At 66.7% G+C, this 110,283-nt stretch carries 119 protein-coding genes, 1 tRNA gene, 1 pseudogene and 1 riboswitch (1 of these 122 only partly in view); of the genes and pseudogenes, 102 read left to right on the top strand and 19 right to left on the bottom strand.

Going from position 1 to position 110,283, the window contains the following annotated elements; genetic code table 11:
* The 32 genes and pseudogenes from FB600_RS27200 to dsbD all read left to right on the top strand — a co-directional run.
* Positions 1–95, top strand: a pseudogene (locus FB600_RS27200) (elongation factor Tu); the annotation flags it as partial.
* A 148-nt stretch (positions 96–243) separates the two neighbouring features.
* A complete protein-coding gene (gene rpsJ, locus FB600_RS27205; RefSeq protein WP_012734355.1) occupies positions 244–555 on the top strand; it encodes a 30S ribosomal protein S10 in 312 nt (103 codons plus the stop codon).
* A gap of 186 nt (positions 556–741) precedes the next feature.
* Positions 742–1,392 (top strand): 50S ribosomal protein L3, encoded by a 651-nt coding sequence (rplC, locus tag FB600_RS27210; RefSeq protein WP_013696368.1) that lies wholly within the window; start codon positions 742–744, stop codon positions 1,390–1,392.
* Complete coding sequence (rplD, locus tag FB600_RS27215) at positions 1,392–2,012, top strand: 50S ribosomal protein L4 (RefSeq protein WP_013696369.1); 621 nt, start codon at positions 1,392–1,394, stop codon at positions 2,010–2,012. Before rplC ends, rplD begins: the two co-directional genes overlap by 1 nt.
* Positions 2,009–2,323, top strand: coding sequence for a 50S ribosomal protein L23 (rplW, locus tag FB600_RS27220; protein WP_012734358.1), 315 nt, complete (start codon positions 2,009–2,011; stop codon positions 2,321–2,323). Before rplD ends, rplW begins: the two co-directional genes overlap by 4 nt.
* A gap of 2 nt (positions 2,324–2,325) precedes the next feature.
* Complete coding sequence (gene rplB / locus FB600_RS27225; RefSeq protein WP_013696370.1) at positions 2,326–3,153, top strand: 50S ribosomal protein L2; 828 nt, start codon at positions 2,326–2,328, stop codon at positions 3,151–3,153.
* Between the two features lie 10 nt (positions 3,154–3,163).
* Positions 3,164–3,439, top strand: coding sequence for a 30S ribosomal protein S19 (gene rpsS / locus FB600_RS27230; RefSeq protein ID WP_004199273.1), 276 nt, complete (start codon positions 3,164–3,166; stop codon positions 3,437–3,439).
* 12 nt (positions 3,440–3,451) lie between these two features.
* Positions 3,452–3,781, top strand: coding sequence for a 50S ribosomal protein L22 (rplV, locus tag FB600_RS27235; RefSeq protein ID WP_004199272.1), 330 nt, complete (start codon positions 3,452–3,454; stop codon positions 3,779–3,781).
* A gap of 11 nt (positions 3,782–3,792) precedes the next feature.
* Positions 3,793–4,593, top strand: a complete 801-nt coding sequence (gene rpsC, locus FB600_RS27240; protein ID WP_012734360.1) for a 30S ribosomal protein S3 — start codon at positions 3,793–3,795, stop codon at positions 4,591–4,593.
* A 2-nt stretch (positions 4,594–4,595) separates the two neighbouring features.
* Entirely contained in the window at positions 4,596–5,012 is a 417-nt protein-coding gene (gene rplP, locus FB600_RS27245; protein WP_013696371.1) for a 50S ribosomal protein L16, read from the top strand.
* Positions 5,013–5,021: 9 nt separating this feature from the next.
* The gene (rpmC, locus tag FB600_RS27250; RefSeq protein WP_004199856.1) at positions 5,022–5,216 is read left to right on the top strand and encodes a 50S ribosomal protein L29; all 195 of its coding nucleotides are present in this window, start codon (positions 5,022–5,024) and stop codon (positions 5,214–5,216) included.
* Positions 5,213–5,485 (top strand): 30S ribosomal protein S17, encoded by a 273-nt coding sequence (rpsQ, locus tag FB600_RS27255; protein ID WP_012734362.1) that lies wholly within the window; start codon positions 5,213–5,215, stop codon positions 5,483–5,485. Before rpmC ends, rpsQ begins: the two co-directional genes overlap by 4 nt.
* A 303-nt stretch (positions 5,486–5,788) precedes the next feature.
* Positions 5,789–6,157 carry a 50S ribosomal protein L14 gene (gene rplN, locus FB600_RS27260; RefSeq protein ID WP_013696372.1) on the top strand — a complete coding sequence of 123 codons (369 nt, stop codon included), beginning with the start codon at positions 5,789–5,791 and terminating at the stop codon, positions 6,155–6,157.
* 9 nt (positions 6,158–6,166) lie between these two features.
* Positions 6,167–6,472 carry a 50S ribosomal protein L24 gene (rplX, locus tag FB600_RS27265; RefSeq protein ID WP_013696373.1) on the top strand — a complete coding sequence of 102 codons (306 nt, stop codon included), beginning with the start codon at positions 6,167–6,169 and terminating at the stop codon, positions 6,470–6,472.
* Positions 6,473–6,486: 14 nt separating this feature from the next.
* On the top strand, positions 6,487–7,026 hold the full coding sequence (gene rplE, locus FB600_RS27270) for a 50S ribosomal protein L5 (RefSeq protein WP_013696374.1): 540 nt from the start codon (positions 6,487–6,489) through the stop codon (positions 7,024–7,026).
* A 7-nt stretch (positions 7,027–7,033) separates the two neighbouring features.
* Complete coding sequence (gene rpsN, locus FB600_RS27275; protein ID WP_013696375.1) at positions 7,034–7,339, top strand: 30S ribosomal protein S14; 306 nt, start codon at positions 7,034–7,036, stop codon at positions 7,337–7,339.
* A 14-nt stretch (positions 7,340–7,353) separates the two neighbouring features.
* The gene (gene rpsH / locus FB600_RS27280; RefSeq protein ID WP_013696376.1) at positions 7,354–7,749 is read left to right on the top strand and encodes a 30S ribosomal protein S8; all 396 of its coding nucleotides are present in this window, start codon (positions 7,354–7,356) and stop codon (positions 7,747–7,749) included.
* A gap of 16 nt (positions 7,750–7,765) precedes the next feature.
* A complete protein-coding gene (gene rplF, locus FB600_RS27285; RefSeq protein WP_013696377.1) occupies positions 7,766–8,296 on the top strand; it encodes a 50S ribosomal protein L6 in 531 nt (176 codons plus the stop codon).
* A 12-nt stretch (positions 8,297–8,308) separates the two neighbouring features.
* Positions 8,309–8,674 (top strand): 50S ribosomal protein L18, encoded by a 366-nt coding sequence (gene rplR / locus FB600_RS27290; RefSeq protein ID WP_012734368.1) that lies wholly within the window; start codon positions 8,309–8,311, stop codon positions 8,672–8,674.
* A 14-nt stretch (positions 8,675–8,688) separates the two neighbouring features.
* Entirely contained in the window at positions 8,689–9,207 is a 519-nt protein-coding gene (gene rpsE, locus FB600_RS27295) for a 30S ribosomal protein S5 (RefSeq protein ID WP_013696378.1), read from the top strand.
* A gap of 15 nt (positions 9,208–9,222) precedes the next feature.
* Positions 9,223–9,405, top strand: coding sequence for a 50S ribosomal protein L30 (gene rpmD / locus FB600_RS27300; protein ID WP_007730608.1), 183 nt, complete (start codon positions 9,223–9,225; stop codon positions 9,403–9,405).
* Between the two features lie 27 nt (positions 9,406–9,432).
* Positions 9,433–9,867: a 50S ribosomal protein L15 gene (rplO, locus tag FB600_RS27305; RefSeq protein ID WP_013696380.1), complete on the top strand. Its 435-nt coding sequence runs from the start codon at positions 9,433–9,435 to the stop codon at positions 9,865–9,867.
* A gap of 43 nt (positions 9,868–9,910) precedes the next feature.
* Positions 9,911–11,257, top strand: a complete 1,347-nt coding sequence (gene secY, locus FB600_RS27310) for a preprotein translocase subunit SecY (RefSeq protein ID WP_025099466.1) — start codon at positions 9,911–9,913, stop codon at positions 11,255–11,257.
* 7 nt (positions 11,258–11,264) lie between these two features.
* Positions 11,265–11,483, top strand: a complete 219-nt coding sequence (gene infA, locus FB600_RS27315; protein WP_012734373.1) for a translation initiation factor IF-1 — start codon at positions 11,265–11,267, stop codon at positions 11,481–11,483.
* A gap of 20 nt (positions 11,484–11,503) precedes the next feature.
* Positions 11,504–11,620 carry a 50S ribosomal protein L36 gene (gene rpmJ / locus FB600_RS27320; RefSeq protein WP_004199844.1) on the top strand — a complete coding sequence of 39 codons (117 nt, stop codon included), beginning with the start codon at positions 11,504–11,506 and terminating at the stop codon, positions 11,618–11,620.
* 38 nt (positions 11,621–11,658) lie between these two features.
* Positions 11,659–12,024 (top strand): 30S ribosomal protein S13, encoded by a 366-nt coding sequence (rpsM, locus tag FB600_RS27325; RefSeq protein ID WP_013696382.1) that lies wholly within the window; start codon positions 11,659–11,661, stop codon positions 12,022–12,024.
* A 23-nt stretch (positions 12,025–12,047) separates the two neighbouring features.
* On the top strand, positions 12,048–12,449 hold the full coding sequence (rpsK, locus tag FB600_RS27330; protein WP_012734376.1) for a 30S ribosomal protein S11: 402 nt from the start codon (positions 12,048–12,050) through the stop codon (positions 12,447–12,449).
* A 143-nt stretch (positions 12,450–12,592) separates the two neighbouring features.
* Complete coding sequence (gene rpsD / locus FB600_RS27335) at positions 12,593–13,216, top strand: 30S ribosomal protein S4 (RefSeq protein ID WP_017919723.1); 624 nt, start codon at positions 12,593–12,595, stop codon at positions 13,214–13,216.
* Between the two features lie 121 nt (positions 13,217–13,337).
* A complete protein-coding gene (locus FB600_RS27340) occupies positions 13,338–14,315 on the top strand; it encodes a DNA-directed RNA polymerase subunit alpha (RefSeq protein WP_013696384.1) in 978 nt (325 codons plus the stop codon).
* A gap of 143 nt (positions 14,316–14,458) precedes the next feature.
* Positions 14,459–14,851, top strand: coding sequence for a 50S ribosomal protein L17 (rplQ, locus tag FB600_RS27345; RefSeq protein ID WP_013696385.1), 393 nt, complete (start codon positions 14,459–14,461; stop codon positions 14,849–14,851).
* A 180-nt stretch (positions 14,852–15,031) separates the two neighbouring features.
* Positions 15,032–15,358 carry a divalent-cation tolerance protein CutA gene (gene cutA / locus FB600_RS27350; RefSeq protein WP_096750676.1) on the top strand — a complete coding sequence of 109 codons (327 nt, stop codon included), beginning with the start codon at positions 15,032–15,034 and terminating at the stop codon, positions 15,356–15,358.
* Entirely contained in the window at positions 15,351–17,336 is a 1,986-nt protein-coding gene (gene dsbD / locus FB600_RS27355; protein ID WP_098154629.1) for a protein-disulfide reductase DsbD, read from the top strand. Before cutA ends, dsbD begins: the two co-directional genes overlap by 8 nt.
* Positions 17,337–17,443: 107 nt before the next feature.
* On the opposite strand, the gene hemB is transcribed toward dsbD, so the two are convergent.
* Positions 17,444–18,442 (bottom strand): porphobilinogen synthase, encoded by a 999-nt coding sequence (hemB, locus tag FB600_RS27360; RefSeq protein ID WP_013696388.1) that lies wholly within the window; start codon positions 18,440–18,442, stop codon positions 17,444–17,446.
* 244 nt (positions 18,443–18,686) lie between these two features.
* Positions 18,687–19,346: a ribosome biogenesis GTP-binding protein YihA/YsxC gene (yihA, locus tag FB600_RS27365; protein WP_013696389.1), complete on the bottom strand. Its 660-nt coding sequence runs from the start codon at positions 19,344–19,346 to the stop codon at positions 18,687–18,689.
* Between the two features lie 252 nt (positions 19,347–19,598).
* Here yihA and FB600_RS27370 point away from each other — a divergent pair, with 252 nt between their 5' ends.
* The 5 genes from FB600_RS27370 (at position 19,599) to msrQ (ending at position 25,602) form a co-directional block, all read left to right on the top strand.
* Positions 19,599–20,252: a c-type cytochrome gene (locus FB600_RS27370; RefSeq protein WP_096749851.1), complete on the top strand. Its 654-nt coding sequence runs from the start codon at positions 19,599–19,601 to the stop codon at positions 20,250–20,252.
* 123 nt (positions 20,253–20,375) lie between these two features.
* On the top strand, positions 20,376–22,556 hold the full coding sequence (locus tag FB600_RS27375) for a cytochrome c biogenesis protein ResB (RefSeq protein ID WP_145757716.1): 2,181 nt from the start codon (positions 20,376–20,378) through the stop codon (positions 22,554–22,556).
* A 4-nt stretch (positions 22,557–22,560) separates the two neighbouring features.
* Complete coding sequence (gene ccsB / locus FB600_RS27380) at positions 22,561–23,781, top strand: c-type cytochrome biogenesis protein CcsB (RefSeq protein WP_036033478.1); 1,221 nt, start codon at positions 22,561–22,563, stop codon at positions 23,779–23,781.
* A 155-nt stretch (positions 23,782–23,936) separates the two neighbouring features.
* Complete coding sequence (msrP, locus tag FB600_RS27385) at positions 23,937–24,932, top strand: protein-methionine-sulfoxide reductase catalytic subunit MsrP (RefSeq protein ID WP_036048491.1); 996 nt, start codon at positions 23,937–23,939, stop codon at positions 24,930–24,932.
* A 10-nt stretch (positions 24,933–24,942) separates the two neighbouring features.
* Positions 24,943–25,602, top strand: coding sequence for a protein-methionine-sulfoxide reductase heme-binding subunit MsrQ (gene msrQ, locus FB600_RS27390; RefSeq protein WP_175427758.1), 660 nt, complete (start codon positions 24,943–24,945; stop codon positions 25,600–25,602).
* 115 nt (positions 25,603–25,717) lie between these two features.
* Here msrQ and lysA read toward each other — a convergent pair whose 3' ends face one another.
* Positions 25,718–26,989 carry a diaminopimelate decarboxylase gene (gene lysA / locus FB600_RS27395; RefSeq protein ID WP_013696395.1) on the bottom strand — a complete coding sequence of 424 codons (1,272 nt, stop codon included), beginning with the start codon at positions 26,987–26,989 and terminating at the stop codon, positions 25,718–25,720.
* Between the two features lie 6 nt (positions 26,990–26,995).
* On the bottom strand, positions 26,996–27,262 hold the full coding sequence (gene lptM / locus FB600_RS27400) for an LPS translocon maturation chaperone LptM (protein WP_145757715.1): 267 nt from the start codon (positions 27,260–27,262) through the stop codon (positions 26,996–26,998).
* 36 nt (positions 27,263–27,298) lie between these two features.
* Between lptM and cyaY the strand changes: the two genes are divergently transcribed.
* Positions 27,299–27,625, top strand: a complete 327-nt coding sequence (cyaY, locus tag FB600_RS27405) for an iron donor protein CyaY (RefSeq protein WP_013696397.1) — start codon at positions 27,299–27,301, stop codon at positions 27,623–27,625.
* A 106-nt stretch (positions 27,626–27,731) separates the two neighbouring features.
* Here cyaY and FB600_RS27410 read toward each other — a convergent pair whose 3' ends face one another.
* Positions 27,732–30,173, bottom strand: coding sequence for a penicillin-binding protein 1A (locus tag FB600_RS27410; RefSeq protein WP_186188547.1), 2,442 nt, complete (start codon positions 30,171–30,173; stop codon positions 27,732–27,734).
* A gap of 314 nt (positions 30,174–30,487) precedes the next feature.
* Between FB600_RS27410 and pilM the strand changes: the two genes are divergently transcribed.
* From pilM to ugpQ, 12 genes are all read left to right on the top strand, one after another.
* Positions 30,488–31,390, top strand: a complete 903-nt coding sequence (gene pilM, locus FB600_RS27415) for a pilus assembly protein PilM (protein WP_013696399.1) — start codon at positions 30,488–30,490, stop codon at positions 31,388–31,390.
* Positions 31,387–32,064 (top strand): pilus assembly protein PilN, encoded by a 678-nt coding sequence (locus FB600_RS27420; protein ID WP_096749848.1) that lies wholly within the window; start codon positions 31,387–31,389, stop codon positions 32,062–32,064. Before pilM ends, FB600_RS27420 begins: the two co-directional genes overlap by 4 nt.
* A complete protein-coding gene (locus FB600_RS27425; protein ID WP_145757714.1) occupies positions 32,061–32,996 on the top strand; it encodes a hypothetical protein in 936 nt (311 codons plus the stop codon). Before FB600_RS27420 ends, FB600_RS27425 begins: the two co-directional genes overlap by 4 nt.
* Positions 32,993–34,897, top strand: a complete 1,905-nt coding sequence (locus FB600_RS27430; protein WP_261383478.1) for a type IV pilus secretin PilQ — start codon at positions 32,993–32,995, stop codon at positions 34,895–34,897. The genes FB600_RS27425 and FB600_RS27430 overlap by 4 nt, the downstream gene beginning before the upstream one ends.
* 84 nt (positions 34,898–34,981) lie before the next feature.
* Complete coding sequence (locus FB600_RS27435) at positions 34,982–35,536, top strand: shikimate kinase (protein WP_047837134.1); 555 nt, start codon at positions 34,982–34,984, stop codon at positions 35,534–35,536.
* Entirely contained in the window at positions 35,533–36,612 is a 1,080-nt protein-coding gene (aroB, locus tag FB600_RS27440) for a 3-dehydroquinate synthase (protein WP_017921100.1), read from the top strand. The genes FB600_RS27435 and aroB overlap by 4 nt, the downstream gene beginning before the upstream one ends.
* Positions 36,613–36,733: 121 nt before the next feature.
* Positions 36,734–37,960, top strand: a complete 1,227-nt coding sequence (locus FB600_RS27445; protein ID WP_096749846.1) for a deoxyguanosinetriphosphate triphosphohydrolase — start codon at positions 36,734–36,736, stop codon at positions 37,958–37,960.
* A 91-nt stretch (positions 37,961–38,051) separates the two neighbouring features.
* Positions 38,052–39,377, top strand: a complete 1,326-nt coding sequence (gene ugpB, locus FB600_RS27450) for a sn-glycerol-3-phosphate ABC transporter substrate-binding protein UgpB (protein ID WP_047837137.1) — start codon at positions 38,052–38,054, stop codon at positions 39,375–39,377.
* A gap of 62 nt (positions 39,378–39,439) precedes the next feature.
* Positions 39,440–40,324, top strand: a complete 885-nt coding sequence (gene ugpA / locus FB600_RS27455) for a sn-glycerol-3-phosphate ABC transporter permease UgpA (protein WP_025099444.1) — start codon at positions 39,440–39,442, stop codon at positions 40,322–40,324.
* Positions 40,321–41,166 (top strand): sn-glycerol-3-phosphate ABC transporter permease UgpE, encoded by an 846-nt coding sequence (gene ugpE, locus FB600_RS27460; protein ID WP_096749845.1) that lies wholly within the window; start codon positions 40,321–40,323, stop codon positions 41,164–41,166. Before ugpA ends, ugpE begins: the two co-directional genes overlap by 4 nt.
* Positions 41,167–41,191: 25 nt before the next feature.
* Complete coding sequence (locus FB600_RS27465; protein WP_025099442.1) at positions 41,192–42,277, top strand: sn-glycerol-3-phosphate import ATP-binding protein UgpC; 1,086 nt, start codon at positions 41,192–41,194, stop codon at positions 42,275–42,277.
* Between the two features lie 17 nt (positions 42,278–42,294).
* The gene (ugpQ, locus tag FB600_RS27470; RefSeq protein WP_096749844.1) at positions 42,295–43,053 is read left to right on the top strand and encodes a glycerophosphodiester phosphodiesterase; all 759 of its coding nucleotides are present in this window, start codon (positions 42,295–42,297) and stop codon (positions 43,051–43,053) included.
* A gap of 307 nt (positions 43,054–43,360) precedes the next feature.
* Here ugpQ and FB600_RS27475 read toward each other — a convergent pair whose 3' ends face one another.
* On the bottom strand, positions 43,361–44,092 hold the full coding sequence (locus FB600_RS27475; RefSeq protein ID WP_096749843.1) for an OmpW/AlkL family protein: 732 nt from the start codon (positions 44,090–44,092) through the stop codon (positions 43,361–43,363).
* A 194-nt stretch (positions 44,093–44,286) separates the two neighbouring features.
* Here FB600_RS27475 and FB600_RS27480 point away from each other — a divergent pair, with 194 nt between their 5' ends.
* The 3 genes from FB600_RS27480 to FB600_RS27490 all read left to right on the top strand — a co-directional run bounded on the left by FB600_RS27480 (position 44,287) and on the right by FB600_RS27490 (position 51,559).
* Positions 44,287–45,012 carry a transposase gene (locus tag FB600_RS27480; protein WP_013696412.1) on the top strand — a complete coding sequence of 242 codons (726 nt, stop codon included), beginning with the start codon at positions 44,287–44,289 and terminating at the stop codon, positions 45,010–45,012.
* Positions 45,013–45,292: 280 nt separating this feature from the next.
* On the top strand, positions 45,293–49,993 hold the full coding sequence (locus FB600_RS27485) for a glutamate synthase-related protein (RefSeq protein WP_096749842.1): 4,701 nt from the start codon (positions 45,293–45,295) through the stop codon (positions 49,991–49,993).
* Positions 49,994–50,092: 99 nt separating this feature from the next.
* Positions 50,093–51,559, top strand: coding sequence for a glutamate synthase subunit beta (locus tag FB600_RS27490; protein ID WP_098154620.1), 1,467 nt, complete (start codon positions 50,093–50,095; stop codon positions 51,557–51,559).
* 102 nt (positions 51,560–51,661) lie between these two features.
* Here the strand turns inward: FB600_RS27490 and FB600_RS27495 are convergent, their stop codons facing one another.
* The gene (locus tag FB600_RS27495; RefSeq protein WP_145757713.1) at positions 51,662–53,419 is read right to left on the bottom strand and encodes an ABC transporter ATP-binding protein/permease; all 1,758 of its coding nucleotides are present in this window, start codon (positions 53,417–53,419) and stop codon (positions 51,662–51,664) included.
* 334 nt (positions 53,420–53,753) lie between these two features.
* Positions 53,754–53,886, top strand: a riboswitch (TPP riboswitch).
* 265 nt (positions 53,887–54,151) lie between these two features.
* Here FB600_RS27495 and FB600_RS27500 point away from each other — a divergent pair.
* The 29 genes from FB600_RS27500 (at position 54,152) to tatC (ending at position 75,917) form a co-directional block, all read left to right on the top strand.
* Positions 54,152–55,315 carry an FAD-dependent oxidoreductase gene (locus FB600_RS27500; RefSeq protein ID WP_145757712.1) on the top strand — a complete coding sequence of 388 codons (1,164 nt, stop codon included), beginning with the start codon at positions 54,152–54,154 and terminating at the stop codon, positions 55,313–55,315.
* Between the two features lie 27 nt (positions 55,316–55,342).
* The gene (thiS, locus tag FB600_RS27505) at positions 55,343–55,540 is read left to right on the top strand and encodes a sulfur carrier protein ThiS (protein WP_013696417.1); all 198 of its coding nucleotides are present in this window, start codon (positions 55,343–55,345) and stop codon (positions 55,538–55,540) included.
* A 41-nt stretch (positions 55,541–55,581) separates the two neighbouring features.
* Positions 55,582–56,397 (top strand): thiazole synthase, encoded by an 816-nt coding sequence (locus FB600_RS27510; protein WP_013696418.1) that lies wholly within the window; start codon positions 55,582–55,584, stop codon positions 56,395–56,397.
* Positions 56,394–57,515 (top strand): thiamine phosphate synthase, encoded by a 1,122-nt coding sequence (gene thiE / locus FB600_RS27515; RefSeq protein WP_145757711.1) that lies wholly within the window; start codon positions 56,394–56,396, stop codon positions 57,513–57,515. The genes FB600_RS27510 and thiE overlap by 4 nt, the downstream gene beginning before the upstream one ends.
* A 323-nt stretch (positions 57,516–57,838) precedes the next feature.
* Positions 57,839–58,660, top strand: a complete 822-nt coding sequence (locus FB600_RS27520) for an ABC transporter ATP-binding protein (RefSeq protein WP_013696420.1) — start codon at positions 57,839–57,841, stop codon at positions 58,658–58,660.
* Positions 58,657–59,424: a lipid asymmetry maintenance ABC transporter permease subunit MlaE gene (gene mlaE, locus FB600_RS27525; protein ID WP_025101315.1), complete on the top strand. Its 768-nt coding sequence runs from the start codon at positions 58,657–58,659 to the stop codon at positions 59,422–59,424. Before FB600_RS27520 ends, mlaE begins: the two co-directional genes overlap by 4 nt.
* A gap of 15 nt (positions 59,425–59,439) precedes the next feature.
* Entirely contained in the window at positions 59,440–59,946 is a 507-nt protein-coding gene (gene mlaD, locus FB600_RS27530) for an outer membrane lipid asymmetry maintenance protein MlaD (protein WP_013696422.1), read from the top strand.
* 55 nt (positions 59,947–60,001) lie between these two features.
* Entirely contained in the window at positions 60,002–60,967 is a 966-nt protein-coding gene (locus tag FB600_RS27535) for a VacJ family lipoprotein (protein ID WP_096749838.1), read from the top strand.
* 109 nt (positions 60,968–61,076) lie between these two features.
* Positions 61,077–61,703 (top strand): phospholipid-binding protein MlaC, encoded by a 627-nt coding sequence (locus FB600_RS27540; RefSeq protein WP_025101318.1) that lies wholly within the window; start codon positions 61,077–61,079, stop codon positions 61,701–61,703.
* Complete coding sequence (locus tag FB600_RS27545; RefSeq protein WP_025101319.1) at positions 61,700–61,969, top strand: lipid asymmetry maintenance protein MlaB; 270 nt, start codon at positions 61,700–61,702, stop codon at positions 61,967–61,969. Before FB600_RS27540 ends, FB600_RS27545 begins: the two co-directional genes overlap by 4 nt.
* 207 nt (positions 61,970–62,176) lie before the next feature.
* Complete coding sequence (locus tag FB600_RS27550; RefSeq protein ID WP_013696426.1) at positions 62,177–63,103, top strand: ABC transporter ATP-binding protein; 927 nt, start codon at positions 62,177–62,179, stop codon at positions 63,101–63,103.
* On the top strand, positions 63,100–63,855 hold the full coding sequence (locus FB600_RS27555; protein WP_013696427.1) for an ABC transporter permease: 756 nt from the start codon (positions 63,100–63,102) through the stop codon (positions 63,853–63,855). The genes FB600_RS27550 and FB600_RS27555 overlap by 4 nt, the downstream gene beginning before the upstream one ends.
* A 20-nt stretch (positions 63,856–63,875) precedes the next feature.
* Positions 63,876–64,115 carry a BolA family protein gene (locus FB600_RS27560; protein ID WP_013696428.1) on the top strand — a complete coding sequence of 80 codons (240 nt, stop codon included), beginning with the start codon at positions 63,876–63,878 and terminating at the stop codon, positions 64,113–64,115.
* Positions 64,116–64,131: 16 nt separating this feature from the next.
* On the top strand, positions 64,132–65,487 hold the full coding sequence (gene murA / locus FB600_RS27565) for a UDP-N-acetylglucosamine 1-carboxyvinyltransferase (RefSeq protein ID WP_145757710.1): 1,356 nt from the start codon (positions 64,132–64,134) through the stop codon (positions 65,485–65,487).
* Positions 65,484–66,140, top strand: a complete 657-nt coding sequence (hisG, locus tag FB600_RS27570; RefSeq protein ID WP_017918341.1) for an ATP phosphoribosyltransferase — start codon at positions 65,484–65,486, stop codon at positions 66,138–66,140. The genes murA and hisG overlap by 4 nt, the downstream gene beginning before the upstream one ends.
* Before the next feature lie 40 nt (positions 66,141–66,180).
* Positions 66,181–67,509, top strand: a complete 1,329-nt coding sequence (hisD, locus tag FB600_RS27575; protein ID WP_096749835.1) for a histidinol dehydrogenase — start codon at positions 66,181–66,183, stop codon at positions 67,507–67,509.
* Positions 67,510–67,667: 158 nt separating this feature from the next.
* A complete protein-coding gene (hisC, locus tag FB600_RS27580) occupies positions 67,668–68,738 on the top strand; it encodes a histidinol-phosphate transaminase (RefSeq protein ID WP_096749834.1) in 1,071 nt (356 codons plus the stop codon).
* An 82-nt stretch (positions 68,739–68,820) separates the two neighbouring features.
* Positions 68,821–69,408 (top strand): imidazoleglycerol-phosphate dehydratase HisB, encoded by a 588-nt coding sequence (hisB, locus tag FB600_RS27585; protein WP_017918339.1) that lies wholly within the window; start codon positions 68,821–68,823, stop codon positions 69,406–69,408.
* A gap of 75 nt (positions 69,409–69,483) precedes the next feature.
* Entirely contained in the window at positions 69,484–70,104 is a 621-nt protein-coding gene (locus FB600_RS27590) for a MarC family protein (RefSeq protein WP_013696434.1), read from the top strand.
* The gene (gene hisH, locus FB600_RS27595; protein ID WP_013696435.1) at positions 70,101–70,742 is read left to right on the top strand and encodes an imidazole glycerol phosphate synthase subunit HisH; all 642 of its coding nucleotides are present in this window, start codon (positions 70,101–70,103) and stop codon (positions 70,740–70,742) included. The genes FB600_RS27590 and hisH overlap by 4 nt, the downstream gene beginning before the upstream one ends.
* A gap of 162 nt (positions 70,743–70,904) precedes the next feature.
* The gene (gene hisA, locus FB600_RS27600) at positions 70,905–71,660 is read left to right on the top strand and encodes a 1-(5-phosphoribosyl)-5-[(5-phosphoribosylamino)methylideneamino]imidazole-4-carboxamide isomerase (protein WP_013696436.1); all 756 of its coding nucleotides are present in this window, start codon (positions 70,905–70,907) and stop codon (positions 71,658–71,660) included.
* Positions 71,661–71,746: 86 nt separating this feature from the next.
* The gene (hisF, locus tag FB600_RS27605) at positions 71,747–72,520 is read left to right on the top strand and encodes an imidazole glycerol phosphate synthase subunit HisF (protein WP_013696437.1); all 774 of its coding nucleotides are present in this window, start codon (positions 71,747–71,749) and stop codon (positions 72,518–72,520) included.
* Complete coding sequence (gene hisI, locus FB600_RS27610) at positions 72,520–72,945, top strand: phosphoribosyl-AMP cyclohydrolase (protein ID WP_025101326.1); 426 nt, start codon at positions 72,520–72,522, stop codon at positions 72,943–72,945. Before hisF ends, hisI begins: the two co-directional genes overlap by 1 nt.
* Complete coding sequence (locus tag FB600_RS27615; protein WP_017918336.1) at positions 72,942–73,307, top strand: phosphoribosyl-ATP diphosphatase; 366 nt, start codon at positions 72,942–72,944, stop codon at positions 73,305–73,307. Before hisI ends, FB600_RS27615 begins: the two co-directional genes overlap by 4 nt.
* Positions 73,308–73,355: 48 nt before the next feature.
* Positions 73,356–73,763, top strand: coding sequence for a DUF4870 family protein (locus tag FB600_RS27620; RefSeq protein WP_013696440.1), 408 nt, complete (start codon positions 73,356–73,358; stop codon positions 73,761–73,763).
* Between the two features lie 25 nt (positions 73,764–73,788).
* A complete protein-coding gene (locus FB600_RS27625) occupies positions 73,789–74,154 on the top strand; it encodes a histidine triad nucleotide-binding protein (RefSeq protein WP_098181368.1) in 366 nt (121 codons plus the stop codon).
* Between the two features lie 115 nt (positions 74,155–74,269).
* Entirely contained in the window at positions 74,270–74,509 is a 240-nt protein-coding gene (gene tatA / locus FB600_RS27630; protein WP_145757709.1) for a Sec-independent protein translocase subunit TatA, read from the top strand.
* A gap of 26 nt (positions 74,510–74,535) precedes the next feature.
* On the top strand, positions 74,536–75,090 hold the full coding sequence (tatB, locus tag FB600_RS27635) for a Sec-independent protein translocase protein TatB (RefSeq protein WP_013696443.1): 555 nt from the start codon (positions 74,536–74,538) through the stop codon (positions 75,088–75,090).
* Positions 75,091–75,137: 47 nt separating this feature from the next.
* Positions 75,138–75,917: a twin-arginine translocase subunit TatC gene (gene tatC, locus FB600_RS27640; RefSeq protein WP_013696444.1), complete on the top strand. Its 780-nt coding sequence runs from the start codon at positions 75,138–75,140 to the stop codon at positions 75,915–75,917.
* 155 nt (positions 75,918–76,072) lie between these two features.
* On the opposite strand, the gene FB600_RS27645 is transcribed toward tatC, so the two are convergent.
* A complete protein-coding gene (locus FB600_RS27645) occupies positions 76,073–77,281 on the bottom strand; it encodes a Do family serine endopeptidase (RefSeq protein ID WP_013696445.1) in 1,209 nt (402 codons plus the stop codon).
* A gap of 21 nt (positions 77,282–77,302) precedes the next feature.
* Here FB600_RS27645 and FB600_RS27650 point away from each other — a divergent pair, with 21 nt between their 5' ends.
* The 7 genes from FB600_RS27650 (at position 77,303) to FB600_RS27680 (ending at position 82,423) form a co-directional block, all read left to right on the top strand.
* Positions 77,303–78,049 carry a Nif3-like dinuclear metal center hexameric protein gene (locus tag FB600_RS27650; RefSeq protein ID WP_145757708.1) on the top strand — a complete coding sequence of 249 codons (747 nt, stop codon included), beginning with the start codon at positions 77,303–77,305 and terminating at the stop codon, positions 78,047–78,049.
* A gap of 221 nt (positions 78,050–78,270) precedes the next feature.
* Complete coding sequence (petA, locus tag FB600_RS27655) at positions 78,271–78,891, top strand: ubiquinol-cytochrome c reductase iron-sulfur subunit (RefSeq protein WP_013696447.1); 621 nt, start codon at positions 78,271–78,273, stop codon at positions 78,889–78,891.
* Positions 78,891–80,273, top strand: a complete 1,383-nt coding sequence (locus FB600_RS27660) for a cytochrome b (RefSeq protein ID WP_013696448.1) — start codon at positions 78,891–78,893, stop codon at positions 80,271–80,273. Before petA ends, FB600_RS27660 begins: the two co-directional genes overlap by 1 nt.
* Positions 80,274–80,295: 22 nt before the next feature.
* Entirely contained in the window at positions 80,296–81,054 is a 759-nt protein-coding gene (locus FB600_RS27665; RefSeq protein ID WP_036033633.1) for a cytochrome c1, read from the top strand.
* A gap of 95 nt (positions 81,055–81,149) precedes the next feature.
* Positions 81,150–81,761 carry a glutathione S-transferase N-terminal domain-containing protein gene (locus FB600_RS27670; RefSeq protein ID WP_012734444.1) on the top strand — a complete coding sequence of 204 codons (612 nt, stop codon included), beginning with the start codon at positions 81,150–81,152 and terminating at the stop codon, positions 81,759–81,761.
* Between the two features lie 67 nt (positions 81,762–81,828).
* Entirely contained in the window at positions 81,829–82,329 is a 501-nt protein-coding gene (locus tag FB600_RS27675; protein WP_013696450.1) for a ClpXP protease specificity-enhancing factor, read from the top strand.
* Positions 82,330–82,347: 18 nt separating this feature from the next.
* Positions 82,348–82,423, top strand: a tRNA-Thr gene (locus FB600_RS27680).
* A 174-nt stretch (positions 82,424–82,597) separates the two neighbouring features.
* Here the strand turns inward: FB600_RS27680 and FB600_RS27685 are convergent.
* Together FB600_RS27685 and FB600_RS27690 are read right to left on the bottom strand one after the other, a co-directional pair.
* Complete coding sequence (locus FB600_RS27685; protein WP_098181354.1) at positions 82,598–82,882, bottom strand: hypothetical protein; 285 nt, start codon at positions 82,880–82,882, stop codon at positions 82,598–82,600.
* Positions 82,879–83,361, bottom strand: a complete 483-nt coding sequence (locus FB600_RS27690; RefSeq protein ID WP_145757707.1) for a DUF2778 domain-containing protein — start codon at positions 83,359–83,361, stop codon at positions 82,879–82,881. Before FB600_RS27690 ends, FB600_RS27685 begins: the two co-directional genes overlap by 4 nt.
* Before the next feature lie 594 nt (positions 83,362–83,955).
* On the opposite strand from FB600_RS27690, the gene yiaA reads away from it, so the two are divergent.
* Both yiaA and FB600_RS27700 read left to right on the top strand, forming a co-directional pair.
* A complete protein-coding gene (gene yiaA, locus FB600_RS27695; protein WP_013696457.1) occupies positions 83,956–84,399 on the top strand; it encodes an inner membrane protein YiaA in 444 nt (147 codons plus the stop codon).
* 386 nt (positions 84,400–84,785) lie between these two features.
* Complete coding sequence (locus FB600_RS27700; RefSeq protein WP_145757706.1) at positions 84,786–85,970, top strand: sensor domain-containing diguanylate cyclase; 1,185 nt, start codon at positions 84,786–84,788, stop codon at positions 85,968–85,970.
* A gap of 94 nt (positions 85,971–86,064) precedes the next feature.
* Here the strand turns inward: FB600_RS27700 and icmH are convergent, their stop codons facing one another.
* The 3 genes from icmH to tssJ all read right to left on the bottom strand — a co-directional run bounded on the left by icmH (position 86,065) and on the right by tssJ (position 88,911).
* The gene (gene icmH, locus FB600_RS27705) at positions 86,065–86,850 is read right to left on the bottom strand and encodes a type IVB secretion system protein IcmH/DotU (protein ID WP_013696459.1); all 786 of its coding nucleotides are present in this window, start codon (positions 86,848–86,850) and stop codon (positions 86,065–86,067) included.
* Positions 86,847–88,193, bottom strand: a complete 1,347-nt coding sequence (gene tssK / locus FB600_RS27710) for a type VI secretion system baseplate subunit TssK (protein ID WP_036048467.1) — start codon at positions 88,191–88,193, stop codon at positions 86,847–86,849. The genes icmH and tssK overlap by 4 nt, the downstream gene beginning before the upstream one ends.
* Before the next feature lie 100 nt (positions 88,194–88,293).
* Entirely contained in the window at positions 88,294–88,911 is a 618-nt protein-coding gene (gene tssJ / locus FB600_RS27715) for a type VI secretion system lipoprotein TssJ (RefSeq protein WP_046581236.1), read from the bottom strand.
* A gap of 373 nt (positions 88,912–89,284) precedes the next feature.
* Between tssJ and FB600_RS27720 the strand changes: the two genes are divergently transcribed.
* The 9 genes from FB600_RS27720 (at position 89,285) to tssA (ending at position 100,168) form a co-directional block, all read left to right on the top strand.
* A complete protein-coding gene (locus FB600_RS27720) occupies positions 89,285–89,935 on the top strand; it encodes a tetratricopeptide repeat protein (RefSeq protein WP_096749827.1) in 651 nt (216 codons plus the stop codon).
* Between the two features lie 36 nt (positions 89,936–89,971).
* Positions 89,972–90,490, top strand: a complete 519-nt coding sequence (gene tssB / locus FB600_RS27725; protein ID WP_013696463.1) for a type VI secretion system contractile sheath small subunit — start codon at positions 89,972–89,974, stop codon at positions 90,488–90,490.
* Between the two features lie 15 nt (positions 90,491–90,505).
* Positions 90,506–91,996, top strand: a complete 1,491-nt coding sequence (gene tssC / locus FB600_RS27730; RefSeq protein WP_013696464.1) for a type VI secretion system contractile sheath large subunit — start codon at positions 90,506–90,508, stop codon at positions 91,994–91,996.
* Between the two features lie 76 nt (positions 91,997–92,072).
* Complete coding sequence (locus FB600_RS27735) at positions 92,073–92,576, top strand: Hcp family type VI secretion system effector (RefSeq protein ID WP_013696465.1); 504 nt, start codon at positions 92,073–92,075, stop codon at positions 92,574–92,576.
* A gap of 88 nt (positions 92,577–92,664) precedes the next feature.
* Positions 92,665–93,147, top strand: coding sequence for a type VI secretion system baseplate subunit TssE (gene tssE / locus FB600_RS27740; RefSeq protein WP_013696466.1), 483 nt, complete (start codon positions 92,665–92,667; stop codon positions 93,145–93,147).
* A gap of 77 nt (positions 93,148–93,224) precedes the next feature.
* Positions 93,225–95,063 (top strand): type VI secretion system baseplate subunit TssF, encoded by a 1,839-nt coding sequence (gene tssF, locus FB600_RS27745; RefSeq protein ID WP_013696467.1) that lies wholly within the window; start codon positions 93,225–93,227, stop codon positions 95,061–95,063.
* Complete coding sequence (gene tssG / locus FB600_RS27750) at positions 95,027–96,124, top strand: type VI secretion system baseplate subunit TssG (protein WP_098181350.1); 1,098 nt, start codon at positions 95,027–95,029, stop codon at positions 96,122–96,124. Before tssF ends, tssG begins: the two co-directional genes overlap by 37 nt.
* 76 nt (positions 96,125–96,200) lie before the next feature.
* On the top strand, positions 96,201–98,876 hold the full coding sequence (gene tssH, locus FB600_RS27755; protein ID WP_145757705.1) for a type VI secretion system ATPase TssH: 2,676 nt from the start codon (positions 96,201–96,203) through the stop codon (positions 98,874–98,876).
* Between the two features lie 137 nt (positions 98,877–99,013).
* Positions 99,014–100,168, top strand: coding sequence for a type VI secretion system protein TssA (gene tssA / locus FB600_RS27760; RefSeq protein ID WP_096749825.1), 1,155 nt, complete (start codon positions 99,014–99,016; stop codon positions 100,166–100,168).
* Positions 100,169–100,261: 93 nt separating this feature from the next.
* Here tssA and FB600_RS27765 read toward each other — a convergent pair whose 3' ends face one another.
* The 4 genes from FB600_RS27765 to FB600_RS27785 all read right to left on the bottom strand — a co-directional run bounded on the left by FB600_RS27765 (position 100,262) and on the right by FB600_RS27785 (position 107,293).
* Positions 100,262–101,299, bottom strand: a complete 1,038-nt coding sequence (locus FB600_RS27765; protein WP_042284858.1) for an OmpA family protein — start codon at positions 101,297–101,299, stop codon at positions 100,262–100,264.
* Between the two features lie 4 nt (positions 101,300–101,303).
* Positions 101,304–102,290: a type VI secretion system-associated protein TagF gene (gene tagF, locus FB600_RS27770; protein ID WP_013696472.1), complete on the bottom strand. Its 987-nt coding sequence runs from the start codon at positions 102,288–102,290 to the stop codon at positions 101,304–101,306.
* Positions 102,287–106,159, bottom strand: a complete 3,873-nt coding sequence (gene tssM / locus FB600_RS27775; protein WP_096749824.1) for a type VI secretion system membrane subunit TssM — start codon at positions 106,157–106,159, stop codon at positions 102,287–102,289. Before tssM ends, tagF begins: the two co-directional genes overlap by 4 nt.
* A gap of 282 nt (positions 106,160–106,441) precedes the next feature.
* A complete protein-coding gene (locus tag FB600_RS27785; RefSeq protein WP_096749823.1) occupies positions 106,442–107,293 on the bottom strand; it encodes a M15 family metallopeptidase in 852 nt (283 codons plus the stop codon).
* A gap of 123 nt (positions 107,294–107,416) precedes the next feature.
* Between FB600_RS27785 and FB600_RS27790 the strand changes: the two genes are divergently transcribed.
* Together FB600_RS27790 and FB600_RS27795 are read left to right on the top strand one after the other, a co-directional pair.
* The gene (locus FB600_RS27790) at positions 107,417–108,457 is read left to right on the top strand and encodes a phage tail protein (RefSeq protein ID WP_145757704.1); all 1,041 of its coding nucleotides are present in this window, start codon (positions 107,417–107,419) and stop codon (positions 108,455–108,457) included.
* A 471-nt stretch (positions 108,458–108,928) separates the two neighbouring features.
* Positions 108,929–109,960 carry a transporter gene (locus FB600_RS27795; protein WP_017921682.1) on the top strand — a complete coding sequence of 344 codons (1,032 nt, stop codon included), beginning with the start codon at positions 108,929–108,931 and terminating at the stop codon, positions 109,958–109,960.
* Between the two features lie 105 nt (positions 109,961–110,065).
* On the opposite strand, the gene FB600_RS27800 is transcribed toward FB600_RS27795, so the two are convergent.
* Together FB600_RS27800 and FB600_RS27805 are read right to left on the bottom strand one after the other, a co-directional pair.
* Positions 110,066–110,218: a DUF1427 family protein gene (locus FB600_RS27800; RefSeq protein ID WP_013696477.1), complete on the bottom strand. Its 153-nt coding sequence runs from the start codon at positions 110,216–110,218 to the stop codon at positions 110,066–110,068.
* A gap of 32 nt (positions 110,219–110,250) precedes the next feature.
* A protein-coding gene (locus tag FB600_RS27805) for a zinc-binding alcohol dehydrogenase family protein (protein ID WP_096749821.1) crosses the window boundary here: on the bottom strand, positions 110,251–110,283 show its 3' end. It continues 945 nt past the right edge of the window; only the last 33 of its 978 coding nucleotides appear in the window; the start codon falls outside the window, past its right edge — the gene reads right to left on this strand; the stop codon is at positions 110,251–110,253.

Here is a 110,283-nt window from a genome sequence, read left to right on the forward strand (position 1 = left end):
TCGCTCCGATCGCGATGGAAGAAGGTCTGCGCTTCGCGATCCGCGAAGGCGGCCGTACCGTCGGCGCCGGCGTCGTCGCCAAGATCCTCGACTAAACTCGAGTATCGCTGCCGGGCCGCAGCTGGTGTATCATCTGCGGTTCAGCGCCCGGGAGCGGGCGCCTGGTCTCCCCGGGCGCCCGCTCCTACGTTCTTTTACTGATCCGGCGATGCAACATCGCCTCGCTCTTTTCAAGGAATCGTCATGCAAAAGCAAAAAATCCGCATTCGCCTGAAGGCTTTCGACTATCGCCTGATCGACCAGTCGGCTGCCGAGATCGTCGACACGGCGAAGCGGACGGGTGCAATCGTCCGTGGCCCGGTGCCGCTGCCGACCCGCATCCAGCGCTTCGACATCCTGCGTTCGCCGCACGTCAACAAGACCTCGCGTGACCAGCTCGAAATCCGCACCCACCAGCGCCTGATGGACATCGTCGATCCGACCGACAAGACGGTCGACGCGCTGATGAAGCTCGACCTGCCGGCTGGCGTGGACGTCGAAATCAAGCTGCAGTAAGGCTCGCGGCGGATCCGGCCCCGGCTGGAAACGCTAAGTCTTTGATTGCTTGCGGAAAACGTAAAGCCTCGCTATAATGCAAGGCTTTTCGCGTATTTGCGTAAAAACCGACGCGCCTGCTCTTGCAGCAAGCGCGCCGTTTTGTAAATTAGCCCCGACCAATCGCAGTCGGGAATGGAGAAAACGATGAGCCTTGGACTCGTAGGTCGCAAGGTTGGCATGACCCGTATTTTCACGGCTGAAGGGGATTCGATTCCCGTCACCGTGCTGGACGTGTCGGACAACCGCGTGACGCAGATCAAGACTGTTGAAACCGACGGCTACACGGCCGTGCAGGTTGCATTTGGCTCCCGTCGCGCATCGCGCGTGACGAAGCCGTTGGCAGGTCATCTCGCCAAAGCCGGCGTTGAAGCCGGTGAAGTTCTCAAGGAATTCCGCATCGATGCGGCCAAGGCAGCCGAGCTGTCGAATGGTGCCATCGTCGGTCCCGATCTCTTCGAAGTAGGCCAGAAGGTCGACGTGCAAGGCGTGTCGATCGGTAAGGGCTATGCCGGTACGATCAAGCGTTACAACTTCAGCTCGGGCCGCGCAACGCACGGTAACTCGCGCTCGCACAACGTGCCGGGCTCGATCGGTATGGCGCAGGATCCGGGTCGTGTGTTCCCGGGCAAGCGCATGACCGGTCACATGGGTGACGTGACGGTTACGGTTCAGAACCTCGAAATCGCGCGTATCGACGCAGAGCGCAAGCTGCTGCTCGTGAAGGGCGCAATTCCGGGCGCGAAGGGCGGCAAGGTCTTCGTGACGCCGGCCGTCAAGACCAAGGGGGCGAAATAATGGAACTCAAGCTCCTGAATGAAAATGGTCAGGAAGGTGCGTCGGTCAACGCGTCGGACGTCGTGTTCGGCCGTGACTACAACGAAGCGCTGATCCACCAGGTCGTCGTGGCTTACCAGGCGAACGCTCGCCAGGGTAACCGCGCGCAGAAGGATCGCGAACAAGTCAAGCACACGACCAAGAAGCCGTGGCGCCAGAAGGGTACGGGCCGCGCTCGTGCCGGTATGTCGTCGAGCCCGCTGTGGCGCGGCGGTGGCCGTATCTTCCCGAATTCGCCGGAAGAAAACTTCTCGCACAAGGTCAACAAGAAGATGCACCGCGCAGGTCTGCGCTCCATCTTCTCGCAGTTGGCCCGCGAAGGCCGTCTGTCGGTCGTCGAGCAACTGACGCTCGAAGCACCGAAGACCAAGCTGCTGGCCGAGAAGTTCAAGGCCATGGGCCTCGAATCCGTGCTCGTCATCACCGATACGGTCGATGAGAACCTGTACCTCGCGTCGCGCAACCTGCCGAATGTGGCGGTTGTCGAGCCGCGTTACGCCGACCCGCTGTCGCTGATCTACTTCAAGAAGATCCTGGTCACGAAGGCTGCGGTCGCCCAGATCGAGGAGTTGCTGTCATGAGCGAGATTCGCAAGAACGATCATCGTTTGATGCAGGTCCTGCTCGCGCCGGTGGTCTCCGAGAAGGCGACCCTGGTTGCCGACAAGAACGAGCAAGTCGTGTTCGAAGTCGCACCGGATGCCACGAAGCAGGAAGTGAAGGCCGCTGTCGAGCTGCTGTTCAAGGTGGAAGTTGATTCCGTCAACGTGCTGGTCCAGAAGGGCAAGCAAAAGCGTTTCGGCCGCTCGATGGGCCGTCGCAAGGACGTGAAGAAGGCGTACGTCTGCCTGAAGCCCGGCCAGGAAATCAACTTTGAAGCGGAGGCCAAGTAATCATGGCAATCGTTAAAGTTAAGCCGACTTCGCCGGGTCGCCGCGCGATGGTCAAGGTGGTCAACAAGGATCTGCACAAGGGCAAGCCGTTCGCACCGCTGCTCGACACGCAGAGCACGACCGCCGGCCGTAACAACAACGGCCGCATCACCACGCGCCACAAGGGCGGTGGTCACAAGCAACACTACCGTGTGGTCGATTTCCGTCGCAACAAGGACGGCATCCCGGCAAAGGTCGAGCGTCTCGAGTACGACCCGAACCGTAGCGCGAACATCGCGCTGGTTCTGTACGCAGACGGCGAGCGTCGCTACATCATCGCGCCCAAGGGCGTGACGGTCGGCCAGCAACTGCTGTCCGGTTCGGAAGCGCCGATCCGCGCGGGCAATGCCCTGCCGATCCGCAACATTCCGGTCGGTACGACGATCCACTGCATCGAGATGCTGCCGGGCAAGGGCGCGCAGATCGCGCGTTCGGCCGGTACCTCGGCCATGCTGCTGGCGCGCGAAGGCGTCTACGCGCAGGTTCGTCTGCGTTCGGGCGAAATCCGCCGCGTGCACATCGAGTGCCGCGCGACGATCGGTGAAGTCGGCAACGAAGAGCACAGCCTGCGCCAGATCGGCAAGGCCGGTGCCAACCGCTGGCGCGGTATCCGCCCGACGGTTCGTGGCGTCGCGATGAACCCGATCGATCACCCGCACGGTGGTGGTGAAGGCAAGACCGCGGCAGGCCGCGATCCGGTGAGCCCGTGGGGCACGCCGGCGAAGGGCTTCCGTACGCGTCGCAACAAGCGCACGACGACGATGATCGTCCAGCGCCGTCACAAGCGTTAAGGAGTAGGCAATGGCACGTTCTGTTAAAAAAGGTCCGTTCTGCGACGCCCATTTGCTGAAGAAAGTTGAGGCGGCTGCAGCTTCGCGCGACAAGAAGCCGATCAAGACCTGGTCGCGTCGTTCGACGATCCTCCCGGACTTCATCGGTCTGACGATCGCCGTCCACAACGGCCGTCAACACGTTCCGGTGTACATCTCGGAAAACATGGTCGGCCACAAGCTTGGCGAGTTCGCACTGACCCGGACGTTCAAGGGTCACGCGGCCGACAAGAAGGCCAAGAAATAAGGGGCAATCAAGATGGAAGTGAAAGCAATTCATCGCGGTGCCCGCATCTCGGCGCAGAAGACGCGCCTGGTGGCTGACCAGATCCGCGGTTTGCCGGTCGACAAGGCGCTGAACGTCCTGACGTTCTCGCCGAAGAAGGCCGCCGGCATCGTGAAGAAGGTGGTGTTGTCGGCTATCGCGAATGCGGAGCACAACGAAGGCGCCGACATCGACGAGCTCAAGATCAAGAGCATCTACGTCGACAAGGCTGCCTCGCTCAAGCGCTTCACCGCGCGCGCTAAGGGCCGCGGCAACCGCATTGAGAAGCAATCCTGTCACATCACTGTGACGGTCGGGAATTAAGGGGTCACACGATGGGACAGAAAATTCATCCGACTGGCTTCCGTTTGGCCGTCAGCCGCAATTGGGCTTCGCGTTGGTACGCGAACAACAACAATTTCGCGGCGATGCTGCAGGAAGACATCGGCGTCCGTGAGTATCTGAAGAAGAAGCTGAAGAACGCTTCGGTCGGTCGCGTCGTCATCGAGCGCCCGGCGAAGAACGCACGGATCACGATTTACAGCTCGCGTCCGGGCGTCGTCATCGGCAAGAAGGGTGAGGACATCGAACTGCTGAAGACGGAACTGCAACGCCGCATGGGCGTGCCGGTTCACGTCAACATCGAAGAGATCCGCAAGCCGGAAACCGATGCTCAGCTGATCGCCGATTCGATCACGCAACAGCTCGAGCGCCGGATCATGTTCCGCCGCGCGATGAAGCGTGCGATGCAGAACGCCATGCGTCTGGGTGCCCAGGGCATCAAGATCATGAGCGCCGGTCGTCTGAACGGCATCGAAATCGCTCGTACCGAGTGGTATCGCGAAGGTCGCGTGCCCCTGCACACGCTGCGTGCCGACATCGATTACGCAACGTCGGAAGCCAAGACGACGTACGGCATCATCGGCGTCAAGGTGTGGGTGTACAAGGGCGACACGCTGGGCCGCAACGATGCGCCGGTGGTCGAGGAAGTGACGGAAGACAAGCGCCCGCGCCGCAATGCGCGTCCTGGCGATCGTCGTCCGCGCCGTGACGGTGAAGGCGGTGGTCCGGGTGCCCGTCGTGGCGCGCCGCGTCGCGCTGCAGGCAAGCCGGAAGACGGCAAGACTGGAGAATAACGATGCTGCAACCGAAACGCAGAAAGTATCGTAAGGAGCAGAAGGGTCGTAACACCGGTATTGCGACGCGCGGCAACGCCGTGTCGTTCGGTGAATTCGGCCTGAAGGCTATCGGTCGCGGCCGTCTGACCGCACGCCAGATCGAAGCGGCGCGTCGTGCCATGACGCGTCACATCAAGCGTGGCGGCCGGATCTGGATCCGTATCTTCCCGGACAAGCCGATTTCGCAGAAGCCGGCCGAAGTGCGGATGGGTAACGGTAAGGGTAACCCTGAGTACTACGTCGCCGAGATTCAGCCGGGCAAGATGCTGTACGAAATGGATGGCGTAACCGAAGAACTGGCACGCGAAGCGTTCCGTCTGGCAGCTGCCAAGCTGCCGCTCAAGACGGCATTCATCGTTCGTCAGCTCGGCGCCTAAGGAGAAAACATGAAGGCTTCCGAACTTCTCCAGAAAGATCAGGCCGCGCTCAACAAGGAGCTGTCGGACCTGTTGAAGGCGCAATTCGGCCTGCGCATGCAACTCGCGACCCAGCAGCTCACGAACACGAGCCAGCTGAAGAAGGTTCGTCGCGATATCGCTCGTGTGCGGACCGTCCTGACTCAGAAGGCGAACCAGAAATGAACGATAGCGTGAAAACCTCGCTCAAGCGGACGCTGGTCGGTCGTGTGGTCAGCAACAAGATGGACAAGACCGTCACGGTGCTGATCGAGAACCGCGTCAAGCATCCGATCTACGGCAAGTACGTCGTGCGCTCGAAGAAGTACCACGCACACGACGAAGCGAACACCTACAACGAGGGTGACCTCGTCGAAATCCAGGAAACGCGTCCTCTCTCGAAGACCAAGGCCTGGACGGTGTCGCGCCTGATCGAAGCAGCCCGCGTCATCTAAGCGGGAGGCCGAAAGGCCACAAGCAGTAGAAGTGCTTGAAATCGCAAAGTTTTTGCTTGCGTGGCCGGGATTATTTGTTATAATCCCGGTCTTCCCTCTTTATGGGAGCCCCGTCGCGGGCGAAGTCACGGTGGGGGAAGCGGGCTGGCGTTCTGTCGGCTCGATGATTCACCGATTTGCGATGGCGGGTTTCGTTTGCCATCGCTGCTGTTCAAACCCAAGCAGCCGCAGTTGGCTGACGGGACCAAGACTGACCGTATGTGCCATGGTGGCGCATCCGGATTAAGTTGGGAAAGATAAACCATGATCCAGACCGAATCTCGGCTTGAAGTGGCCGACAACACGGGTGCACGTGAAGTCATGTGCATCAAGGTGCTCGGCGGCTCGAAGCGTCGTTATGCCAGCATTGGCGACATCATCAAGGTGACCGTCAAGGAAGCAACGCCGCGCGGGCGCGTGAAGAAAGGCGAAATCTACAATGCCGTGGTGGTTCGTACCGCCAAGGGCGTGCGTCGTCAGGACGGTTCGCTGATCAAGTTCGACGGCAACGCCGCTGTGCTTTTGAACAACAAGCTCGAGCCGATCGGCACCCGTATTTTCGGGCCGGTCACGCGTGAGCTGCGTAGCGAACGATTCATGAAGATCGTTTCGCTGGCGCCGGAAGTGCTGTAAGGAGTCGCGATGAACAAGATTCGCAAGGGTGACGAAGTCATCGTCGTCACCGGCAAGGACAAGGGCAAGCGCGGCGTCGTGCTGGCCGTCGGCGCCGAACATGTGACCGTCGAAGGTATCAACCTCGTCAAGAAGCATGTGAAGCCGAACCCGATGAAGGGTACGACGGGTGGCGTGGAAGCGAAGACGATGCCGCTGCATATTTCGAACGTCGCACTGGTCGACGCGAACGGCAAGGCCTCGCGTGTCGGCATCAAGGTCGAGGAAGGCAAGAAGGTTCGCTTCCTGAAGACGACCGGCGCCGTGCTGGCCTGACGCGGAGTAGAAAAATGGCACGTTTTCAAGAGTTTTACAAAGAAACGGTAGTTCCCGGCCTGGTCGAGAAGTTCGGCTACAAGTCGATCATGGAAGTGCCGCGCATCACCAAGATCACCCTGAACATGGGCCTTGGCGAAGCCGTCGCTGACAAGAAGATCATCGAGAACGCCGTTGGCGATCTGACGAAGATCGCAGGTCAGAAGCCTGTCGTGACGAAGGCCCGCAAGGCAATCGCCGGCTTCAAGATCCGCCAGGGCTATCCGATCGGCGCGATGGTGACGCTGCGCGGCCGCGCGATGTATGAATTCCTCGATCGTTTCGTGACGGTCGCCCTGCCCCGCGTGCGCGATTTCCGCGGCGTGTCGGGTCGCGCGTTCGACGGCCGTGGCAACTACAACATCGGTGTGAAAGAGCAGATCATTTTCCCCGAAATCGATTACGACAAGATCGACGCGCTGCGTGGGCTGAACATCAGCATCACGACCACCGCGAAGACCGACGACGAAGCGAAGGCACTGCTCGCCAGCTTCAAGTTCCCGTTCAGAAACTGAGGTTACCGTGGCTAAACTGGCACTGATCGAACGTGAAAAGAAGCGTGCTCGCCTGGCAGAGAAGTACGCACCGAAGCGTGCGGCACTGAAGGCGATCATCGACGACGAGAGCAAGTCGGACGAAGAGCGCTACGCCGCCCGTCTCGAACTGCAACAACTGCCCCGCAACGCCAACCCGACCCGCAAGCGTAACCGCTGCGCGATCACGGGCCGTCCGCGTGGCACGTTCCGTAAATTCGGCCTCGCGCGTAACAAGATTCGTGAAATCGCTTTCCGCGGCGAGATTCCTGGCCTGACCAAGGCGAGCTGGTAATAGGAGAAACGTAAATGAGCATGAGTGATCCTATCGCCGATATGCTGACTCGCATCCGCAACGCGCAGATGGTCGAGAAGGTTTCGGTGGCAATGCCCTCGTCGAAGGTCAAGATCGCGATCGCCCAAGTCCTGAAGGACGAAGGCTACATCGACGATTTTGCAGTCAAGACCGAAGGCGCGAAGGCAGAACTGAACATTGCACTGAAGTACTACGCCGGCCGTCCGGTCATCGAACGCCTCGAGCGCGTGTCGAAGCCCGGCCTGCGCGTGTACCGCGGTCGCAATGACATCCCTCAGGTCATGAATGGCCTGGGTGTGGCAATCGTGTCGACGCCGAAGGGCGTGATGACCGACCGCAAGGCGCGCGCTACGGGCGTCGGCGGCGAAGTCATCTGCTACGTCGCTTAACCGAGGAGAAAGAAACATGTCTCGAGTAGGTAAGAGCCCGATCGCGCTGCAAGGCGCCGAGGTGACGCTGGCAAACGGCTCCATCACCGTGAAGGGTCCGCTGGGCACGATCTCGCAAGTGGTCAATCCGCTTGTGACGGTGGTGAACCAGGACGGCACGCTGAACCTGGCGCCGGTCGACGAAAGCCGCGAAGCGAATGCACTGTCGGGCACGATGCGCGCGATCATCGCGAACATGGTGCACGGCGTGACCAAGGGTTTCGAGCGCAAGCTGACGCTGGTTGGCGTCGGTTATCGTGCGCAGGCGCAAGGCGACAAGCTGAACCTGTCGCTGGGTTTCTCGCACCCGGTGGTGCACCAGATGCCGGAAGGCATCAAGGCTGAAACCCCGACGCAAACCGAAATCGTGATCAAGGGGATCAACAAGCAACAAGTCGGTCAAGTGGCTGCGGAAGTCCGCGGTTACCGTCCGCCGGAGCCCTACAAGGGCAAGGGCGTGCGCTATTCCGACGAGGTTGTGATCCTCAAAGAAACGAAGAAGAAGTAAGGGTGCGCAATCATGGATAAGACTCAATCTCGCCTGCGCCGCGCTCGCCAGACGCGTATCAAGATCGCTGAGCTGCAGGTCGCGCGTCTCGCCGTGCATCGCACGAACTCGCACATCTACGCGCAAGTGTTCTCGCCGTGCGGCACCAAGGTGGTGGCCAGTGCGTCGACGCTGGAAGCCGAAGTGCGTGCGCAGCTGGCTGACCAGTCGGGCAAGGGCGGCAACGTCAATGCCGCAACGCTGATCGGCAAGCGTATCGCCGAGAAGGCCAAGGCCGCCGGCATCGAATCCGTCGCCTTCGACCGCTCGGGCTTCCGCTACCATGGCCGCGTCAAGGCGCTGGCTGATGCAGCTCGCGAAGCTGGGCTCAAGTTCTAAGGGAAGAATTCGTCATGGCAAAGATGCAAGCGAAAGTTCAGGCTGACGAGCGCGACGACGGCCTTCGCGAAAAAATGATTTCGGTCAATCGCGTGACCAAGGTCGTGAAGGGTGGCCGGATTCTCGGTTTCGCCGCGCTGACCGTGGTTGGCGACGGTGATGGCCGCGTCGGTATGGGCAAGGGCAAGGCGAAGGAAGTGCCGGTCGCCGTCCAGAAGGCAATGGAGCAGGCTCGCCGCAACATGTTCAAGGTGCCGCTGAAGAACGGCACGCTGCAACATGAAGTGCACGGCAAGCATGGCGCGTCGACGGTCCTCCTCGCTCCGGCGAAGGGTGGTACCGGCGTGATCGCCGGCGGCCCGATGCGCGCGGTGTTCGACGTGATGGGCGTGCAGAACGTCGTCGCGAAGAGCCACGGCTCGACGAACCCGTACAACCTGGTTCGTGCGACGCTCGACGGCCTGCGCAAGCAATCGACGCCGGCTGACATTGCTGCCAAGCGCGGCAAGTCGGTCGAAGAAATTTTGGGCTAAGCCCAGGTGGTCACCATGTCTGATAAAACTGTCAAGGTTCAGCTCGTCAAGAGCCTGATTGGGACCCGCGAATCGCACCGCGCCACCGTGCGCGGTCTGGGTCTGCGTCGACTCAACTCGGTCAGCGAGCTGCAGGATACGCCGGCCGTGCGCGGCATGATCAACAAGGTCTCGTACCTTGTTAAGGTCATCGGCTAAGCGCCGACTACGGATCAAGGAGTTGATATGGAATTGAATAACCTGAAGCCGGCGGAAGGCGCGAAGCACGCTAAGCGTCGCGTCGGCCGCGGCATCGGTTCCGGCCTCGGTAAGACGGCCGGCCGTGGTCACAAGGGTCAGAAGTCGCGTTCGGGCGGCTTCCACAAGGTTGGCTTCGAAGGCGGTCAGATGCCGCTGCAACGTCGTCTGCCGAAGCGCGGCTTCACGTCGCTGACGAAGGAATTCGTCGGTGAAGTGCGTCTGGGCGACCTCGAGAAGCTGCCGGTCGACGAGATCGATCTGCTCGCACTGAAGCAAGCCGGCCTGGTCGGCGAGCTGACGAAGAGCGCGAAGATCATCGCTACGGGCGAGCTGAAGCGCAAGATCACCGTGAAGGGTCTCGGCGCGACGAAGTCGGCACGCGCAGCGATCGAAGCGGCTGGCGGTTCGTTCGCCGAGTAACGCAGCTCGCGCGCGTTACTAGCATCTGCATCGGAGAAGATACTTGGCCAACAGCCCGAGTCTCGCAAAACCCGGTCGAAGCACGGCGAAGTTTGGCGATCTGCGTCGGCGGGCGATGTTCCTGCTGCTGGCGCTGATCGTCTATCGCATCGGCGCGCACATTCCGGTTCCGGGCATCGATCCGGATCAACTGGCGAAGCTGTTCCAGAGCCAGGCAGGCGGCATCCTCGGCATGTTCAACATGTTCTCGGGTGGTGCGTTGTCCCGCTTCACGATCTTCGCGCTGGGGATCATGCCGTACATCTCCGCGTCGATCATCATGCAGTTGCTGGCGATTGTCTCGCCGCAGCTCGAGGCGCTGAAGAAGGAAGGGCAGGCAGGGCAGCGGAAGATCACGCAGTACACGCGTGTCTTCACGGTCGTGCTGGCCACTTTCCAGGCCTTCGGCATCGCGGCTGCGCTGGAAAATCAGCCTGGCCTCGTGATCGATCCGGGCATGCTGTTCCGTCTCACGACGGTCGTTACCCTGGTGACGGGCACGATGTTCCTGATGTGGCTCGGCGAGCAGATCACCGAGCGCGGTCTGGGCAACGGTATTTCGATCATCATCTTCGGCGGGATCGCAGCAGGGTTCCCGAATGCCGTGGGTGGTCTGTTCGAGCTGGTGCGTACGGGTTCGATGAGCATCATTTCGGCGATCATCATCGTCGTCCTGATTGCAGCGGTGACCTACCTGGTCGTGTTCATCGAACGCGGTCAGCGCAAGATCCTCGTGAACTACGCGAAGCGCCAGGTCGGCAACAAGATTTACGGTGGGCAGTCGTCACACCTGCCGCTGAAGTTGAACATGTCGGGCGTGATTCCGCCGATCTTCGCGTCGTCGATCATCCTGTTCCCGGCAACCATCCTGAGCTGGTTCAGCTCGGGTGAGCGCAAGAGCTGGCTGTCCGACACGCTGCACAACGTGGCGGAAGCGCTGAAGCCGGGTCAGCCGGTGTACGTGCTGCTGTACACGCTGGCGATCGTGTTTTTCTGCTTCTTCTACACCGCACTGGTGTTCAACAGCAGGGAAACGGCGGACAACCTGAAGAAGAGCGGTGCATTCGTGCCGGGCATCCGTCCGGGCGACCAGACCGCGCGATACATCGACCGCATCCTCACGCGTCTGACGCTGGCCGGTGCGATCTACATCGTCTTCGTGTGTCTGCTGCCGGAATTCCTGGTGCTGCGCTGGAATGTGCCGTTTTATTTTGGTGGGACGTCGCTGCTGATCATTGTCGTCGTCACGATGGACTTCATGGCGCAGGTGCAGTCGTACGTTATGTCGCAACAGTATGAATCGCTGCTCAAGAAAGCCAATTTCAAGGGCAGCAACATCCCAATGCGTTGAAAGGACTATGGCCAAAGACGATGTAATCCAGATGCAGGGAGAAGTGGTCGAAAACCTTCCGAATGCTACCTTCCGCGTGAAGCTGGAAAACGGCCATGTCGTGTTGGGGCATATCTCGGGCAAGATGCGGATGCACTACATCCGTATCTTGCCGGGCGACAAGGTGACGGTTGAATTGACGCCTTACGATCTGTCGCGTGCGCGGATCGTGTTCCGGGCGAAGTGATTTGTAAAAAGGGTAATATCATGAAAGTGATGGCATCGGTTAAGCGCATTTGCCGCAATTGCAAGATCATCAAGCGCAAGGGTGTGGTTCGCGTGATCTGCAGCTCGGACCCGCGCCATAAACAGCGTCAAGGCTGATCGCGCGTTTATTTGCGCTTTTCGTTTGAGGAAAAACAATGGCTCGTATCGCAGGGGTTAACATCCCGAATCACCAGCATACCGAGATCGGCCTGACGGCGATTTTCGGTGTTGGCCGCACGCGCGCTCGCAGCATCTGCGTCGCAGCAGGCGTCGAATTCTCGAAGAAGGTCAAGGACCTGAACGACGCAGACCTCGAAAAGCTGCGTGAAGAAGTGGGCAAGTTTGTCGTCGAAGGCGATCTGCGCCGTGAAGTGACGATGAACATCAAGCGCCTGATGGACCTCGGCTGCTACCGCGGCGTCCGCCATCGCAAGGGTCTGCCGATGCGTGGCCAGCGTACGCGTACGAATGCACGTACCCGCAAGGGTCCGCGCCGCGCCGCTCAAGCGCTGAAGAAATAAGCTGACAGTTACAGGAAAACGTCATGGCTAAGGCTTCCAATAACGCGGCTCAACGCGTTCGCAAGAAGGTTAAGAAGAACGTTGCGGAAGGCGTGGTTCACGTTCACGCATCGTTCAACAACACGATCATCACGATCACCGATCGTCAGGGCAACGCTCTGGCGTGGGCGACGTCGGGCGGCCAGGGCTTCAAGGGTTCGCGCAAGTCGACCCCGTTCGCAGCACAGGTCGCAGCCGAGTCGGCTGGCCGTGTCGCGATGGAATACGGCGTGAAGAACCTCGAAGTTCGCATCAAGGGCCCGGGCCCGGGTCGTGAGTCGGCAGTGCGCGCACTGCACGGCCTCGGCATCAAGATCACGGCGATTTCCGACGTGACCCCGATCCCGCACAACGGCTGCCGTCCGCCGAAGCGCCGCCGCATCTAAGGATGCCAGGCGCAGCCTGTCGTCGCCGCAGGGCGGCTTCGGGCAACGTAGTCCATTGATTGACTAAGTCCACCGTTCGGTCCAAAGGGCACGAACTAGCGCGGTTTTTGCGACCGCGTGACGATAGATAGAGGAAACGCAAAGTGGCACGTTATACCGGCCCCAAGGCCAAGCTGTCCCGCCGTGAAGGCACCGACCTGTTCCTGAAGAGCGCGCGTCGCTCGCTCGCCGACAAGTGCAAGCTCGACAGCAAGCCGGGTCAGCACGGCCGCATCTCCGGTGCGCGCACGTCCGACTACGGTACGCAGCTGCGTGAAAAGCAGAAGGTCAAGCGCATCTACGGCGTGCTGGAGCGCCAGTTCCGCCGCTACTTCGCGGAAGCCGACCGCCGCAAGGGCAACACGGGTGAAACCCTGCTGCAACTGCTCGAGTCGCGCCTGGACAACGTCGTCTACCGCATGGGTTTCGGTTCGACCCGCGCCGAAGCGCGTCAGCTCGTGGGCCACAAGGCCATCACGGTGAACGGCATCGTCTCGAACATCCCGTCGCTGCAAGTCAAGGCGGGCGACGTCATCGCGATCCGCGAAAAGTCGAAGAAGCAGGCGCGTATCGTCGAAGCGCTGTCGCTGGCTGAGCAAGGCGGCATGCCGAGCTGGGTGGCGGTCGATGCGAAGAAGTTCGAAGGCACCTTCAAGCAAGTGCCGGAGCGCGCCGAAATCGCAGGCGACATCAACGAAAGCCTGATCGTCGAATTGTATTCGCGTTAATCCGATTGATAGCCGAGGTACCCTGCTTGCGAGAGCCGGCAGGGCCTCGGCTCTTCATTTTCAGGTGTTACCGGTCAGCCTTATCGGTGTAACGAGCCGAGGGTATTGAAAAGGAAAACCTATGCAAACCAGTTTGTTGAAACCCAAGATCATCGCCGTGGAATCGCTGGGCGAGAACCATGCGAAAGTGGTCATGGAGCCGTTCGAACGCGGCTACGGTCACACCTTGGGCAATGCGCTCCGTCGTGTCCTGCTGTCGTCGATGATCGGCTACGCGCCGACCGAAGTGACGATCGCCGGCGTGGTGCACGAGTATTCGACGCTTGATGGTGTGCAAGAGGACGTCGTCAACCTGCTGCTGAACCTGAAGGGCGTGGTGTTCAAGCTGCACAACCGCGACGAAGTCACGGTGACGCTGCGCAAGGAAGGCGAAGGCATCGTGACGGCCGGCGACATCGAACTCGCGCATGACTGCGAGGTGATCAACCCGGATCACGTGATCGCCCACCTGACGAAGGGCGGCAAGCTCGACGTCCAGATCAAGATCGAGAAGGGCCGCGGCTATGTGCCGGGCAACGTGCGTCGCTATGGCGAGGAATCGGCCAAGATCATCGGCCGCATCGTGCTGGACGCGTCGTTCTCGCCGGTTCGCCGCGTGAGCTACGCCGTCGAGAGCGCCCGTGTCGAGCAGCGTACCGACCTGGACAAGCTCGTCATGAACATCGAGACGAGCGGCGTGATCACCCCGGAAGAGGCGATTCGCCAGTCGGCCCGCATCCTGGTCGACCAGCTGTCCGTGTTCGCGGCGCTGGAAGGCACGGAAACGGCCGCCGAAGCCCCGTCGCGCGCACCGCAGATCGATCCGATCCTGCTGCGTCCGGTCGATGATCTCGAGCTGACGGTTCGTTCGGCGAACTGCCTGAAGGCCGAGAACATCTACTACATCGGCGACCTGATCCAGCGCACGGAAAACGAGCTGCTGAAGACGCCGAACCTCGGTCGCAAGTCGCTCAACGAGATCAAGGAAGTGCTCGCTTCGCGCGGTCTCACGCTGGGCATGAAGCTCGAGAACTGGCCGCCGGCTGGCCTCGACAAGTAATCGCACGGCATCGACAGCGTCGTCATCTGGTCAGGACGCGGATTTTCCTTTAAAATCCGCGTCTTGTCTTTTTTCTACCGGCCCGTGCGCCTCAAGGCGCGATAGAAGAGCTGGATCAAAACTTTGAATCAAGGAAACTGAAAATGCGTCACCGTCATGGTCTGCGGAAACTGAACCGCACGAGCAGCCACCGTCTGGCAATGCTCCGTAACATGTCCAACTCGCTGATCGAGCACGAAGTCATCAAGACGACGCTGCCGAAGGCGAAGGAACTGCGCAAGGTCGTCGAGCCCCTCATCACCCTGGGCAAGAAGCCGTCGCTGGCCAACCGTCGCCTGGCGTTCAACCGCCTGCGCGATCGTGACTCGGTCACGAAGCTGTTCGACGTGCTCGGTCCGCGCTTCGCGAACCGTCCGGGCGGCTACCTGCGTATCCTGAAGTTCGGCTTCCGCGTTGGCGACAATGCACCGATGGCGCTGGTCGAACTGCTCGACCGCCCGGAAGTCTCGGAAGAGAACGTCCAGGAAGCGGAATAAGCTTCATTAGATGTCGCGAAAAAGCCAGGCTGATGCCTGGCTTTTTTGTTTTCCGGATCGCTCGCGTCCACATGATGCGGGAGCCGCATCGGCCCAGTCCGAAACTCCGGCCGTCTCACGCGCGAATGAATCAGCTGCGCTACGATATGACGTTTCGGCGAGCCCCAGCAGGAGATGTCGATGGTGATCGTTCTGATGATGACGACCGTGCCCGATGCGGCCACGGCTCGCCTGCTCGCCGACGGTGCGCTGGGCGGCCGGCTCGCGGCATGCGTGTCGGAGCTCGGCACGATCCGCTCGAACTACCACTGGCAGGGCAAGGTCGAATCCGCGGAGGAGATCCAACTGCTGTTCAAGACGAGCGCGCAGCGCTCGCTTGAACTCGAGCGCTTCATCGCGTCCCATCATCCCTACGAGACGCCCGAAATCGTCTCGTGGCAGGCCACCGCCTCCGATGCCTATGGCGCCTGGGTGGCGGCCGAAACCAAACGCCTGTTCCATGTCTGATCGCCAATTCTCCGCGGCCGCCGGCCTGCGTCTGCTGCTCGCCTGCCTGGTGCTGTTCGCCTCGCTGTTCGGGATCTCGTCGGCCGCGCGGGCCGACGACGATTTCCTTGATCCGTCGGTCGCATTCCGCTTCAGCTCGAGCGAGGCGCCGGGACAGGTCGACGTCCACTTCAAGATCGCCGACGGCTACTACATGTATCGTGAGCGCTTCGCCTTTGCGGTGAAGAGCGGCAACGCGACGCTCGGCGAGGCGCAATCGCCCGCCGGCCACGTGAAGTACGACGAAACTTTCGCAAAGAACGTCGAAACCTACCGCGGCGAGGTGACGATCCACGTGCCGGTCGCCAAGGCGAGCGGGCCGTTCGACCTGTCGGTTACCTCCCAGGGCTGCGCCGACGGCGGGATCTGCTATCCGCCGGCCGAGCACGTCGTGCATGTCGACGGCGCGGCTCTGAAGGCTGCCGCCACGTCGAGCGCGGCGTCGCCGGTCCCGGCGGCGCAATCGCAATCGGTCGCGCCAGCCTTGCCCACGCCGCCTTCGCCCGTGACCGGCGCAGATTCGTCCTCGCCGGCTCCGGCCACCACCGCCGCACCCGCTCCGGCCCCGTCCGCCGACGGCAGCTGGTACGACCGCGTGACCAGCGCCGACTACGCGCAATCGCTGCTCGAAGGCCACGGCTTCCTGACCATCGTCGCGCTGTTCTTCGTGGCCGGCATGGTGTTGAGCCTGCTGCCCTGCTCCTACCCGATGATCCCGATCCTGTCGGCGATCATCATCGGCGAGGGCACCCAGGCGACGCGCGCACGCAGCTTCCTGCTGTCGCTGACCTATGTGGTGGGCATGGCCCTGGTCTACACGGTGCTCGGCATCGCCGCCGCGCTGGTCGGCCAGAGCCTCGGCGCCTGGCTGCAGAACCCGTGGATGCTGGGCGCCTTCGGTTTGCTGTTGACGGTGTTCGCGCTGACCCTGATCGGCGGTATCGACATCTCGCTGCCGCAGCGCTGGCAGGACGGCGCCGCGCAGGCATCGAGCCGGCGCTCGGGCGGTCGCTTCCTGGCGGTGGCCACCATGGGCGCGTTGTCGGCGCTGGTGGTCGGTGCCTGCATGACGGCGCCGCTGTTCGCCGTGCTGGCCTTCATCGCGCACACCGGCAACGCGCTGCTCGGCGGCGCCGCGCTGTTCACGATGGGGATCGGCCTGGGCGTGCCGTTGCTGATCATCGGCCTGGGTGCGGGCACCCTGCTGCCGCGCGCGGGCGCCTGGATGGATGGCGTCAAGGTGTTCTTCGGCGTGGTGCTGCTGGCGGCCGCCTTGTGGATCGTCTGGCCGGTGCTCGGCGCGTCCTGGCAGATCGGCCTGGCCGCGCTCTGGCTGCTGATCGCCGCGGCGGCCACCGGCCTGTTCACGCCGACAGCGGGCGGCATCTCGATCTGGCGCCGGCTCGGACGCGGCGTTGGCGCGGCCTTCGCGATCTGGGCCGCCGTGCTGCTGGTGGGCCTCGCGGCCGGCTCGACCGATCCGCTGCGTCCCTTGTCGGTCTTCGCCGGGCGCGGCGCGGCGGCGGGCCCGGCCGGCAGCGCCACGGCCAGCGCCGGTGCCCCCGAAGGCCCGGCCTTCGCGCCGGTGCGTTCCAGTACCGAGCTGGATCAGGTGATCAAGACCGCCGGCCGGCCCGTGATGCTCGACTTCTATGCCGATTGGTGCGTGTCCTGCAAGGAGATGGAGCACCTGACCTTCACCGACCCGCGCGTGCAGGCGCGTCTCGGCCAGTTGCACCTGGTGCGTGCCGACGTGACCGCCAACAACGCCGACGACCAGGCGCTGCTCAAGCGTTTCGGCCTGTTCGGGCCGCCGGGCATCATCGTGTTCGGCGCGGACGGTCGCGAACTGGGCCGGGTAGTGGGCTACCAGGCAGCCGACCGTTTCCTGCGCAGCCTCGATCGCGCCGGGGCACCGGCCGCGGCGCCCTCGGCCTGAGCTGCCTGCCACGGCGGGCAGCTCCGGATCCAATGAAAAAACGGCGAAGCGTCTGAAACGCTTCGCCGTTTTTTCATGCTCGCGCGCCTCGCGTGGCGCGCCGCGATTTACTTCTGATCGCGCAGCAGTCGCGCCGCATCGAGCGCGAAGTAGGTCAGCACGCCATCCGCGCCGGCGCGCTTGAAGGCGAGCAGCGACTCGAGCACCACCTTGTCGTGATCGAGCCAGCCGTTCTGCGCGGCGGCCTTCAGCATCGCGTATTCGCCGCTGACCTGGTAGACATAGGTCGGGAAACGGAACTCGTCCTTCACGCGACGCACGATATCGAGATACGGCATGCCGGGCTTGACCATTACCATGTCGGCGCCTTCCTCGATGTCGAGGCGGACTTCGCGCAGGGCCTCGTCGGAGTTCGACGGGTCCATCTGGTAGGTCATCTTGTTGCCTTTGCCGAGGTTCGAGGCCGAGCCGACCGCGTCGCGGAACGGGCCGTAGAACGCCGAGGCGTACTTGGCCGAGTAGGCCATGATGCGCGTGTGGATGTGGCCCTCGCTCTCGAGCATCTCGCGGATCGTGCCGATCCGGCCGTCCATCATGTCCGACGGCGCGACGATGTCGACCCCGGCCTCGGCCTGCGCCTGCGCCTGCTCGCTGAGGATCTCGAGCGTCACGTCGTTGATCACGTAGCCGTTCTCGTCGAGCACGCCGTCCTGGCCGTGGCTCGTGTACGGATCGAGCGCGACGTCGGTCAGCACGCCGAGATCGGGGAAATGCTTCTTCAGCTCGCGCACCGCGCGCGGGATCAAGCCCTCGGGATTGGTCGCCTCGCGGCCGTCGGGCGTCTTCAGCGAGGGTTCGATCGCCGGGAACAGCGACAGCACCGGCACGCCGAGCGCGACGCACTGCTCGGCGACGCCCATCAGCAGGTCGACCGAGACGCGCTCGACGCCGGGCATCGACGGCACCGCCTGGCGCACGTTGCTGCCCTCGACGACGAACACCGGCAGGATCAGGTCGTTGGTGGTGAGGAGGTTTTCGCGCATCAGGCGACGCGAGAAGTCGTCGCGGCGCATTCTGCGCGGACGGTGCAAGGGATGGAGGCTCATGACGGAATCGCTGGAATCAGTCTGAAGGAAGGCTTACGGAAGCCTTCGGTGAAATTTCGAGACAATGGTATATGATAGCGATCGAGCTTCGCGCCAAGGCGCGGCGCTCCCCGCTTCTCCTCCCTGAGCGGGTGCCTGTCGTTATTCGATTAGGCTGTTTGACCCGCCGCGAAACGGCGGGTTTTTTTATGCGCCAACCGACGGCAAGCCTCCGTTCGGGGCCGCGCACTCGGGCGCGGAGCGCTTATTCTGCAACAGCTGCGTCATCTTCGCCGGCGACCTCAGGCCGCAGCCAGCTCTCGACCAGCACGTGGGCCTCGTCGATCCCGGTGCGCTTGAGCGCCGAGAACAGCTGGCAGGTCAGCGCCCCTTCATACCCCGCGTCGCGATAGGCCTGGAGCGCCTTCTTGGTGTTGCGCAGCGCATTGACGCTTTCCTGGCGGGTCAATTTGTCGCACTTCGTCAGCAAGGTGTGGATCGGCTTGCCGGTCGGCGCGAACCACTCGATCATGCGGCAGTCGAGCTCGGTCAGCGGCCGGCGCGAATCCATCATCAGGATCATCCCGCACAATTGGGGCCGGGTCTTCAGGTAGGCCGACAGCAGCGCTTCCCAGTGCGCCTTGGCCGCGCCGGGCACTTCCGCGTAGCCGTAGCCGGGCAGGTCGACCAGGTTGGCGACCGGCTCGTCGGCAGGGCCGACCGAGAAGTAGTTGATGTGCTGGGTGCGGCCCGGCGTCTTCGAGGCGAAGGCGAGCCGCTTCTGGTTGCAGAGGATGTTGATCGCCGTCGATTTGCCCGCGTTGGACCGGCCAGCGAACGCGATTTCCGGGACCACGGTGGGCGGCAGGTCGCGCAGATGGTTGACGGTCGTGTAGAAACGGGCTTGATGGAGCAGGAAGGCCATGAGTGCGGACGGGGCGAGAGCGCGGTGCGACCGCGCGTGGAGGCGGGAAGCCCCGCAACGATCCGGACGGCAATTGCGCGCGGTAATCCGCGCAGTAACCCTGATAGCCGGAACGGGGCTTTAAACGCCATATTGTACAATACGGCGGTTTTCCCGAAGCCCTGCGGGCCTGTTGCAGGCGCTTTCTGCGGTAGACTGAGTGCCGTCGTTTGCAGAACCTCAAATTCCCACAAGACGAAACAGGGTGTGCGAATGAATCGACTGTGCAAGTCTCTGATAACGCTTCAGGTGGCGGCCGGGTTCGTGAGTTTCGTGGTTCAGGCACACGCGGCGGATGCGGCCAAGCCGGATCTGGACCGCGGCAAGGCGATCGCGACGGCCGTCTGCGCATCGTGCCACGGTGCCGATGGAAACAGCGCCACGGGCGCGTTCCCGAAGCTGGCCGGCCAGCATCCCGAGTATCTGGTCAAGCAGTTGCACGATTTCAAGACGCAGCCGGGCGCGAAGGGGCCGGCGCGCAACAGCTCGGTGATGGCCGGTTTCGCCGGCGCGCTGAGCGATGCGGATGCACGCAACGTGGCGGCCTACTACGGCGCCCAAGCGCCGAAACCCGGTGTCGCGCGCAATGCCGCGACGGTCGCGCTGGGGCAGAAGATCTACCGCGGCGGGATCGCCGAGAAGGGCGTGCCGGCTTGCGCGAGCTGCCACGGTCCGACCGGACAGGGAATTCCTGTACAGTATCCGCGCCTGTCGGGGCAGTGGGCCGATTACACGGTCGCGCAGCTCACCGCCTTCCAGCAGGGCGCGGGCGCACGCAACAACAACGAGCCGATGCATCAGATCGCATCGCGCCTGTCGGACAGCGAAGTGAAGGCGGTCGCCGATTACATCGCAGGCCTGCACTGAGCGCCCGGCAACGGGTATCGGGCGCATCGTCATGAATGGCGAGCGCGGGAACGAAGAGAGAAAGGGTGGGGCGCTGCCGCCAGGCGGGCGCCTTGCCCTTTTTTGTTGTCAGTCGGAGTGTGAATGAGCGTTACCACGCAAGGCATCGAGACCCGGACGCGTCGCCGCGCGCTGAACACCGCGATCGAGCTGATCAGCTCGATGCGCTTCGCGATCGCGCTGCTGGTCGTGCTGGCGATCGCGAGCATCATCGGCACCGTGCTCACGCAGGACGATCCCTATCCGAACTACGTGAACCAGTTCGGTCCGTTCTGGGCCGACATCTTCCGCGCGATCGGCCTCTACACGGTCTACAGCGCCTGGTGGTTCATGCTGATCCTGCTGTTCCTGGTGGTGTCGCTGTCGCTCTGCGTGCTGCGCAACGGCCCGAAGATGCTGGCCGACGTGCGCAGCTGGAAGGACAAGGTGCGCGAGGGCAGCCTGCGCGCCTTTCATCACAAGGCCGAGTTCGCCGTGCCCGGCGAGCGCGCGCAGGTGGCCCAGGCGCTCGCCGGCTTCGTCGCCAAGGCCGGCTACAAGCAGGTGATCCGCGAATCCGAGGGCGCCACCCTGATCGCCGCCAAGCGCGGCGCGATGACCAAGTACGGCTATATCGCCGCCCACCTGGCGATCGTGGTGATCTGCATCGGCGGCCTGCTCGACAGCAACCTGCCGATCCATTTCCAGATGTGGCTGTTCGGCAAGTCGCCCGTCAACACCAGCGCGCCGATCAGCGAGATCGGGCCCGAGCACCGGCTGTCGGCGTCCAACCCGACCTTCCGCGGCTATGCCTGGGTGCCGGAGGGCCAGTATGTCTCGACCGCGATCCTGAACCAGCCGAACGGCTCGCTGATCCAGGACCTGCCGTTCTCGATCCAGCTCGACAAGTTCATCGTCGACTACTACTCGACCGGCATGCCCAAGCTGTTCGCCAGCGACATCGTGGTGATCGATCGCGAGACCGGCAAGCGCATCCCGGCGCGCGTCGAGGTCAACAAGCCCTTCACCTACAAGGGCGTGTCGATCTACCAGTCGAGCTTCCAGGACGGCGGCTCGCAGATGCAGATGACCGCCTTCCCGATGTCGGGCGCGAGCGGCAAGACCTTCCCCGTCAACGGCGTGATCGGCAATGCGGTGCCGCTGGCCGGCCATGCCGGCGACACCATCGAGTTCGCCGACTTCCGCGCCATCAACGTGGAGAACGTCACCGACGCGAGCGGCAAGACCGACGTGCGCGGCGTGGGCACCACGCATTCGCTCAAGGAAGCGCTCGACGAGCGGCTCGGCTCGGGCGCCAAGACATCGACGCCGGTGAACCTGCACAATGTCGGCCCCTCGGTCCAGTACAAGGTACGCGGCCAGGACGGCCAGGCGCGCGAGTTCAACAACTACATGCTGCCGGTCGAGATCGGCGGCGACCGGCTGTTCCTGGCCGGCGTGCGGCTGAGCCCCAACGACCCGTTCCGCTACTTGCGCATCCCCGCCGATGCCGACGATTCGGTCAACGAATGGATGCGCATGCGCGCCGCGCTCGCGGACCCGGCGGTGCGCCGCGAGGCCGCCGCGCGCTTCGCGCAGGCCTCGCTGCCGAACGCCGACGCGGGCCTGCGCACGCGGCTCGACGACAGCGCGCTGCGTGTCCTGACCCTGTTCGCCGGTGCCGACCCGAGCGCGGGCCGCCAGCCCGACGGCAGCACCACCGGCGGCTTCCAGGCGGTGGCGGGCTTCATCGACCAGTCGGTGCCCAAGACCGAGCAGGAGAAGGCCGCCGGCCTGCTGCTGCGCATGCTGGAAGGCGCGATGTGGCAGGTCTGGGAGGTCGCGCGCGAGCAGGCGGGCGTGGCGCCGATCAAGCAGACGGCCGAGACGGCGCGCTTCGTGCAGAACGCCATCAACGCGCTGTCGGACAGCTTCCTGTATGGCGCGCCGGTCTATTTGCGGCTCGATTCATATAAGCAGGTGCAAGCTTCGGTATTCCAGTTGACACGTGCGCCTGGTAAAAATCTGGTGTATCTTGGCAGCCTGCTGCTGGTGTTCGGCATCTTCTCCATGTTCTACGTGCGCGAACGCCGGCTCTGGCTCTGGCTCAAGGACACGCCGGCAGGCGTGGGCGTCGTGATGGCGATGTCGACGGCCCGCCGGACATTCGATTTCGAGAAGGAGTTCGCGCAGACGCGCGACGCGGTGGGCAAGGTGCTCGGCAACGAACCCGTCGCCGCGGTGCCTGCCGGGCGCGATACCGATCTCCACGACTCCCCACGGTAACGTCATGGATCTGACCCAGGCTTCCTCGTCACCGGCGCCGCGCGGCCGCGCCGAAGCGGCGCCCGCCGCCGCTCCCGCCACGGCTTCGCTTGCCGCGTTGTTCGACGATCGTCCCTTCTACCGCCGCCTGTCCCTCGTCGACTGGTTGTTCGCGCTGGCGATGGTGGTGGGCGCCGGCTTTGCCCTGGTGCACTACCAGTCGCACATGGACTACTACGACCAGGCGGTGATGACGGGCGCGACCGTCGCGCTGGTCGGGCTGGGCTGGCGCTGGAAGCCGGCCCGGCTGCTGATGGCCCTGATCGCGGTGCTCTCGCTGCTGTCGCTGAATCTCTATCACGGCGACCTGTCCCGGGCCGATTCGACTTTCTTCCTCAAGTACTTCCTGTCGAGCCAGTCCGCCATCCTGTGGATGAGCGCGCTGTTCGTGTTCGCCACCGTGTTCTACTGGATCGGCCTGCTGAGCCGCTCGCCGACCGGCGCCGCGATCGGCCAGAAGATGACCTGGGCCGCGGTGCTGATGGGCTTCACCGGGCTGATGGTGCGCTGGTACGAGTCCTACCTGATCGGCGCCGACGTCGGTCATATCCCGGTCTCGAACCTCTACGAAGTGTTCGTGCTGTTCAGCCTGATCACGGCCCTGCTCTACCTCTACTACGAAGGCCATTACGGCACGCGCGCGCTGGGCGCCTTCGTGCTGCTGGTGATCAGCGCGGCGGTCGGCTTCCTGATGTGGTACTCGATCGCGCGTGACGCGCAGCAGATCCAGCCGCTGGTGCCGGCGCTGCAGAGCTGGTGGATGAAGATCCACGTGCCGGCCAACTTCATCGGCTACGGCAGCTTCGCGCTGTCGGCGATGGTCAGCGTTGCCTACCTGCTCAAGGAACGCGGCGTGCTCGCCGATCGCCTGCCGACGCTCGAGGTGCTCGACGACGTGATGTACAAGTCGATCGCGGTCGGCTTCGCGTTCTTCACGATCGCCACCATCCTCGGCGCGTTGTGGGCCGCCGAAGCCTGGGGCGGCTACTGGAGCTGGGACCCGAAGGAGACCTGGGCGCTGATCGTCTGGCTCAACTACGCGGCCTGGCTGCACATGCGCCTGATGAAGGGCTTGCGCGGCGGCGTGGCCGCCTGGTGGGCGCTGACGGGCCTGCTGGTCACGACCTTCGCCTTCCTCGGCGTGAACATGTTCCTGTCCGGGCTGCATAGCTACGGCAAGCTGTAAGCTTCGCCCGCGTGTCACCTCGAACCGATTCGAAAAACCGCCGCCGCCCCTGCCTGGACGCGGCGGTTTTTTCTTGCCATGCCGCTCGCGCCGTTCGCGCGGCGGAGGATTCACCGTATCGCCGCCGGCTTCGGTAGCCGGCGTGGAGACCGCTCATGTTGATCAGGACCACGCGCCGGCGCCTGCTTGCCGGCGACGACATTCCACGCGACGAGATCACCTCGCCCGCCGTCTTCGCCGCGCGCCGCGGCGTGCTGCGCGCGGCCGGCGCGATGGCCGCCGGCGGCCTGTGCGGCCTGCCGGCCAGCGCGCTGGCGAACTACCGCTCGCCGAACCCGGCCGCGCACGCGCTGGCTGCCACCACCAACGCGAAGTTCGTGGTGCCCGACAAGGTCACGCCCTACAAGGACCTGACGACCTACAACAACTTCTACGAGTTCGGTACCGGCAAGGGCGACCCCGCGCAGAACGCCGGCTCGCTGCGGCCGCGGCCCTGGCGCGTGAGCGTGGAGGGTGAGGTGAAGGCGCCCAAGGTCTACGACATCGACGAACTGCTCAAGCTGGCGCCGCTGGAGGAGCGCGTCTACCGGCATCGCTGCGTGGAAGGCTGGTCGATGGTGATTCCCTGGATCGGCATCCCGCTCGCGGAGCTGATCCGCCGCGTGCAGCCGAACGCGAACGCCAAGTACGTGCAGTTCGTCACGCTGGCCGATCCCTCGCAGATGCCCGGGCTGGCCGAGCCGATCCTCGACTGGCCCTATTCGGAAGGCTTGCGCATGGACGAGGCGATGAACCCGCTGACGCTGCTGACGATGGGCGTCTACGGCCAGGTGCTGCCGAACCAGAACGGCGCGCCGGTGCGGATCGTGGTGCCCTGGAAATACGGCTTCAAGAGCGCGAAGTCGATCGTCAAGATCCGCTTCGTCGAGCAGCAGCCGAAGACCAGCTGGAACAGCTACGCCTCGAACGAATACGGCTTCTATTCGAACGTGAACCCCGAGGTCGACCACCCGCGCTGGAGCCAGGCGACCGAGCGGCGCATCGGCGAGGACGGTTTCTTCACGCCCAAGCGCAAGACGCTGATGTTCAACGGCTACGGCGATCTGGTCGCATCGATGTATCGCGGCATGGATCTGCGCAAGAACTTCTAGGCGGCACGCGGTGGACGAAAATCTTCGCCTGGCGGCCAGCGCGGGCCGCGCCGCGCGTGCGTCGGCCACGCCTGGCTGGCTGCGCATCGCGAAACCGGTGGTGTTCCTGGCCGGCCTGTTCCCGCTCGCGCGGCTCGTCGTGCTGGGCTTCACCGGCGGGCTCGGCGCCAATCCGATCGAGTTCGTCACGCGCTCGACCGGGCTCTGGACCCTGGTGATCCTGTGCGTGACGCTGGCCGTCACGCCGCTGCGGCGGCTCACCGGTATCAACGCGCTGCTGCGGCTGCGGCGCATGATCGGGCTGTTCGCGTTCTTCTACGCGCTGCTGCACTTCACCACCTACTTCTGGTTCGACAAGTGGTTCGACCTGCCGGCGATCCTGAAGGACGTGTTCAAGCGGCCCTTCATCACCGTCGGCTTCGCGGCCTTCCTGCTGCTGATCCCGCTGGCGCTCAGCTCGCCGCGCGCCGCGGCGCGCCGGCTGGGGCGCCACTGGCAGCGCCTGCATCGGCTGATCTACGCGATCGCGGTGCTGGCGATCCTGCACTTCTGGTGGATGCGGGCCGGCAAGCACGACCTCGCGCTGCCCAAGCTGTATGGCGCGATCGTGCTGGTGCTGCTGGGCTGGCGGGTGGTGGCCGCGCTGCGCGCGAGGCGGCGCGGCGTCTGAGATCGGCGAGCCGGCAGCGCCGGTGCCGAACGCCTGGCGCTGCCGGCTGTAGTCAAGAAAAAAGCGATGCGCCTCACGGTTCGCATCGCTTTTTTTCAGACGGCGTCGCGGCCGCTCATTCCGCGTCGGGCAGGATCGCCTCGTCGCCGAACAGGCTTTCGATGGTTTCGCGCGGGCGCACCAGGTAGGCGTTGACGCCGTCGACCAGCACCTCGGCCGCGCGCGCTCGCGTATTGTAGTTCGAGCTCATCACGAAGCCGTAGGCGCCGGCCGAGCGAATCGCCAGCAGTTCGCCCGGGGCGATCGCCAGCGTGCGCTCGCGGCCGAGCCAGTCGCCGCTCTCGCAGACCGGGCCGACCACGTCGTAGACGGCGCTGGCATGCCCGCTTTGCTCCTTGACCGGCACGATGGCGTGATAGGCCTCGTACATGGCCGGGCGCGCCAGGTCGTTCATGGCCGCGTCGACGATCGCGAAGTTCTTCTCCTCGCCCGGCTTGAGGAATTCGACGCGCGTGAGCAGGATGCCGGCATTGCCGGTCAGCGAGCGGCCCGGCTCGAAATAGACCTCGCGCTGGCCGTGGCCGCGCGCGTCGAGCCTGGCGAACAGCGCCGCCACGAACTCGCCGATCGCGGGCGGCGTCTCGTCGGCATAGGTGATGCCCAGGCCGCCGCCGATGTCGACGTGATGGATCGGGATGCCGTCGGCCTCGATCTGCTCGACCAGGTCGAGCACCTTGTCGAGCGCGTCGAGATAGGGGCTCAGTTCGGTGATCTGCGAGCCGATGTGGCAGTCGATGCCGACCACCTGCAGGTTCGGCAGCGCGGCCGCGGCGCGGTAGCTGGCGCGCGCCTCGGCGAAGGCCACGCCGAACTTGTTGGCCTTCAGGCCGGTGGAGATGTAGGGATGCGTCTTCGGGTCGACGTCGGGATTCACGCGCAGCGAGACCGGCGCGCGCTTGCCGAGCGAGCCGGCCACTTCGTCGAGGCGGTCGAGCTCGGGGATCGACTCGACGTTGAAGCACTTCACGCCGGCCTGCAGCGCCACACGCATTTCCTCGGCGCTCTTGCCGACGCCCGAGAACACCACGTTTTCCGCCTTGCCGCCGGCCGCCAGCACGCGCGCGAGCTCGCCGCCCGAGACGATGTCGAAGCCGGCGCCCAGGCGCGCGAACACGTTCAGCACGCCGAGGTTGCTGTTCGCCTTGACGGCCACGTGGATCGCGGCGCGGCGACCCTCGCAGGCCTGCGCATAGGCCTGGTAGGCGGCCGTCAGCGCGGCGCGCGAATAGACGTAGAGCGGCGTGTCGAAGTGTTCGGCGAGCTTGTCGGTCGGAATGCCCTCGGCATGCAGCGTGCCGTTGACGTAATCAAAAACGGGGTGAGTCATCCGGAATCATCGAGTGGGGGTGGCGGCGGAGGCCGGGGCCGGCGCGGCGAGCGCCGGCGAAAGCTGCAGCGTGGTGCCGGCGGAGGCGGAGATCGGCTCGGCGCCGGACGCGGCGCTGGCGTCCGAGGCGGCATCCTCGGTGGCGGGCACGGTCTCGACGGTCGGTTTCGCGGGCAAGGGCGGCACGACGGGCAGATAGAGCGCGCCGCGTTGACCGCAGCCGGCCAGCGCCAAAGCCGCTACAATCGCGCTCATCTGGAAAACGACACGCATGATCGTCCCTAAACAATTGAATCGACAGAGTTTAGCATGAGCGACACCGAATACCTGACCCGCGCCGAGGCCGTCCTGGCGGCCGTCGAGCGCTGCGTGGACGAGGCCAACGAGGGCGATCTCGACATCGATCTCGGCCGTAACGGCAGCGTGGTCACGCTGAGTTTCGAGAACGGCACGAAGATCATCGTGAACCTGCAGCCGCCGATGAAGGAGGTCTGGATCGCGGCCAAGTCGGGCGGCTTCCATTACCGCTACCTCGACGGCGCCTGGCGCGACACGCGCTCGGGCGACGAGTTCTTCGAGGCGCTCACGCGCTATGCCAGCGAGCAGGCCGGCGAGCCGGTGAAGTTCAGCGCCTGAACGCAGCGGCGGGGCGGCTGCCTTCCGCTATCTCCCGATGCCGCCCCCGAATTAAAAAGAGCGACCCGCGGGTCGCTCTTTTGCTTGCGGGCGGCTGGCCGCTCGCTCAGTTGCCGCCCTGGAACAGGTTCATGATGTCCTGCCGTTCCTGCTCGTCCACGTGCGGGACCGACGCGTCCAGCGGCGAGGCGGCCTGCGCGACGCCGACCGTCGAGACGAAGCCGTGGCCCGGCGTGAACTCGGAGAAGTACAGCTCGTCGCCGATGGTGGTCACGTCGTCCGGCATCGGCATGCGATAGGCCGGCACGTTCTTCAGCGAGGGCCCCATGTAGTCGATCCAGACCGGCAGGGCCAGGCCGCCGCCGGTCTCGCGGTCGCCGAGGCTGCGCGGGTTGTCGTAGCCGATCCAGGCGATCGCGGCCAGCGTGTGCTGGTAGCCGGCGAACCAGGCGTCGCGCGAATCGTTGGTGGTGCCGGTCTTGCCGCCCAGGTCGGTGCGCTTGAGCACGTTGGTCTTGGCGCCGGTGCCGCGCTGCGCCACGCTCTGCAGCAGGCTGTTCATCACGTAGGCGTTGCGCGCGTCGATCGCGCGCGGCGCGTTCTGCTCGGCCACCAGCGGCTGGGCGCGCGCCACCACGTTGCCGCTCGAGTCGGTCACCTCGGCGATCAGGTAGGGATTGACGCGATAGCCGCCGTTGGCGAACACCGCGTAGGCGCCCGCCATCTGCAGCGGCGTGACCAGGCCCGCGCCGAGCGCCATCGGCAGGTAGGCCGGGTGGCGTTCCGCGTCGAAGCCGAAGCGCGTGATGTACTGCTGCGCGTACTTGGTGCCGATGTAGTTCAGGATCCGGATCGACACCAGGTTGCGCGAGCGCATCAGCGCGGTGCGCATCGGCTCGGGGCCGTCGAAGCCGCCGCCGTAGTTCTTCGGCTCCCATGGCTGGCCGCCCGTCTCGGCGGCGCTGAAGAACAGCGGGCCATCGTTGATGATGGTGGCCGGCCCCAGGCCCTTGTCGAGCGAGGCCGAGTAGATGAAGGGCTTGAAGCTCGAGCCGGGCTGCCGCCAGGCCTGCGTGACGTGGTTGAACTTGTTCTTGTTGAAGTCGAAGCCGCCCACCAGCGAACGGATCGCGCCGTCCTGCGGCACGATCGAGATGAAGGCGCCCTCGATCTGCGGCAACTGGGTGATGGCCCATTCGCCATTGTCGGTCTTGACCACGCGCACGATCGCGCCGGGACGGATGCGCCGGTTCGGCTGCGCGTTGGCCGCCAGCGAGGCCGCGGCGAAGCGCAGGTTGGCGCCGGCGAGCGTGGCGCTGCTGCCGTCGACGAAGCTGACCTGGACCTGCTTCGGATTCGCGTCGGTGACCACCGCGGCGATCAGCTCGCCATTGTCGGGATGGTCGAGCAGCGCGTCGTCGATCGCCTGCTCGCGCTCGGTGGCGTCGGCCGGCAGTTCGATGAAGGCTTCCGGGCCGCGATAGCCGTGCCGGCGCTCGTAGTCCATCAGGCCGCGACGCAGCGCCTGGTAGGCCAGCGTCTGGTCGGCCGAATCGACCGTGGTCACCACGTTGAAGCCGCGCGTATAGGTTTCGTCCTTGTACTGCGCGTACATCATCTGGCGCACCATCTCGGCGATGTACTCGGCGTGCACGCTGTACTCGCGCGTCGCGCTCTTCACCACCAGCGGCTGCGCCACCGCCTCGTCGTACTGCTCGCGCGTGATGAAGTTCAGCTCCAGCATGCGCTCCAGGATGTACTGCTGGCGCACCTTGGCGCGCTTGGGATTGACCACCGGGTTGTAGGCCGAGGGCGCCTTGGGCAGCCCGGCCAGCATCGCCGCCTCGGCCAGCGTCAGGTCCTTGAGGTCCTTGCCGAAATACACGCGCGCCGCGCTCGCGAAGCCATAGGCGCGCTGGCCGAGATAGATCTGATTCATGTAGACCTCGAGAATCTGATCCTTGCTCAGCGCGCGCTCGATGCGGTAGGCCAGCAGCATCTCGTAGATCTTGCGCGTGTAGGTCTTCTCGCTCGACAGGAAGAAGTTGCGCGCCACCTGCATGGTGATGGTGCTGGCGCCCTGGGTCGCGTGGCCGTTGGTCAGCGCCACCACGCCGGCGCGCACGATGCCGGTCAGGTCGACGCCGCCGTGTTCGTAGAAGCGCGCGTCCTCGATCGCGAGGATCGCGTTCTTCAGCGAGTCGGGCACGTCCTGGATATGGACGATGTCGCGCCGTTCCTCGCCGAACTCGCCGATCAGCACGTGATCGGCCGTGTAGATGCGCAGCGGCACCTTCGGCCGGTAGTCGGTCAGCGCGTCGAGCGAGGGCATGTTCGGCCACGCCACCACCAGCGCGTAGCCGAGCACCAGGGCCGCGCTCAGTGCCAGCGCGGCGCACAGTCCGACCAGGCCGAGCAGCAGCTTGAGCCACAGCGGTCGCTTGCGCGGCGGCGGGGGCGGAGGCGGCGGCGGTTCGGCGGCCGGCGGCGGGGGCGACGGAGGTTCGGCGGCCGACGGCGGCGGGGACGTGGGATTGGTGGGTTGCATAGGCATACCGGAAAACAGTCCCGCGATTATAAACGCCCGCTATGCGCCTTCCTGGTGCAGCGCGGTGCGGGGCGCGATCGCCTCGCGCGGCCTTCGCGGCGCCCTGCTTCCTCCGTCATGGCGTGTGCGCCGCGAGGCGCGTCGGCGGTGCGGCCAATGCAGGTCGACTGGTGTCGATCTGCGTCGATCGGCACCGCGCATCGGCCATCCGGACGACTGCCCGAGCCGGCCGCGGATCCCGAGAATGCTTGGCAGGCCGCGCCCGTGTCGCGCGGCACGGGAGGACCGGGATGAGGAGTCGGCGAGGATGGAGCATGAGGGGGCGGCGCGTGGCCGCCGGGATCGACGTGGGGCGTGACGCGGTGCGTGTCGCGTTCGTGAGCCGCTGCGGCAACGCGTTGGGGATCGAGGCGCTCGAGGTGGAGCCGTTCACGGCGCCCTACGACGTGACGAGCGCCGATTGGTCCGAGGTCACGCGCGCGCTGGAGACGATTTCGCAGCGGGTGCGCGGCCGGCTGCCGGTGCGCGGCATGGCGGCGGCGATGGCGCTGTCGTACCGCGAGGTGGTGATGAGCACGCTCGATCCGGTGGTCGCGCGCCACGGGGCGCTCGAGCAGGCGGTGTATGCCGAGGCCGAGCGCAGCACGGGCATGCCCCGCGATTCGCTGGCGATCGACTGGTGCGTCAACGACATCCTCTACCCGGGCCGCCTGGTGATCGCCTCCACCGACCAGGCACGCATCGACCTGCGCGTCGACGCGGTGGCCGCCGCCGGTTTTATGCTGACGGGCATCGACGGCGAGCCGCATGCGGCGCTGCGCGCGATCCGGCAGGTCGCCGTGGCCGAGACCGAGCCCGACGAGCCCTACGTGGCGATCTGGATCGGCGAGGGCAGCGTCGATGCCTGGCGCGTCGAGGGCATGACGGTGGCCACGCACCTGAGCGCGCCTTCCGCCTCGCATGCGAATCTCGCCGAGCTGATGCGCGATCTGGCCGGGCGCGGCCTGGCCGAATGCGCCTTCGTCGGCGGCAATTTCGCGATGGCGGGCGACATGCCGCCCGCGATGTTCGCCGAGATCGCCGATCCGCTCGGCTGCCTGGTGCTGCCCTTCGAATGCGCCCCCTACTGCCGTAATCCGCACATCGACGCCGCCGCGCGTCATTCGCCGGTGCTCGCGGTCGCGTTCGGCCTCGCCTTGCGCGGGGTGTACGAATGAGCGCGCGGCGGCGGGCGCCGCTCTTGCCGCCGCGCGCGGTGCTGCGCGATCCGGTCAGGCGCCGCGCCTGGCTCGGCGGTTTCAACCTGCTGCCCTACCGGCGCCGCGATGCGCGTCGCGAGCGGCGCCGGCGGCTGCTCGAGCTGGCGGGCGCCGTCGGCCTGGGCGTGGCGGGCGTCGCGCTGGCCTGCGCGATGCAGGGCCTGGAGCGCAAGCGTATCGACGCGCGGCGGCTGGTGCTCGAGCAGCAACTGGTGGCCTGGGCGCCGCGCCTGCAGGCGGCCGAGGCCGCCGGGCGCGAGCGCGAGACGCGGCGGGCCCGGGCCGCGGCGGCGGCCGAGCTGACGCGGCCGTTGCTGCGCGCCATCACCCTGTTCGAGGTGTTGCACCGGCTCGACTATCGCGCGGTGATGCTGATCGCGCTGCGGCAGGCCGAGGGCGGGGTGAGGATCGATGCGCGTGCCCGCGATTCGCTGGCCGCGTCGCGCTGGCTGGCGCGCTTGCGCGAGGCGCGCTCCGACTGGCAGGTCGAGATGTCGGGCGTCGAGGGGGAGCCGGGCCAGGGCACGACGGGCACGATCCGCTTCGCGGTGCGGATCCGCTGGCCCGACGCGGTGCCGCTGCCTCGCGCGGCTCGTGCCGATTTCTCCGTAGCGCGGGGAGGGCGGCGATGATGAAGGCGATCGTCGCGCGGGTCTGCCCGCATGCGGGGGCGCACCGGCTGCTGGCCCTGGTCGGTGTCGCGTCGGCCGTGTTCGGCGGGTTGTGGGCCGTGTCCGGCGAGCGCGACTGGAGCGGTATCGCCGGGGCCCGCGCCCAGCACGGTGAAGTGCTGGCGCAGCGGGAACTGGCCGAACGGCGGCTGGATTTGCCGCCAGACTCGCAGCAAGACTCGCGGCAAGACCCGCGATTGATCGAACCGGAGCCATCGCGCCAGGAGGAAGTGCCGGGGCAATCCTCGCTCGACGATCGCGCGGGCCGATCCCCGGCCTTGCCCGAAAACCGGCGCAACGAAGGTGAGCCGCTGCTCGATCCCGGTTGGCAGTTGATCGCCAGCGCCCACGACAACGGCTTGCGAATTCGCCGGCTCGGTCCCGCGCAGCAGGCTGGAGCCGAGGCAGCCGCTGGCGGCATGCGGTACTACGACGTCGCCGGCGATGGCCGCTTCGGGGCAATCGGCGCCTGGGTCCGCTCGCTCGCCGCGCTGCCGATGGCCGTGGTGCCGGTCGGCATCGAGGTGCAGCGGCAGGCAGACGGGGCGAGTTTCTCGGCGCGTCTGGCCGTGTCGCCGTCCGGGCCGGACGCGCCGGATGTCGCGCCTGGACCGGTGGCGATGGCTGCGCCCGGCCCGGGCGCAGCCGAGGCCGGCGCCGATTTCGGCGGCCGCGAGCCGGCGGCGATGCCGCGCGTGGCCGGCATCGTGCGCGATGCGCGTCGCGGGCTCGTGCTGTTCGATGCCGAGGCGGGGGCCTGGTCCGCTTCGGTGGGCGAGCGCGTCGGTGCCGAACGCATCACGCGCATCGATGCGGATGGGGTCTGGCTGGGTCTCGACGATGGCGGCGGTGTGCGGCATCGCATGGTTTTGCGCGGGGAGGCGGAGCGATGACACACGATCGAGGAAGGTTTGCGCGCCTGCTTGTTGCGCCGTGTGCGTTCTGGTTGGCGATCGGCCATTCGTCGCCGGCCCGGGCGATGCTGCGGCCGCCCTTGCCGATGGTGATGCCGGCCGCGGCGCTGGACGGCATCGGCTGGTTCGATCCCGAGGCGGGGCGCGTGGGCGGCGGCAGTGCGCTGACGGACCCGGAGGGCACGGGCATGGCTCCGGCCGCCGCCGAGCGATACGGCGGTGAGGGCATGGCTGCCTCGGCCGCCGGCATTTCGCCCTTGCCGGCTGGCGAACCGAAGGAGCCGGGACCGCAGGGCGGTCTCCCGCTCGCGACCGGGGCGAGTCAGGTGATGGGCGAGGCGCCTACGTCAGCCACGCGTGCCGACGGCAAACCGTCCGAAGCCACCCGGCAGGACCTCCCGCCACCCGCCCTCGAGGGCCCGCCGATTCCGTTGCCCCCGCCCGAGCGGCTGTCCGGTCCCGTCGTCGTCCCGCGCGCGGCTGCCGACCGGCGCAGGATCTCGCTCGACCTGCGGCAGGCGCCGCTCGCGGCCGTGTTCGACGCCTTCGCGCGTTTCACGGGCCAGAGCGTGGTGCTGAGCGGCCGCGTGCAGGGCAGCGCCACGCTGCGCATCCACGACGTTCCCTGGCGCGACGCGTTCGATGCGCTGCTGGACGCCAACGGCCTGGCGATGGCGATGCGCGGCGACGTGATCTGGGTGGCGCCGGCGGCCGAACTGACGGCGCGCGAGCGCGCGCGCTTCGAGGCCCATGCGCGGATGGCCGACCTCGAGCCGCTGGCGAGCCGCACCTTCCTGCTGCGCTACCCGCGCGCCAACGATGTCGCGCGCCTGCTGACCGGCGCGGCGGCCAACCAGCGCGTGCTGTCGCGGCGCGGTTCGGTGCTGGCCGATGCGCGCACCAACCTGCTGTTCGTCACCGACCTGGACGGCCGGCTCGCGCAGATCGCGGCCCTCGTCGCGCAGCTCGACCGGCCCTCGCGCCAGGTGTTGATCGAGGCGCGCGTGGTCGAGGGCGAGCGCGGTTTCTCGCGCGAGCTGGGCGCGCGGATCGCCTTGCGCACCACGCGCTCGCTGGCGCGCGGCGAGGGGGCGGGCAGCGGCGGCGCGCCGGGCCCGGCGCAGCCGGCGGCCGGGGAGGGCGCGCCGGCCGGAAGCGGCAAGCCGCCGGCCACCGGCCTGGTGGGTGGTCCCGAAGGGCGCCTGGCGGACCTGGCGGCGCGACCGATCGGCGGCTTCGAGGCCGCCACCGCCGGGCTCACGCTGTTCGTGGCCGGCGCCAGCCGCCTGCTCGACCTGGAACTGAGCGCGCTCGAATCCCAGGGCCGGGGCCAGATCGTCTCACGGCCGCGCGTGGTGACGGCCGATCGCGCGCCGGCGCTGATCGAGCAGGGCACCGAGCTGCCCTACCAGGCCAAGGTGGGGCGCGGCGTGTCCGGCGTGCAGTTCCGGCGTGCCACGCTCAAGCTCGAGGTGGAGCCGCAGATCACGCCCGACGGCCACGTGGTGCTCGACCTGGATATCGCCAAGGACAGCGTGGGCGAGCAGACCGACGCGGGGCCTGCGATCCACACCAAGCACGTGCGCACGCGGGTCGAGGTCGAAAATGGGGGCACGGTCTCGATCGGCGGTATTTACGAGCGCAATGAATGGGACGATGTGACTCGGGTGCCGGTCTTGGGCAAAATACCGGTCCTGGGGGCGCTGTTCCGCCATAAGGCGCGGCGCGAGCGGTCGAGCGAGCTGGTGGTCTACATCACCCCGCGCGTGCTCGGCACCGCCGAGCACGCGGACGGCGAACCGGGCGATCCTCCCCCCGATCCGGCCGCGGGCCCGCCCGGCGCCCCGGAAGCGACGGAGGCGCCGGCGCAGCCGCATTGAGCGGCGGCCGGCCGCGCTCGACAAGGCCGGCGCTTTGCCAGTAAGCTGCCGCACACACCAGCAAGATTGAAGCAGAGGAAGCCGTTGCAAGCGCGGGACCCACACGCAAGCGTATTTTTCGTCGGACTCATGGGAGCGGGTAAAACCACCGTGGGTCGTGCGGTCGCGCGCCGTCTCGACAGGCCGTTCTTCGATTCCGACCACGAGATCGAGGCCCGCACCGGCACGCGCATCCCGGTTATCTTCGAACTCGAGGGCGAGGCGGGTTTCCGCGATCGCGAGGGAAAGATGATCGACGAGCTGACGCAGCGCGGCAATGTCGTGCTGGCCACCGGCGGCGGCGCGGTGATCCGTCCCGAGAATCGCGACGCCCTGCGATCGCGCGGCATCGTCGTCTATCTGCGCGCCAATCCTCACGATCTCTGGCTGCGTACCCGCAAGGACAAGAACCGCCCGCTGCTGCAGACGGAAGATCCCAAGGCCCGGCTCGAGGCGCTCTACGAGACGCGCGATCCGCTCTATCGCGAATGCGCGCATTTCGTGATCGAAACCGGGCGGCCGTCCGTCAACGGGCTCGTCAACATGGTGCTGATGCAGCTCGAGCTGGCCGGCATCGTCGCCAAGCCGCTACAAGCATGATTACCGTCAATGTCGACCTGGGCGATCGCGCCTACCCGATCCATATCGGCGATGGCCTGATCGGCCGCACCGAGCTGTTTGCCCCGCATATCAAGGGCACGTCCGTCACCATCGTGACCAATACCACCGTCGAGCCGCTCTATGGCGAGGTGCTGCGCGCCGCGCTCGCGCCGCTCGGCAAGCAGGTCAACACGGTGGTGCTGCCCGACGGCGAATCCTACAAGCACTGGGAAACGCTGAACCTGATCTTCGACGGGCTGCTCGGCTCGCGCGCCGACCGCAAGACCACCCTGATCGCGCTGGGCGGCGGCGTGGTGGGCGACATGACCGGCTTCGCGGCGGCCTGCTACATGCGCGGCGTGCCCTTCATCCAGGTGCCCACCACGCTGCTCTCGCAGGTCGATTCCTCGGTCGGTGGCAAGACCGGCATCAACCACCCGCTCGGCAAGAACATGATCGGCGCGTTCTACCAGCCGCAGGCCGTGATCGCCGACATCGGCGCGCTGCGCACGCTGCCGGAGCGCGAGCTGGCGGCCGGCATCGCCGAGGTGATCAAGACCGGCGCGATCGCCGATGCGGCTTTCTTCGACTGGATCGAGGCCGATATCGAGGCGCTCAACCGTCGCGAGCCGGCCGCGCTGACCGAGGCGGTCAAGCGCTCGTGCGAGATCAAGGCCAGCGTGGTGGCCGCCGACGAGCGCGAGGGCGGGCTGCGCGCGATCCTCAATTTCGGCCATACCTTCGGCCACGCGATCGAGGCAGGCCTGGGCTACGGCGAGTGGCTGCACGGCGAGGCGGTCGGCTGCGGGATGGTGATGGCGGCCGATCTCTCGGTGCGCCTGGGCCGGCTCGACGACGCCGCCCGCCGGCGCCTGGACCGCGTGATCGCGGCTGCCCACCTGCCGGTGCGCGCGCCCGACCTGGGCGCCGCGCGCTATGTCGAGCTGATGCAGGTCGACAAGAAGGCGGAGGCCGGCGCGATCAAGTTCATTGTGCTCGACGGGCTCGGCACGGCGGCCATCACCGCGGCGCCCGACGAGATCGTCGAGGCCACGCTCGCCGCCGCCATCGGCTAACATCGGTCGCATCCCGGCGCGATCCGGCGCCGGCGCCTTGCCAGGGCCGGTGTGGTTTCCGCATCGAGCCGGCCATGTACCGGGTGCCGGATCGGCCGGCGCCCCCGCAGCGGAGGAGACAGTGAGCGAAACACCCCGCGAGTTGCCACACCCCACCGACGCTTCCCGCCAAGGGCGCTCCGGTAGCTCGGCCGGCCCCGTCGCGGCGCCCACCGTCGCCGCGCTCGAAGCGCACCTCGCCCCCTACGCGGCCCATTCCGCGAACACGCGCGGCCGCCGCCATCCCGAGACGGCGCCCGCCGCGCGCACCGAATTCCAGCGCGACCGCGACCGCATCGTCCATTCGACGGCCTTCCGCCGCCTCGAATACAAGACCCAGGTGTTCGTGAACCACGAGGGCGACCTGTTTCGCACGCGCCTGACGCACAGCCTCGAGGTCGCGCAGATCGCGCGCTCGGTGGCGCGCAACCTGCGCCTGAACGAGGACCTGGTGGAGGCGATCTCGCTGGCGCACGACCTCGGCCATACGCCCTTCGGCCATGCCGGGCAGGACGCGCTCAACGAGTGCATGCGCGAGCACGGCGGTTTCGAGCACAACCTGCAGAGCCTCGCGGTGGTCGACGAGCTGGAGGAGCATTACGGCGCCTTCGACGGCCTGAATCTCTGCTTCGAGACGCGCGAGGGCATACTCAAGCATTGCTCGAGGGAGAACGCGCGCCGGCTCGGCGAGCTCGGCGAGCGCTTCCTCGACGGCCGGCGGCCCTCGCTGGAGGCGCAGATCGCCAACATCGCCGACGAGATCGCCTACAACAACCACGATGTCGACGACGGCCTGCGCTCGGGCCTGATCTCGATCGAGCAACTGGCGGGCGTGACGCTCTGGCGCCGCCACCACGATGCCGCGCTGGCCGATTTCCCCTCGCTGGAAGGCCGCCGGCTGGTGCACGAGACGGTGCGGCGCATCATCAACACGCTGATCGTCGACCTGATCGACGCGACCACGCGCAACCTGGCCGAGCACGCGCCGGCCTCGCTCGACGACGTGCGGCGCTGCCCGCAGCTGGTCGCGCACAGCGAGGTGATCGCCGAGGAGGCGGCCGAGCTCAAGCGCTTCCTGTTCCGCAACCTGTATCGCCACTACAAGGTGATGCGCATGGCCAACAAGGCGCAGCGCGTCGTCAAGGGGCTCTACGAGGCTTTCACCGGGGATCCGCGCCTGCTGCCGCCGGCCTACCAGAGCGACGACGCGGCCGCCCAGCCGCGGCTCGTCGCGCACTACATCGCCGGCATGACGGACCGCTTCGCTCTGAAGGAATATCAACGCCTTTTTGTCATGGACGAGAATTAGACTGCCGCGTTTTGGCTCGACGGGACAACGCGGCGGCCAACAACAGCGGTCGGACATTCGAGCTGGCCGCACACCATTTGGAGATGGGTCAATGAGAGTCAACACACTGGTTCGCTCGCTGGCTGCCGGCAGCGTGATCTGGTTCGGAATGCAGAATGCCGCCTTCGCCGCCACCGAGATCCAGTTCTGGCACGCGATGGAAGCGGCGCTCGGCGACAAGGTCAACGCGATCGCCGATCAGTTCAACGCCTCGCAGAGCGACTACAAGATCGTGCCGGTGTTCAAGGGCACCTACGACCAGGCGCTGGCCGCCGGCATCTCGGCCTATCGCAGCGGCAACGCGCCGGCGATCCTCCAGGTGTATGAAGTCGGCACCGCCACCATGATTCAGGCCAAGAAGGCCGTGATCCCGGTCTCCGAGGTGTTCAAGCAGGCCGGCATGCCGCTCGACGAGAAATCCTTCGTGCCGACCGTGGCCAGCTACTACAGCGACGCGAAGACGGGCCACCTGGTGTCGATGCCGTTCAACAGCTCGACGCCGGTGCTGTACTACAACAAGGATATGTTCAAGAAGGCCGGGCTCGATCCGAACCAGCCGCCCAAGACCTGGGCCGAGCTGAAGACCGATGCCGAGAAGCTGCGCAAGGCCGGCTCGACCTGCGGCTACACCACCGGCTGGCAGGGCTGGATCCAGCTCGAGAACTACAGCGCCTGGCATGGCCTGCCGTTCGCCACGCGCAACAACGGCTTCGACGGTACCGACGCGGTGCTCGAATTCAACAAGCCGCGGCAGGTCGCCCATATCCAGTTCCTGCAGGACATGGCCAAGGAAGGCAGCTTCACCTATGCCGGCCGCAAGGACGAGGCCACCGGCAAGTTCTACAGCGGCGACTGCGCGATCATGACCACTTCGTCGGGCGCGCTGGCCACCATCCGCAAGTACGCGAAGTTCGATTTCGGCACCGGCATGATGCCCTACGACGCCGACGTGAAGGGCGCGCCGCAGAACGCCATCATCGGCGGCGCGAGCCTGTGGGTGCTGGGCGGAAAGGACGCCAACACCTACAAGGGCGTGGCGAAGTTCCTGGCCTACCTGAGCTCGGCCCCGGTGGCCGCCAAGTGGCACCAGGACACGGGCTACCTGCCGGTCACCACGGCCGCCTACGACCTGACGCGCGAGCAGGGCTTCTACGCGAAGAACCCGGGCGCCGACACGGCGACCAAGCAGATGCTGAACAAGCCGCCGCTGCCGTTCACCAAGGGCCTGCGCCTGGGTAACATGCCGCAGATCCGCACCGTGGTCGACGAGGAGCTCGAGCAGGTCTGGGCGCAGAAGAAGACGCCGCAGGCCGCGCTGGACTCGGCCGTCTCGCGCGGCAACGAGCTGCTGCGCCGCTTCGAGAAGCAGGGCTCCTGAGCCCGGCCCGCCGCCGCGCCCCGGCGCGGCGGCGTTTCGTTTCCTTCGACGGAATTCCTCCGATGTCATCCCGCTCCCGTTTCGGCACGAGCGTGCTGCCCTACCTGCTGGTCGCGCCGCAGCTCGCGATCACGGCGATCTTCTTCCTGTGGCCGGCCGGCGTCGCGCTCTGGCAGTCGACCCAGACCCAGGACGCGTTCGGCACCACCAGCGAATTCGTCGGCCTGGCGAACTTCGCGCACCTGTTCGGCGATCCGCTCTACCTCGACTCGTTCCGCACCACCCTGGTGTTCAGCGCGCTGGTCACCATCGGCGGGCTGGCAGTGTCGCTGCTGCTGGCGGCCTGCGCCGATCGCGTGGTGCGCGGCGCGCGCAGCTATCGCACCCTGCTGATCTGGCCTTACGCGGTCGCGCCAACGATTGCGGCCGTGCTGTGGGCCTTCCTGTTCAATCCGAGCATCGGCGTGATCACCTATGCGCTGGCCCGGCTCGGCATCGTCTGGAATCACGCGCTCGACGCGAACCAGGCGATGGCGCTGGTGGTGGTGGCCTCGATCTGGAAGCAGGTCAGCTACAACTTCCTGTTCTTCTACGCCGGTCTGCAGGCGATCCCGCGCTCGCTGATCGAGGCGGCCGCGATCGACGGCGCCGGCCCGGTGCGACGCTTCTTCAACATCGCGCTGCCGCTGCTTTCGCCGACCAGCTTCTTCCTGCTGGTGGTGAACCTGGTCTATGCCTTCTTCGACACCTTCCCGGTGATCGACGCGGCCACCGCCGGCGGTCCCGGCCAGAGCACCAAGACGCTGATCTACAAGATCTTCACCGAAGGCTTCCAGGGGCTCGACATCGGCAGCTCGGGCGCGCAATCGGTGGTGCTGATGGCGATCGTGGTGGCGCTCACCGTGGTGCAGTTCCGCTTCGTCGAACGCAGGGTGCAATACTCATGATCGAGAATCGCAAGGGTTTCGACCTGTTTTGTCACGCGGTGCTGATCGTGGGCGCCGTGCTGGTGCTGTTCCCCGTCTACGTGGGCTTCTGCGCCGCCACCATGAACGCGCAGGAGGTGTTCCGGGTGCCCATGTCGCTGATCCCGAGCACCCACCTGTTCGAGAACATCGCCACCATCTGGCATCGCGGCAGCGGCGCGACCACCACGCCGTTCGGCATCCTGCTGATGAACAGCCTGGTGATGGCGCTGGTGATCTCGATCGGCAAGATCGCGGTGTCGATCCTGTCCGCCTACGCGATCGTCTATTTCCGCTTCCCGTTTCGCAACACCGCGTTCTGGCTGATCTTCGTCACCCTGATGCTGCCGGTCGAGGTGCGCATCTTCCCGACCGTGCAGGTGGTCTCGACGCTGCACCTGACCAACAGCTACGCGGGTCTCACGCTGCCGCTGATCGCCTCGGCCACCGCCACCTTCCTGTTCCGGCAGTTCTTCATGACCCTGCCCGACGAGCTGATGGAGGCCGCGCGCATCGACGGCGCCGGGCCGCTGCGTTTCTTCTGGGACGTGGTGCTGCCGCTGTCGCGCACCAGCATCGCCGCGCTGTTCGTGATCACCTTCATCTACGGCTGGAGCCAGTACCTGTGGCCGATCCTGGTCGCCACCGACGGCGCGATGTCGAACGCGGTGGTGGGCATCAAGTCGATGATCGCCAGCGGCGACGCGGCCACCGAATGGCACCTGGTGATGGCCGCCACCATGCTGACCATGCTGCCGCCGCTGGTGGTGGTGCTGGCCATGCAGCGCTGGTTCGTGCGCGGCCTGGTGGACACCGAAAAATAACCGCTTATCCGGAGAGTTTCGAAGCATGGCTGCACTGAGCTTGAATGGCGTCAGGAAGACCTATGACGGCAAGCACGTCGTCCTGCACGGGATCGATGTCCAGATCGAGGATGGCGAATTCATCGTGCTGGTCGGGCCGTCCGGCTGCGGGAAGTCGACCCTGCTGCGGATGATCGCCGGCCTTGAGAGCGTCTCCGAGGGCGAGATCGCGATCGGCGGGCGGGTGGTCAATACGCTGGAGCCCAAGGATCGCGATATCGCGATGGTGTTCCAGAACTACGCGCTTTATCCGCACATGACGGTGGCGCAGAACATGGGCTACGGCCTGAGGATCCGCGGCATCGAGCGCGCCACCATCGAGGCGCGGGTGGCCTCGGCGGCGAAGATCCTCGAGCTCGAGCCGCTGCTCGGGCGGCGCCCGCGCGAGCTCTCGGGCGGCCAGCGCCAGCGCGTCGCGATGGGGCGCGCGATCGTGCGCGAGCCGGCGGTGTTCCTGTTCGACGAGCCGCTCTCGAACCTCGACGCCAAGCTGCGCGTGCAGATGCGGCTCGAGATCCAGCGCCTGCATGCACGGCTGCGCACCACCAGCGTCTATGTCACGCACGACCAGATCGAGGCGATGACGCTGGCGCAACGCGTGATCGTGATGAATCGCGGCCATGCCGAGCAGATCGGCGCGCCGGTCGAGGTCTACGAGAAGCCGGCGACGCTGTTCGTGGCGAGCTTCATCGGCTCGCCGGCGATGAACCTGCTGCGCGGCCGGCTGTCGGCCGACGGCAGCGTGTTCGAGGTGGCCGAGGGCGGCCCGCGCCTGCCGGTGGCCGGCGCTCCCGGCATCGGCCGCGAGGTGGCGCCGGGCGCCGAGTGGGTGCTCGGCGTGCGGCCCGAGCATATGACGCCGCAGCCGGGCATGCCGGTCGCGCCGTTGACGGTCGACTCCTGCGAGCTGCTCGGCGCCGACAATCTCGTCCACGGTCGCTGGGGCGCAGGCGACGTGGTGGTGCGGCTGCCGCATGCGGATCGCCCCGCGCCGGGTACGGCGCTGCCGGTGTCGCTGCCGGCCCACCGGCTGCACTTCTTCGATCCGGTCACGGGCCGGCGCGCCAACTGATACGCGGGGACGAGACGATGACGGATCCGAAATCCTGGCCCTACGAGGGTATCGCGCGCATCGTCGCGCATCGCGGCGGCGGCAAGCTCGCGCCCGAGAACACCCTGGCGGCGCTCGATGAGGGCGCGCGGCGCGGCCATCGCATGGTGGAATTCGACGCCAAGCTGTCCGCCGACGCGGTGAGCTTCCTGCTGCACGACGACGGCGTCGAGCGCACCTCGAACGGCCGGGGCCCGGCCGCCGCGATGCGCTACCAGGAACTGGCCGCGCTCGACGCGGGCGCCTGGTTCGACGCGCGCTTCGCCGGCGAGCGGATGCCGACGCTGGAGGCGGCCGCCGCGCGCTGCCTCGCGCTCGGCCTGGCGGCCAACGTCGAGATCAAGCCCTGCCCGGGCCGCGAGGTCGAGACGGGCGAGCGGGTGGCGCTCGACACGGCGCGCTACTGGCGCGGCGCGGCGGTGCCGCCGCTGTTGTCCTCGTTCTCGGTGGATGCGCTCGATGCGGCGCGTCGCGCGGTGCCGGACTTGCCGCGCGGCCTGCTGGTCGAGACCCTGCCGGACGACTGGCGCGCGCTCACGGCCGAACTCGGCTGCGTCGCGCTGCATGCCAACCATCGCGAATTCGATGCGGCCCGCGTGGCGGAGATCCGCGCCGCGGGCCTGCGCATGCTGGCCTACACGGTCAACGAGCCGGCGCGTGCCCGCGAGTTGATGGACTGGGGCGTCGACCTGATCTGCACCGATCGCATCGACCTGATCGGTCCCGATTTTGGCTGATTGATTTCAACTGAGGCAAGCGGCAAGGCCGCTTGTCGATCTCACCTATCCATCACCGCTTAACGATAGCGGGCCAGATCGCTGGTGAATGATCCGCCGGGCCGAGCACTGCCTCGAAATCGGAACGATTTTTTGGCCCAAGCCGCCAGCCGGAAAAAATGAAAATATCGCCAATTGGCTATTTGGGGTAGGAATCTACTCCGAAGAGCGGGCTGCAAGGCATGCTCGCAGCCCGCTTTCGTAACGTCAGGAAAAAATCGCTACAAATTGCAGCGAAATTAACCATTCCCCAAATATTCGACTACGCTTAGAAGCGATACCCGATGTTGACGTAGCTGACGATCGGGTCGAGCTTGATGTGAGCTTGAGACGTGCGCGTGAGCGTGCCGACCTGGGTAGCGGCCTGCGTGGTCAGGGTGGCGGTCAGGCTGACCGGGATGTACGAGATCGACAGGCCCGCGAACCAGTGCTTGTTGAAGTTGTAGTTGAAGCCGGCGTTGAACACGGGCGCCCACTGGTTGCTGGTGGTGACGTTGGTCGGGCCGCCCAGCACGCCGCGTTCGAAGGCGTTGTTGGTCAGCTTGGCACCGGTGAAGTAGATGTACGATGCACCCACGCCCACGTAGGGACGGAACTTGGCCTCGGCGCTGTTGAAGTAGTACTTGAGCAGGACAGCCGGGCTCCACTGGTAGGCGCGGCCGAGCGTGCCGAACCGTTCGAACGAACCCTTGCCGTCCAGATTGAACTTTGGCGGGATCCCGTAGACGAACTCGGCAGCGATGTGGTCGGTCACGAAATACCCGGCGGTGAAGCCGAGCGTGTCGGAGTCGCTGATGCCGGCGCCGGTGTTGGGCACCGACTGGTTGACGGGCGTGCCGCCGACGGACATCACCTTGAGCGGATCGCTCGAGTCCTGCGGGGCGAGGTGGAACCAGCCCGTGGTGACGTAGAAGCTACCTGCCGATTGCGCTTGCGCGGCGGTGCCGGCAGTCATGAATGCGAGCGCAACGGCCCCCGTAATGGCCAATTTTTGTTTCATCGGTGTGTCTCCTCCTCGATTTAAGGCGTGCTCATTATGACCACGGCGTTTCAAACGGAACAGGCTTGTAAGCTAGAGCAATCTCCCTAGGTTTCGTACGAACGTGCGATTCCTCCCTGCCGCGCGGGGCTCTGCGCGGATGCAGTCATTCGGGCCTTCGGGTTTTTCCTAACGCGATCAAACGGACATTCAGCATGGCACGGCTAGCACGACTCTATGTTCCCGATCAGCCGCAGCACGTCATCCTGCGCGGCCTCGATCAGCAACCGGCGTTCGTCGACGATCAGGATTACGAGCTGTTCATCGATTGCCTGAAGGCGGCGGCGCGCGATCATCAACTGGCGGTGCATGCTTACGTGCTGCTGCCGCGGCAGGTGCAGCTGCTCGTCACCCCGAGCGACGAAGCGAGCCTGCCAAAGGCGATGCAGGCGGTAGGCCGGCGTTACGTCGCGCACTTCAACCGACGCTACTCGCGGCGCGGCACGTTGTGGGAAGGCCGCTACCGTGCCACCGTGATCGAGGGCGAGCGCTATTTCCTGCTCGCCAGCCGCGTGGTGGAGCTGAGCCCGGTGCGCGCGCAGCTGGTGCAGGCGGCCGAGGCCTATCGCTGGTCGAGCTACCGCCACCACATCGGCCTGACCGTCGACAGCCTGATCACCGACCACCCGCTCTACTGGGCACTCGGCAATACGCCGTTCGAACGGCAGCGCGCCTACAAGGAGCTCTGCGAGCAGCCGCTCGACGAGCGCCAGACCGAGCAGCTCCAGCAGGCCACCCTGAAGGGCTGGGTGCTGGGCGGCGAGACCTATCGCGAATGGGCCGCGCGCACCGCCAATCGGCGCGTTTCGCCCCTGCCGCGCGGTCGGCCGCGTAAGGTACGTGAAAACAACGGCCCACACAACCCGCCCGCGCACCAGTAAGCCGGGCCGGCGGATCGAAAGGCGGCATCTTCGGATGCCGCTTTTTTTGCACCAAATTAATACGTCCCCAATAAAAAGGCACCAAATCGAAACATCCATTTAATTGGTGTCAGAGCAAGCGGTTTTATTTGCTATTCCGTTGATTCGTCGCGTATATTCCGAATTCCGGCAAGCCGGGCGCAACTGTGTCCGGCTTTGGCCCGCCACGCCGCCGCCGAAGCGGCGGGCCCAAAAGCAGATGTTTCAACGGCCGCGAGGCCCTTACTCAGACGGTGTCCCCATGAACGACCACCAAGAGCCGCAGCGCGCGGTCCCCGCCGCGCAAGGTCTGTACGACCCGCAGAACGAGCACGACGCTTGCGGCGTCGGCTTCGTCGCTCACATCAAGGGCAAGAAGAGCCACGAGATCATCGAGCAGGGTCTGAAGATCCTGGAGAACCTCGATCACCGCGGCGCGGTCGGCGCCGATCCGCTGATGGGCGACGGCGCGGGCATCCTGATCCAGATTCCGGACGCGTTCTATCGCGAGGAAATGGCGCGCCAGGGCGTGACGCTGCCGCCGGCCGGCGAATATGGGGTCGGCATGATCTTCCTGCCGAAGGAAAACGCCTCGCGGATCGCCTGCGAACAGGAACTGGAGCGCACCGTCAAGGCGGAAGGGCAGGTGGTGCTGGGCTGGCGCGACGTGCCGGTCGATTCGAGCATGCCGATCTCGCCGACGGTGAAGGCTTCCGAGCCGCTGATCCGCCAGATCTTCATCGGCCGCGGCAAGGACGTGATCGTCACCGACGCGCTCGAGCGCAAGCTGTACGTGATCCGCAAGACCGCCAGCCACCGCATCCAGGCGCTCAAGCTCAAGCACGGCAAGGAATACTTCGTGCCGTCGATGTCGGCGCGCACCATCGTCTACAAGGGCCTGCTGCTGGCCGGCCAGGTCGGCGTCTACTACCGCGACCTGCAGGACGCGCGGGTGGTCTCGGCGCTGGCCCTGGTGCACCAGCGCTTCTCGACCAACACCTTCCCGGCCTGGGAGCTGGCCCATCCGTACCGGATGATCGCCCACAACGGCGAGATCAACACCGTCAAGGGCAACGTCAACTGGCTCAACGCGCGTACCGGCGCGATCGCCAGCCACGTGCTCGGCGACGACCTGCCCAAGCTCTGGCCGCTGATCTACCCGGGCCAGTCGGACACGGCCTCGTTCGACAATTGTCTCGAGCTGCTGGTGATGGCGGGCTACCCGCTGGTCCACGCGATGATGATGATGATCCCGGAAGCCTGGGAACAGCACACGCTGATGGACGACAACCGCCGCGCCTTCTACGAGTACCACGCCGCGATGATGGAGCCGTGGGACGGCCCCGCCGCGATCGCCTTCACCGACGGCCGCCAGATCGGCGCGACGCTGGACCGTAACGGCCTGCGTCCGGCGCGCTATATCGTCACCGACGACGACCTGGTGATCATGGCCTCGGAAGCCGGCACGCTGCCGATCCCCGAGTCGAAGATCGTCAAGAAGTGGCGCCTGCAGCCGGGCAAGATGTTCCTGATCGACATGGAGCACGGCCGCATCATCGACGACAAGGAACTGAAGGACAACCTCGCCAACGCCAAGCCCTACAAGAGCTGGATCGACGCGGTGCGCATCAAGCTCGACGAGATCGAGCCGAAGGACGAGGACGTCGCCGCCGAGCGCCGCGCGGCCGCCACGCTGCTGGACCGCCAGCAGGCCTTCGGCTACACCCAGGAAGACCTCAAGTTCCTGATGGCGCCGATGGCGCAGCAGGGCGAGGAAGCGGTCGGCTCGATGGGCAACGACTCGCCGCTGGCGGTCATGTCCAACAAGAACAAGACGCTCTACCACTACTTCAAGCAGCTGTTCGCGCAGGTCACCAACCCGCCGATCGACCCGATCCGCGAGAACATGGTGATGTCGCTGGTGTCCTTCATCGGTCCGAAGCCGAACCTGCTCGACACGCAGAACGTCAACCCGCCGATGCGCCTCGAAGTCTCGCAGCCCGTGCTCGACTTCAAGGACATCGCCAAGATCCGCTCGATCGACCAGTACACCGGCGGCAAGTTCAGCGCCTACGAGCTGAGCATCTGCTACCCGGCCGCCTGGGGCAAGGAGGGCATCGAGGCGCGCCTGGCGTCGCTGTGCGCGGAAGCCGTCGACGCGGTCAAGTCGGGCTACAACATCCTGATCGTCTCGGATCGCAAGACCGACGCGGACACGGTGGCGATCCCGGCGCTGCTGGCCACCTCGGCGATCCACTCGCACCTGGTCGACCAGGGCCTGCGCACCAGCACCGGCCTGGTGGTCGAGACCGGCTCGGCGCGCGAGACGCACCACTTCGCGCTGCTGGCGGGTTATGGCGCGGAAGCGGTCCACCCGTACCTGGCGATGGAAACGCTGGCCAAGATGGCCGAAGGCCTGCCGGGCGACCTGTCGGCCGAGAAGGCGATCTACAACTTCACCAAGGCGGTCGGCAAGGGCCTCTACAAGGTGATGTCGAAGATGGGCATCTCGACCTACATGTCCTACACCGGCGCGCAGATCTTCGAGGCGGTCGGCCTGGCCGGCGAGCTGGTCAACAAGTACTTCAAGGGCACGGCCTCGAAGGTCGGCGGCATCGGCCTGTTCGAAGTGGCCGAGGAGGCGCTGCGCCTGCATCGCGACGCCTTCGGCGACAACCCGCTGCTGCGCGACATGCTCGACGCGGGCGGCGAGTACGCGTTCCGGATCCGCGGCGAGGACCACATGTGGACCCCGGATTCGATCGCCAAGCTGCAGCACGCCACGCGCAGCAACTCGTACCAGACGTACAAGGAATACGCGCACCTGATCAACGACCAGACGCGCCGTCACATGACCTTCCGCGGCCTGTTCGAGTTCAAGGTCGATCCGTCCCGCGCGATCCCGATCGACGATGTCGAATCGGCCAAGGAGATCGTCAAGCGCTTCGCCACCGGCGCGATGTCGCTGGGCTCGATCAGCACCGAGGCGCACGCCACGCTGGCGGTGGCGATGAACCGCATCGGCGGCAAGTCGAACACCGGCGAGGGTGGCGAGGACGTCAACCGCTACAAGAACGAGCTGCGCGGCATCCCGATCAAGAGCGGCGAGACGCTGCGCTCGGTGATCGGCGAGGAAGTGGTGCGCGACATCCCGCTCAAGGACGGCGATTCGCTGCGCTCGAAGATCAAGCAGGTGGCCTCGGGCCGCTTCGGCGTGACGGCCGAGTACCTGTCCTCGGCCGACCAGATCCAGATCAAGATGGCGCAGGGCGCGAAGCCCGGCGAGGGCGGCCAACTGCCCGGCCACAAGGTTTCGGAATACATCGGCAAGCTGCGCTACGCGGTGCCGGGCGTCGGCCTGATCTCGCCGCCGCCGCACCACGACATCTACTCGATCGAGGATCTGGCGCAACTGATCCACGACCTGAAGAACGTCAACCCGGTGGCCAGCATCTCGGTGAAGCTGGTCTCGGAAGTCGGCGTGGGCACGGTGGCGGCGGGTGTCGCCAAGGCCAAGGCCGATCATGTGGTGGTGGCCGGGCATGACGGCGGCACCGGCGCCTCCCCGCTGTCCTCGCTCAAGCATGCCGGCACGCCCTGGGAGCTGGGCCTGGCCGAAACCCAGCAGACCCTGGTGCTGAACGGGCTGCGCGGGCGCATCCGCGTGCAGGCCGACGGCCAGATGAAGACCGGTCGCGACGTGGCGATCGGCGCGATGCTCGGCGCCGACGAGTTCGGCTTCGCCACCGCGCCGCTGGTGGTCGAGGGCTGCATCATGATGCGCAAGTGCCACCTGAACACCTGCCCGGTCGGCGTCGCCACGCAGGATCCGGTGCTGCGCGCGAAGTTCTCGGGCCAGCCCGAGCACGTGGTGAACTACTTCTTCTTCGTCGCCGAGGAAGTGCGCGAGATCATGGCCCAGCTCGGCATCGCGAAGTTCGACGAGCTGATCGGCCGCGCCGACCTGCTCGACACGCGCAAGGGCGTCGAGCACTGGAAGGCCAAGGGCCTCGACTTCTCGCGCGTGTTCTATCAGCCGCAAGTCGAGAACGCCTCGACGCGCCACGTCGACGTGCAGGACCACGGCCTCGAGCGCGCGCTCGACCACACGCTGATCGAGAAGTCGAAGGCGGCGATCGAGAGCGGCGAGCACGTGTCCTTCATCCAGCCGGTGCGCAACGTGAACCGCACGGTCGGCGCGATGCTCTCGGGCGTGATCGCCAAGAAGTACGGCCGCGACGGCCTGGCCGACGATGCCATCCACATCCAGCTGAAGGGCACGGCGGGCCAGAGCTTCGGTGCCTTCCTCGCGAAGGGCGTCACGCTCGACCTGGTCGGCGACGGCAACGACTATGTCGGCAAGGGCCTGTCGGGCGGGCGCATCATCATCCGCCCGACCAACGACTTCCGCGGCAAGTCCGAGGAAAACATCATCTGCGGCAACACGGTGATGTACGGCGCGCTGGAAGGCGAGGCCTTCTTCCGCGGCGTGGCCGGCGAGCGCTTCTGCGTGCGCAACTCGGGCGCCACGGCGGTGGTCGAGGGCACCGGCGACCACGGCTGCGAATACATGACGGGCGGCACGGTGGTGGTGCTCGGCGAGACCGGGCGCAACTTCGCGGCCGGCATGTCGGGCGGCCTGGCCTATGTCTACGATCCGGACGGCAGCTTCGCGGCCAAGTGCAACAAGGCGATGGTCGCGCTCGATCCGGTGCTGCAGCAGGTCGAGCAGGAACGCACGGTCGACCGCGCGATCTGGCACGCCGGCCAGACCGACGAGGCGCTCCTGAAGGGGCTGATCGAGCGTCACTTCCAGTTCACCGGCTCGCCGCGCGCGAAGTCGCTGCTGGAAAACTGGGATGCGGCGCGCCGCCAGTTCGTGAAGGTGTTCCCGCACGAATACAAGCGCGCGCTCGGCGAGATCGCGGCCGCCAAGGCCGCGAAGGAAGCCGTCGCAGCCTGACACCGACGACGATCGAAACGAACTAGCGAACGTGCCCGCCGCTCGATGCGGCGGGCGCGGGTCCCCACCCGAACCATCCCCGATTCAGACGAGAACCTTATGGGCAAGGCAACCGGTTTTCTCGAGTTCGAACGCCGCCACGAGGCGTACGAGGCTCCGCTCACCCGTGTGAAGCATTACAAGGAATTCGTCGCGGCCCTGTCCGACGACGACGCGAAGATCCAGGGCGCGCGCTGCATGGACTGCGGCATCCCGTTCTGCAACAACGGCTGCCCGGTCAACAACATCATTCCGGACTTCAACGACCTGGTGTATCGCCAGGACTGGCAGCAGGCCATCGAGGTGCTGCACTCGACCAACAACTTCCCCGAGTTCACGGGCCGCATCTGCCCGGCGCCCTGCGAGGCGGCCTGCACGCTCGGCATCAACAACGACCCGGTCGGCATCAAGTCGATCGAGCACGCGATCATCGACAAGGCCTGGGCCGAAGGCTGGGTCAAGCCGCTGCCGGCCGCCCACAAGACCGGCAAGAAGGTGGCGGTGGTCGGCTCCGGCCCGGCGGGCCTGGCGGCCGCGCAGCAGCTCGCTCGCGCCGGCCACGAGGTGACGGTGTTCGAGAAGAACGATCGCGTCGGCGGCCTGCTGCGCTACGGGATCCCCGACTTCAAGCTGGAGAAGTGGCTGATCGACCGCCGCATGCGCCAGATGGAAGCCGAGGGCGTGACCTTCCGCACCAGCGTGTTCATCGGCAAGGACCCGCTGCCGCCGCAGATCGGCAGCCTGGCGAAGGAAACCATCTCGCCGGACACGCTCAAGGAAGAGTTCGACGCGATCGTGATCGCGGGCGGCTCGGAAACGCCGCGCGACCTGCCGGTGCCCGGCCGCGAGCTCGAGGGCGTGCATTTCGCGATGGACTTCCTGCCGCAGCAGAACCGCGTCAATGCCGGCGACAAGGTGGTCGACCAGCTGCTCGCCAAGGGCAAGCACGTGGTGGTGATCGGCGGCGGCGATACCGGTTCGGATTGCGTGGGCACCTCGAACCGCCACGGTGCGAAGTCGGTCACGCAGTTCGAGCTGCTGCCGCAGCCGCCCGAGCAGGAAAACAAGCCGATGGTCTGGCCGTACTGGCCGATCAAGCTGCGCACCTCCTCGTCGCACGACGAGGGCTGCGAGCGCGATTGGGCGGTCGCCACCAAGCGCCTGGAAGGCAAGAACGGCAAGGTCGAGAAGCTGATCGCCGCGCGCGTCGAGTGGAAGGACGGCAAGATGGTCGAGGTGCCGGGCTCGGAGTTCGAGATGAAGGCCGACCTGGTGCTGCTGGCGATGGGCTTCACGCAGCCGGCCGCGCCGGTGCTGGATGCCTTCGGCGTGGCCAAGGATGCGCGCGGCAACGCGCGCGCGGCCACCGAGGGCGAGCGCGCCTACACCACCTCGGTCGACAAGGTGTTCGCGGCCGGCGACATGCGTCGAGGCCAGTCGCTGGTGGTCTGGGCGATCCGCGAAGGCCGCCAGTGCGCGCGCTCGGTCGACGCGTTCCTGATGGGCCATTCGGAACTGCCGCGCTGAGCGGCGACGCGCGGGACGCCAGCCGGCGTCCCGCCGTGGATGTGAAAAGAGCACGCTTCGGCGTGCTCTTTTTCCTTGCTGCGGGGCCGGCTGCGAATGCGCTTACGCGGCGGCCTCGTCGCGCCGAACCTCCAGCGTGCGGTCGTGGAACTGCGCCAGCGATTCGCGGTGCGCGATGCTGACGATCGCCGCGCCCGGCAGGCGCGCCGCCAGCAGGCCGTAGAGATGCGCCTCGTTCTCGGCGTCGAGCGCGCTGGTGGCCTCGTCGAGGAACAGGAAGTCGGGCTTGTGCAGCAGCACGCGCGCGCCGGCCAGGCGCTGCTGTTCGCCAGGCGAGAGGATCTGGGTCCAGTGGCCCGATTCCTCCAGGCGCCCGGCGTAGTCCTCCAGCCCGCTGTCGCGCAGCGCCGCGCGGCAGTCCTCGTCGCTGAAGCGCTCCACCGCCGACGGATAGGCCAGCGCGCCCTTCAGCGTGCCGATCGGCAGGTAGCTGCGCTGCGGCACGAACATCATGGCGGCGCCGACCGGCGCGTCGATCGCGCCCTCGCCGAACGGCCAGAGGCCCGCCATGGCGCGCATCAGCGTGCTCTTGCCGGCGCCCGAGGGGCCGCGCACCAGCCAGCGCGAACCCGGCTCGATGCTGATGTCCTCAATGCGCGACAGCGGCTTGCCGTCGGGCAGGGCGAGACGCAGGCCGTGGGTGGCGAGGTTCTGCGCGTCCACGTAATGCAGGTTGATGCCGCCGTGCTCGGTGGCCGGCGACATCGATTCCTTCAGGTGCGAGGCGCGCGTGACGCGCTTGAATTCGCGCAGACGATTGACGGTCGCGCGCCAGTCCACCAGGGTGCCGTAACTGTTCACGAACCAGGAGAAGGAGTCGCTGACGGTGCCGAAGGCGCCGACGATCTGCATCAGCACGCCGAACGAGTAGGCGCCCGCGAAGTAGCGCGGCGAGGCCACGGCGATCGGGAAGATGTTGGCGAGCTGGGCGTAGAAGCTGATCACGAAGGTCATGCGCTTGGTGATCGACATCACGCGCCGCCAGTTCTCGCGGATATGGCCGAACAGGTCGAGCGCGCCCTGGCGCTCGCGCGACATGCCGTCGTAGAAGGCGATCTGCTCGGCGTTCTCGCGGATCCGGATCAGGCCGAAACGCAGGTCGGCCTCGACGCGCTGCTGCTGGTAGGTGATCGAGACCAGCGGATGGCCGGCCTTGTAGGTCACGTAGGAGCCGATCAGCGCGTAGATCGCGGCGGCCCAGACCATGTAGCCGGGAATCACGAAGCTGGTGCCGCCCAGCGAGATGGTCGCCGCGCCCGCGATCGACCAGAGGATCACGATGAAGGAGAACAGCGTGACCACCGTCGAGAGCAGGTCGAGCGTCAGCGACAGCGTGCTGGTGGCGAGCGAATTCAGGTCGTCGGTGATCCGCTGGTCGGGGTTGTCGGCCAGCCGGTCGCGCTCGATGCGGTAGAAGGCGCGGTCGCCGAACCAGTCGTCGAGCGCCTGGGTGGTGATCCATTGCCGCCAGCGGAAACCCAGCAACTGTCGCAGGTAGCGGCTGTAGACGGCGATGATGATGAAGGAGAACGCATAGCCGGCGAAGATCATCAGCAGGTGCGGCACCTGGGCGGCGTTCTTCTGCTGCAGCGCGTTGTAGAAGGCGCCGTTCCAGGCATTGAGCCGGACGTTGATCCAGACCACCGTGAGATTCATCGTGATGATCGCGATCAGCAGCGACCAGGCCAGCTTCCATTCCGAGGACACCCAGTAGGGCTTGATCAGGCTCCACGCGGAGATGCGGGCGTCGTCGGGCGGCGCGTCGTTCGCGGCGCGGGCGGCGGGGGACGAGGGCGTCATGGGTTTCCTGCGTTTGGGGGGCGCGATGCCGGGTTGTCGAAGCGATGCGCGAGCCAGGCCGCGCATCCAAACAAAATCGTGCCAGTTGGCGACAGCTTGCCGCGGATTGTGCGGCGCCTCGCTTAAACGGCTCTTAACCGCGCCGGGCCGCCCTCGGGGCGAATCCGGCGGCCGGCCGAAACAGGGGTCATTGTGCCAGCACCGCATGACGGCGCGCAGATCGGCGCCGAACCACCGTACCCGGCCAGGCGCCTCGCCGGAACCGGCCGCCGCCTGCCGCGCGATGCGGCGGCGCGGTTTGCGAGCGTCCGGGCTTCTGTGGTCTAATGGCCGCCTGACGAAACAGGGGTGCTTTGCTGCCCGCCGGAGCCGGAAACGGACCTCGGGCGATGCGGCGGCAAGGCTGAGAGAGACCCTTCGCACCCGATCCGGGTAATACCGGCGCGGGAAGTTTCCGATACCACCGGGTCGCGCGCTGTTTCCACGCTGTCGCCATGCTCTTGCCATCCATTGCGATGGTTCGACATGGGCGCCGCCCGGTCGGCCCAGGCCGCCGGTTTCGTCCGTTCGATCACGCCCTCGCGCGTCACGGAAGGAGCCCATGCCCGTTCTTCACGTCCAGCCGTTTCCCCCTGATTCCGATGCTTCGCGGTGCTGCCCGCCGTGGTCGGCTTGCGCTCGCGTGCTTGCCGGCGACGGCATTCGCGCCGACCTCGCGGCGGAGCGCGTGCGATGAGCCGCGCCGCCGGCGAGCGCCCCGATATCGCCGTGCTGGGCGGCGGCCTGGTCGGTCGTCTGATCGCCTGGCGGTTGGCGGGGCTGGGCATGCGCGTTGCGCTCTACGAGCGTGGCGACGCGGCCGGTACGGGCGCTGCCGCCTGGGTGGCCGCCGCGATGCTCGCGCCGCTGGCCGAGGCGGCCAGCGCCGAGCTGTTGATCACCGAGCTGGGCGCGGCCTCACTGGCGCGCTGGCCGCAGTGGCTGGCCGAGTTGCCCGAGCCGGTGTTCTTCCAGCACAACGGCACCCTGGTGGTCTGGCATCAGGCCGATCGCGCCGAGGCGCCGTTGTTCGAGCGGCGCGTGCGCGCCAACGCGCCGGCCGAGCTCGTCGAAGGCGGCTTCGTCGCGCTCGCGGGAGCCCAGCTCGATGCGGCCGAACCGGCGCTGGCCGGGCGTTTCCCGCGCGGGCTGCTGCTGCCGCGCGAGGGTCAGCTCGACAACCGCCAGACGCTCGCCGCGCTCGCCGCGGGCCTGGCCGAGCGCGGCGTGCAATGCCACTGGAACACCGCCGTCGAGCACGCGCCCGAACCTCGCGCGCGGCTCACCGTCGATTGCCGTGGGCTCGGCGCCAAGCCGGTGCTGCCCGGGCTGCGCGGGATCCGCGGCGAGGTGGCGCGCGTGCGGGCGCCCGGCATCGATCTGAGGCGGCCGGTGCGCCTGCTGCATCCACGTTATCCGCTCTACATCGCGCCGAAGCAGGACGATCTCTACGTGATTGGCGCGACCGAGGTCGAAGGCGAGGACATGTCGCCGGTCAGCGTGCGTTCCGCGCTCGAACTGCTGAGCGCGGCCTTCTCGGTGCATCCCGGCTTCGGCGAGGCGCGCATCCTCGAACTCGGCACGCAGTGCCGGCCGACCCTGCCCGACCACCGGCCCGCGATCGCCTGGCGCGGCGAGGCCACGCTGGCCGTCAACGGCCTCTACCGGCACGGCTTCATGATCGCGCCCGAGGTCGCGCAGGCGGCCGTCGAGTTCGTCCAGGCCTGGTTCGGCGGCGCGCTCGGCAATGCCGGGCAGCCCGAGCCCGAGCCCGAGGCACTGGCCGCCTGGCGCGCGGCCGCGCGCTGGCCGGCGCTGTTCCGGACCGAGACCGATACGGCGCAGGCCCGGGCCTGACGTCGACCCACTCTCTACGATTGCCCCATGGACATCCAGATCAACCAGCAGACGCTGACGCTCCCCGACGGTGCCACCGTGGCCGACGCGCTCACCGCCTACCAGGCCAGGCCGCCGTTCGCGGTGGCCGTCAACGGCGCCTTCGTGGCGCGCGCGCGGCACGCCGCGCACACGCTCGCGGCCGGCGACCGGCTCGACGTGGTGCACCCGGTGGCGGGCGGCTGAGCCCCGCCGGCCCGCGCGACCGATTCTTACAGGACTTTCCCATGACGCCGCTTCCCACCACCGATGCGCTGACGCTGTACGGCACGCCGTTCCAGAGCCGCGTGCTGCTCGGCACCTCGCGCTATCCGTCGCTGCAATCGCTGTCGGACTCGATCGCCGCCTCGCTGCCCGGCATGGTCACCGTCGCGCTGCGCCGGCAGATGAACGCCGGCACCGCCGAGGCAGGCTTCTTCGACCTGCTCAAGCGCCACGCGGTGCCGCTGCTGCCGAACACGGCCGGCTGCCAGAGCGTCGCCGAGGCGGTCAACACCGCGCAGATGGCGCGCGAGGTGTTCGAGACCGACTGGATCAAGCTCGAGCTGATCGGCGATGACTACACGCTGCAGCCCGATCCGGTCGGCCTGATCGAGGCAGCCGGCCTGCTCGTGAAGGACGGCTTCAAGGTGCTGCCTTACTGCACCGAGGACCTGGTGATCGGCCGCCGCCTGCTCGACGCCGGCTGCGAGGCGCTGATGCCCTGGGGCGCGCCGATCGGCACCGGCAAGGGGGTGGTCAATCCCTATGGCCTGCGCGTGCTGCGCGAGCGCCTGCCCGACGTGCCGCTGATCGTCGACGCCGGGCTCGGCGTGCCCTCGCATGCCTGCCAGGTGATGGAATGGGGCTTCGACGGCGTGCTGCTGAACACGGCGGTATCGCAGGCCACGCATCCGGAGATCATGGCGCGCGCCTTCGCCCAGGCAGTCGAGGCGGGCCGCGCCGCCTTCCTGGGCGGGCCGATGGACCCGCGCGAGACCGCCCACGCGAGCACGCCGGTGGTCGGCATGCCGTTCTGGCACCAGGACGGGAGCGCGTCATGAGCCGCGGCGCCTCCACTCCCGCGCATTTCGCCGAGCTGTTCTGGCCGCCCGCCGACGAGCTCGCGGCGGCCGCCGAGCGGATCCGCGCGCGGCTCGGCGACTGGCCCGCCCGCGCCGCGCCGATGCGAATCTGCGTCGCGGCACCCGAACATCCGGCCGCTGGCGACCTGTTGATCGTCACCGCCGGCGACGCGGAAGCCGAGGCTGCGCGCGCCGCCGGCGTGATCGCGGCGGGCGGCGCCGTCATCGCGATCGACGAGCGTCACGCCACCCTGGTGAGCGGCGCGGCGCGCCACGCGCTGACGGCCGCCGCGCAACTCGCCGACGACTGGATCGCCGCGCTGGCCGCCTTCCTCGACTGCGGGTTCGAGCCGCACGACGCGCTGGTGCTGGCGCTGGCCTGGCGCGACGGCGACGAGGCCGCCGCGGGCGATCCCTGGCCGGTCGATCCGGCCCGTTTTCCCTCGATCGCGGGCGCGCCGGCCGCGCCCGAGCCGGCCTTCGCGCCGTGCCCGGCGCGGCTCGGCCTGTACCCGGTGGTGCCGTCGGCGGACTGGGTCGAGCGCGTGCTCGACTACGGCGCGCGCACCGTGCAACTGCGCCTGAAGGGCGTGCCGGCCGGGCAACTGGCCGACGAGGTGGCGCGCGCGGTCGCGGCGGGGCGCCGCCATCCCGATGCGCGTGTATTCATCAACGATCACTGGCGGCTGGCGATCGAGGCGGGCGCCTATGGCGTCCACCTCGGGCAGGAGGACCTGCAGACGGCCGATCTGGGCGCGATCGCGGCGGCCGGGCTGCGCCTGGGCCTGTCCAGCCACGGCTACTACGAGATGCTGGTGGCGCTGCGCCTGCGCCCGAGCTACCTGGCGCTGGGCCCCGTCTACGCCACCACCACCAAGGCGGTCGCCGCGCCGCCCCAGGGGCTGGCGCGGATCGCCCGCTACGCGCGGCTGGCCGGGCGGCGCGTGCCGCTGGTGGCGATCGGCGGCGTCACCGCCGCCACGCTGCCGGCGGTGATCGCGACCGGCGTGGGCAGCGTCGCCGTGGTCAGCGCGGTGACGGCGGCGGCCGATCCGCGCGCGGCCGTCGCCTCGCTCGGCGCCTGCTTCGAGGCCTGAGCCGGCGGCGGCGCCGCCGCCTCGGATGGGCGGCGCCGATTGTCGCGATTTCCGTGACGCAGCGTTTCATGGCACGTCGTCGGCCGGCGCCGGAAGCGCCCGGTCGGACCTCCCGCCCGGCCGGCGCGAACCCCGTCGTACCGCGCCGCAGCATGCTCCGCGGGCTGCTCCGGCCCTTGTCGAGCGGGCCCGCCGGGGCGTCGCCCGGTTACATCGTGTAACGATTGGCGCGACGCCGAAATTGCCGCGCCGCACACGTGCGCGACAGCAATTCAAGGCAGGCCCTATAATTCGGCGTTCTGCGTAACAGGATTGTCAGCTCCGTGAGCTCTCCTTCCGAGTCCCTGCTGGAACTTCGCGACGTCGATTTCGGCTATGGCGGTGACCGGCTCGTCCTGTCGAATCTGAACCTGCGCTTCGGGCGCGGGCAGGTGGTGGCGGTGATGGGCGGGTCCGGCTGTGGCAAGACGACGGTGCTGCGACTGATCGGCGGCCTGGTGCGGGCCAGCCGCGGCCAGGTGCTGTTCGACGGCGCCGATGTCGGCGCGCAGTCGCGCGACGGCCTCTATGCGCTGCGCCGCAAGATGGGCATGCTGTTCCAGTTCGGCGCCCTCTTTACCGACATGTCGGTGTTCGACAATGTCGCCTTCGTGCTGCGCGAGCATACCGACCTGCCCGAGCCGCTGATCCGCGACCTGGTGCTGATGAAGCTCAACGCGGTCGGCCTGCGCGGCGCGCGCGACCTGATGCCCTCCGAGGTGTCGGGCGGCATGGCGCGCCGCATCGCGCTGGCGCGCGCGATCGCGCTCGATCCCCAGCTGATCATGTACGACGAGCCCTTCGCCGGGCTCGACCCGATCTCGCTGGGCATCACCGCGAACCTGATCCGCACGCTGAACCAGGCGCTCGGCGCGACCTCGATCCTGGTCACCCACGACGTGCCCGAATCGTTCGCGATCGCCGACTACGTCTACTTCCTCGGCAACGGCGGCGTGCTCGCCCAGGGCACGCCCGACGAGCTGCGGGCTTCGACCGAGCCGAGCGTGCGCCAGTTCATCGACGGCGTGCCCGACGGCCCGTTCCGGTTCCACTACACCAGCCCGCCGCTCGACGCGGACTTCGGCCTTGGCGGAGGGCGGCGATGATCAGTGCAATCGGTCGTTACGTGGTCGGTGGCCTCGAACGCACGGGTTATGCCTCGCGCCTGTTCGTGCGGCTGGTGCTCGAATGCTTCGCGCTGCTGCGCCGCCCGCGCCTGGTCACCAAGCAGATCCATTTCCTCGGCAATTACTCCTTCGTGATCATTGCCGTGTCGGGGCTGTTCGTCGGCTTCGTGCTGGGCCTGCAGGGCTACTACACGCTGAACCGCTACGGCGCCGAGCAGTCGCTCGGGCTGCTGGTGGCGCTCTCGCTGGTGCGCGAGCTCGGCCCGGTGGTCACCGCGCTGCTGTTCGCGGGCCGCGCCGGCACCTCGCTGACCGCCGAGATCGGCCTGATGAAGGCCGGCGAGCAGCTCACCGCGCTCGAGATGATGGCGGTGGACCCGATCAAGACGGTGGTCGCGCCGCGCATGTGGGCCGGCATCATCACCATGCCGCTCTTGTCCGCGATCTTCTGCGCGGTCGGCGTGCTCGGCGGCTATGTCGTCGGCGTGGTGCTGATCGGCGTCGATCCGGGCGCGTTCTGGTCGCAGATGCAGGGCGGCGTCGACGTCTGGTCGGATGTCGGCAACGGCGTGCTCAAGAGCGTGGTGTTCGGCTTCGCCGTCACCTTTACCGCGCTCTACCAGGGTTACGAGGCGAAGCCGACGCCCGAGGGCGTGTCGCGCGCGACCACCAAGACCGTCGTGTACGCCTCGCTCGCCGTACTCGGCCTCGATTTCCTGCTGACCGCGCTGATGTTCAGCTAGTCGGCCAATACAGAGATGACGATGAAAAAGACTGCTCTCGACTTCTGGGTCGGCCTGTTCGTGGTGCTGGGTTTCCTGGCGCTGCTGTTCCTCGCGCTGAAGGTGGGCAACATGAGCTCGCTGTCGTTCCAGCCGACCTATCCCGTCAAGATGAAGTTCGACAATATCGGCGGGCTCAAGCCGCGCGCGGCCGTCAAGAGCGCCGGCGTGGTGGTCGGCCGGGTCGGCTCGATCGGCTTCGACACCAATACCTACCAGGCGGTGGTGACCGTCGACCTGGACAAGCAATACCCGTTTCCGAAGGATTCCTCCGCGAAGATCCTGACCTCGGGCCTGCTCGGCGAGCAGTACATCGGGCTCGAGCCCGGCGGCGACACCGAGATGCTGAAGGCCGGCGACACGATCTCGATGACGCAGTCGGCGATCGTGCTGGAGAATCTGATCGGGCAGTTCCTGTACAGCAAGGCAGCGGATGCGGGCGGTGCGAAACCGGCCGCGGCATCGGGAGCCGGCGCGCACTAGGCGGCGCCATCATCCCCACGGCGAAACAAGAGAAAAGAGAAGAGGGAACACCATCATGCAGACCATGCGCCTCAGGAACACGGTTCTGGCCGTCGCGGCCGTTGCCGCGATGAGCGGTTGCGCCACCGTCCAGACGCCCACCAAGGGCGATCCGTTCGAGGGCTTCAACCGGACCATGTACAAGTTCAACGACACCGTCGATACCTACGCGCTCAAGCCCGTGGCCAAGGGCTACCAGTGGGCGGTGCCGCAGCCGGTGCGCGACAGCGTGACGAACTTCTTCTCGAACATCGGCGACGTCTACATCGCCGCCAACAACCTCGTGCAGCTGCGCATCGCCGACGGCGTGGGCGACATCATGCGCGTGGTGATCAACACGGTGTTCGGCGTGGGCGGCCTGTTCGACGTCGCGACCGTCGCCAAGCTGCCCAAGCACACGGCAGACTTCGGCCTGACCATGGGTCACTACGGCGTGCCATCGGGCCCCTACGTGGTGCTGCCCTTCCTCGGACCGAGCACGGTGCGCGACACGGCGGGCCTGGCGGTCGACTATGCCGGCAATCCGCTCACCTACGTGAGCCCGGACGCGCTGAGCTGGAGCCTGTTCGGCGTGAACCTGATCAATACGCGCGCCAACCTGCTCGGCGCCGGCGACGTGCTCGACGCGGCCGCGATCGACAAGTATTCCTTCGTGCGCAACGCCTACCTGCAGCGCCGCCAATCGCTGATCGCCGCCTCGGGCGGCCCCGGCGGACGCAAGGCGGCGGCCAGCGTGCCCGACTACAGCAGCGACGCGCTGCCGAAGTACGACGTGCCCGAGGACGGCTCGGCGCCGGCAGCGGGCGCGGCCGGTGCCGCGGTGTCGGGCGCCGGCGCGGCGCCTGCCGCCCCGGCTTCGGGCGCGGATGCCGCCTCGTCCGCCGCCGTTCCGGATCCGGCCAGCGCGACCCACGTGCCGGCCCAGAACGTCGTGCCGCCCTCGCCGAACGGCCTGCACTGGCCCAGCCTGCGGCTGCGCTGATCCGGCCCCGGTTCGTTACAGCCGGAAACGTTTGTGACGGCGACGGATGCAACTTGCACCCCGTCGTCGGTTCAAAATGACGCACCGACTCACTCTGCAGGACATCGCCATGAAAAAACTGTTTCTGATCCCCGTCGCCGCCGCTTTCTTCTCGTTCGGCAGCGCGGCCCAAGCGCAGGTCGACCAGTCGAACCCGCAGGCGCTGATCAAGACCGCCACCGAGCAGGTGCTCAACGAAGTGCGCACGCAGTCGATCAAGCCGAACGACATCGGCCGCGTGACCGATATCGTCAATCGCGACATCCTCCCGTACGTCGATTTCCGCCGCACCACGCAGATCGTGATGGGCCGCAACTGGCGCGCCGCCACGCCCGACCAGCAGCAGCAGGTGATCGAGCAGTTCAAGATGCTGCTGATCCGCACCTACGCCGGCGCGCTGGCCCAGCTCAAGCCGGATCAGCAGATCCAGTACCCGCCGTTCCGCGCCGACCCGGGCGCCACCGACGTGGTGGTGCGCACGCTGGCGCAGACCAACGGCCAGCCGGCCCAGATCGACTATCGCCTGTACAAGTCGCCGCAAGGCTGGCGCGTGTATGACCTGAACGTGCTCGGCGCCTGGCTGATCCAGACCTACCAGCAGCAGTTCAACGAGAAGATCCAGCAAAGCGGCGTGGACGGCCTGATCAAGTTCCTGACCGAGCGCAACCAGCAACTGGCCGGCGGCAAGGCATCGTGAGCCAGTTCGCGACCGGCGCCACCCTGACCCACGCCAGCGCGAAGGCCGCGCTCGACGAGGGCCTCGGCCGGATCGCCGCCGGCGCGAACGCGGTCGACTGCGCGGCGCTCGCGCAGTTCGACTCGGCCGCGCTGGCGGTGCTGCTCGCCTGGCAGCGCGCCGCCCAGGCGCGCGGCGCGCGGCTCGACATCCTCAACCTGCCGGACAAGCTCGCCAGCCTGGCGCGCGCCTACGGCATCGACACCCTCCTCGCCGAGCGACATTGACGCTCGCCTGAGAATCGCACCCGGGCCGGCCCGCGCCGACCCGCGCCTGCGATGCCCCCTCCCGATGCGGGTTTGCCGCCTCGGACCGCCCCGCCGGTTTGCCCTATAATCAACCGTTTTGCGGGGCGTCCAATCGGCCCCCATTTTCCCCATTCGTTTCCAACGACCAGAATCCGGCGTCCCGGCGCTCAGGTGCCGCGCTCAGTCATGTCAGCCATAGAAATCCGCAACGTCAAGAAGCGCTATGCCTCGCTTCAGGCGCTCAAGGGCGTCAGCCTGTCCGTCGAGGAGGGCGAGTTCTTCGGCCTGCTCGGGCCGAACGGCGCCGGCAAGACCACGCTCATCAGCATCCTCGCCGGGCTCGCCCGCGCCGACGAAGGCAGCATCTCGGTGCGCGGCCACGACGTGGTGAACGACTTCCGCGGCGCGCGGCGCGCGCTCGGGGTGGTGCCGCAGGAACTGGTGTTCGATCCGTTCTTCTCGGTGCGCGAGACGCTGCGCATCCAGTCCGGCTATTTCGGCCTGCGCCGCAACGACGATTGGATCGACGAGGTGATGGCCAATCTCGACCTGACCGAGAAGGCCGACGCCAACATGCGCGCGCTGTCGGGCGGCATGAAGCGCCGCGTGCTGGTCGCGCAGGCGCTGGTGCACCGCCCGCCGGTGATCGTGCTCGACGAGCCGACCGCGGGCGTGGACGTCGAACTGCGCCAGACGCTCTGGAAGTTCATCTCGCGCCTGAACCGCGAAGGCCACACCATCGTGCTGACCACCCACTATCTCGAGGAAGCCGAGTCGCTCTGCGATCGCATCGCGATGCTGCGACGCGGCGAGGTGGTGGCGCTCGATCGCACCGACGCGCTGCTGCGCCGCTTCGCCGGGCTGCAGCTCTACCTGCGCCTGTCGCAGGGCGAGCTGCCCGCCGAGCTGCGCACGCTGGCCAGCGAGCCGGCACCGACCGGCGCGCGCGAGCACCTGCTGCGCCTCACCAACTACGACGAGGTGGAGCGCATCCTGTCGGCCTGCCGCGCGGCGGGCTGTGCATTCGACGAGATCGAGGTGCGCAAGGCCGACCTCGAGGACGTGTTCGTCCAGGTGATGAACGGGGCAGACGTGATCGAGGGTCTGGCATGAGCGGTTTTCGCACGCTGTTCTACAAGGAACTCCTGCGGTTCTGGAAGGTGTCGTTCCAGACCGTGCTCGCGCCGGTGGTGACCGCGCTGCTGTACCTGACGATCTTCGGCCACGCGCTGTCGGGCCGCGTCAACGTCTATCCCGGCGTGGAGTACGTGAGCTTCCTGGTACCGGGCCTGGTGATGATGAGCGTGCTGCAGAACGCCTTCGCCAACAGCTCCTCCTCGCTGATCCAGTCGAAGATCACCGGCAACCTGGTGTTCATGCTGCTGCCGCCGCTGTCCTACGCCGAGATCTTCTCGGCCTACGTGCTGGCCGCCGTGGTGCGCGGGCTGGCGGTCGGGCTGGGGGTGTTCGTGGTGACCATCTGGTTCATCCCGGTCGGTTTCGCCGCGCCGCTGTTCATCCTGCTGTTCGCGCTGTTCGGCTCGGCCATCCTCGGCACGCTCGGCCTGATCGCCGGGATCCTGGCCGAGAAATTCGACCAGCTCGCCGCCTTCCAGAACTTCCTGATCATGCCGCTGACCTTCCTGTCCGGCGTGTTCTATTCGACCCACTCGCTGCCGCCCGTGTGGCGCGAGGTGTCGCGCCTGAATCCCTTTTTCTACATGATCGACGGGTTCCGCTACGGCTTCTTCGGTGTCTCCGACATCGATCCGCTGCGGAGCCTCGCTATCGTCGCCGGTTTCTTCGTGCTGCTCGCGCTGGTCGCGATGCGGCTCCTGGCCACCGGCTACAAGCTGCGTCACTGATATCGACTGGAGCCTTTTTCATGTTGCCGACTCCCGAGCAGGTCAAGCAATACATCGCGGGCGGTCTCGCCTGCACGCATCTGGAAGTCGAAGGCGACGGCCAGCATTTCTTCGCGACCATCGTGTCGGCCGAATTCGAGGGCAAGCGGCCGATCCAGCGCCATCAGCTGGTCTACGCGGCGCTCGGCGACCGCATGAAGCAGGAAATCCACGCGCTCAGCATGAAGACGCTGACGCCCGCCGAATGGCAGAACGCATAAAGAACGGACGAACTTCGTGCAAGTTTCAGTAAAAGAACGCGATGCGGTCCAGAGCGTCGCGACGAGCCCGGCTGTCGACCCGGCCGCCGGCCGGGTTGCGCACGGGCAGGGGGAGCGGCTGATATTGACGGGCGGGCGCCGCCTGGCCGGCGAGATCCAGGTGTCGGGCGCGAAGAACGCGGCCCTGCCGATCCTCTGCGCCAGCCTCCTGAGCGCCGAACCGTTGAGGCTCGACAACGTGCCCGACCTGCAGGACGTGCGCACCATGCTGGCCCTGCTGGGCGGGATGGGCGTGACGAGCGAGGTGGACGGCGCGCGCGTGGTGCTCGACGCGGCGAACGTGGGCGAGCCGGTCGCGCCCTACGAGCTGGTCAAGACCATGCGCGCCTCGATCCTGGTGCTGGGCCCGCTGGTGGCGCGCTTCGGCTACGCCAAGGTGTCGCTGCCGGGCGGCTGCGCGATCGGCGCGCGCCCGGTCGACCAGCACATCAAGGGCCTGCAGGCGATGGGCGCCGAGATCAGCATCGAGCACGGCTACATCGAGGCCCGCGCCACGCGCCTGAAGGGCGCGCGCATCGTCACCGACATGATCACCGTGACGGGCACCGAGAACCTGCTGATGGCCGCGGTGCTCGCCGATGGCGAGACCATCCTCGAGAACGCCGCGCGCGAGCCCGAGGTGACGGATCTGGCCAACCTGCTGGTGAAGATGGGCGCGCGGATCGACGGGATCGGCACCGACCGGCTGGTGATCCAGGGCGTCGAGCGCCTGCACGGCGCGAGCCACGCGGTGGTGCCCGACCGCATCGAGGCCGGCACCTTCCTGTGCGCGGTGGCGGCCGCGGGCGGCGACGTCACGCTGCGCGGCATGCGCGCCAACCTGCTCGACGCGGTGCTCGGCAAGCTGCGCAAGACCGGCGCCGTGCTCGAGGAGCAGGCCGACACGCTGCGCGTGAGGATGGACCGGCGGCCCGCCGCGGTGGCGATCCGCACCTCGGAATACCCGGCCTTCCCGACCGACATGCAGGCGCAGTTCATGACCCTGAACGCGGTGGCCGAGGGCAGCGCGCACGTGGTCGAGACCATCTTCGAGAACCGCTTCATGCACGTGCAGGAGCTCAACCGGCTCGGCGCGGACATCGTGGTGGACGGCAATACCGCGCTGGTCACCGGCGTGGCGCGGCTGTCGGGCGCCGCGGTGATGGCCACCGACCTGCGCGCCTCGGCCAGCCTCGTGATCGCGGGCCTGTGCGCCGACGGCGAGACCGTCATCGACCGTATTTACCATCTCGATCGCGGCTATGATCGGATGGAAGCCAAGCTGAACGCCGTAGGCGCCGACGTGCGCCGTCTCACCGGGAGTCCCGCATGACCGCACCCCTGACCCTCGCGCTCTCCAAAGGGCGTATCTTCGAGGAAACCGTGCCGCTGCTGGCGGCCGCGGGCATCCAGGTCGCCGAGGATCCGGAATCGTCGCGCAAGCTGATCCTGCCGACCAACGACCCGAACGTGCGCGTGATCATCGTGCGCGCCACCGACGTGCCCACCTATGTCGAATACGGCGCGGCCGATTTCGGCGTGGCCGGCAAGGACGTGCTGATCGAGCACGGCGGCGGCGGGCTCTACCAGCCGATCGACCTGGGCATCGCGCGCTGCCGGATGTCGGTGGCGGTGCAGGACGGCTTCGACTACGCCAACGCGGTGCGCCAGGGCGCGCGGCTGCGGGTGGCCACCAAGTACGTGGCCACCGCGCGCGAGCACTTCGCCGCCAAGGGCGTGCACGTCGACCTGATCAAGCTGTACGGCTCGATGGAGCTGGCGCCGCTGGTCGGCCTGGCCGACGCGATCGTCGACCTGGTCAGCTCGGGCAATACGCTCAAGGCGAACCATCTGGTCGAGGTGGAGGAGATCATGCCGATCTCCTCGCGCCTCGTCGTGAACCAGGCCGCGCTGAAGTTGAAGCGCGCCGCGCTCAAGCCGATCCTCGACGCGTTCGAACGCGCGTCGAAGCAGGGCGGGGCCTGACCGCCCCGAGGCCCCGGCGCATCACCGGAACGGAAGCATCATGTCTATCAAGATTCGCAAACTCGATTCCAGCCGCGAAGGGTTCGCGGCCGACCTGCGTGCGGTGCTCGCGTTCGAGGCGAGCGAGGACGACGCGATCGAGCGCTCGGTCGCGGCCATCCTGGCCGACGTGAAGGCGCGCGGCGACGCGGCCGTGCTCGACTACACGAACCGCTTCGACCGCCTGCAGGCCGCCAGCGTGGCCGCGCTGGAGCTGCGCCAGGACGCGCTGGAAGCCGCGCTGGACGGGCTCGAGCCCAAGCGCCGCGCGGCGCTGGAGGCGGCCGCCGCGCGCGTGCGCGGCTACCACGAGAAGCAGAAGCTCGAGTGCGGCAGCCATAGCTGGCAGTACACCGAATCGGATGGCACGGTGCTGGGCCAGAAGGTCACGCCGCTCGACCGCGTCGGCCTCTACGTGCCGGGCGGCAAGGCCGCCTATCCCTCCTCGGTGCTGATGAACGCGATTCCGGCGCGGGTCGCCGGGGTCGGCGAGATCGTGATGGTGGTGCCCACCCCCGACGGCGTGAGCAACGAGCTGGTGCTGGCCGCGGCCTACCTTGGCGGCGTCGATCGCGTGTTCACCATTGGCGGCGCGCAGGCGGTGGCCGCGCTCGCCTACGGCACCGAAACCGTGCCGGCGGTCGACAAGATCTGCGGCCCGGGCAACGCCTATGTGGCCTCGGCCAAGCGCCGCGTGTTCGGCACGGTCGGCATCGACATGATCGCCGGGCCCTCCGAGATCCTGGTGATCTGCGACGGCACCACCGATCCGCACTGGGTGGCGATGGACCTGTTCTCGCAGGCCGAGCACGACGAGCTCGCGCAGTCGATCCTGCTGTGCCCCGACGCGGCCTTCATCGAGCGCGTCGAGAAGGCGATCGACGAGCTGCTGCCGAGCATGCCGCGCGAGGCCGTGATCCGCGCCTCGCTGGAAGGGCGCGGCGCGCTGGTCAAGGTGCGCGACATGGCCGAGGCCTGCCGGATCGCCAACGACATCGCGCCCGAGCACCTGGAGATCTCCGCGCTCGAGCCGCAGCAATGGGGCAAGCAGATCCGCCACGCCGGCGCGATCTTCCTCGGCCGCTACACCAGCGAGAGCCTGGGCGACTACTGCGCGGGCCCCAACCACGTGCTGCCGACCTCGCGCACCGCGCGCTTCTCCTCGCCGCTGGGCGTCTACGACTTCATCAAGCGCTCCAGCGTGATCGAGGTCAGCGCCGAGGGCGCGCAGACGCTCGGCGAGATCGCCTCCGAGCTGGCCTACGGCGAAGGCCTGCAGGCGCATGCACGCAGCGCCGAGTACCGGATGCGCCACCACGGCCACCACTGACTACGCTCGCGCCGGTGTAGCCGGCGCGAGCGTGGCGCGCCAGGAGACGGCTCGCGCCAAAGCCTCGCCACCCCACGCGACGAGACCCGCAGTACCCCACAGGCGGCCTGCCTCGACCGGCCGCGGCAAGGAACGGCGCCAAGCACGCCGTGCACACCATGACGACGCCTCAAGACATCATCCGTCCCGACGTGCTCGCGATGACGGGCTACCCGGTGCCGGACGCGACCGGCTTCGTGAAGCTCGACGCGATGGAGAACCCGTATCCGCTGCCCGCGCCGCTGGCCGCCGGGCTAGGCGAACGGCTCGCGCAGGTCGCGCTGAACCGCTATCCGCCGCCGCGCCCGCTCGCGTTGATCGACAAGCTGCGCGCGGCGATGGGGATTCCGGCCGAGCTCGAGGTGATGCTCGGCAACGGTTCGGACGAACTGATCAGCATCCTCTGCATCGCCTGCGCCAGGCCCGGCGCGAGCGTGCTGATGCCGGTGCCGGGTTTCGTGATGGTCGAGCAGTACGCGCGCTTCGCCGGGCTCGATTTCGTCGGCGTGCCGCTGCGCGAGGATATGTCCCTCGATATCGAGGCGATGCTCGCGGCGATCGCCGAGCACCGCCCGGCGCTGATCCACCTGGCCTACCCGAACAATCCCACCGGCACGCTCTATGGCGACGAGGACGTCGCCCGCATCATCGCGGCGGCCGGCACCAGCCTGGTGGTGATCGACGAGGCCTACCAGCCCTTCGCCGAGCGCAGCTGGCTCGCGCGCGTGCCCGAGTTCGACAACGTGGTGGTGATGCGCACGGTCTCGAAGATGGGCCTGGCCGGCGTGAGGCTCGGCTATCTGGCCGGCGCACCGGCCTGGCTGGCCGAATTCGACAAGGTGCGCCCGCCCTACAACGTCAACGTGCTGACCCAGGCGGCGGTCGACTACCTGCTCGACCACCTCGACGTGCTCGACGCGCAGGCCGCCGAGCTGCGCGCCGAGCGCGGGCGGCTGGCGCAGGCGTTGGCCGCGTTGCCGGGCGCCACGGTGTTCCCGAGCGCCGGCAATTTCCTGCTGGTGCGCGTGCCCGACGCCAGCGCGCTGTTCGAGTCGTTATTGACCGAGCGGGTATTGATCAAAAACGTGAGTAAAATGCACCCATTGCTCGCGAATTGCGTGCGTTTGACCGTCGGTTCTCCTGACGAGAACGACCTGCTGCTGGCCGCCTTGCGGCGGGTGCTGCACTGAACCGGGCCGGCGCGCCCGGCATCGTTCGGTTGGCGCCGGCACCATCTCGCCCCCTTTACCTCAGCCATTTCAAGGAATCACCATGCGTGTGGCGGAAGTCGTTCGCAATACCAGCGAAACGCAGATCCGTGTGAAGATCAATCTCGACGGCACGGGCCAGCAGAAGCTGGCCACCGGCGTGCCGTTCCTCGACCATATGCTCGACCAGATCGCGCGCCATGGTCTCATCGATCTCGACATCGAAGCGCATGGAGACACCCATATCGACGACCACCACACGGTGGAGGACGTTGGCATCACGCTCGGCCAGGCGGTCGCGAAGGCGATCGGCGAGCGCAAGGGAATCCGCCGCTACGGCCATTCCTACGTGCCGCTCGACGAGGCGCTGTCGCGCGTGGTGATCGACTTCTCGGGCCGTCCCGGCCTGGAATTCCACGTGCCGTTCACGCGCGCGCGGATCGGCACCTTCGACGTGGACCTGTCGATCGAGTTCTTCCGCGGCTTCGTGAACCATGCCGGCGTCACGCTGCACATCGACAATCTGCGCGGCATCAACGCGCATCATCAGCTCGAGACCGTGTTCAAGGCCTTCGGCCGCGCGCTGCGCATGGCGGTCGAGCTCGACGAGCGCGCCGCCGGCCAGATCCCGTCGACCAAGGGCAGCCTCTGATCGAATGCGCGCCCGGCGGACCGCCAGACGGTCTCGCCGGGCTTTCGATTCGCCCGTTCGCCATGCGGCCCGTCCATGGACCTGCTCAAATCGTTCATCTCGCTGCTCGCGCTGATCAACCCGCTCGGCGCGGTGCCGTTCTTCCTGAGCCTGACGGCCTCGCAGGGCGACGAGGAGCGGCGCCGCACGGTGCGCATCGCGGCGGTCTCGGTGTTCTTCGTGATCGTCGTGACGACCCTGCTGGGCCAGCAGATCATCCGCTTCTTCGGGATCTCGGTGGGCTCGCTGGAGGTGGGCGGCGGCATCATCATGCTGCTGATGGCGATCAACATGCTCAACGCGCAGATGGGCAACGCGCGCTCCACGCCCGAGGAGCGCGACGAGGCCGAGTCGAAGAACAGCGTGGCGGTGGTGCCGCTCGCGATTCCGCTCTTGACCGGCCCCGGCTCGATCAGCACGGTGATCGTCTACTCGGCCAATGCCGCGCACTGGTACGACCGGCTGGGCCTGATCGCGATCGGCGCGGTGATCGCGGGCCTCTGTTTCGTCGCGATGCGGCTGGCCGAGCCGATCGCGCACTGGATCGGCCGCACCGGCATTAATATTGCGACGCGGCTGATGGGATTGATGTTGTCGGCGCTGGCGGTGGAGTTCATCGTCGACGGACTGAAGGCGTTACTGCCTGCACTGAAATGAAAACTTCGATTGCGATTGTGGATTATGGAATGGGCAACCTGCGTTCGGTGGCCCAGGCGCTGAGGAAGGCGGGGCCGGAAGCCGAGGTGGCGATCGTCGATCGCCCCGAGCAGATCCGCGCGGCCGACCGCGTGGTGCTGCCGGGCCAGGGCGCGATGCCCGACTGCATGCGCTGCCTGGGCGAATCGGGGCTGCAGGAGGCGGTGATCGAAGCCTCGCGCAGCAAGCCGCTGCTGGGCGTGTGCGTGGGCGAGCAGATGCTGTTCGACTGGAGCGCCGAGGGCGACACGCCGGGCCTGGGCCTGCTGCCGGGCAAGGTGCTGCGCTTCGACCTGGAAGGCCGGCTGCAGGACGACGGCTCGCGCTACAAGGTGCCCCAGATGGGCTGGAACCGCGTGCGCCAGACCCTGGCCCACCCGTTGTGGGACGGCGTGCCCGACGAGGCCTTCTTCTACTTCGTGCACAGCTACTACGTGGAGCCCGCCGATCGTGCCCACGCGGCCGGCGAAACCCCTTACGGCGAACCCTTCGTGTCGGCGGTGGCGCGCGACAATATCTTCGCGACCCAATTTCACCCGGAGAAAAGCGCCGAGGTCGGGCTGCGGCTGTACCGCAATTTCGTGCACTGGCAGCCCTGAGCGTCGCGCGGCCGCCACGCCGGATGGGCCCAGAATGCCCGTGCTGCGGGGCTCGCGCGTCAAAACCCTGAAAGACTTGTACTAAACTAGCAAACGGCGCGGTGCCGGTTCGGCCGGCAACGACGCGTCCCCCCTCCTTTTTCCAGACGACTTCCGATAGCTATGCTGCTGATTCCGGCCATCGATCTTAAAGACGGTCAATGTGTGCGCCTCAAACAGGGCGATATGGACCAGGCGACGATTTTCTCCGAGGACCCGGCGGCGATGGCTCGCAAATGGGTCGATCTCGGCGCGCGGCGCCTCCATCTGGTCGACCTGAACGGCGCGTTCGCGGGCAAGCCGAAGAACCTCGAGGCGATCGAGGCGATCCTCGAGGAGGTCGGCGACGAGATCCCGGTGCAACTGGGCGGCGGCATCCGCAGCCTGGAGACCATCGAGAAGTACCTCGACGCGGGCCTGTCCTACGTGATCATCGGCACCGCCGCCGTGAAGGACCCGGGCTTCCTGCAGGATGCCTGCACCGCCTTCGCCGGCAGCATCATCGTCGGCCTCGACGCGAAGGACGGCAAGGTCGCCACCGACGGCTGGAGCAAGCTGACCGGTCACGAGGTGATCGACCTGGCCCGCAAGTTCGAGGACTACGGCGTCGAATCGATCGTCTATACCGACATCGGCCGCGACGGCATGCTCCAGGGCATCAACATCGAGGCGACCGTCAAGCTCGCGCAGGCGGTCGGCATTCCGGTGATCGCCAGCGGCGGCTTGTCGAACCTCAACGACATCGAGCAGCTCTGCGAGGTGGAAGGCGAGGGGATCGAGGGCGTGATCTGCGGCCGCGCGATCTACTCCGGCGATCTCGACTTTTCGGTCGCGCAACGGCGCGCCGACGAACTGAACGGCGAACTCGACGACGCCTGATCCGCTCGCGGCGGATCACCGCCTGCGTCTTCGCCCGAGCCGCCCGCCGACGCGGGCGGCCTTACCTGCGGCACTTGTGCAAGATCATGGCTCTAGCTAAACGCATCATCCCCTGTCTCGACGTGACCGCCGGGCGCGTCGTGAAGGGCGTCAATTTCGTCGAACTGCGCGACGCGGGCGACCCCGTCGAAATCGCGCGGCGCTACGACGACCAGGGCGCCGACGAACTCACCTTCCTCGACATCACCGCCACCTCCGACCAGCGCGACCTGATCCTGCCGATCATCGAGGCGGTCGCCTCGCAGGTCTTCATCCCGCTGACGGTGGGCGGCGGCGTGCGCGCTGTCGAGGACGTGCGGCGCCTGCTCAACGCCGGCGCCGACAAGGTCAGCATGAACTCCTCGGCGGTCGCCAACCCGCAACTGGTGGCCGACGCGGCCGGCAAGTACGGCTCGCAGTGCATCGTGGTGGCGATCGACGCCAAGCGCGTGTCGGGCGAGGGCGAGGCGCCGCGCTGGGAAGTCTTCACCCACGGCGGGCGCAAGGGCACCGGGCTCGACGCGATCGAATGGGCCCGCAAGATGGCCGAGCTCGGCGCGGGCGAGATCCTGCTGACCAGCATGGATCGCGACGGCACCAAGTCCGGCTTCGACCTGGCGCTCACGCGCGGCGTGTCCGACGCGGTGCCGGTGCCGGTGATCGCCTCGGGCGGCGTCGGCTCGCTGCAGCACCTGGCCGACGGCATCGTCGATGGCCGCGCCGACGCGGTGCTGGCCGCCAGCATCTTCCACTACGGCGAACACACGGTCGGCGAGGCGAAGCGCTTCATGGCCGGTCGCGGCATTCCGGTGAGGCTCTGATGACCACGCAAAGCACCCAGGCGGCGCCGCAGCCGGCCTGGCTCGACAAGGTCCGCTGGGACGATGACGGCCTGGTGCCGGTGATCGCGCAGGAGCTCGGCAGCAACGACGTGCTGATGTTCGCCTGGATGAATCGCGAGGCCCTGAGCAAGACTGTCGAAACCGGCCGGGCCGTCTATTATTCGCGTTCGCGTCGGCGTCTGTGGTTCAAGGGCGAGGAATCGGGGCATGTGCAGCATGTGCACGAGGTCCGGCTCGATTGCGACGAGGACGTCGTGCTGCTCAAGATCGAGCAGGTATCGGGCATCGCCTGCCATACCGGCCGGCATTCCTGCTTTTTCCAGAAATTCGAGGGCACCGTGGAAGGCGGCGACTGGGTCGCGGTCGAGCCGGTGCTGAAAGATCCCGAGCACATCTACAAATGACGCAGACCACCCACGACACCCTGCTGCGCCTGGCGGCCGTGATCGACAGCCGCAAGGGCGGCGATCCCGAGCAGTCCTACGTGTCGCGCCTGTTCCACAAGGGCGACGACGCGGTGCTCAAGAAGATCGGCGAGGAAGCCACCGAGGTGGTGCTGGCCGCCAAGGACGTGCGCCAGGGCGGCGCGCCCACGGCGCTGGTCGGCGAAGTGGCCGATCTCTGGTTCCATTGCCTGGTGATGCTGTCGCATTACGACCTGAGCCCGGCCGACGTGCTGGCCGAGCTCGAACGCCGCGAGGGCCTGTCGGGCCTCGAGGAGAAGGCGCTGCGCAAGCGCCGCGAGCGCGAGGAAGGCGACGGTTGAGCGCTCGCGCGCCCTGTGTCGGTCATGTCATCAAACGGAGGTAGCATCATGGACGAACCTTCGATCCAGCCCGGTGGCGCAGCGGTTCCGGCCAATTATCCGGGCGGCGGCCTGTCGAGCGAACGCGAGCAGTCGCTGCGTACGCTCACCCACGTGTTGTACGGTTTGTACGCGATCCACTGGCTGACGGGCGGCATCACCGGGCTGATCGCGATCATCATCAACTACGTGAAGCGCCCGGACGTGGTCGGCACCCGCTACCAGGCGCATTTCGAGTGGCAGATCCGCACTTTCTGGCGCGCGCTGATCCTCTACCTGATCGGCTTCGCGCTGATCTTCGTGGTGGTCGGATTTTTCATCCTGGGCGTGGTCTGGGTCTGGACGCTGTACCGTATCATCAAGGGCTGGCTGTACCTGAACGACAACAAGCCGCTCGATCCGCAGGCATGGTTCTGAGGGCGGGCGGCGCGCCGGGAGCAAGATGAGTCACGATCCGAACTGCCTGTTCTGCAGGATCGCCTCGGGCGAGATCCCGAGCCGCAAGGTGCACGAGGACGAGGAGTTCGTCGCGTTCCGCGACATCAACCCGGCGGCCGAGACGCACGTGCTGGTGATCCCGCGCCGGCACCTGCCGACGCTGTCCTCGGCGGGCGCGGAAGACGCGCCGCTGCTTGGTAGAATGCTGGTCCTCGTCGCGCGCCTGGCCGAACAGCTCGGTTGCGCATACACGGGTGGCGAAACGGGATTTCGGACCGTGCTGAACACGGGCCCGGGCGGCGGGCAGGAGGTCTACCACCTGCACGCGCACCTGCTTGCCGGGCCGCGCCCGTGGAAGCGGATGGGTTGAACGGGGTGGGCGGCATGCGTCGCATGTCGCCGTGCCGCGCAAGGGAAACGTAACGGATGCCGGCGCCGCCGGCAGTTAGCGCCGCCGCGGCGGCGAGGTTGAGGAGAGTGGCATCATGGGCGGATTGAGTATTTGGCACTGGCTGATCGTTTTGGTGATCGTCGTGATGGTGTTTGGCACCAAGAAGCTGCGCAATCTCGGCAGCGACCTCGGCGGCGCGGTCAAGGGTTTCAAGGACGGCATGAAGCAGGAAGACGAAACGCCGGCCGACGCGCAGCAGCAACTGCCGCGCACGGGCTCGGTGAGCGTCGACGCGAAGGAAGCGACGCGTTCCTCCGATTCGAACAAGGCGTGATCGCCTCGCGCTGACAGGACGCCGCGATGCTCGATCTCGGTCTTTCCAAGATGGCGCTGATCGGCGTCGTCGCGCTGGTGGTGCTCGGTCCCGAGCGCCTGCCGCGCGTGGCCCGCACCGCCGGCGCGCTGTTCGGGCGCGCCCAGCGCTATATCAACGACGTGAAGGCGGAGGTGTCGCGCGAGATCGAACTCGATGCGCTGCGCACCATGAAGACCGACTTCGAGAGCGCGGCGCGCAATGTCGAGACCACCATCCACGACAATCTGCGCCAGCACGAAACCGAGCTCAACGATGCCTGGAGCTCGGCCGTCTCGGGTGAATCGGGCGCCTCGGCGGGGCCCGTGTCGGTCGGGGCCGGCTCGTCCTACGATCCCTACGACAGCTCCACCCACGCCTGGCAGGGCAGCCCGATCAGCGCCACCTTCACGCCCAAGCGCCGCAACTGGCGCATCAAGCAGAGCGCCACGCCCACCTGGTACAAGCGCGCCACCACGCGCCGCACGCACGTGCAGTCGGGGGCCGCGCGCGTGGCGCGCCACCAGCCGGCCAGCCTGCGCCGGCCCACCCGTTTCTTCTGACCGCGCACGATGATCGCGCGCGCCCATCACATCCATCGAGGGCCGGTGTGAGCGACCCCCAGCACAACCCGGAAGAAGCCCGGGAAGAAACCTTCATCTCCCATCTCGTCGAACTGCGTACCCGCCTGGTGCGGGCCGGCGCGGCCGTGCTCGTGGTGTTCGTCGGGCTGGTGTACTGGGCGCCCGACATCTTCCGGCTGCTGGCGCGGCCGCTGATGCAGAACCTGCCCAAGGACGGCAAGATGATCGTCACCGACGTGACCGGGTCGTTCTTCGTGCCGATGAAGGTCACGATGCTGGTGGCGCTGGTGATCGCGCTGCCCATCGTGCTCTACCAGATCTGGGCCTTCGTGGCCCCGGGCCTCTATCAGCACGAGAAGCGGCTGGTGATGCCGCTGGTGAGCAGCAGCTACTTCCTGTTCCTGTGCGGCATGGCCTTCGCCTACTTCGTGGTGTTCCCGACCATCTTTCGCGTGATGGCGCACTACAACGCCCCGCTCGGCGCCGAGATGTCCACCGACATCAACAACTACGTGAGCTTCGTGCTGGGAATGTTCCTCGCCTTCGGGGTCACCTTCGAGGTGCCGGTGGTGGTGGTGCTGCTGGTGCGCATGGGCGTGCTGCCGCTCAAGAAGCTCAAGGAGATCCGGCCCTACGTGATCGTCGGCGCCTTCGTGGTGTCGGCCGTGGTGACGCCCCCCGACGTGTTCTCGCAGTTGATGCTGGCCCTGCCGCTGGTGGTGCTCTACGAGATCGGCCTGCTGGCGGCGCGGATCTTCGTCGGCAACAAGCCGGCCGCCGACGAGGAGTCGCAGGCAGCGGGCTGAGCTGGCGAGGTTCTCGCCGCGGCCCGTTCAGGGCAATGAAAAAAGGACAGCCGAGGGGCTGTCCTTTTTGCTTGATGCGGGCCGCTCCGACGAGGAGGCTGCCGGGCTCGCTCGCCCATTGCCGGGTCGCCTTGGCGACCGCGGTTCCGGGCCGCTTATTCGGCGTCGTCGTTGTTCTGGTCGTCGAGCGCCTGCTTGGGCGGCGGCGGGCGCTTGCCGATCACCACCGTCACCGTGAACGTGCGCGTCTTGCGCACCACCTCGACCTGGGTCGGCGTGCCCGGCTTGATCTGCGCGACCACGTTGAGCAGGCGCGTGGTGTCGGTGATCGGCTCGTTGTTGACCGTGGTCAGGATATCGCCGGGCTTGATGCCGGCCTTGTCCGCCGGGCCGCCCTGCAGCACGCCGGCGACGATCGCGCCGCTCTTCTGCTGCAGCCCGAAGGAGTCGGCGATCTCGGGCGTGAGGTCCTGCGGCTCGACGCCGATCCAGCCGCGCGTGACGGCGCCGGTGGTGATGATGCTCTCCAGCACGGTGCGCGCGGTCGACACGGGGATCGCGAAGCCGATCCCGAGCGAGCCGCCCGAGCGCGAGTAGATCGCCGTATTGATGCCGAGCAGGTTGCCGCTCACGTCGACCAGGGCGCCGCCCGAGTTGCCGGGATTGATCGGCGCGTCGGTCTGGATGAAGTTCTCGAAGGTATTGATGCCGAGGTGGTTGCGGCCGAGCGCGCTGATGATGCCCATCGTCACGGTCTGGCCGACCCCGAACGGGTTGCCGATCGCCAGCACCACGTCGCCGACGCGCGCCTGGTCCGAACGGCCCAGGGTGATGGTCGGCAGGTTGGTCATGTTGATCTTGAGCACGGCCAGGTCGGTTTCGGGATCGTTGCCGATCACCTTGGCCGTCGAGGTGCGGCCGTCGGCCAGCGCGACCTCGATCTGGTCGGCGCCGTCCACCACGTGCTGGTTCGTTAGAATGTAACCTTCCGGGCTCACGATGACGCCCGAACCGAGATTCGAGGCGGGCTCCTCCTGCTGCCGGCGCGGATTGCGGTCACCGAAGAAGTAGCGGAACAGCGGGTCCTTGGCGCGCGGATCGGGCGGCAGCGAGCCGTCCTTGCTCGAGAACACGTTGACCACGGCCGGCATGGCCTTTTGCGCGGCATCCGCATACGAGGCCTGCGCGGGCGCGCCGCCAACGCCGGGCGCCACCTCGCGCAGCGCGACGATCGGCGCCGCCAGCTGCTTGCCGAGTTGCCCCTGTCGCTGTAGCCACTGCGGCTTGAGGGTCGCGACGATGAACATCAGCGCGAGCAGTACCGTCACAGCCTGTGCGAAGAACAGCCAGAAGCGTCTAAGCATTTGAAGATATTAGGGGAATATATGGACCGGATCGAACTCGAATTGTACTTGAACAATACCCTCGAGATTGCGCGCTTCAAGGACTACTGCCCGAACGGGCTGCAGGTCGAGGGCCGCCGCCGCATCGAGCGCATCGCCACCGGCGTGACCGCCTCGCTGGCCTTTCTCGAGCGCGCGGTCGAATGGGGGGCCGACGCGGTGCTGGTCCACCACGGCTATTTCTGGCGCAACGAGGCGCCGCAGGTGACGGGCCGCAAGTATCAGCGCCTGAAGCTGCTGCTGGCCAACGAGCTGAACCTGTTCGCCTTCCACTTGCCGCTCGACGCCCATCCCGATTTCGGCAACAACGCGCAGCTCGGCGCGCGGCTCGGCCTGATGGCCGACAGCTATTTCGGCGAGCACGGCCTGGGCTGGATGGCGAGTCTGCCGATGGCGGTCTCGCTCGAGCACTTCACGGCCAAGGTCGAGAACACGCTGGGGCGCACGCCGCTGGTGCTCGGCGACGCGGACCAGCTACTGCGTCGCGTGGCCTGGTGCACGGGCGGCGCGCAAAGCTATTTCGACGCCGCCATCGAGGCCGGCGCCGACGTGTTCCTGACCGGCGAAGCCTCCGAATTCGTCACGCATGCGGCGGCCGAGAGCGGGGTGGCCTTCGTTGCGGCGGGGCACCATGCCACCGAACGCTACGGCATCCAGGCGCTGGGCCGCCATTTGTCAGAGCATTTCGGCTTCGAGCACACCTTCATCGACATCCCCAACCCGGTCTGAAAGCGGTGGAAATGCGGCGGCGCACCCACGAAACGGTATGAAGCGTTCGCTTAACAACTGAGTTGGAAACATCGATCGGCGATTGGGGGGAAACCCTTGTCGATCAATGACTTCTGGTCGATTTCGAGATTCAGGCCTTGAAAATCGGACCCCCGTTCGCGCACACTAGCGGCGGTATGCGAAGTCGTGACGGTGAATCCAACTCAGAAGTGGGGCGTGAGATGCGAGATAAAGAAGAGAAACGCGTCGACAGCGGCCGCCGTACTTGGCTGATTGCGACATCCGTAGCAAGCGGTGTCGGTGGTGTCGCCACGGTCATACCGTTCGCGGCGTCGCTCGCGCCGTCGACCAAGGCGAAGGCGGCCGGCGCGCCGGTCGAGGTCGACATCAGCGCGCTCAAGCCCGGCGAACTCGTCACCGTGGCCTGGCGCGGCAAGCCGGTCTGGATCCTGAACCGCACCGACGCGATGCTCGCCGACGTGAAGAAGGCCGACCCGGAACTGGCCGATCCCAAGACCAAGAGCCCGTATTCGATGCCCTTGCCGGCGTACTGCGACAACGAGTATCGCTCGCGCACCGACCACAAGAACATCCTCGTCGTGCTGGCCGTGTGCACGCACCTGGGCTGCACGCCCACCTCGCGCTTCACGCCCGGCCCGCAGCCGAACCTGCCCGACGACTGGCCGGGCGGTTTCCTCTGTCCCTGCCACGGCTCGACCTACGACCTTGCCGGTCGCGTCTTCAAGAACAAGCCGGCGCCACAGAATCTCGATATTCCGCCTTACATGTTCACCTCGGCCACCACGGTGGTGATCGGCAAGGACGAGAAAGGAGAAGCGTGATGGCGACCGATAACAAGAATGTCTCCACGACGGGCTTCATCGGCTGGATCGACGAGCGCTTCCCGCTCACGGCCTCGATCAAGAAGCACGTGACCGAGTACTACGCGCCGAAGAACTTCAACTTCTGGTACTTCTTCGGCTCGCTGGCGCTGCTGGTGCTGGTCAACCAGATCGTCACCGGCATCTTCCTCACCATGAACTACAAACCCGACTCGACGCTGGCCTTCGCGTCGGTCGAGTACATCATGCGCGAGGTGCCCTGGGGCTGGCTGATCCGCTACATGCATTCCACCGGCGCCTCGATGTTCTTCGTGGTGGTCTACCTGCACATGTTCCGCGGCCTGCTCTACGGCTCGTACCGCAAGCCGCGCGAACTGGTGTGGATCTTCGGCTGCGCGATCTTCCTGTGCCTGATGGCCGAGGCCTTCTTCGGCTACCTGCTGCCCTGGGGCCAGATGTCGTTCTGGGGCGCGCAGGTGATCGTGAACCTGTTCTCGGCGATCCCCTTCGTCGGCCCCGACCTGTCGCTCTGGATCCGCGGCGACTACGTGGTGTCCGACGTGACGCTGAACCGCTTCTTCGCCTTCCACGTGATCGCGATCCCGCTGGTGCTGGTGGGGTTGGTGGTGGCGCACCTGGTGGCGCTGCACGAGGTGGGCTCGAACAACCCGGACGGCATCGAGATCAAGGAGAAGAAGGACGAGAACGGCATTCCGCTCGACGGCATCCCGTTCCACCCCTATTACTCGGTACACGATTTCCTCGGCGTCTGCGTGTTCCTGATGATCTTCGCGCTGATCGTGTTCTTCGCGCCGGAAATGGGCGGCTACTTCCTGGAGGCCAACAACTTCATCCCGGCCAACCCGCTGCAGACGCCGCCCGAGATCGCGCCGGTCTGGTACTTCACGGCCTTCTATGCGATGCTGCGCGCCACCACCGACCCGTTCAAGATCGTGCTGATGGTGGTGATCGTGCTGCTCGGCATCGTCGCGCTGCTGCGCGCGCGCGGCAAATGGCGGATCGGGCTGCCGGTGCTGGCCGCCGCGCTGGTGGTCTTCATGGCGCTGACCGAATCGAAGTTCTGGGGCGTGGTGGTGATGGGCTCGGCGGTCGTCTCGCTGTTCTTCTTGCCCTGGCTGGACCGCAGCCCGGTCAAGTCGATCCGCTACCGGCCGACCTTCCACAAGGTGTTCCTGGGGATTTTCGTCCTCGCCTTCTTCACGCTCGCCTTTCTCGGCACGCAATCGCCGTCGCCGGCCAAGACGCTGATCGCGCAGTTCTGCGCGCTGATCTACTTCGCGTTCTTCCTGGGCATGCCGTTCTGGACCCGATTGGGCACGTTCAAGCGTCCGCCCGAGCGCGTCAATTTCCGGCCCCATTAATGCGAGCGAGGAGAACACGATGATGAGGACGCTGCTGAAGACGTTCCTGCTGATCGGGGCCGCATCGCTGGCGTTGGCGACAGGCCCGGCGCGTGCCGACGAAGGTAATTTTCCGCTCGACCGGGCGCCCGATAACGCGGAAAATCTCGTTGCCCTGCAGCATGGCGCGCAATTGTTTGTAAACTATTGCCTGAATTGCCATAGCGCCAACCTGATGCGCTACAACCGTCTGACGGATCTGGGGATTTCCCAGAAGGAGATCGAGGCGAATCTCCTGTTCGCGACGGACAAGGTCGGCAATACGATGAGCGTCGCGATGCGGCCGGACGACGCGAAGAGCTGGTTCGGCGTGACGCCGCCCGATCTCTCGGTCGAGGCGCGGGCTCGCGGGCGCGACTGGCTCTACACGTACCTGCGCAGCTTCTACCGCGACGACACGCGGCCGACCGGCTGGAACAACGCGGTGTTCGAGAACGTCAGCATGCCGCATGTGCTCTGGCAACTGCAGGGGCAGCGCACCGCGAAATACGAGGATGTCGAGGACCTGGAAACGGGCGAGAAGGTACACAAGCTCGTCGGATTCCAGACTGTCACGCCCGGCACGCTATCCTCGGTGGATTATGATGCGGCCGTGGCCGACCTCGTCGCGTACCTGGGCTGGATGGCCGAGCCCGAGCAGCAGACCCGCAAGCGCGTCGGCGTCTGGGTGCTGATGTTCCTCGGCATCCTGAGCTTTTTCGCGTGGCGGCTGAATGCCGCGTATTGGAAAGATATCAAGTAAACACGCCAAGACCGGCGTGGGGCCGGCGCAAGGAGAGACCTGCTGGCAGGTTTGTCCGCGCGTCGGCCCTCGGCTTTTTTGAGGAAACGCAAATTATGATGGTTCTGTATTCCGGCACGACGTGTCCTTTCTCCCAGCGCTGCCGGCTGGTGCTGTTCGAAAAGGGCATGGACTTCGAGATTCGCGATGTGGACTTGTTCAACAAGCCCGAAGACATCGCCGTGATGAATCCCTATGGTCAGGTGCCGATCCTCGTCGAACGTGATCTGATCCTGTACGAGTCGAACATCATCAACGAGTACATCGACGAGCGCTTCCCGCATCCGCAACTGATGCCGGCCGACCCGGTGCAGCGCGCGCGCGCGCGCCTGTTCCTGCTGAACTTCGAGAAGGAGCTGTTCGTCCACGTCAGCACGCTCGAGAACGAGAAGGGCAAGGCCGCCGAGAAGAACCACGAGAAGGCACGCCTGGCGATCCGAGATCGCCTGACCCAGCTCGCGCCGATCTTCGTCAAGAACAAGTACATGCTCGGCGAGGAGTTCTCGATGCTCGACGTCGCGATCGCGCCGCTGCTGTGGCGCCTGGATCACTACGGCATCGAGCTGTCGAAGAACGCGGCACCGCTGATGAAGTACGCCGAGCGTATCTTCAGCCGCCCGGCGTATATCGAGGCGCTGACGCCTTCGGAAAAGGTGATGCGTCGTTAACGGCCCTGCGGCCATCGGTACGCGCGCGGCGGCGAGCCGCCGCGTTCGTGCCCGTACGAGGACTGTGATGCAAGAGACTTCCACCAAACCGTATCTGCTGCGCGCGTTGTACGAATGGTGCACAGACAACGGTTATACGCCGCACATCGCGGTGCGCGTCGACAATTCGACGCGCGTGCCGCGGCAGTATGTACGCGACGGCGAGATCGTGTTGAACATCAGCTTCGAGGCGACCAGCGCGCTGCAGATGGGCAACGAATGGATCGAGTTCACGGCGCGTTTCTCGGGCAAGGCGCACAAGCTCGAGGTGCCGGTCGCCAACGTGCTGGCGATCTACGCGCGCGAGAACGGGCAGGGCATGGCCTTTCAGGTCGACGCCACCGCGGACGAGCCTGGCGAGTCGGCGATCGAGGACGATGTCGCCGAAGCTGCGCCGGCATCGGCCGACGAAGCGGCGCGAGAGGCGGCCGAGCCGTCGGAAGGCGCGGATGTGCCTGCCTCGTCGCCCGACGACGATGGCGGTGCCTCGGGAAAGAGCAACCGACCCCGCCTCAAGATCGTGAAATGAGGTAGAATCTGCGGCTACGCCGGCTTAGCTCATCTGGTAGAGCAGTTGATTTGTAATCATCAGGTGGCGGGTTCGAGTCCTGCAGCCGGCACCAAATAAATCAAAGGGTTACGTGATGTCCGCGTAACCCTTTGTCGTTTCTGGAACGCTCCTCGCGCCCAAGAAACAGCGACGCGATCGACCAGTTTTCAGCAGGTAGCCCGCGCCGGCATCGCCGACTCGCCGTAGGCGGCACTCGGCTGATCCGCTTCAATCTCTTCGCTACAGCTCACGCGTCGCGGCGGTGCGATCGACGCACGATCCAGCCGAACAATGCGAACACGATCCACGACGCGATCAACGCCAGCACAAAACTGATCGCGAGCAGGGAGCCAAGAAGAAAGTCATCGTTTTGCTCCCCGCCTTCCGAGCCGAGCGCGTGAAAGATCGGTGCGACCACATCCCAGCCGGCGCCATAGTTGAACCAGTGTGACAACCAGGGTAGCGCCGTGACGCCTGCATAAATGGGCAGTGTCAGCAGCAGCGCGAGCACGAATCGGGCAATGATTTTCATCGGACCGTGACCCGGCCATATGCCTTCAGCTTCGTCCCAGGCACGTCGAATGTAGGTTGCGCCTTGAGAAAGGCGCGCAACCTGGTGAATTGCGCCAGGCTCGGCAGGGTGATGCAGCCGTCGCTTTCGCGGAGGCGGCCAACCGGATGCAGCCGGAAATGTGCCCGCCGGATGCCGTTGATGACAGTGACGTCGTCGATTTTCCCGTCGTTGCGATACAAGGCGAACCAGTCGGCACGGTGTGTGTTGGTGCCGATGTCTTTCACACTGTCCCAGAACCAGCCGAGGTGGCCGCCGCTTTGCTTATCGATGATGTAGTAGATGCTGGGAGGCAGTGGCCCCTTGTCGGCTACAGCAACGGAGTCGGGATTGTTGATATGTTGGCCGTTGCCGGAGAACGCCGACACGCTGCCGAATCCGGGGCAGTGCAGCGTTGACAGGCTCTGCTTGTTCAGGACGAACGTGCATTCGACGGGCATGGGTGGTCGGCATCCTTTGCTCTCAGCGATAGTGGCTGGGCGTCGTTGCGGCCGCCAGCGCTTTTAGGTCCGCGCTATCTTCCATCGGAAATCGCATACACGGCAAGCTGGCTGTGTTTGGTGCGACACCATAGCTTGCGCGGCCGGATCAAAAAGTGAAGATTGCCGCGAAAACAGGCAAGCGAATGTGGGCCAAGGTTATCGATAATTTCGCGAATGAATTCGATGAAGAAATAACAAATCCATTCATCGACGAATGCTTGAAATTCGGAAATCGCGATCGAAAATTCGATGTGAAAATTCTCCAAAGTCTATGTAATACATGGATTCCGGAGGTGGGTAACTTGCCGTGGAGGTTTCGATAATGATGAAATGAATGAGCGTGGATCCAGGTCGATTGATTAAAAATGAATTCGCGAGTCGAGACCAGGCACGACATCGACATCCAGGCCATAAACCCCCAATCATCCACCCGCGCCCCTTCAAATCCTTTGCCTTCCTACGCGGTTTCATTACCATATGACCTCGCCATCGCATCCACCGCGAAACGAGGTGCCGAAGGCACATCCGAATAACAATCCGAGGACACTCACCATGAACCAAGCCACCACGCAGCAACCCTCGTTCGCCTTCATCGCCGCCTCGTGGGCCGCGCTGCTGGCCGGCGTCGTCGCCTACCTGCTCGGCCTCTGGAACGCCGGCATGCAGCTCAACGAGAAGGGCTACTACTTCACCGTGCTGGTGCTGGGCCTGTTCGCGGCGGTCTCGCTGCAGAAGAGCGTGCGCGACCGTGTGGAGGGGCTGCGCGTGACCGGCATCTACTACGGCCTGTGCTGGATCGCGACGCTGCTGGCGGTGGCCCTGCTCGGGATCGGCTTGTTCAATGCCACGCTCGCGCCCAGCGAGAAGGGCTTCTACGGCATGGCCTTCCTGCTCGCCCTGTTCGGCGCGATCGCGGTGCAGAAGAACACGCGCGATATCCAGGCCGCGCGGCCGGAGTTTCGCGACGGAGAAGCGCTGCCCCCGCTGCAGGAATAAACGCTTTCCTTCGATACGACGCGGTGCGCGATGTGCCGCGTCGGTCACATTTCCGGAAAATCGCCGGGCCCGCGTTTTCATCGCGGGGCTTCGCGATGCCTGCCGAAAACCCGCGATTTTCTCGCGCGATCGGCCGATCCACCTGGAATTGCCGGAGCACGAAACTTCCCGATTAAACGTTTCCCTCGCCGCACCGATTCACTTTCGTAAGCCGAATCGAATCGCGCGCACCAGCCGATCCTCATGTCGATACGATTGGCGCATGGCCTCATGCCATCCTATTTCACATTTCGCTTGGTCCGAAACTGTTAAATTCCGGACTTCGCCTGTCGATCCGTCCGAGTACGACGTGCAGTCCGACGCCGTGCCGAGTTTCCGCACCTGCCATGTCCGCCGTCACCGTTGCTCTGGCTACTACCGCACTGTTCGGGCTCCTGACGCTCGTGCTGCTCGGCTCTCTGGCTCGTACCCAGGCGGCGGGCGTGCGCGAATGGTTTGCCGCGAACCTGCTGCTGTCGGTGTCGCTGGCGCTGATCCTCGCGCGCGGCCTGGTGCCGGACCTGCTGTCGATCGTGATCGCCAATGGCCTGCTGCTGCTCTCGGGCGTGACGCTCTACGCCGGCTACGCGCGCTTTCTGAAGATTCCCCCGCATTGGCCCTGGCTCGCGCTGCTCACCGCGCTGACGCTGCCGGCACTGACCTACTGGCGTTACGCGGTCGACAGCCTGCCGATGCGCGTGGCAATCACGGCGCTGTTCAGCGCCGCCGTGTGCATCGCGATTGCCGCCGTGGTGCTGCTGCGACGACGAACCGGTCAGTCGCGCTATCCCTACCTGGCCGCCGCCGCGCTCGCGATCATCTTCGCGCTGAGCCAGCTCGCGCGCGGCGCCGGTTTCGTGCTGCTGCCCGAGGCCATGCAGGCGAGCCAGCTCGCGGCCACCGCCAATGTGCTGCTGCTGGGCGTGGGCGCGGCGATCATGCCGGTGATGTCGATGTGCGCGATCCTGCTGGTGCACGATTCGCTGCAACGCGAGGCGCGCCAGGTGATCGACCATGATTTCCTGACCGGCGCGCTGTCGCGACAGCGCTTCGAGTTCGTCGCGCGGGCGCGCGTCGAGGATGCCGAGCTCAACGGCAAGCCGCTCTCGCTGCTGCTGGTCGACCTCGACCACTTCAAGTCCATCAACGATACCTACGGCCATGCCGGCGGTGACAACGTGCTGCGCGAATTCACCGACCTGATGCGCAGCCGGCTGCGCGGCGGCGATGCGCTCGGGCGTCTGGGCGGCGAGGAGTTCGCGATCCTGCTGCCGAATACCACGCTGGCCGATGCCTACCGCATCGCCGAGCGCCTGCGCGACGAGGTGAGTCGGCACGAGGTGGTGACCACCACCGGCCTCTGTTCGTACAGCACCAGCGGCGGCCTGGCCAGCCGCCAGCCCGGCGAGACGCTCGAACAACTGGCGGCGCGTGCCGACCAGGCGCTCTACGACGCCAAGGTGGCGGGACGCAACCGCGTCTGCCTGCACTCGGGACGCGTGCAGACGAACATGCTGGTCGAGCAGGACTGAGGCGCCGCGCGGGAAGGAATCCGAAAGGAAGGGGCGGTGCTGCAAGACGGCGGGGCGGCCCGTGTCGGGCGCGCCCCGCGCGAGGATGGGAGACTCAGGGCAGCGAGATCGTCAGGTTGGCCGATTCCGGCCCGACCTTGATGATCTGCGAATAGGGCGCCAGCGCCTTCAGCGTGTGATCGCGCAGATAGGCGTTGAGCCCCACGAAGGCCAGCAGGCCGACCAGCGCGAACACGGCGCCGATCGCCCACAGCGGCACCTCGCGCTTGAGGCGGTGCGCGATCTGGTCGGGCAGCGCCCAATGCGGCGCGAAAGGCGCGCGCTTGCCCTTCATCTGGGCGATCTCGTCGCCGATCCGCGCGGTCAGGTAGGCGAGCTTCTCCGGTCCCTCGAGCAGGTACTTGCCCTGGAAGCCCAGCAGCAGGCACATGTGGAACACCTCCAGCGACTGCAGGCGCGCCACGCCGTGCGCGCGGCATTCCTCCAGGTACTGGAAGAACTTCTCGCCGGCCAGTTGCTCGCCGAACAGCACCAGCTGCAGCGGGCGGCGCTCCCACTCGGCACGCACCTTGAACTGCGAGGACAGCACCGCCTCGTCGATCGCCGCGCAGAACGCGAACTTGGCGGCGTAGACGTCGTCGGCGCCGGCATTGAGCTTCTTCGCGCCGCGCTCGAAATCGGCCAGGAACTCCTGGATCCGCGTGCGGAACTCGTTCGCCTCGCCGGGCTCGCGACCGTTCTTCAGCAGGAACATCATGAAGAAGCCGTCATAGAGCAGGTCGAGCAGCGAGCGCGCCTGGAAGCTGGCGTCGGTCGACGAGGCCGAATGCGGGGCGGGGGGCGGCGTGGTGCCGCCGAACAGGGAGGGCGCGTAGCTCATGATGTGACGGCGATCAGTTCGAATTTGAGGTCGTTGATGCCCGAGGGCGCGTAGATCATCGCCGATTGCGATTGCAGCATCCGTTCATACAGCGGGCTGCGCGCATCGAGCGCGAAGTAGCAGGCGCCCGGGCGCACCGGAATCGCGGGCGGCACCTGCGGCGTGTAGGACAGGCGTACGCCCGGCATGGCCGACAGCACCAGCTTGTCGACATCGTCGGGCGCGCCGACCTTGAAACGCGCCGGCACCGCGTCGACCAGCTCGACCGAGGGCATGTCGGCCGACACGGCCAGGTAGAACTCGGTCTTGTCGTCGATCTTGCCGGAATCGAGGCGGCCGATATGGAACGAGGGCCGCACCTCCTCCAGCGTGATGGCGAAGTAGCGCGTCGAGATCACGGTCTCGAGCAGCTCGCGCAGCATGGTGTCCAGGCGCGCGAACGGCGGGCCCGGATCGTCGTGCCGGTAGGCCGGCAGGTCGGCCAGCGCGTAGGACTTCGAGAAGGTCATCAACTGGCCGGCCAGACGCAGCAGTTCCTGGAACAGCCGCTCCGGATGCAGCGCCGAATGCTGGTACAGGTGGGCGAGCGAGGCGAACGCGGCATTGGCCGTGTGCAGCAGCCAGAACGAGGCGATGTCGCCCGAGCGGAATTCGATGATGTTCTTGGTCGGCTCGCGGTGGAAGCCGTACAGCGCGTTGACCTTGGCCTGCAGCGCGTCGATCAGCTGGCGCAGCCGCTGCATCAGGACCCCCGAGGCCTCGATCGCCAGGCACGGCGGCACGAAGCTGTCGTCGAACTCGAAACCCGAGGTGGCGGTGCGGCGCACGCGCACCAGCGGGATCGCCAGCAACTGGTCGCGCGGCTCGCTATGGGCGATCAGCTTGACGTTGGTCTTCAGGAAGGTGATGTCGGCGTCGGCCGCGTCGGTGAACTGGTCGGCGACCGGCGCGTTGTCGCTGGTGAAGCGGCTCAGGAAACCGCCCTCGGCGTCCTCGACGTAGTTCGAGCCGGCCTCGCGCAGCGGATGCAGGGCCAGGTAGAAGGTGAAATCGTTGATGCCCTCGGGCAGCGTGTCCAGCGCCACCGGCGGCGGCAGGTCGTCGGCCTGCGGCGCGGAGTAGAGCGCGCCGTCCGGGAAGATCAGCGACAGCTCCGACAGGCGCAGCACGTTGCTGCTGATCGCGTCGCGGTCGAGCTTCACCGAGCGCACGCCCCAGTTGTAAGGCTGGATCGCCTGCAGCGACTCGAACAGGCGCGCCTCGTGATACGCGTCCTGGCGTTGAAAGTGCTGCGGCCTCAGAAACAGGCCTTCACCCCACAGCACCTTGGCCGAATAACTCATGTCAAACCTTGAATGTGATTAGGATGCGGTTCGATTAATCGCGCCCTGATTCATCTAACTGTCAAACTTCTTTAATCGAGCTTGAATCGTCGTCGAGTCATTAATTACCGCAGCTGACTGATGAGAGCATATTCAGCTGCTGGGCCGGCATACCCTGCTGCGGCGCAATCACGCTGCCATCCGTCACGGTCATCGCACAGTTGTGCAGGCCGATGATTATGCCGGATTTCTCCGATTTCGCCGGATCGAAAGCCAGCTTCCAGCGCTGCAGCGCCGGGCTGCGGAACAGCGCGACGATGCCGAACGCCTGCGCCTCGCGCGAGACCTTCTCGGTGGCGTTGTAGCGCTGCCCCGGGATCAGGGTGACCTCGCGCACGCCGAGCAGGTCGGCGCCGAGCGCGGCCTTCTCCTTGGCCGGATCGGTGAAGGTATCGAACGGCGCCTGCTGGAACGAGGTCGGGTCCTTCAGCGTGTAGAGCCGCACCACCAGCGCCAGCGGCTTATTGTCATTGGCCGCGTTGAGGTTCGGCGCCGCGTAGAGGGTAATGCCTAAATTGCGCGGCGGCTTCTGCGCGTCGGGCACCTCGGGCTTGCCGAGGCCGACCATCTGCAGGGCCGTGCTGCCGGCCGAACCGAGCAGCGGCACGGCCGCCGCGCAGCCTGCCAGTAGGGCGCAGGCCACGAGCGGCAGCGCGAAGCGGGGAAAGGACGGAGTCATCGTGAATCGAGGGCGACCAGAGTCGGATCCTGTCAGAAATGCCTGGCGTAGCGCGTGGTTTTTCGGTGTGGATGGCGCGAGTGTCCCAGTTGTTGAAGCACCCGCGACTCCCTTTCATGTGTTCGGAAAAATTTTCTTCAATTTTGTCGCATTTACGAGTTTTTAAGTAAATGTTGCCAATCCCATTGCTATCCGATTGCCCGGGCGGATTGCGTCAAGCCGTGCCCGGCGGGCTTCGCCGACGATTTAAATCGCTTCTCGCCGCATGGTCATTGAATTATGAAAAATTGATCGGTACTATACCCGCGCACTTGTACCAAAGCAAAACTACTGAATCTCAACGATTTAAAACTCCGCGCCCGGTGATAAAACGATGAAAGACCGACTGTTCGCAAGATTTTCCGCAGTAGTGGTGGCATGTGGCGTGGTGGCCGGCTGTGCGACGCAGCCGCCGGCACCGCCGACGCCCGAGGCATTCAACAAGTCGCTCGACGACGCCGACGCGGTGGCCAAGGCGGGTGACCAGGACAAGGCGATCGGCCTTTACCAGCAACTGGCCAAGTCCGACCCGACGCGCGAGGAGCCCTGGGCCCGCATCGCGCAGATCCAGTTCCAGCAAGGCCATTACGGCCAGGCGATCGTGGCGGCCCAGGAAGCGCTGCAGCGCGACAACAGCGATCGCCAGTCGAAGAGCGTGCTGGCGGTGGCCGGCCTGCGCATCGCCACCGAATCGCTGGGCGAGCTGCGCCAGGATGCCTCGCTGGCCGGCGACGCCAAATCCGACGCGCAGGCGCTGGCCAAGCAACTGCGCGACACGCTCGGCGAGGACGCGCTGTTCCCGCCCGAGCAGCAGGCCCAGAAGCCGGCCGTCAAGCGCCACAAGATCTACCGCAAGCGCGTGACGCGCGAGGCGGCGCCGGCCCAGGCCCCTGCCGCCGATTCGTCGGCACCCGCGGCCCCGGCCAAGCCCGCCGCGGCGGCGCCGGCCAAGGGCGGGGGCGACCCGTTCAGCGCGCTGCGTTAAGCGCGCCTCAACCACCACACGTTATCGGGAGCCGTCATGGCGAAAAAAGAAAGTATCCAGAAGCGCCTGCAAAAGGTACGGCCGCCCCGTGTGCAGCTGACCTACGAAGTCGAGCGCGGCGACGCGATCGAGGTGAAGGAACTGCCGTTCGTGGTCGGCGTGGTCGGCGACCTGGCCGGTCAGTCCGAGGTCGAGATGCCGAAGCTGCGCGACCGCAAGTTCGTCAACATCGATCGCGACAACTTCGACGACGTGATGAAGGCGATCGAGCCTCGCGCGGCCTACCAGGTCGAGAACAAACTCAGCGAGGAAGGCGGCAAGTTCGCCGTCGACCTCAAGTTCCGCTCGCTCGACGATTTCGATCCGGACCAGGTGGTCAACCAGATCGAACCGCTGCGCCGCCTGATCGAGGCGCGCTCGAAGCTGGCCGACCTGCGCAACAAGCTGGCCGGCAACGACAAGCTCGAGGACCTGCTGAGCGAAGTGCTCAGCAACACGCAGCAGTTGCAGGCGCTCGCGAAGCAGTCGGGCGGCGGCGACAAAGAGGGCGAATAAGCTACGGGGTGTGAGATGAATCAGCAAACGGCTGCGGCCCAACAGGCCGGTGCGCTCGAGGGCGCCGAAACCTCGCTGCTCGACGAGATCGTCGAGAAGAGCAAGGTCGCGAAATCGCAATCGGAGCACGCGCGCGCCAAGGATCTGATCGGCGAACTCGTGCATCAGGTGCTCGACGGCACGGTGATCGTGTCGGACAACCTCTCGGCGACCATCGACGCGCGCGTCGCCGAACTCGACCGGCTCATTTCCGCGCAGATGAGCGCGGTGATGCATGCGCCGGAATTCCAGAAGCTCGAGGGCACCTGGCGCGGCCTCGACTACCTGGTCTCGGAGAGCAATACCGGCTCGACCATCAAGATCAAGGCCCTGCACGCGCCCAAGCGCGAGCTGGTGCGCGACTTCAAGGCCGCCACCGAGTTCGACCAGAGCGCGCTGTTCAAGAAGGTCTACGAGGAAGAGTTCGGCACCTTCGGCGGCGCCCCGTTCGGCGCGCTGGTCGGCGATTACGAAATCTCGCGCCAGCCCGAGGACATGTACTTCATCGAGCAGATGTCGCACGTGGCCGCGGCCGCGCACGCGCCCTTCATCGCCTCGGCCGCGCCCGAGCTGATCGGCCTGGAGTCGTTCGCCGACCTCGGCAAGCCGCGCGACCTCGGCAAGGTGTTCGATACCGTCGAGTACGCGAAGTGGAAGTCGTTCCGTGACGCCGAGGATTCGCGCTACGTGGGCCTCACGCTGCCGCGCTTCCTGGGCCGCCTGCCGTTCCATCCGAAGGACGGCCAGACCGCCGAGAGCTTCAACTTCGTCGAGGACGTGGACGGCACCGATCACTCCAAGTACCTGTGGTGCAACGCCGCCTGGGCGTTCGCGGCGCGCCTGACGGCCGCCTTCGACGACTTCGGCTGGTGCGCGGCGATCCGCGGCGTGGAGGGCGGGGGCCTGGTGGAAGACCTGCCGACCCACACCTTCAAGACCGACGACGGCGAGATCGCGCTGAAGTGCCCGACCGAGATCGCGATCACCGATCGTCGCGAGAAGGAGCTGAGCGACCTCGGCTTCATCCCGCTGGTTCACTGCAAGAACTCCGACTATGCGGCCTTCTTCGCCGCGCAATCGGTCCAGAAACCCAAAAAATACAATACCGATAGCGCGAATGCGAACGCCGTGCTGTCCGCTCAACTCCAGTACATCTTCTCGGTGTCGCGCATCGCGCACTACCTGAAGGCGATGATGCGGGACAAGATCGGCAGCTTCGCCTCCGCGCAGAACGTGGAATCTTTCCTGAATCGCTGGATCTCCCAGTACGTGCTGCTGGACGACAACGCGACGCAGGAACAGAAAGCGCAGTTTCCGCTGCGCGAAGCATCCGTGCAGGTGTCCGAGATTCCGGGCAAGCCGGGTTCGTATCGTTCGGTCGCGTTCCTGCGTCCGCACTTCCAACTCGACGAGCTGTCGATCTCGCTGCGCCTGGTCGCGGATCTGCCCAAATCGGCAAATTCATAAGCGATTGAGTAGAAGTCGCTCGGGCGGGCCGCTCGGGTAGGAGTTGAAAACCACCTCTTTGGGGAGTCGAAGCGTCATGTTAGATATCTATCTGAATTTCGGGAATCCGGCGATCAAGGGCGAATCGCAGGACAAGGACCACGCCAACTGGATCGAGCTCAAGTCCTGGGACTGGTCGGTCACGCAACCGCGTTCGGCGACCTCGTCGACCTCGGGCGGCCACACGGCTGAGCGTTGCGAACACAGCGACATGGTGTTCACCAAGGAACTCGACATGGCCAGCCCGCTGCTGTACCAGCACGCGTCGGGCGGCACCACCTTCGATGAAGTCTCGATCGACTTCATGCGTTCGGACGGCGAAGGCAAGCGCGTCAAGTACCTCGAGATCAAGCTGAAGTACGTGATCATCTCGAGCGTCACGCCGAGCGTGCAGACCGAAGGCCTGCCGGTCGAGCAGTTCTCGCTGAAGTACGCTGCCGTGCAGTGGAAGCAGACCAAGCAGAACATCGGCGGCAACCAGGGCGGCAACACGCAGGGCGCCTGGAGCCTGACCAAGAACGACAAGACCTACGCGGTCTGAGCGCGTGACGAGGACGGGGCACGCGGTGCCCCGTCTTTCGTTTTGCCCCGGTCGTCCAGCATCAGCCGTTGTGTAGCCCCGCCGTTCCATGAAACGTTTCGAGCCGAGTTTCCTCGACAAGCTGTTCGACGACGAACCGCATCAGCCGGCCTCGCCCGCGATGCGGCAATTGTCGCTGGACGAGCTGAAAAGCACGGTCGCCCGCGATGTCGAGTCGATCCTGAACACGCGCATCGCGCTGACCGACGAAGACCTCCATGCGCTGCCGGAATGCCAGCAATCGGTGCTGACCTACGGCCTCAACGATTTCGCGGGCCTGAGCCTCGCGAGCCACTACGACCGCGCCTTCATCTGCAAGTCGATCCAGCAGGCGATCGACCGGCACGAGCCGCGCCTGCGGCAGGTGGCGGTATCGTTCGAATTGAACGAGCAATCCACCAATTCGCTGAATTTCGCGATTCGCGCGATGCTGGTCGTGCATCCGGCGCAGGAGCCCGTCAGTTTCGACGCGATGCTGCAGCCGTCCACATTGCAGTACTCGGTGACGCGCGGACGCGCCGCCAAGGTTTGACATCAATCCGGATCGCCGCGCGGGCTGCCTGACGCGGTGACGATCAGCCCCGCGAGGGGCGCCCTCGGGGAACATCGATGGAAGAGTTGCTGCCGTACTACGAGCGCGAATTATCGTTTTTACGGCGGTACTCGCACGAATTCGCCCGACGCTACCCGAAGATCGCCGCGCGCCTGGCGATGACCGGTGAGCATTGCGACGACCCGCACGTCGAGCGCATGATCGAGTCCTTCGCGCTGCTGGGCGCGCGCATCAACAAGAAGCTCGACGACGACTACCCGGAATTCACCGAGGCGCTGGTCGACGTGCTGTATCCGCACTACCTGCGCTCCTTCCCGTCCTGTTCGATCGCGCAGTTCACGCCGAGCGCCAACGTCTCGCAGCAGACCGCGCCGCATCGGGTGGCGCGCGGCACCGAGCTGAAGAGCCGCGCGATCCGCGGCGTGCAATGCCAGTTCCGCACCGCCTACGACGTGACGATCGCGCCGATCCGCATCTCCGAGGCGCGCTATTCCTCGATCGCCGCCGCGCCGGCCGCCACCGTGCTGCCCGGCAACGCCACCGGCGTGATCTCGATCACCTTCGAATCGATGGCGCCGCAGTTCGACCTGGCCGGGCTCAAGCTGCCGACGCTGCGCGCCCACCTGCACGGCGAGCAGTCCTTCGTCGCCGCGCTGGCCGACTGCCTGTTCATCAACACGCTCGCCACCTATGTCGAGCCCGAGCGCAACGGCCGCTGGACCGCGCTGCGCAGCTCGCCCGTCACCCAGGCCGGCTTCGAGGAGCATGACGCGCTGATCGACTACCCGTCGCGCTCGCACCCGGCCTACCGCCTGCTGACCGAATACTTCGCGTTCCCCGACAAGTTCGACTTCGTCGATTTCGACCTGGCCGCGATGACGCGCCGCGCCGGCCCCTGCCATCGCCTGACCCTGCACATCGTGCTGGCCGACGTGCGCAGCGACTCGCACGTGGCGCGGCTGCTCGACATGCTGAGCGCGACCCACCTGCGCCTGTTCTGCACGCCGGTGGTCAACCTGTTCAAGCAGAACGGCGAGCCGATCCGCATCGACCACCAGAGCGTTTCCTACCCGGTGATCGCCGAGGCGCGCCGCGCCTTCGCCTACGAGGTCTATTCGATCGATTCGGTGCACTTGGTGCGCCAGACCGCGCACGAGGAATCGGTGGTCGAGTTCCGGCCCTTCTATTCGCTGCACCATGGCGAGGCCGGGCATGTCGGCCATTATTGGTTCGCGCGCCGCAACGACTGGGTGGCCCAGCACAGCCCCGGCTACGAGACCGAGATCTCGATCGTCGACATCGACTTCGAGCCTTCCGCGCCGCAGACCGACACGCTGAGCCTGCGCCTGACCTGCACCAACCGCGACCTGCCGGCGGGGCTGGCCACCGGCCTGGCCGGCGGCGACCTGTTCGCCGACGGCGGCGCCGATTTCGGCGACATCACGATGCTGCGCCGGCCCAGCCCCAGCGTGCGTTTCGCGCGCGGGCGCGCCGCCCACTGGCGGCTGATCTCGCACCTGGCGCTGAACCACGTGTCGCTGGCCAACGACGGCCTGGCGCCGCTCAAGGAACTGCTCACGCTCTACGACCTGCGCCGCTCGGCGGTCTCGACCCGGCATATCGACGGGCTGGTGGCGATCGAGCAGCGCGGTGCCGTGCAATGGCTGCCCGGCAAGCCCTTCGCGACCTTCGTGCGCGGCATCGAGATCCGCCTGACGATCGACGAGGAGCACTTCGTCGGCACCAGCCTGGCGTCCTTCGTGCGGATGCTCGACGCCTTCTTCGGCCTCTACGTCCACCTCAACAGCTTTGTCCAATTGATCGTCGTGTCCAAGCGCACCGGCGAGGAGATCATGCGATGCAAACCGCGCAGCGGCGAATCGATCCTGGCGTAGTCGAGCAGTTCCTCGACGAGCCGTATCGCTTCGAGTTCTTCCAGGCGGTGCGGCTGCTCGAAACCTGGTTCGCCCGGCGCGATCCGGAGAAGCCCGACGCGCTGCGCCCCGGCGAGATCGTCGAGCGGCGGGTGCTGTTCCGCAACTCGCTGTCGCTTGGGTTCCCGCCCAGCGAGATCGAGCGCGCGCAGTCCTTCGACGCGGCCGGCGAGCGGGTGGACGAGGAGGCGCATCGCGCCGCCATCGAGGACGAGCAGGTCGACCGCGTCGAGATCGTGCCGGCCTTCTTCGGGCTGCTGGGCGGGCAGGGTGCGCTGCCGCATCACTACACCGAGCAGATCATCGCGCGCGAGCAGTTGAAGCGCGACCACGCCGCGCGCGCCTTCTTCGACGTGTTCTCGAACCGCGCCACCGCGCTGTTCTATTCGGCCTGGAAGAAGTACCGCCTGCCCCTGCATTACGAGCTCGACCGCGACGAGCGCTACCTGCCGCTGCTGCTGTCGCTGGCCGGCGTGTCGAATCCCGACGCGCGGCGCGCCATGCAGGAAGGCAAGGGCGCGGTGATCGACGAGGCCATCGCCGGTTACGCGCTGGCCGCGCGCCATCGGCCGGTGTCGGCCGCCTACCTGCAGCGCACCCTGTCCGACTATTTCCAGGTGTCGATCCGCGTCGATCAGTTCGTCGGCAAGTGGTACGACGTGCCGCCCGACCAGTTGAGCGTGCTGGGCGAGGTCAATGCCACGCTGGGCGCGACCGCGCTGGTCGGCGAGCGAGTCTGGCAGCGCGACATGCGCGCCCGGCTGGTGGTGGGGCCGCTGTCCAAGCGCGACTACGAGGCCTTCCTGCCCGGCGGCGATCGCGCCATCGCGCTGGAGCGCATGCTGACGCTGCTGGCCGGCATCACGCTCGAATACGAGATCTCGCTGGTGCTCAAGCGCGCCGAGGTCGGCCCGACCATCCTCGGCAGCGGCGGGCGGCTCGGCTGGGACGCTTTCCTCTGCACCCACGAGGCCGAGCGCGATCGCGCCGACGCGCGCTACGAACTGCATGTGATCCATTGAGCGGCGGCCCGCGCCGGGCCGAACCCAAGCAACAATACCGAACCAACACCGAGCGAACCCGAGAGCGACCGACCTCATGAGCACGCCACTCAAGACCCTGATTGCGAAACTGAACCCGACCTGCCGCAAGGCGGCCGAACGCGCGGCGAGCCTGTGTTTTGCGCGCGGCCACTACGAGGTCGATCTCGAGCACCTGTTCGTCGCGCTGCTCGACGAGACCAGCGGCGACATGCCGGTGGTGCTGCGCGCCAGCGGCGTCGATCCGCATGCGCTGCGCGCCGACCTCGAACGCGAGCTGGAGAGCCTCAAGCGCGGCAACACGCGCACGCCGGTGTTCTCGGTGCACCTGAGCGAGCTGTTCGAGCAGGCCTGGCTGATCGCCTCGCTGGACGCGCAGATCGGGCGGATCCGCTCGGGCCACCTGCTGCTCGCGCTGCTGAGCGCGCCCGACCTGGCGCAGTTCGCGCAGCGCATGTCGCCGCAGTTCTCGCGCGTGCGCGTGACCGACCTCAAGCACAAGTTCGACGAGATCACGGCCGGCTCGAACGAGGCCGAGCCGCGCGAGGCCGATGCCGGCGCCGGCGACCAGACCGACGTGGCGGCCGAGGCGGCGGCCGGCGCCGCGGGCGGCCCCTCGAAGACGCCCGCGCTCGACACCTACACCACCAACCTCACGCAGCGCGCCAGGGAAGGCAAGATCGACCCGGTGATCGGCCGCGACGCCGAGATCCGCCAGGCGATCGACATCCTGATGCGGCGCCGCCAGAACAATCCGATCATGACCGGCGAGGCGGGGGTCGGGAAGACCGCCGTGGTGGAAGGGCTGGCGCTGCGCATCGCCGCCGGCGACGTGCCGCCGCCCTTGGCCGGCGTGGCGCTGCATGTGCTCGACATGGGCCTGCTGCAGGCCGGCGCGAGCGTGAAGGGCGAGTTCGAGAACCGCCTGAAGAGCGTGATCGACGAGGTCAAGAAGAGCGCGCACCCGATCATCCTGTTTATCGACGAGGCCCACACCATCATCGGCGCGGGCGGCCAGGCCGGGCAGAACGATGCGGCCAACCTGCTCAAGCCGGCGCTGGCGCGCGGCGAGCTGCGCACCATCGCGGCCACCACCTGGAGCGAGTACAAGAAGTACTTCGAGAAGGATGCTGCCTTGGCGCGGCGCTTCCAGGTGGTCAAGATCGAGGAGCCCAGCGAGCCGCTGGCGGCCGCCATGCTGCGCGGCATGGCCGGGCTGATGGAGCGCCACTTCAACGTGCGCATCCTCGACGACGCGATCACCGAGGCGGTGCGGCTCTCGCATCGCTACATCAGCGGCCGGCAACTGCCCGACAAGGCGATCAGCGTGCTCGACACCGCCTGCGCGAAGGTCGCGCTGGCGCAGAGCGCGACGCCGGCCGTGATCGACGACACCAGCAAGCGCCTGGAGCGCACCGACGCCGAGATCGCCTCGCTGGAGCGCGAGGTGGCCGGCGGCGCCTCGCACGAGGAACGGCTGGCGGTGCTGCGGGTGGCGCGCGAGGCCGATGTGGCCGCGCTGGAGACGGCCCGGCGACGTTATGCCGAGGAGCAGGCGGTGGTGGCCGAGATCGTCGCGCTGCGCGCGAGGATCGACGCGGCGCGCGAGGGCTCGGCCGAGGGCGAACGCATCGACGAGGACGCGGTGCGCGCCGAGCTGGCCGAGCGCATCGCCGCGCTGGCGGCCCTGCAGGGCGTCGAGCCGATGGTGCCGCTGCAGGTCGACGGCCACGTGGTGGCCGAGATCGTCGCGGCCTGGACCGGCATCCCGCTCGGGCGCATGGTCAAGGACGAGATCGAGACCGTGATGAACCTCAATGCCCTGCTCGGCGCGCGCGTGATCGGCCAGGACCACGCGCTCGACGCGGTGGCGCAGCGCGTGCGCACCGCCACCGCCGGGCTGGAGGATCCGAACAAGCCGCGCGGCGTGTTCATGTTCGTCGGACCCTCGGGCGTGGGCAAGACCGAGACGGCGCTGGCGCTGGCCGACGTGCTCTACGGCGGCGAGCGCAAGATGGTCACCATCAACATGAGCGAGTACCAGGAGGCGCACAGCGTGTCGGGCCTGAAGGGCTCGCCGCCGGGTTACGTCGGCTACGGCGAGGGCGGCGTGCTGACCGAGGCGGTGCGCCGCAATCCCTATTCGGTGGTGCTGCTCGACGAGGTCGAGAAGGCCCACCCGGACGTGCTGGAGATGTTCTTCCAGGTGTTCGACAAGGGCGCGATGGACGACGCCGAGGGCCGCGAGATCGACTTCCGCAACACCCTGATCATCCTGACCTCGAACGTCGGTTCGAGCCAGGTGATGCAGGCCTGCCTGAACAAGCCGGAAGAGGAGCTGCCGGACCCCGACGCGCTCGCCGAGACGCTGCGCCCGGCGCTCTACAAGGCCTTCAAGCCGGCCTTCCTGGGCCGCATGAAGGTGGTGCCCTATTACCCGATCTCGGACGAGGTGCTGGTCGAGATCATCGAGCTGAAGCTGGATCGCATCCGCCGCCGCATCGAAGCCAACCACAAGGCCGCCTTCGAGTGGGACGAGTCGCTGGTGGAGGCGGTGCTGGCGCGCTGCACCGAGGTCGATTCGGGCGCCCGCAACGTCGACCACATCCTCAATGGCACGCTGCTGCCCGAGATCGCCGGCCACGTGCTGGAGCGGCTCGCCGACGGCACCGCGCTCAAGCGCATCGCGGTGCGCGCCAGCGAGGCCGGCGAATTCGAGTACACGGTGGAGTAAGCTGTCGTTCGTCGCGCGTGGCTGGGCCCGTCGAATCGAGCCGGCCGCGCGAGCCCGAGTTTCCCGAAGCATCCCGGCGGTGCCCCGCGCACGAGGCGCCGCCGCTTTCCGAGTCGTTTCGAGTAGTCACCACGATCATGCCGATTCACGTCACCGCGCTTCTGGCGCCCCTCAGCGAGGCCTCGCCCTGCGGCGAGGACCTGCTGTTCTCGTCCGAATTCGACGCGATCCAGCACGCGCGCAAATTCGACGATCCCTCGCTCGACCAGGGCGAATGGATCACCGAAATCAAGGAAGCCGACTGGGGCTTCGTGGTCGAGCAGTCGGTCGAGCTGCTCGGCACGCGCACCAAGGACCTGCGCCTGGCGGTCTGGCTCACCGAGGCGCTGGCGATCCAGGACGGCGTGGGCGGGCTGACCCAGGGCTACGAGCTGCTGGCGGGGCTGGTGCATACCTGGTGGGACCAGGTGCATCCGCTGCCCGAGGGCGACGACGCCGAATACCGGCTCGGCAATGTCGGCTGGCTGTCCGGGCGCACCGCCGAGCTGCTGCGCACCGTCGCGCTGACCGACGGCTCGGGCAGCGCCTATACCGCGCTCGACTGGGAGGTGGCGCAGCACGTCGCGCAGGCGGTACGGCGCGACCCCGACAATGCCCACGAAATCTCGCGCAACAAGCCCGCGGTCGAGCAGATCGAGGCCTCCAAGCGGATGACCTCGGTGGCCTTCTACGCCACGCTGCTGGCCAAGCTGACGGCGTTCCGCGCCGCGCTCGACGCGCTCGACGACGAGCTCGAGCGGCGCGCCGGCAATGCCGCGCCGAGCTTCCGCCAAGCGCGCGAGGCCTACGAAACGGTGCGCATGCTGGCCGAGCGTTTCGCCAAGGAGCAGGGTTACGTGGCCGAGGCGCAGCCGGTGGCGCCGCCGCCCGCGCAGCCCGGCCAGGGCGCCCCGCTCGAACGCGCCGAACCGAGCTTCAAGACCCCGCTTTCCCCGGAGCCGATCGCACCGATGCCCCACGTCCAGCCCGTTCAGCCCGTCCCGGTCCAGGTCGCCGCGCCGACCGTGATCGCCGGCATCCAGAATCGCGCGCAGGCCGTCGAGCAGTTGCGCGCCGTCGCCAAGTATTTCCGTGCCACCGAGCCGCACAGCCCGGTCGCCTATCTCGCCGACAAGGCCGCCGAATGGGCCGACATGCCGCTGCACCAGTGGCTGGCCTCGGTGGTGAAAGACGACGGCTCGCTGTCGCATATCCGCGAGCTGCTGGGCCTGAAGCCCGACGAGAACAACTGAGCGGGCGCCGCCTCGCGCGGCCGGCTTCATGAAAAAACGGCACCGGCGGGAGATCCCGTCGGTGCCGTTGTCGTTTCCGGCCTCGCCGCGCCCTTACTGGCTGACGCGGAACTCGATGCGGCGGTTGCGCGCCCGCCCGTCGGCGGTGTCGTTTGAGGCGATCGGCTGGTCCGGTCCCACGCCGGTGGTGGTCAACTGCTGCGAGGCGATGCCCTTGGCCACCAGGTAGCCCTTCACCGCGTCGGCGCGCGCCTGGCTCAGCGAGATATTGGTGGCGCGGTTACCCGAGTTGTCGGTGTGGCCGATGATGGTGACCTGCCGGTTCGCCAGCTTGCTCATCGCGTCGGCCATCTGGTCCAGGATCGCGCGGCCCTGCGGGGTCAGCGTGGCGCTGCCGGTCTCGAACTCGATGGTGCGGTTGGCCAGCGTCTGGTCGAGGATGCCCTGCTCGGAGGCGCTCACGCGCAGCGCGTTGCGGATCGTGTAGGTCGGGTTCAGCTGGTTGGCCATGTCGCTGGCCACCTGCTGGCGCAGCGCCTCGTTGCGGACCTCGCCCCTCACGTCGATCGAGGTACCGTCGATCTTCAGCTGTCCCTTGCTGATCTGCTTCAGTTGCGGGCCGATCAGCTTCTGCACGTTGGCGCTCCAGTTCGGCGGGGTGGTGACGTCGCCCACCTCGATCTGGTCGACCACGTTGCCGGCGCCGTAGGTGTCGCGCAGCTTCTGCAGCACGGCCGCCTTGGTGGCCTCGTCGGGCACCTTGCCGCCGGCCACCACCTGGCCCGGCGTGGCATTGGCCGGCGCCGGGGCCGACACGGTCGCGCCGGTGCCGGCGCCGGTGGCCTGGCCGCCGCCGGCGCCGTTCGCGACATTGGTGCCGGTCAGCACCGTGCCGCCCTGGGCGGTGCCGCCCAGCGCGCCGGCCGCGGCCGGCTGCATGGCGCCGCCGGCCGGCGGGATCAGGGTGGTGCGCACCGTCACGCCGCTGGTGTCGACGCGCGTGACGGTGGCGGGGCCCGCGTTGTCGGCGAAGGCGGCGCCGGGGCCGGCGAGCGCCGCGCCAAGCGCCAGCAGGGACAGCGTGGAAAGCGCGGCCGGCAGCAGGCGCCGGCGGTACGCGGAGGTCGTCATGACGTCAGGCCCCTCCGACGAAGGCTTCGCGGAACGTGTCGATCGCCACGCGCAGCGACAGTTGCGGTTGTTCGAGGTAGCTGATGAGCTTGCTGGTCGCGGGATCGTGTTGCGCATGGGCGTCGACCCATTCCGGATCGTCGATGTCGATGTTGTGTTGCGAGTAGGTTTGCGGGTCGACCACGCTGTGCAGCGTGCGCGCCGAGGCGCCGTTGAAGCCGATGATCAGCCGCTCGCGCTCGGCGATGCTGCCGATGAAGATCGCCAGCTCGAAATCGGCCTGCGAGACGAACGGCGAGATCAGCTCCATCCAGAACGCGGCCACCAGGCTGCGGTAGAACGGGTCGACCGGCAGCGGCAGGGTCAGCCCGCGCTCGATGTGCGAGGAGCCGCTCTGCATCACCGGGCGCAGCAGCGAGCCCAGCGCCAGCATCGCGCCGCGCAGCTTCACCGGGTGGCCGCTGGCCAGCAGCATCTGCTCCAGGCCGAACAGCGACTGGTGCTCGACGAAATCGTTGAAGGTGCCGTCGTGGCCGGGGCCGCCGGTGTCGATCGGCACGGTGGCGTCGCCCAGCGCCTGCAGCGCGCCGGCCGGCTCCTCCTTGCCGAGCAGCGGGCGCATCAGCGAGGCGGCGCGCTGCCAGAGCCGCGCGAAGGCCAGCGGGCTGCGCGCGATGAAGTTCAGCGGGCGCTCGACCTCCAGCGCGGTGGCGGCGAGGAACGGGAAGCGCCGGTTCGAGGCGTCGTGGCTGGCCACCATGTGGCCGGCGATCGCGAGCTTGCTGCGCGAGCCGATGAAGGCGAAGTGCATCGGCCGCGCGTTCTCGTAGACGATCTTCCAGCGCGGGTCGTCGGCCAGCAGCTCCATGGCCTGCGCGATCCAGCGGTCGAGCGTCTGCAGCAGCTGCGGGTTGTGCGGGCTCTTCACGAAATCGCCGCGCGACGGGATCTTGCCGAAGTAGGCGATCTGCGCCTGGACCGTTTGTGTCATTGCGCCCCCTGTGCGTTCGATGCGTTGGCGGCCGCGCCGTTGGCGGCCGTTGCGACGCCGGACGTGCCGGCAGGTGCCTGGGCCGTCGCGTTGACGGCGCCGCTCGCGCTGGTGTTCGCCACCGACGAGGGCAGGTGCAGGCCGCGCAGGCTCTGCTGCTGCGGCGCGTCGCCGCCACCGCCGCCGCCCGAGGGCTGCGAGGTGCTGATGATGCGCATCGTCACCGCCACGTTGACGTTGCCCTGCGTCCAGGCCAGGTCGAAGGTGCCGTCCGGGCGGCGCGAGCGCTGCGCCGAGTTGATCAGCTTCTCCAGTCCGTAGCGGCCCGGCTCGTTGACCAGGGTCAGCGTGCGACCGTCGAAGGTGGTGGCCGTCAGCGTCGCGCCCGGCGAGCCGCTCGGGTTCGGCCAGACGAAGTTGGTCCACTGCGGCGGCGTGTTGCGGTAGCGCAGCTGCTGGCCGTCGATCGCGATGGTGTACTCGGTGGTCCCGCTGCTCGGCTGCGGCAGGATCTGGAACACCGTCTGCGGCTCGGAGGAGGCCGCGCTGGTGGCCGCGCCGCCCGCCAGCGGCGCGACCCAGGTCGCGAAGCCGCTGGTGAATTCCGGCGTCAGCGCCAGACCCATGTCGCCCCAGGTGCGTGCCGTGAGCGTGTCGCCGCGGCGCACCGCGAGCGGCCCGAGCGTGGTGCCGACGAACTTCGAGATCGAGCCGTCCGGGCCGAACACCTGTGCAATCTCGCTCGCGGCGGCCTCCACCTTGGCGCCGGCGGAGAACGGGTACTTGTTCGCCAGCGAGGCCTGGAACGGCTGGTAGACCTGCGCGTTCCACACCTTGTTGACTTCCACCGAGGCCGGCTGGATCACCACCGAGAAGGCCTGCTGCAGCGGGCGCACCAGCAGCGGGCGCAGCGACTTGCGTTGCGAGTCGGTCAGGCCGGTCAGCATCTGCTCGTCGACGTACTTCAGCGAATCGGCCAGTTCCGAGCCGTTGCCGTCGAGCGTCTGCTGCATCAGCTGGCGCGCGCCGGGGCCGGGGTCGCCCTGGTTCTTGATCACGTTGAAGCGGGTGCGCACCTTGGAGAGCGTGTCCATGTAGCCCTTGAGCATCGACTGGCCGCCGTCGTGGGTCTGCACGATCCGGCCCAGGCCGATGAACTCCTGGCCGATCGGGCCCATCGGCACCTCGACCGGGTTGCCGTTGATGTCGATGTTGGCCGCCAGCTGCCCGCCCGGCTTGCGCGAGAACCACTGCTTGACCCAGTTCACCACGCCGGTCTGCGCCTTCTTGATCGACACGTTGGCCAGCGACGGGTTATCCCAGGAGGTCTGGTCGTAGGCGGTCTCGAGCACCTTGCGGATCGGCGAGTCCTGCGGGTCGCCGAGCTTGTTCATGGCGTCCACGGCCTGGCCGAAGCTGCCGAAGTTCTGCACCGCGATGCCCTGCATGAACTTCTGCCAGTGCTGGGCGTATTCGGTCTTGTACATGCCGACCAGCACCTTCTGGATCTGCTCGGGGCTGCCTTCCAGCGTCAGGTCGTCCTGCGAGGCGGTGTTGAGCACCCAGTCCTTGGCCTGCAGTTCCTTGGTGGCCGCGTCGCGGATCGCCGGCTGCACGTAATCGAACCAGGCGTCGCGCGTGAAGGTGCCGGGAATCGCGTAGCTGCCGGCCACCAGGCCGGTGTTGTCCTCGCCGACGATGCGCGCGATCGTCATCGGGGCATAACGCGTCGAGGCGCGCGCCTTGATTTCCTCGTAGACGCGCTGGCGGGCCGGCATGCCGCGCACCACGTGGCGCAGGTTCTCGCGGGTCTGGTCGACCAGCGCCAGGTTGGCGTCGATCATCGGCCAGTCGTTGTCCTGCACGCGCGACAGGTAGAAGGTGATCATGCGCTCGGCGCTGCGGATCATCTCGTCGCGCGGCATGTTCCCGCGATTGGTTTCCAGCCAGCCGCGCCAGAAGCGCGCGATCTGGTCGGTCAGGTGCGCCTGCTCGACGTGGCGCTTGTCCGACAGCATCAGGTAGGTCTTCAGCGCGTTGTAGGCGTCCTCGACATTGGTCGGCGAGGCGTCGTTGTAGAGCCCGCCCTGCGCCTGCGGCTGCAGCGCCGATTTGTCGGAGACCGGCACCGCGCCCGATTCGGGCGTGCGCGTCATCGGCGCGAGCTGGTCCGGATGCGCGTCGACGTCCTTCAGGAACGCGGCGAGATTGTCGGCCACCGGCGCCAGCATGATCTGGCGCACGCCGTTGTAGTACTCGGTGAGCAGGCGCTCTTCCAGGCGGTCGCCCTGGTAGAGGCCCAGCGAGACCGAGATCGGCTTGTCGCGGCGGAACTGCTCGAGCTGCTCGATGCGGTCCTCGAGGATGTCCATCGCCTGCAGGCGCGATTGGAGGTCGTTGCGGTTCTGCTCGAGCTTGGCGATGTTGTCGAGGTCGGCCTGCACGTTGGCCACCAGTTGCTGGTTGCCGATCGTCGACCAGGTCCAGCCGCCCAGCGCCAGTGCCAGCACCGCCACGAAGGCGAAGAAGGTGGCGTAGCGCATCCGCGTCTTGGCGGGGCTGGCGAACTGGCGCACCGTCTTGCGGTCCTCGAAGATCACCTTCGAGAACAGGTCGCGCAGGAAGAAGCCGTTCTTCGAGAAGGCGCTGTGCGGCTTGGGCAGGGCGCCGCCGTCCAGCGCGAAGCGCGAGGCGATGCGCTGCGCGGCGGCGGAATTGGTTTCGCCTTCCTGCAGCGCGCTGGTGAAGTAGAAGCCGCGGAAGATCGGCTTGTACTGGAACGGGTTGTTCTCGAACAGGGTGGCCAGGAAGGCGCGCAGGGTCGGCTTGATCGAGGCGAATTCGAGCGGGAAGCTCAGCTGGCCCGGCGAGAGTATGTTGCCGCGGCTGATCGACAGTTGCGCGACGCTGATTTCCTTGAGGCCGTCGTAGAGTTCCTCGAAGCGCTCGTCGAACAGCGCCACCACGTCGCGCTTCTCGTCGGGCTCGTAGGGCAGGGTGGCGCCCCACACGCGGTCGTATTCCTGGCGCTCGCTGCTGCTGAAGAACTCGGTGAAGCCGGTGATCAGGTCGGCCTTGGTGAACATCACGTAGACCGGCGCGAACACCTCCAGCTTCTCGGTCAGCTCCTGCACGCGCTGGCGCAGGTTCTTCGCCAGGTTGATGGCGAACTCGGGGCGGCTGCCGGTCAGCTCGGCGATGCTGGCGGTGACGATGATGCCGTTGATCGGCGCCTTGGGACGGAATTTCTTGAGCAGGCCGAGGAAGCCGATCCATTCGCTGCGGTCTTCCTCATGCACCGAGTAGCGGCCGGCGGTGTCGAGCAGGATGCCCTCGGTGGTGAAGAACCAGTCGCAGTTGCGGGTACCGCCGATGCCGTGGATCACCGCGCTGTTCTTGTCGGCGAACGGGAACTGCAGGCCCGAGTTGATCACCGCGCTGCTCTTGCCCGCCGCCGGGTTGCCGATCACGATGTACCAGGGCAGCTCGTAGAGCGCCGAGCCGCCGGACACCTGGCCGATCTTCGAGGTCTTGATGGTCTTGACCGTGTCCACCAGGCGCGCGCGCAGCGTGTCGAGCTCGGCGGCCTTGGCCGGTTCGACCGGGCTCACCGAGGCGGCCGCCGCCTTGTCGACCTGGGCCTGCTCCTCGAGCATGTCGCCGAGCTTGCGGTTGGCGCGCCGCACGCGCAGCCGCTTGATCAGCTTCACCAGCAGCCACAGCACCACGATCACCGCGAGGATCGCGAGCGGGTAGACGAAGCTGATCGCAAGGGCGTCCGCCACGATGAACAGGATCGCGGCGAGCGCGATGAACCCGAGGATCGAGAGCGTGCGCGGGTGAGTCAACACGTTGAGGATGCGTTGCATAGGACGGTCAGGTTCCGGTGCGAATCAAGGGGGTGAGGCAATGGCGCGTGCGCGCCGACAGCGTGAGGGCGGCGCGTGACGTCACGCTGTCAATCCTGCGCAAAGAGGGAAAAGGATGATGGCGGCGGCGGCGGGTGGGGCGCGGCGTATCGAGGCGGACGGGACGAACCGTGCGGGCAGGCAAGGGACGGGCGCGAGCGGCTCCCCCTGGTTTGCTTGGCCGGCGTGCCGGCTGGTCTCGTGGTTCATCTGCCCCATACCGCCCTCAGTGTGCCGACGCCGTCATTGCGGCGGCGGGTGCCCCAGTTTGAAACCGGGCTTATGGTATTCGACGTGGCCGAGGTCCATCATTTTCCACCGGCCACCCCAGGTCAAGCCGACCTGCTCCGCGACTTGTCCGTACAGCTGATAACCGCGCATGGCCCAGGGATCTTTTTCGGAAATCACCAGCTTGCCGTCGCGCAAAAACGCATTGTCGGCGGCCAGGCCGAACTGGTGATAACTCTGGTACGCGGCCGCATTGGTCACGTTCGAGCCGATCGCGGCCAGCCGGTTCTGCCGCTCCGGGCTGCGATATCCCTCCAGCAGCGCCATTTCGTATCCGTATTGCTCGTGCATGATCTTGTAGACCAGCAGCAAGCGCGTGCGGAAATCCGGGTCCAGCAAATTCCAATCGCGACTCGCATCCTTCAGCGCGGGCCGGATCTGCTCGACTTCGCGCGTGGCGAATACCTCGGGAGGCAGCGGCGGCGGCGGGACGAGTTGCTCGCCTTGCAGCAGCGCGGCGATCTTCTCGTCGGGAACGCGTATGGTGTCGTCGTATTGGAATAATTGCCGACCGCGTAACGCAATCGCGATCAACGGAGGCGTCGCAAGAATACCCGTCGCGCAGATAATCAGCAAGCGGCGCCGGACCAGTAAGTTTTGCAGTTCATTTAATGAGCTCTGTGAAAATTTTGCCGATTTAACAATGTGGCTTCGCGTGCGCGTGGCGCGATCGGAAACGCGGCGGCTTAATCGCCCGTGAAACTGCGCGACCGTGGAGAAAACGCTGGTGCGCACGCCCGGTAATAACAGCATGGCGGCGATCAGCACGGCGATGGCGAAATACGCGATCAGTACGACGGCAATCACAGAAAACCCCGGATTTTACAATCGATTGTCTTTTAGAAGGCTTGCTCTTAGAATCAGGCCTGCTTCGAGTCGGCCGGACGATATTATTGCGGCGAATTAAACTAGGATTCAACGAGACATTGAATGAGCGCGCCGGAAGATTCAAATCGGAAAGCTTCACCCCCCCCCAGTCTGCTTTCTGAACCGGGCCAGGCTGCCGGTCAGAATGGCTCGCGTATTCTCGCCAATCTCGAAGGGCGGGTGGCGCCTCAGCAGGCTGGCGAAACCGCCGCCGCCTCGCGTTCGCGCAAGGGGCCGCTGGCGCTGATCGCGCTGGCCGTGATCGCGGTGGCCGGCTGGGGTGCCTGGCGCATCAATTCGCACAACGCTGCGGCGCCTGCCGTCACGGCCGCCGCGAGCCCGGCATCGGCCGCGGCCGCCAGCGGCGCGACGCCGGCCACGCTGGCCGCCGCCTCCGCTGCCGCCGCGAGCGAGGCCTCGGGCACCCAGGCCGCGCAGGCTGCCGGCGCCTCGGACGCGGCGCCGCAGACAGCCACCATCGTCAACGACGAACCCGCTTCGGCCGGCTCCGGCAACCGGCTCTCGCAGGCGCTCGCCAACGGCGCGACCGATGCGTCCTCGAACGCGACGGTAGCCGCCGGCGCGGCGGCGACGGTGGCGGCCGCGGCGGTGGCCGGCAAGGCCGGCGCCAGCGCCGCCGGAGGCAAACAGGATGTGGCGGCCGCCAAGGGCAAGCCGCAGCACCAGACCAAGGCCGAGGCGCGGCTCGCCGCCGCCGACGCCAAGCGCGAGGAGGCGCACGCCAGGCAGGAACTGGCCGCCAAGAAGCGCCACGACCGCCAGCTCGAGGCCGCCGCCAAGCGCCGTTCGGCCGGCACCACGGCGAAGAAGCCCGACGATCCGGATGCCGACCTGCTGGCCGCCCTGGTGGCCCGCACCAAGCCGGCCGACCCGGGCGTGCCGCTGTCGGCCAAGCCGCGCAAGGAAAAGGCCGCGCCGGTGCAGAAGGTGGCCGCCGATACCGGCTCGCTGGCCGCGCGCGTGAAGGAGTGCAGCCAGCGCGGTTTCTTCGAGGATCAACTCTGTCGCTGGCGCGTCTGCGATGGTCACTGGGGCAAGGATCCGTCCTGCCCGAGTTCGGCGAACCAGAACCGCCAACCCTGACCCTGACGAGATGCCGGCCCGCGCGCCGGCATTTTCATTTGCGCGATGCCGGGCGCGGTGCATTCCGGCTTCTCGCCGATCTCCGGCCGACCTTTCGTCGACTTCCGTCGATTTCTCGCCAGCCCCGCGCCGGTCTGCTGCTGGTCTGCCGCCGGATTTGCCGCCGGTCGGCCGCCGGTCGGCGCTTCGTCATCCTGAGCTTTGGACCCGCGCCGGATTGATTCGCGGTTCTCCCCGGCTTTCGCTATGCTTCGTTGCCGGCGACGTGTCGCCCGCGCCCGCGCCCGCGCTTACGACGCGCTTTCGAGCGGGCGCCGGCCGGCTTTCGCTGTCGCGCCGACGCGACGCGATCGTGGCAGCCAGATGACGCGCCATCATGCTGACACGCGCATCGGCGAAACAGGAGGGGGGGCGTGCCGTGGGTGGCGGACGGTGCGCGGCAGGCGGCGCACAGGATAGGCAGGACAGTCGATGAAACCAGAAATGATCATTCCCACGTACGGCGCCGACATGAGCGGCATGGTCTGCGCGTTCCGCTTCGCGCCGGACGCGGCCGGGGTGCCCGTGGACGCGACCGAGACCAGCCTGCGCCTGCTGGACGTGCCCGTGAAGGGTGCCGCCCAGGGCGAGTTCCAGTGGCTGCATTTCAATCTCGCGCACGGCGCCAGCGAACGCTGGATGCGCGCCCATCTGGGCCTGCCCGAGAGCTTCTACGAATTCCTGCGCGAGGGCTCGCACTCGACCCGCATCGAGCAGCAGGAAGGCGTGCTGCGCGCGGTGGTCAACGACGTGATGTTCAGTCTCGACATGGAGGCGGCCGAGGTGGCGACGCTGTGGGTCTATGTCGATCGCCGCATGATGGTGACCGCGCGCCTGAAGCCGCTGCGCTCGGTCGACACGCTGCGCGAGTGCGTGCGCCAGGGCGAGCGCTTCCGCTCGCCGACCGAGCTGCTGATCCACCTGCTGCGCGACCAGGCCGACGTGATGCAGCACATCGTGCGGCGCGCGGCGGTCGACGTGGACCGCATCGAGGATCGCTTCCTCTCGCAGCGGCCCACCGCCAACCGCGAGCAGCTGGGTTCGATGCGCCGCAGCCTGACGCGGCTGCAGCGCATGCTCGCGCCCGAGCCGGGTTCGATCTTCCGGCTGCTGGCCAAGCCGCCCGCCTGGCTGCTCGGCGAGGACGTGCAGGAGCTGCGCGAATCGACCGAGGAGTTCTCGCTGGTGCTGGCCGACCTGGCCGGGCTGGTGGAGCGGATCAAGCTGCTGCAGGAAGAGATCACCTCGCGGCTCGACGAACAGAACAACCGCACGCTGTTCACGCTGACCCTGGTGACCGTGATCGCGCTGCCGATCAATATCGTGGCGGGCTTTTTCGGCATGAACGTGGGCGGCGTGCCGCTCGCGGAGAACAAGCACGGCTTCTGGCTGATGGTGCTGTTCGTCACCATGTTCACCGGCCTGGCGGCCTGGTGGGCGTTCTGGCGGCGCGGCGACCGCTGAGGCGAGCGCCGGGGTGAGTGCCGGGGTGAGTGTTGATGCCGACGACGAGGCGGCCACCGCGCGAGCGGACGCCTCACCTCACCGTGCCGCACTGCGCCGGCGGCGTCAGCGCAGCCAGCGGATCGCGGTTTCCCCCAGCACCATGCCGAGCAGCCCGATCAGCGCGACCAGCGGCGGCGCCGGCGAACGCACGTTCAGCACCCCATAGAGCACACCCACGCCCAGCCCGACGCCGAGCGACACCGCGTAGTCGATCATCCTGGTTCTCCCCTTGCCCGCGGCCGGCTCGTTCACGGACGGATCAGCACGCGTTCGCGTGCGCC

The sequence above is a fragment of the Burkholderia sp. SJZ089 genome, assembly GCF_007828315.1.
Lineage (GTDB): Bacteria > Pseudomonadota > Gammaproteobacteria > Burkholderiales > Burkholderiaceae > Burkholderia > Burkholderia gladioli.

Excerpts from the sequence above, each read along its gene's own strand:
- hisD (WP_096749835.1), top strand. The coding sequence starts at position 66,181 with ATGTCTATCAAGATTCGCAAACTCGATTCCAGCCGCGAAGGGTTCGCG.
- hisF (WP_013696437.1), top strand. The coding sequence starts at position 71,747 with ATGGCTCTAGCTAAACGCATCATCCCCTGTCTCGACGTGACCGCCGGG.
- FB600_RS27480 (WP_013696412.1), top strand. The coding sequence starts at position 44,287 with ATGGCACGGCTAGCACGACTCTATGTTCCCGATCAGCCGCAGCACGTC.
- FB600_RS27465 (WP_025099442.1), top strand. The coding sequence starts at position 41,192 with ATGGCTGCACTGAGCTTGAATGGCGTCAGGAAGACCTATGACGGCAAG.
- tssK (WP_036048467.1), bottom strand. The coding sequence starts at position 88,193 with ATGAGTTATTCGGCCAAGGTGCTGTGGGGTGAAGGCCTGTTTCTGAGG.
- hisI (WP_025101326.1), top strand. The coding sequence starts at position 72,520 with ATGACCACGCAAAGCACCCAGGCGGCGCCGCAGCCGGCCTGGCTCGAC.
- lptM (WP_145757715.1), bottom strand. The coding sequence starts at position 27,262 with ATGCGTGTCGTTTTCCAGATGAGCGCGATTGTAGCGGCTTTGGCGCTG.
- FB600_RS27495 (WP_145757713.1), bottom strand. The coding sequence starts at position 53,419 with ATGACGCCCTCGTCCCCCGCCGCCCGCGCCGCGAACGACGCGCCGCCC.
- FB600_RS27790 (WP_145757704.1), top strand. The coding sequence starts at position 107,417 with ATGAGCGCGCCGGAAGATTCAAATCGGAAAGCTTCACCCCCCCCCAGT.
- icmH (WP_013696459.1), bottom strand. The coding sequence starts at position 86,850 with ATGAGCTACGCGCCCTCCCTGTTCGGCGGCACCACGCCGCCCCCCGCC.
- FB600_RS27800 (WP_013696477.1), bottom strand. The coding sequence starts at position 110,218 with ATGATCGACTACGCGGTGTCGCTCGGCGTCGGGCTGGGCGTGGGTGTG.
- FB600_RS27660 (WP_013696448.1), top strand. The coding sequence starts at position 78,891 with ATGGCGACCGATAACAAGAATGTCTCCACGACGGGCTTCATCGGCTGG.
- ugpQ (WP_096749844.1), top strand. The coding sequence starts at position 42,295 with ATGACGGATCCGAAATCCTGGCCCTACGAGGGTATCGCGCGCATCGTC.
- ugpE (WP_096749845.1), top strand. The coding sequence starts at position 40,321 with ATGATCGAGAATCGCAAGGGTTTCGACCTGTTTTGTCACGCGGTGCTG.
- FB600_RS27700 (WP_145757706.1), top strand. The coding sequence starts at position 84,786 with ATGTCCGCCGTCACCGTTGCTCTGGCTACTACCGCACTGTTCGGGCTC.
- tagF (WP_013696472.1), bottom strand. The coding sequence starts at position 102,290 with ATGACACAAACGGTCCAGGCGCAGATCGCCTACTTCGGCAAGATCCCG.
- hemB (WP_013696388.1), bottom strand. The coding sequence starts at position 18,442 with ATGAGCCTCCATCCCTTGCACCGTCCGCGCAGAATGCGCCGCGACGAC.
- hisB (WP_017918339.1), top strand. The coding sequence starts at position 68,821 with ATGCGTGTGGCGGAAGTCGTTCGCAATACCAGCGAAACGCAGATCCGT.
- rplC (WP_013696368.1), top strand. The coding sequence starts at position 742 with ATGAGCCTTGGACTCGTAGGTCGCAAGGTTGGCATGACCCGTATTTTC.
- rplV (WP_004199272.1), top strand. The coding sequence starts at position 3,452 with ATGGAAGTGAAAGCAATTCATCGCGGTGCCCGCATCTCGGCGCAGAAG.
- FB600_RS27375 (WP_145757716.1), top strand. The coding sequence starts at position 20,376 with ATGAGCGTTACCACGCAAGGCATCGAGACCCGGACGCGTCGCCGCGCG.
- rplN (WP_013696372.1), top strand. The coding sequence starts at position 5,789 with ATGATCCAGACCGAATCTCGGCTTGAAGTGGCCGACAACACGGGTGCA.
- FB600_RS27485 (WP_096749842.1), top strand. The coding sequence starts at position 45,293 with ATGAACGACCACCAAGAGCCGCAGCGCGCGGTCCCCGCCGCGCAAGGT.
- yihA (WP_013696389.1), bottom strand. The coding sequence starts at position 19,346 with ATGGCCTTCCTGCTCCATCAAGCCCGTTTCTACACGACCGTCAACCAT.
- lysA (WP_013696395.1), bottom strand. The coding sequence starts at position 26,989 with ATGACTCACCCCGTTTTTGATTACGTCAACGGCACGCTGCATGCCGAG.
- rplR (WP_012734368.1), top strand. The coding sequence starts at position 8,309 with ATGGATAAGACTCAATCTCGCCTGCGCCGCGCTCGCCAGACGCGTATC.
- tssJ (WP_046581236.1), bottom strand. The coding sequence starts at position 88,911 with ATGACTCCGTCCTTTCCCCGCTTCGCGCTGCCGCTCGTGGCCTGCGCC.
- thiS (WP_013696417.1), top strand. The coding sequence starts at position 55,343 with ATGGACATCCAGATCAACCAGCAGACGCTGACGCTCCCCGACGGTGCC.
- cyaY (WP_013696397.1), top strand. The coding sequence starts at position 27,299 with ATGAGCGACACCGAATACCTGACCCGCGCCGAGGCCGTCCTGGCGGCC.
- FB600_RS27550 (WP_013696426.1), top strand. The coding sequence starts at position 62,177 with ATGTCAGCCATAGAAATCCGCAACGTCAAGAAGCGCTATGCCTCGCTT.
- FB600_RS27690 (WP_145757707.1), bottom strand. The coding sequence starts at position 83,361 with ATGCCCGTCGAATGCACGTTCGTCCTGAACAAGCAGAGCCTGTCAACG.
- rplE (WP_013696374.1), top strand. The coding sequence starts at position 6,487 with ATGGCACGTTTTCAAGAGTTTTACAAAGAAACGGTAGTTCCCGGCCTG.
- FB600_RS27370 (WP_096749851.1), top strand. The coding sequence starts at position 19,599 with ATGAATCGACTGTGCAAGTCTCTGATAACGCTTCAGGTGGCGGCCGGG.
- tssA (WP_096749825.1), top strand. The coding sequence starts at position 99,014 with ATGCCGATTCACGTCACCGCGCTTCTGGCGCCCCTCAGCGAGGCCTCG.
- FB600_RS27560 (WP_013696428.1), top strand. The coding sequence starts at position 63,876 with ATGTTGCCGACTCCCGAGCAGGTCAAGCAATACATCGCGGGCGGTCTC.
- mlaE (WP_025101315.1), top strand. The coding sequence starts at position 58,657 with ATGATCAGTGCAATCGGTCGTTACGTGGTCGGTGGCCTCGAACGCACG.
- cutA (WP_096750676.1), top strand. The coding sequence starts at position 15,032 with ATGGTGATCGTTCTGATGATGACGACCGTGCCCGATGCGGCCACGGCT.
- FB600_RS27430 (WP_261383478.1), top strand. The coding sequence starts at position 32,993 with ATGACACACGATCGAGGAAGGTTTGCGCGCCTGCTTGTTGCGCCGTGT.
- hisA (WP_013696436.1), top strand. The coding sequence starts at position 70,905 with ATGCTGCTGATTCCGGCCATCGATCTTAAAGACGGTCAATGTGTGCGC.
- FB600_RS27625 (WP_098181368.1), top strand. The coding sequence starts at position 73,789 with ATGAGTCACGATCCGAACTGCCTGTTCTGCAGGATCGCCTCGGGCGAG.
- FB600_RS27665 (WP_036033633.1), top strand. The coding sequence starts at position 80,296 with ATGAGGACGCTGCTGAAGACGTTCCTGCTGATCGGGGCCGCATCGCTG.
- msrP (WP_036048491.1), top strand. The coding sequence starts at position 23,937 with ATGTTGATCAGGACCACGCGCCGGCGCCTGCTTGCCGGCGACGACATT.
- infA (WP_012734373.1), top strand. The coding sequence starts at position 11,265 with ATGGCCAAAGACGATGTAATCCAGATGCAGGGAGAAGTGGTCGAAAAC.
- rplP (WP_013696371.1), top strand. The coding sequence starts at position 4,596 with ATGCTGCAACCGAAACGCAGAAAGTATCGTAAGGAGCAGAAGGGTCGT.
- ccsB (WP_036033478.1), top strand. The coding sequence starts at position 22,561 with ATGGATCTGACCCAGGCTTCCTCGTCACCGGCGCCGCGCGGCCGCGCC.
- aroB (WP_017921100.1), top strand. The coding sequence starts at position 35,533 with ATGATTACCGTCAATGTCGACCTGGGCGATCGCGCCTACCCGATCCAT.
- rplO (WP_013696380.1), top strand. The coding sequence starts at position 9,433 with ATGGAATTGAATAACCTGAAGCCGGCGGAAGGCGCGAAGCACGCTAAG.
- FB600_RS27340 (WP_013696384.1), top strand. The coding sequence starts at position 13,338 with ATGCAAACCAGTTTGTTGAAACCCAAGATCATCGCCGTGGAATCGCTG.
- tssB (WP_013696463.1), top strand. The coding sequence starts at position 89,972 with ATGGCGAAAAAAGAAAGTATCCAGAAGCGCCTGCAAAAGGTACGGCCG.
- FB600_RS27615 (WP_017918336.1), top strand. The coding sequence starts at position 72,942 with ATGACGCAGACCACCCACGACACCCTGCTGCGCCTGGCGGCCGTGATC.
- FB600_RS27590 (WP_013696434.1), top strand. The coding sequence starts at position 69,484 with ATGGACCTGCTCAAATCGTTCATCTCGCTGCTCGCGCTGATCAACCCG.
- rpsQ (WP_012734362.1), top strand. The coding sequence starts at position 5,213 with ATGAACGATAGCGTGAAAACCTCGCTCAAGCGGACGCTGGTCGGTCGT.
- FB600_RS27645 (WP_013696445.1), bottom strand. The coding sequence starts at position 77,281 with ATGCTTAGACGCTTCTGGCTGTTCTTCGCACAGGCTGTGACGGTACTG.
- rpsC (WP_012734360.1), top strand. The coding sequence starts at position 3,793 with ATGGGACAGAAAATTCATCCGACTGGCTTCCGTTTGGCCGTCAGCCGC.
- rpsH (WP_013696376.1), top strand. The coding sequence starts at position 7,354 with ATGAGCATGAGTGATCCTATCGCCGATATGCTGACTCGCATCCGCAAC.
- rpmJ (WP_004199844.1), top strand. The coding sequence starts at position 11,504 with ATGAAAGTGATGGCATCGGTTAAGCGCATTTGCCGCAATTGCAAGATC.
- FB600_RS27425 (WP_145757714.1), top strand. The coding sequence starts at position 32,061 with ATGATGAAGGCGATCGTCGCGCGGGTCTGCCCGCATGCGGGGGCGCAC.
- tssF (WP_013696467.1), top strand. The coding sequence starts at position 93,225 with ATGGAAGAGTTGCTGCCGTACTACGAGCGCGAATTATCGTTTTTACGG.
- rplX (WP_013696373.1), top strand. The coding sequence starts at position 6,167 with ATGAACAAGATTCGCAAGGGTGACGAAGTCATCGTCGTCACCGGCAAG.
- tatB (WP_013696443.1), top strand. The coding sequence starts at position 74,536 with ATGCTCGATCTCGGTCTTTCCAAGATGGCGCTGATCGGCGTCGTCGCG.
- rpsK (WP_012734376.1), top strand. The coding sequence starts at position 12,048 with ATGGCTAAGGCTTCCAATAACGCGGCTCAACGCGTTCGCAAGAAGGTT.
- pilM (WP_013696399.1), top strand. The coding sequence starts at position 30,488 with ATGAGGGGGCGGCGCGTGGCCGCCGGGATCGACGTGGGGCGTGACGCG.
- FB600_RS27720 (WP_096749827.1), top strand. The coding sequence starts at position 89,285 with ATGAAAGACCGACTGTTCGCAAGATTTTCCGCAGTAGTGGTGGCATGT.
- FB600_RS27620 (WP_013696440.1), top strand. The coding sequence starts at position 73,356 with ATGGACGAACCTTCGATCCAGCCCGGTGGCGCAGCGGTTCCGGCCAAT.
- FB600_RS27410 (WP_186188547.1), bottom strand. The coding sequence starts at position 30,173 with ATGCAACCCACCAATCCCACGTCCCCGCCGCCGTCGGCCGCCGAACCT.
- FB600_RS27500 (WP_145757712.1), top strand. The coding sequence starts at position 54,152 with ATGAGCCGCGCCGCCGGCGAGCGCCCCGATATCGCCGTGCTGGGCGGC.
- hisH (WP_013696435.1), top strand. The coding sequence starts at position 70,101 with ATGAAAACTTCGATTGCGATTGTGGATTATGGAATGGGCAACCTGCGT.
- dsbD (WP_098154629.1), top strand. The coding sequence starts at position 15,351 with ATGTCTGATCGCCAATTCTCCGCGGCCGCCGGCCTGCGTCTGCTGCTC.
- rpmC (WP_004199856.1), top strand. The coding sequence starts at position 5,022 with ATGAAGGCTTCCGAACTTCTCCAGAAAGATCAGGCCGCGCTCAACAAG.
- FB600_RS27765 (WP_042284858.1), bottom strand. The coding sequence starts at position 101,299 with ATGACGACCTCCGCGTACCGCCGGCGCCTGCTGCCGGCCGCGCTTTCC.
- FB600_RS27490 (WP_098154620.1), top strand. The coding sequence starts at position 50,093 with ATGGGCAAGGCAACCGGTTTTCTCGAGTTCGAACGCCGCCACGAGGCG.
- FB600_RS27510 (WP_013696418.1), top strand. The coding sequence starts at position 55,582 with ATGACGCCGCTTCCCACCACCGATGCGCTGACGCTGTACGGCACGCCG.
- rpsE (WP_013696378.1), top strand. The coding sequence starts at position 8,689 with ATGGCAAAGATGCAAGCGAAAGTTCAGGCTGACGAGCGCGACGACGGC.
- rplW (WP_012734358.1), top strand. The coding sequence starts at position 2,009 with ATGAGCGAGATTCGCAAGAACGATCATCGTTTGATGCAGGTCCTGCTC.
- thiE (WP_145757711.1), top strand. The coding sequence starts at position 56,394 with ATGAGCCGCGGCGCCTCCACTCCCGCGCATTTCGCCGAGCTGTTCTGG.
- mlaD (WP_013696422.1), top strand. The coding sequence starts at position 59,440 with ATGACGATGAAAAAGACTGCTCTCGACTTCTGGGTCGGCCTGTTCGTG.
- FB600_RS27650 (WP_145757708.1), top strand. The coding sequence starts at position 77,303 with ATGGACCGGATCGAACTCGAATTGTACTTGAACAATACCCTCGAGATT.
- FB600_RS27675 (WP_013696450.1), top strand. The coding sequence starts at position 81,829 with ATGCAAGAGACTTCCACCAAACCGTATCTGCTGCGCGCGTTGTACGAA.
- tssM (WP_096749824.1), bottom strand. The coding sequence starts at position 106,159 with ATGCAACGCATCCTCAACGTGTTGACTCACCCGCGCACGCTCTCGATC.
- FB600_RS27795 (WP_017921682.1), top strand. The coding sequence starts at position 108,929 with ATGAAACCAGAAATGATCATTCCCACGTACGGCGCCGACATGAGCGGC.
- rplQ (WP_013696385.1), top strand. The coding sequence starts at position 14,459 with ATGCGTCACCGTCATGGTCTGCGGAAACTGAACCGCACGAGCAGCCAC.
- FB600_RS27735 (WP_013696465.1), top strand. The coding sequence starts at position 92,073 with ATGTTAGATATCTATCTGAATTTCGGGAATCCGGCGATCAAGGGCGAA.
- hisG (WP_017918341.1), top strand. The coding sequence starts at position 65,484 with ATGACCGCACCCCTGACCCTCGCGCTCTCCAAAGGGCGTATCTTCGAG.
- ugpA (WP_025099444.1), top strand. The coding sequence starts at position 39,440 with ATGTCATCCCGCTCCCGTTTCGGCACGAGCGTGCTGCCCTACCTGCTG.
- rplB (WP_013696370.1), top strand. The coding sequence starts at position 2,326 with ATGGCAATCGTTAAAGTTAAGCCGACTTCGCCGGGTCGCCGCGCGATG.
- hisC (WP_096749834.1), top strand. The coding sequence starts at position 67,668 with ATGACGACGCCTCAAGACATCATCCGTCCCGACGTGCTCGCGATGACG.
- rpsJ (WP_012734355.1), top strand. The coding sequence starts at position 244 with ATGCAAAAGCAAAAAATCCGCATTCGCCTGAAGGCTTTCGACTATCGC.
- ugpB (WP_047837137.1), top strand. The coding sequence starts at position 38,052 with ATGAGAGTCAACACACTGGTTCGCTCGCTGGCTGCCGGCAGCGTGATC.
- rpmD (WP_007730608.1), top strand. The coding sequence starts at position 9,223 with ATGTCTGATAAAACTGTCAAGGTTCAGCTCGTCAAGAGCCTGATTGGG.
- tssH (WP_145757705.1), top strand. The coding sequence starts at position 96,201 with ATGAGCACGCCACTCAAGACCCTGATTGCGAAACTGAACCCGACCTGC.
- FB600_RS27685 (WP_098181354.1), bottom strand. The coding sequence starts at position 82,882 with ATGAAAATCATTGCCCGATTCGTGCTCGCGCTGCTGCTGACACTGCCC.
- rplF (WP_013696377.1), top strand. The coding sequence starts at position 7,766 with ATGTCTCGAGTAGGTAAGAGCCCGATCGCGCTGCAAGGCGCCGAGGTG.
- FB600_RS27475 (WP_096749843.1), bottom strand. The coding sequence starts at position 44,092 with ATGAAACAAAAATTGGCCATTACGGGGGCCGTTGCGCTCGCATTCATG.
- tssG (WP_098181350.1), top strand. The coding sequence starts at position 95,027 with ATGCAAACCGCGCAGCGGCGAATCGATCCTGGCGTAGTCGAGCAGTTC.
- tssE (WP_013696466.1), top strand. The coding sequence starts at position 92,665 with ATGAAACGTTTCGAGCCGAGTTTCCTCGACAAGCTGTTCGACGACGAA.
- rpsM (WP_013696382.1), top strand. The coding sequence starts at position 11,659 with ATGGCTCGTATCGCAGGGGTTAACATCCCGAATCACCAGCATACCGAG.
- tssC (WP_013696464.1), top strand. The coding sequence starts at position 90,506 with ATGAATCAGCAAACGGCTGCGGCCCAACAGGCCGGTGCGCTCGAGGGC.
- FB600_RS27540 (WP_025101318.1), top strand. The coding sequence starts at position 61,077 with ATGAAAAAACTGTTTCTGATCCCCGTCGCCGCCGCTTTCTTCTCGTTC.
- FB600_RS27420 (WP_096749848.1), top strand. The coding sequence starts at position 31,387 with ATGAGCGCGCGGCGGCGGGCGCCGCTCTTGCCGCCGCGCGCGGTGCTG.
- FB600_RS27535 (WP_096749838.1), top strand. The coding sequence starts at position 60,002 with ATGCAGACCATGCGCCTCAGGAACACGGTTCTGGCCGTCGCGGCCGTT.
- tatA (WP_145757709.1), top strand. The coding sequence starts at position 74,270 with ATGGGCGGATTGAGTATTTGGCACTGGCTGATCGTTTTGGTGATCGTC.
- petA (WP_013696447.1), top strand. The coding sequence starts at position 78,271 with ATGCGAGATAAAGAAGAGAAACGCGTCGACAGCGGCCGCCGTACTTGG.
- rplD (WP_013696369.1), top strand. The coding sequence starts at position 1,392 with ATGGAACTCAAGCTCCTGAATGAAAATGGTCAGGAAGGTGCGTCGGTC.
- yiaA (WP_013696457.1), top strand. The coding sequence starts at position 83,956 with ATGAACCAAGCCACCACGCAGCAACCCTCGTTCGCCTTCATCGCCGCC.
- FB600_RS27670 (WP_012734444.1), top strand. The coding sequence starts at position 81,150 with ATGATGGTTCTGTATTCCGGCACGACGTGTCCTTTCTCCCAGCGCTGC.
- rpsS (WP_004199273.1), top strand. The coding sequence starts at position 3,164 with ATGGCACGTTCTGTTAAAAAAGGTCCGTTCTGCGACGCCCATTTGCTG.
- FB600_RS27555 (WP_013696427.1), top strand. The coding sequence starts at position 63,100 with ATGAGCGGTTTTCGCACGCTGTTCTACAAGGAACTCCTGCGGTTCTGG.